The 114331-nt window shown below is 69.3% G+C and carries 103 protein-coding genes, 4 pseudogenes and 1 riboswitch (2 of these 108 only partly in view); of the genes and pseudogenes, 66 read left to right on the top strand and 41 right to left on the bottom strand.

What is annotated here, in order from left to right; all coding sequences use genetic code 11:
• On the bottom strand, positions 1-630 hold the 5' portion of the coding sequence (locus ACFFJD_RS07945; RefSeq protein WP_382362850.1) for a crotonase/enoyl-CoA hydratase family protein. 168 nt of this gene lie to the left of the window's left edge; the window shows 630 of its 798 coding nt (coding positions 1-630); it begins with the start codon at positions 628-630; the stop codon falls past the left edge of the window.
• Entirely contained in the window at positions 627-1496 is an 870-nt protein-coding gene (locus ACFFJD_RS07940) for a fumarylacetoacetate hydrolase family protein (protein ID WP_382362848.1), read from the bottom strand. Before ACFFJD_RS07940 ends, ACFFJD_RS07945 begins: the two co-directional genes overlap by 4 nt.
• A gap of 328 nt (positions 1497-1824) precedes the next feature.
• On the opposite strand from ACFFJD_RS07940, the gene ACFFJD_RS07935 reads away from it, so the two are divergent.
• From ACFFJD_RS07935 to ACFFJD_RS07915, 5 genes are all read left to right on the top strand, one after another.
• A complete protein-coding gene (locus tag ACFFJD_RS07935; RefSeq protein ID WP_382362846.1) occupies positions 1825-3234 on the top strand; it encodes an HNH endonuclease signature motif containing protein in 1410 nt (469 codons plus the stop codon).
• A gap of 376 nt (positions 3235-3610) precedes the next feature.
• The gene (gene dnaK, locus ACFFJD_RS07930) at positions 3611-5461 is read left to right on the top strand and encodes a molecular chaperone DnaK (RefSeq protein ID WP_382362844.1); all 1851 of its coding nucleotides are present in this window, start codon (positions 3611-3613) and stop codon (positions 5459-5461) included.
• On the top strand, positions 5458-6030 hold the full coding sequence (grpE, locus tag ACFFJD_RS07925) for a nucleotide exchange factor GrpE (RefSeq protein WP_382362842.1): 573 nt from the start codon (positions 5458-5460) through the stop codon (positions 6028-6030). Before dnaK ends, grpE begins: the two co-directional genes overlap by 4 nt.
• A 144-nt stretch (positions 6031-6174) precedes the next feature.
• Entirely contained in the window at positions 6175-7368 is a 1194-nt protein-coding gene (gene dnaJ, locus ACFFJD_RS07920) for a molecular chaperone DnaJ (RefSeq protein WP_382362840.1), read from the top strand.
• Positions 7369-7437: 69 nt separating this feature from the next.
• On the top strand, positions 7438-7809 hold the full coding sequence (locus ACFFJD_RS07915; protein WP_382362983.1) for a heat shock protein transcriptional repressor HspR: 372 nt from the start codon (positions 7438-7440) through the stop codon (positions 7807-7809).
• 66 nt (positions 7810-7875) lie between these two features.
• Here the strand turns inward: ACFFJD_RS07915 and ACFFJD_RS07910 are convergent, their stop codons facing one another.
• Entirely contained in the window at positions 7876-9036 is a 1161-nt protein-coding gene (locus ACFFJD_RS07910) for an FAD-binding oxidoreductase (RefSeq protein ID WP_382362838.1), read from the bottom strand.
• Positions 9037-9142: 106 nt separating this feature from the next.
• Between ACFFJD_RS07910 and ACFFJD_RS07905 the strand changes: the two genes are divergently transcribed.
• On the top strand, positions 9143-10282 hold the full coding sequence (locus tag ACFFJD_RS07905; RefSeq protein WP_382362836.1) for an amidohydrolase family protein: 1140 nt from the start codon (positions 9143-9145) through the stop codon (positions 10280-10282).
• A gap of 206 nt (positions 10283-10488) precedes the next feature.
• Positions 10489-11358 (top strand): SDR family oxidoreductase, encoded by an 870-nt coding sequence (locus tag ACFFJD_RS07900; RefSeq protein ID WP_382362834.1) that lies wholly within the window; start codon positions 10489-10491, stop codon positions 11356-11358.
• On the opposite strand, the gene ACFFJD_RS07895 is transcribed toward ACFFJD_RS07900, so the two are convergent.
• The gene (locus tag ACFFJD_RS07895; protein ID WP_382362832.1) at positions 11343-11948 is read right to left on the bottom strand and encodes a TetR/AcrR family transcriptional regulator; all 606 of its coding nucleotides are present in this window, start codon (positions 11946-11948) and stop codon (positions 11343-11345) included. The two genes, ACFFJD_RS07900 and ACFFJD_RS07895, sit on opposite strands and share 16 nt — an antisense overlap.
• 90 nt (positions 11949-12038) lie before the next feature.
• Between ACFFJD_RS07895 and ACFFJD_RS07890 the strand changes: the two genes are divergently transcribed.
• From ACFFJD_RS07890 to ACFFJD_RS07880, 3 genes are read left to right on the top strand one after another with little or no spacing between them, the layout of a single operon-like run.
• Positions 12039-12965 carry an oxygenase MpaB family protein gene (locus ACFFJD_RS07890; RefSeq protein ID WP_382362830.1) on the top strand — a complete coding sequence of 309 codons (927 nt, stop codon included), beginning with the start codon at positions 12039-12041 and terminating at the stop codon, positions 12963-12965.
• Positions 12962-13483, top strand: coding sequence for a DUF4334 domain-containing protein (locus ACFFJD_RS07885; RefSeq protein WP_382362828.1), 522 nt, complete (start codon positions 12962-12964; stop codon positions 13481-13483). The genes ACFFJD_RS07890 and ACFFJD_RS07885 overlap by 4 nt, the downstream gene beginning before the upstream one ends.
• Positions 13484-13534: 51 nt before the next feature.
• A complete protein-coding gene (locus ACFFJD_RS07880; protein ID WP_382362826.1) occupies positions 13535-14359 on the top strand; it encodes a sulfurtransferase in 825 nt (274 codons plus the stop codon).
• A gap of 18 nt (positions 14360-14377) precedes the next feature.
• Here the strand turns inward: ACFFJD_RS07880 and ACFFJD_RS07875 are convergent, their stop codons facing one another.
• Together ACFFJD_RS07875 and ACFFJD_RS07870 are read right to left on the bottom strand one after the other, a co-directional pair.
• Positions 14378-15058, bottom strand: a complete 681-nt coding sequence (locus ACFFJD_RS07875) for a TMEM175 family protein (protein ID WP_382362824.1) — start codon at positions 15056-15058, stop codon at positions 14378-14380.
• Between the two features lie 30 nt (positions 15059-15088).
• Positions 15089-16027 (bottom strand): TIGR03564 family F420-dependent LLM class oxidoreductase, encoded by a 939-nt coding sequence (locus tag ACFFJD_RS07870; protein ID WP_382362822.1) that lies wholly within the window; start codon positions 16025-16027, stop codon positions 15089-15091.
• Between the two features lie 120 nt (positions 16028-16147).
• Here ACFFJD_RS07870 and ACFFJD_RS07865 point away from each other — a divergent pair, with 120 nt between their 5' ends.
• The 3 genes from ACFFJD_RS07865 to ACFFJD_RS07855 are packed head-to-tail and all read left to right on the top strand — an operon-like array spanning position 16148 to position 18212.
• Positions 16148-17362: an oxygenase MpaB family protein gene (locus ACFFJD_RS07865; RefSeq protein WP_382362820.1), complete on the top strand. Its 1215-nt coding sequence runs from the start codon at positions 16148-16150 to the stop codon at positions 17360-17362.
• 55 nt (positions 17363-17417) lie between these two features.
• On the top strand, positions 17418-17840 hold the full coding sequence (locus ACFFJD_RS07860; protein ID WP_382362818.1) for a DUF6325 family protein: 423 nt from the start codon (positions 17418-17420) through the stop codon (positions 17838-17840).
• 39 nt (positions 17841-17879) lie between these two features.
• Positions 17880-18212, top strand: a complete 333-nt coding sequence (locus tag ACFFJD_RS07855) for an SHOCT domain-containing protein (protein ID WP_382362816.1) — start codon at positions 17880-17882, stop codon at positions 18210-18212.
• 6 nt (positions 18213-18218) lie between these two features.
• Here the strand turns inward: ACFFJD_RS07855 and ACFFJD_RS07850 are convergent, their stop codons facing one another.
• Both ACFFJD_RS07850 and ACFFJD_RS07845 read right to left on the bottom strand, forming a co-directional pair.
• Complete coding sequence (locus tag ACFFJD_RS07850; RefSeq protein WP_382362814.1) at positions 18219-18881, bottom strand: NAD(P)H-binding protein; 663 nt, start codon at positions 18879-18881, stop codon at positions 18219-18221.
• Between the two features lie 59 nt (positions 18882-18940).
• The gene (locus tag ACFFJD_RS07845; protein WP_382362812.1) at positions 18941-20260 is read right to left on the bottom strand and encodes an alpha/beta fold hydrolase; all 1320 of its coding nucleotides are present in this window, start codon (positions 20258-20260) and stop codon (positions 18941-18943) included.
• Between the two features lie 208 nt (positions 20261-20468).
• Between ACFFJD_RS07845 and ACFFJD_RS07840 the strand changes: the two genes are divergently transcribed.
• Together ACFFJD_RS07840 and ACFFJD_RS07835 are read left to right on the top strand one after the other, a co-directional pair.
• A complete protein-coding gene (locus tag ACFFJD_RS07840; RefSeq protein ID WP_382362810.1) occupies positions 20469-21101 on the top strand; it encodes a DUF305 domain-containing protein in 633 nt (210 codons plus the stop codon).
• A 16-nt stretch (positions 21102-21117) separates the two neighbouring features.
• Positions 21118-23169 (top strand): annotated as a pseudogene (locus tag ACFFJD_RS07835) (heavy metal translocating P-type ATPase).
• A 30-nt stretch (positions 23170-23199) separates the two neighbouring features.
• Here the strand turns inward: ACFFJD_RS07835 and ACFFJD_RS07830 are convergent.
• The gene (locus ACFFJD_RS07830; RefSeq protein ID WP_382362808.1) at positions 23200-23577 is read right to left on the bottom strand and encodes a hypothetical protein; all 378 of its coding nucleotides are present in this window, start codon (positions 23575-23577) and stop codon (positions 23200-23202) included.
• Positions 23578-23687: 110 nt separating this feature from the next.
• Between ACFFJD_RS07830 and ACFFJD_RS07825 the strand changes: the two genes are divergently transcribed.
• From ACFFJD_RS07825 to ACFFJD_RS07795, 7 genes are all read left to right on the top strand, one after another.
• The gene (locus tag ACFFJD_RS07825) at positions 23688-24245 is read left to right on the top strand and encodes a TetR/AcrR family transcriptional regulator (RefSeq protein WP_382362807.1); all 558 of its coding nucleotides are present in this window, start codon (positions 23688-23690) and stop codon (positions 24243-24245) included.
• A gap of 252 nt (positions 24246-24497) precedes the next feature.
• On the top strand, positions 24498-24596 hold the full coding sequence (locus ACFFJD_RS07820) for a potassium-transporting ATPase subunit F (RefSeq protein ID WP_382362805.1): 99 nt from the start codon (positions 24498-24500) through the stop codon (positions 24594-24596).
• A 1-nt stretch (position 24597) separates the two neighbouring features.
• Complete coding sequence (gene kdpA / locus ACFFJD_RS07815) at positions 24598-26406, top strand: potassium-transporting ATPase subunit KdpA (RefSeq protein ID WP_382362803.1); 1809 nt, start codon at positions 24598-24600, stop codon at positions 26404-26406.
• Positions 26403-28538: a potassium-transporting ATPase subunit KdpB gene (kdpB, locus tag ACFFJD_RS07810; RefSeq protein WP_382362801.1), complete on the top strand. Its 2136-nt coding sequence runs from the start codon at positions 26403-26405 to the stop codon at positions 28536-28538. Before kdpA ends, kdpB begins: the two co-directional genes overlap by 4 nt.
• A gap of 4 nt (positions 28539-28542) precedes the next feature.
• Positions 28543-29169 (top strand): potassium-transporting ATPase subunit C, encoded by a 627-nt coding sequence (locus tag ACFFJD_RS07805; protein ID WP_382362799.1) that lies wholly within the window; start codon positions 28543-28545, stop codon positions 29167-29169.
• A 10-nt stretch (positions 29170-29179) separates the two neighbouring features.
• Positions 29180-31684: a sensor histidine kinase gene (locus ACFFJD_RS07800; RefSeq protein WP_382362797.1), complete on the top strand. Its 2505-nt coding sequence runs from the start codon at positions 29180-29182 to the stop codon at positions 31682-31684.
• A complete protein-coding gene (locus ACFFJD_RS07795) occupies positions 31681-32379 on the top strand; it encodes a response regulator (protein WP_382362795.1) in 699 nt (232 codons plus the stop codon). Before ACFFJD_RS07800 ends, ACFFJD_RS07795 begins: the two co-directional genes overlap by 4 nt.
• A gap of 13 nt (positions 32380-32392) precedes the next feature.
• On the opposite strand, the gene ACFFJD_RS07790 is transcribed toward ACFFJD_RS07795, so the two are convergent.
• The 14 genes and pseudogenes from ACFFJD_RS07790 to ACFFJD_RS07725 all read right to left on the bottom strand — a co-directional run.
• Positions 32393-33007: a CueP family metal-binding protein gene (locus ACFFJD_RS07790; RefSeq protein WP_382362793.1), complete on the bottom strand. Its 615-nt coding sequence runs from the start codon at positions 33005-33007 to the stop codon at positions 32393-32395.
• Positions 33008-33035: 28 nt separating this feature from the next.
• Entirely contained in the window at positions 33036-34142 is a 1107-nt protein-coding gene (locus tag ACFFJD_RS07785; protein ID WP_382362791.1) for a sensor histidine kinase, read from the bottom strand.
• Positions 34142-34912: a response regulator transcription factor gene (locus ACFFJD_RS07780; protein ID WP_382362789.1), complete on the bottom strand. Its 771-nt coding sequence runs from the start codon at positions 34910-34912 to the stop codon at positions 34142-34144. Before ACFFJD_RS07780 ends, ACFFJD_RS07785 begins: the two co-directional genes overlap by 1 nt.
• Before the next feature lie 83 nt (positions 34913-34995).
• Positions 34996-35784: a PaaI family thioesterase gene (locus tag ACFFJD_RS07775; protein ID WP_382362787.1), complete on the bottom strand. Its 789-nt coding sequence runs from the start codon at positions 35782-35784 to the stop codon at positions 34996-34998.
• A gap of 50 nt (positions 35785-35834) precedes the next feature.
• The gene (gene ilvD / locus ACFFJD_RS07770) at positions 35835-37544 is read right to left on the bottom strand and encodes a dihydroxy-acid dehydratase (protein ID WP_382362785.1); all 1710 of its coding nucleotides are present in this window, start codon (positions 37542-37544) and stop codon (positions 35835-35837) included.
• Between the two features lie 168 nt (positions 37545-37712).
• Positions 37713-39506, bottom strand: a complete 1794-nt coding sequence (locus ACFFJD_RS07765) for a GIY-YIG nuclease family protein (RefSeq protein WP_382362784.1) — start codon at positions 39504-39506, stop codon at positions 37713-37715.
• A 191-nt stretch (positions 39507-39697) separates the two neighbouring features.
• Entirely contained in the window at positions 39698-40582 is an 885-nt protein-coding gene (locus ACFFJD_RS07760) for an alpha/beta fold hydrolase (RefSeq protein WP_246993687.1), read from the bottom strand.
• A gap of 161 nt (positions 40583-40743) precedes the next feature.
• A complete protein-coding gene (locus tag ACFFJD_RS07755; protein WP_382362781.1) occupies positions 40744-41580 on the bottom strand; it encodes an ABC transporter ATP-binding protein in 837 nt (278 codons plus the stop codon).
• Positions 41577-42569: a FecCD family ABC transporter permease gene (locus ACFFJD_RS07750; RefSeq protein ID WP_246993689.1), complete on the bottom strand. Its 993-nt coding sequence runs from the start codon at positions 42567-42569 to the stop codon at positions 41577-41579. Before ACFFJD_RS07750 ends, ACFFJD_RS07755 begins: the two co-directional genes overlap by 4 nt.
• A 50-nt stretch (positions 42570-42619) precedes the next feature.
• Positions 42620-43684 (bottom strand): FecCD family ABC transporter permease, encoded by a 1065-nt coding sequence (locus ACFFJD_RS07745; RefSeq protein ID WP_345311969.1) that lies wholly within the window; start codon positions 43682-43684, stop codon positions 42620-42622.
• Positions 43681-44523 carry a siderophore-interacting protein gene (locus ACFFJD_RS07740; RefSeq protein ID WP_382362778.1) on the bottom strand — a complete coding sequence of 281 codons (843 nt, stop codon included), beginning with the start codon at positions 44521-44523 and terminating at the stop codon, positions 43681-43683. Before ACFFJD_RS07740 ends, ACFFJD_RS07745 begins: the two co-directional genes overlap by 4 nt.
• A 101-nt stretch (positions 44524-44624) precedes the next feature.
• Positions 44625-45686, bottom strand: a complete 1062-nt coding sequence (locus tag ACFFJD_RS07735) for an ABC transporter substrate-binding protein (protein WP_382362776.1) — start codon at positions 45684-45686, stop codon at positions 44625-44627.
• Between the two features lie 126 nt (positions 45687-45812).
• Complete coding sequence (locus ACFFJD_RS07730; RefSeq protein ID WP_382362774.1) at positions 45813-46610, bottom strand: helix-turn-helix domain-containing protein; 798 nt, start codon at positions 46608-46610, stop codon at positions 45813-45815.
• A gap of 327 nt (positions 46611-46937) precedes the next feature.
• Positions 46938-47501: pseudogene (locus ACFFJD_RS07725) on the bottom strand (hypothetical protein); the annotation flags it as partial.
• A 15-nt stretch (positions 47502-47516) separates the two neighbouring features.
• Here ACFFJD_RS07725 and ACFFJD_RS07720 point away from each other — a divergent pair.
• Together ACFFJD_RS07720 and ACFFJD_RS07715 are read left to right on the top strand one after the other, a co-directional pair.
• Positions 47517-47798 (top strand): annotated as a pseudogene (locus ACFFJD_RS07720) (transposase); the annotation flags it as partial.
• Positions 47799-48146: 348 nt separating this feature from the next.
• Positions 48147-48797: a DUF6308 family protein gene (locus ACFFJD_RS07715; protein WP_382362772.1), complete on the top strand. Its 651-nt coding sequence runs from the start codon at positions 48147-48149 to the stop codon at positions 48795-48797.
• A 26-nt stretch (positions 48798-48823) separates the two neighbouring features.
• On the opposite strand, the gene ACFFJD_RS07710 is transcribed toward ACFFJD_RS07715, so the two are convergent.
• The 3 genes from ACFFJD_RS07710 to ACFFJD_RS07700 are packed head-to-tail and all read right to left on the bottom strand — an operon-like array spanning position 48824 to position 54948.
• Complete coding sequence (locus tag ACFFJD_RS07710) at positions 48824-51934, bottom strand: type I restriction endonuclease subunit R (RefSeq protein WP_382362770.1); 3111 nt, start codon at positions 51932-51934, stop codon at positions 48824-48826.
• A gap of 3 nt (positions 51935-51937) precedes the next feature.
• The gene (locus ACFFJD_RS07705) at positions 51938-53215 is read right to left on the bottom strand and encodes a restriction endonuclease subunit S (RefSeq protein WP_382362768.1); all 1278 of its coding nucleotides are present in this window, start codon (positions 53213-53215) and stop codon (positions 51938-51940) included.
• Positions 53212-54948 carry a type I restriction-modification system subunit M gene (locus ACFFJD_RS07700; protein WP_382362766.1) on the bottom strand — a complete coding sequence of 579 codons (1737 nt, stop codon included), beginning with the start codon at positions 54946-54948 and terminating at the stop codon, positions 53212-53214. The genes ACFFJD_RS07705 and ACFFJD_RS07700 overlap by 4 nt, the downstream gene beginning before the upstream one ends.
• Positions 54949-55235: 287 nt before the next feature.
• On the opposite strand from ACFFJD_RS07700, the gene ACFFJD_RS07695 reads away from it, so the two are divergent.
• The 4 genes from ACFFJD_RS07695 to ACFFJD_RS07680 all read left to right on the top strand — a co-directional run bounded on the left by ACFFJD_RS07695 (position 55236) and on the right by ACFFJD_RS07680 (position 61061).
• Positions 55236-56630, top strand: a complete 1395-nt coding sequence (locus ACFFJD_RS07695) for an HNH endonuclease signature motif containing protein (protein ID WP_382362764.1) — start codon at positions 55236-55238, stop codon at positions 56628-56630.
• Positions 56631-57055: 425 nt separating this feature from the next.
• A complete protein-coding gene (gene clpB, locus ACFFJD_RS07690; RefSeq protein ID WP_382362762.1) occupies positions 57056-59608 on the top strand; it encodes an ATP-dependent chaperone ClpB in 2553 nt (850 codons plus the stop codon).
• Between the two features lie 120 nt (positions 59609-59728).
• A complete protein-coding gene (locus ACFFJD_RS07685; protein ID WP_382362760.1) occupies positions 59729-60640 on the top strand; it encodes a hydroxymethylglutaryl-CoA lyase in 912 nt (303 codons plus the stop codon).
• 40 nt (positions 60641-60680) lie between these two features.
• Positions 60681-61061 (top strand): PPOX class F420-dependent oxidoreductase, encoded by a 381-nt coding sequence (locus ACFFJD_RS07680; protein WP_382362758.1) that lies wholly within the window; start codon positions 60681-60683, stop codon positions 61059-61061.
• Positions 61062-61097: 36 nt separating this feature from the next.
• On the opposite strand, the gene ACFFJD_RS07675 is transcribed toward ACFFJD_RS07680, so the two are convergent.
• The gene (locus ACFFJD_RS07675; protein WP_382362756.1) at positions 61098-62306 is read right to left on the bottom strand and encodes a M20 family metallopeptidase; all 1209 of its coding nucleotides are present in this window, start codon (positions 62304-62306) and stop codon (positions 61098-61100) included.
• An 80-nt stretch (positions 62307-62386) separates the two neighbouring features.
• Here ACFFJD_RS07675 and ACFFJD_RS07670 point away from each other — a divergent pair, with 80 nt between their 5' ends.
• The 3 genes from ACFFJD_RS07670 to ACFFJD_RS07660 are packed head-to-tail and all read left to right on the top strand — an operon-like array spanning position 62387 to position 64686.
• Positions 62387-63379, top strand: coding sequence for a TtfA family protein (locus ACFFJD_RS07670; RefSeq protein WP_382362754.1), 993 nt, complete (start codon positions 62387-62389; stop codon positions 63377-63379).
• A 43-nt stretch (positions 63380-63422) separates the two neighbouring features.
• Positions 63423-63980, top strand: a complete 558-nt coding sequence (gene pyrE, locus ACFFJD_RS07665) for an orotate phosphoribosyltransferase (protein ID WP_382362753.1) — start codon at positions 63423-63425, stop codon at positions 63978-63980.
• Positions 63981-63996: 16 nt separating this feature from the next.
• Positions 63997-64686: a TrmH family RNA methyltransferase gene (locus ACFFJD_RS07660; protein WP_382362751.1), complete on the top strand. Its 690-nt coding sequence runs from the start codon at positions 63997-63999 to the stop codon at positions 64684-64686.
• Positions 64687-64729: 43 nt separating this feature from the next.
• Here ACFFJD_RS07660 and ACFFJD_RS07655 read toward each other — a convergent pair whose 3' ends face one another.
• Positions 64730-65311, bottom strand: coding sequence for a TetR/AcrR family transcriptional regulator (locus tag ACFFJD_RS07655; RefSeq protein WP_382362749.1), 582 nt, complete (start codon positions 65309-65311; stop codon positions 64730-64732).
• Between the two features lie 97 nt (positions 65312-65408).
• On the opposite strand from ACFFJD_RS07655, the gene ACFFJD_RS07650 reads away from it, so the two are divergent.
• From ACFFJD_RS07650 to ACFFJD_RS07640, 3 genes are all read left to right on the top strand, one after another.
• Positions 65409-66551: an acyl-CoA dehydrogenase family protein gene (locus ACFFJD_RS07650; protein WP_382362747.1), complete on the top strand. Its 1143-nt coding sequence runs from the start codon at positions 65409-65411 to the stop codon at positions 66549-66551.
• Positions 66552-66613: 62 nt separating this feature from the next.
• Positions 66614-67375 (top strand): SDR family NAD(P)-dependent oxidoreductase, encoded by a 762-nt coding sequence (locus ACFFJD_RS07645; protein ID WP_382362745.1) that lies wholly within the window; start codon positions 66614-66616, stop codon positions 67373-67375.
• 51 nt (positions 67376-67426) lie between these two features.
• Complete coding sequence (locus ACFFJD_RS07640; RefSeq protein WP_382362743.1) at positions 67427-68278, top strand: SDR family oxidoreductase; 852 nt, start codon at positions 67427-67429, stop codon at positions 68276-68278.
• A 90-nt stretch (positions 68279-68368) separates the two neighbouring features.
• Here ACFFJD_RS07640 and ACFFJD_RS07635 read toward each other — a convergent pair whose 3' ends face one another.
• Both ACFFJD_RS07635 and ACFFJD_RS07630 read right to left on the bottom strand, forming a co-directional pair.
• Entirely contained in the window at positions 68369-69109 is a 741-nt protein-coding gene (locus tag ACFFJD_RS07635) for a DedA family protein (protein ID WP_382362741.1), read from the bottom strand.
• Between the two features lie 140 nt (positions 69110-69249).
• Positions 69250-70206: a DUF368 domain-containing protein gene (locus ACFFJD_RS07630; protein ID WP_382362739.1), complete on the bottom strand. Its 957-nt coding sequence runs from the start codon at positions 70204-70206 to the stop codon at positions 69250-69252.
• 168 nt (positions 70207-70374) lie between these two features.
• Between ACFFJD_RS07630 and fbaA the strand changes: the two genes are divergently transcribed.
• Positions 70375-71409, top strand: coding sequence for a class II fructose-bisphosphate aldolase (gene fbaA / locus ACFFJD_RS07625; protein WP_382362737.1), 1035 nt, complete (start codon positions 70375-70377; stop codon positions 71407-71409).
• Positions 71410-71512: 103 nt separating this feature from the next.
• Here fbaA and ACFFJD_RS07620 read toward each other — a convergent pair whose 3' ends face one another.
• Positions 71513-72718 (bottom strand): Rv0361 family membrane protein, encoded by a 1206-nt coding sequence (locus ACFFJD_RS07620; RefSeq protein ID WP_382362735.1) that lies wholly within the window; start codon positions 72716-72718, stop codon positions 71513-71515.
• Between the two features lie 126 nt (positions 72719-72844).
• Between ACFFJD_RS07620 and ACFFJD_RS07615 the strand changes: the two genes are divergently transcribed.
• The 3 genes from ACFFJD_RS07615 to ACFFJD_RS07605 are packed head-to-tail and all read left to right on the top strand — an operon-like array spanning position 72845 to position 75455.
• Positions 72845-73297 carry a DUF3151 domain-containing protein gene (locus tag ACFFJD_RS07615; protein WP_382362733.1) on the top strand — a complete coding sequence of 151 codons (453 nt, stop codon included), beginning with the start codon at positions 72845-72847 and terminating at the stop codon, positions 73295-73297.
• A gap of 14 nt (positions 73298-73311) precedes the next feature.
• Positions 73312-74460: an FUSC family protein gene (locus tag ACFFJD_RS07610; RefSeq protein ID WP_382362981.1), complete on the top strand. Its 1149-nt coding sequence runs from the start codon at positions 73312-73314 to the stop codon at positions 74458-74460.
• A 56-nt stretch (positions 74461-74516) separates the two neighbouring features.
• On the top strand, positions 74517-75455 hold the full coding sequence (locus ACFFJD_RS07605; RefSeq protein WP_382362731.1) for a cation diffusion facilitator family transporter: 939 nt from the start codon (positions 74517-74519) through the stop codon (positions 75453-75455).
• A gap of 36 nt (positions 75456-75491) precedes the next feature.
• Here the strand turns inward: ACFFJD_RS07605 and ACFFJD_RS07600 are convergent, their stop codons facing one another.
• On the bottom strand, positions 75492-76286 hold the full coding sequence (locus ACFFJD_RS07600; protein ID WP_382362729.1) for a site-2 protease family protein: 795 nt from the start codon (positions 76284-76286) through the stop codon (positions 75492-75494).
• On the bottom strand, positions 76283-76915 hold the full coding sequence (locus tag ACFFJD_RS07595) for a hypothetical protein (RefSeq protein WP_382362727.1): 633 nt from the start codon (positions 76913-76915) through the stop codon (positions 76283-76285). The genes ACFFJD_RS07600 and ACFFJD_RS07595 overlap by 4 nt, the downstream gene beginning before the upstream one ends.
• Positions 76916-76978: 63 nt before the next feature.
• On the opposite strand from ACFFJD_RS07595, the gene ACFFJD_RS07590 reads away from it, so the two are divergent.
• Genes ACFFJD_RS07590 through purT form a run of 3 tightly spaced genes read left to right on the top strand, consistent with a single transcriptional unit; the run spans position 76979 to position 81499 of the window.
• Complete coding sequence (locus ACFFJD_RS07590) at positions 76979-78265, top strand: adenylosuccinate synthase (RefSeq protein WP_382362725.1); 1287 nt, start codon at positions 76979-76981, stop codon at positions 78263-78265.
• 8 nt (positions 78266-78273) lie between these two features.
• Complete coding sequence (locus ACFFJD_RS07585) at positions 78274-79887, top strand: adenylate/guanylate cyclase domain-containing protein (protein WP_382362723.1); 1614 nt, start codon at positions 78274-78276, stop codon at positions 79885-79887.
• Positions 79888-79897: 10 nt separating this feature from the next.
• Positions 79898-81499 (top strand): formate-dependent phosphoribosylglycinamide formyltransferase, encoded by a 1602-nt coding sequence (gene purT / locus ACFFJD_RS07580; RefSeq protein WP_382362721.1) that lies wholly within the window; start codon positions 79898-79900, stop codon positions 81497-81499.
• Between the two features lie 150 nt (positions 81500-81649).
• Here the strand turns inward: purT and ACFFJD_RS07575 are convergent.
• Positions 81650-81751 (bottom strand): annotated as a pseudogene (locus tag ACFFJD_RS07575) (hypothetical protein); the annotation flags it as partial.
• A gap of 435 nt (positions 81752-82186) precedes the next feature.
• On the opposite strand from ACFFJD_RS07575, the gene ACFFJD_RS07570 reads away from it, so the two are divergent.
• Complete coding sequence (locus ACFFJD_RS07570; RefSeq protein ID WP_382362719.1) at positions 82187-82894, top strand: helix-turn-helix transcriptional regulator; 708 nt, start codon at positions 82187-82189, stop codon at positions 82892-82894.
• On the opposite strand, the gene ACFFJD_RS07565 is transcribed toward ACFFJD_RS07570, so the two are convergent.
• The 3 genes from ACFFJD_RS07565 to ACFFJD_RS07555 are packed head-to-tail and all read right to left on the bottom strand — an operon-like array spanning position 82836 to position 85743.
• A complete protein-coding gene (locus tag ACFFJD_RS07565; protein ID WP_382362717.1) occupies positions 82836-83687 on the bottom strand; it encodes an ABC transporter ATP-binding protein in 852 nt (283 codons plus the stop codon). The two genes, ACFFJD_RS07570 and ACFFJD_RS07565, sit on opposite strands and share 59 nt — an antisense overlap.
• Positions 83684-84748, bottom strand: coding sequence for a FecCD family ABC transporter permease (locus tag ACFFJD_RS07560; protein WP_382362715.1), 1065 nt, complete (start codon positions 84746-84748; stop codon positions 83684-83686). Before ACFFJD_RS07560 ends, ACFFJD_RS07565 begins: the two co-directional genes overlap by 4 nt.
• Positions 84745-85743 (bottom strand): FecCD family ABC transporter permease, encoded by a 999-nt coding sequence (locus ACFFJD_RS07555; RefSeq protein WP_382362713.1) that lies wholly within the window; start codon positions 85741-85743, stop codon positions 84745-84747. The genes ACFFJD_RS07560 and ACFFJD_RS07555 overlap by 4 nt, the downstream gene beginning before the upstream one ends.
• A 210-nt stretch (positions 85744-85953) precedes the next feature.
• On the opposite strand from ACFFJD_RS07555, the gene ACFFJD_RS07550 reads away from it, so the two are divergent.
• Positions 85954-86493 (top strand): hypothetical protein, encoded by a 540-nt coding sequence (locus ACFFJD_RS07550; protein ID WP_382362711.1) that lies wholly within the window; start codon positions 85954-85956, stop codon positions 86491-86493.
• 74 nt (positions 86494-86567) lie between these two features.
• On the opposite strand, the gene ACFFJD_RS07545 is transcribed toward ACFFJD_RS07550, so the two are convergent.
• Positions 86568-87959 (bottom strand): FAD-dependent oxidoreductase, encoded by a 1392-nt coding sequence (locus ACFFJD_RS07545; RefSeq protein WP_382362709.1) that lies wholly within the window; start codon positions 87957-87959, stop codon positions 86568-86570.
• 219 nt (positions 87960-88178) lie between these two features.
• On the opposite strand from ACFFJD_RS07545, the gene ACFFJD_RS07540 reads away from it, so the two are divergent.
• The 3 genes from ACFFJD_RS07540 to ACFFJD_RS07530 are packed head-to-tail and all read left to right on the top strand — an operon-like array spanning position 88179 to position 90326.
• Positions 88179-88706 carry an Rv0361 family membrane protein gene (locus tag ACFFJD_RS07540; RefSeq protein ID WP_382362707.1) on the top strand — a complete coding sequence of 176 codons (528 nt, stop codon included), beginning with the start codon at positions 88179-88181 and terminating at the stop codon, positions 88704-88706.
• Positions 88703-89116 (top strand): rhodanese-like domain-containing protein, encoded by a 414-nt coding sequence (locus ACFFJD_RS07535; RefSeq protein WP_382362705.1) that lies wholly within the window; start codon positions 88703-88705, stop codon positions 89114-89116. Before ACFFJD_RS07540 ends, ACFFJD_RS07535 begins: the two co-directional genes overlap by 4 nt.
• A 13-nt stretch (positions 89117-89129) precedes the next feature.
• Positions 89130-90326, top strand: a complete 1197-nt coding sequence (locus ACFFJD_RS07530) for an O-succinylhomoserine sulfhydrylase (RefSeq protein ID WP_382362703.1) — start codon at positions 89130-89132, stop codon at positions 90324-90326.
• A 37-nt stretch (positions 90327-90363) separates the two neighbouring features.
• On the opposite strand, the gene ACFFJD_RS07525 is transcribed toward ACFFJD_RS07530, so the two are convergent.
• Positions 90364-91437 (bottom strand): isochorismate synthase, encoded by a 1074-nt coding sequence (locus tag ACFFJD_RS07525; RefSeq protein ID WP_382362701.1) that lies wholly within the window; start codon positions 91435-91437, stop codon positions 90364-90366.
• Between the two features lie 193 nt (positions 91438-91630).
• A riboswitch (SAM riboswitch) is annotated at positions 91631-91744 on the top strand.
• 17 nt (positions 91745-91761) lie between these two features.
• Between ACFFJD_RS07525 and ACFFJD_RS07520 the strand changes: the two genes are divergently transcribed.
• Positions 91762-93024, top strand: coding sequence for an aminotransferase class V-fold PLP-dependent enzyme (locus ACFFJD_RS07520; protein ID WP_382362699.1), 1263 nt, complete (start codon positions 91762-91764; stop codon positions 93022-93024).
• Positions 93025-93146: 122 nt separating this feature from the next.
• On the opposite strand, the gene ACFFJD_RS07515 is transcribed toward ACFFJD_RS07520, so the two are convergent.
• Entirely contained in the window at positions 93147-93626 is a 480-nt protein-coding gene (locus ACFFJD_RS07515; RefSeq protein ID WP_382362697.1) for an inorganic diphosphatase, read from the bottom strand.
• 169 nt (positions 93627-93795) lie between these two features.
• On the opposite strand from ACFFJD_RS07515, the gene dacB reads away from it, so the two are divergent.
• The 18 genes from dacB to ACFFJD_RS07425 all read left to right on the top strand — a co-directional run bounded on the left by dacB (position 93796) and on the right by ACFFJD_RS07425 (position 112936).
• Positions 93796-95136 carry a D-alanyl-D-alanine carboxypeptidase/D-alanyl-D-alanine endopeptidase gene (gene dacB / locus ACFFJD_RS07510; protein WP_382362979.1) on the top strand — a complete coding sequence of 447 codons (1341 nt, stop codon included), beginning with the start codon at positions 93796-93798 and terminating at the stop codon, positions 95134-95136.
• Between the two features lie 46 nt (positions 95137-95182).
• A complete protein-coding gene (locus ACFFJD_RS07505; protein WP_382362977.1) occupies positions 95183-96298 on the top strand; it encodes an Rv3626c family coenzyme F420 biosynthesis-associated protein in 1116 nt (371 codons plus the stop codon).
• Positions 96277-97257 carry a tRNA lysidine(34) synthetase TilS gene (gene tilS / locus ACFFJD_RS07500; RefSeq protein WP_382362695.1) on the top strand — a complete coding sequence of 327 codons (981 nt, stop codon included), beginning with the start codon at positions 96277-96279 and terminating at the stop codon, positions 97255-97257. Before ACFFJD_RS07505 ends, tilS begins: the two co-directional genes overlap by 22 nt.
• 50 nt (positions 97258-97307) lie before the next feature.
• Positions 97308-97868: a hypoxanthine phosphoribosyltransferase gene (gene hpt, locus ACFFJD_RS07495; RefSeq protein WP_382362693.1), complete on the top strand. Its 561-nt coding sequence runs from the start codon at positions 97308-97310 to the stop codon at positions 97866-97868.
• A 167-nt stretch (positions 97869-98035) separates the two neighbouring features.
• Positions 98036-100414, top strand: coding sequence for an ATP-dependent zinc metalloprotease FtsH (gene ftsH, locus ACFFJD_RS07490; RefSeq protein ID WP_382362691.1), 2379 nt, complete (start codon positions 98036-98038; stop codon positions 100412-100414).
• A 74-nt stretch (positions 100415-100488) separates the two neighbouring features.
• Complete coding sequence (gene folE, locus ACFFJD_RS07485) at positions 100489-101091, top strand: GTP cyclohydrolase I FolE (RefSeq protein WP_382362689.1); 603 nt, start codon at positions 100489-100491, stop codon at positions 101089-101091.
• Positions 101091-102011 carry a dihydropteroate synthase gene (gene folP, locus ACFFJD_RS07480; protein WP_446685293.1) on the top strand — a complete coding sequence of 307 codons (921 nt, stop codon included), beginning with the start codon at positions 101091-101093 and terminating at the stop codon, positions 102009-102011. Before folE ends, folP begins: the two co-directional genes overlap by 1 nt.
• Positions 102004-102390: a dihydroneopterin aldolase gene (gene folB, locus ACFFJD_RS07475; RefSeq protein WP_382362687.1), complete on the top strand. Its 387-nt coding sequence runs from the start codon at positions 102004-102006 to the stop codon at positions 102388-102390. Before folP ends, folB begins: the two co-directional genes overlap by 8 nt.
• Positions 102387-102896 carry a 2-amino-4-hydroxy-6-hydroxymethyldihydropteridine diphosphokinase gene (gene folK, locus ACFFJD_RS07470; protein WP_382362685.1) on the top strand — a complete coding sequence of 170 codons (510 nt, stop codon included), beginning with the start codon at positions 102387-102389 and terminating at the stop codon, positions 102894-102896. The genes folB and folK overlap by 4 nt, the downstream gene beginning before the upstream one ends.
• On the top strand, positions 102893-103435 hold the full coding sequence (locus ACFFJD_RS07465) for a DUF3180 domain-containing protein (RefSeq protein WP_382362683.1): 543 nt from the start codon (positions 102893-102895) through the stop codon (positions 103433-103435). Before folK ends, ACFFJD_RS07465 begins: the two co-directional genes overlap by 4 nt.
• 110 nt (positions 103436-103545) lie before the next feature.
• Positions 103546-104775, top strand: a complete 1230-nt coding sequence (locus tag ACFFJD_RS07460) for a DUF6779 domain-containing protein (RefSeq protein WP_382362682.1) — start codon at positions 103546-103548, stop codon at positions 104773-104775.
• A gap of 211 nt (positions 104776-104986) precedes the next feature.
• Positions 104987-105661 (top strand): MspA family porin, encoded by a 675-nt coding sequence (locus ACFFJD_RS07455; RefSeq protein ID WP_382362680.1) that lies wholly within the window; start codon positions 104987-104989, stop codon positions 105659-105661.
• Between the two features lie 101 nt (positions 105662-105762).
• On the top strand, positions 105763-105888 hold the full coding sequence (locus ACFFJD_RS07450) for a hypothetical protein (RefSeq protein WP_382362678.1): 126 nt from the start codon (positions 105763-105765) through the stop codon (positions 105886-105888).
• A 76-nt stretch (positions 105889-105964) separates the two neighbouring features.
• Positions 105965-109708: an nSTAND1 domain-containing NTPase gene (locus tag ACFFJD_RS07445; protein WP_382362676.1), complete on the top strand. Its 3744-nt coding sequence runs from the start codon at positions 105965-105967 to the stop codon at positions 109706-109708.
• Positions 109709-109811: 103 nt separating this feature from the next.
• The gene (locus ACFFJD_RS07440) at positions 109812-110720 is read left to right on the top strand and encodes a Rossmann-like and DUF2520 domain-containing protein (RefSeq protein WP_382362674.1); all 909 of its coding nucleotides are present in this window, start codon (positions 109812-109814) and stop codon (positions 110718-110720) included.
• The gene (panC, locus tag ACFFJD_RS07435) at positions 110721-111710 is read left to right on the top strand and encodes a pantoate--beta-alanine ligase (protein WP_382362672.1); all 990 of its coding nucleotides are present in this window, start codon (positions 110721-110723) and stop codon (positions 111708-111710) included.
• 3 nt (positions 111711-111713) lie between these two features.
• Positions 111714-112139, top strand: coding sequence for an aspartate 1-decarboxylase (panD, locus tag ACFFJD_RS07430; protein ID WP_382362670.1), 426 nt, complete (start codon positions 111714-111716; stop codon positions 112137-112139).
• On the top strand, positions 112139-112936 hold the full coding sequence (locus tag ACFFJD_RS07425) for a type III pantothenate kinase (RefSeq protein ID WP_382362668.1): 798 nt from the start codon (positions 112139-112141) through the stop codon (positions 112934-112936). Before panD ends, ACFFJD_RS07425 begins: the two co-directional genes overlap by 1 nt.
• 11 nt (positions 112937-112947) lie before the next feature.
• Here ACFFJD_RS07425 and ACFFJD_RS07420 read toward each other — a convergent pair whose 3' ends face one another.
• A complete protein-coding gene (locus tag ACFFJD_RS07420) occupies positions 112948-113550 on the bottom strand; it encodes a TetR/AcrR family transcriptional regulator (protein WP_382362666.1) in 603 nt (200 codons plus the stop codon).
• A 143-nt stretch (positions 113551-113693) separates the two neighbouring features.
• On the opposite strand from ACFFJD_RS07420, the gene ACFFJD_RS07415 reads away from it, so the two are divergent.
• Positions 113694-114331, top strand: partial view of an acyl-CoA dehydrogenase family protein gene (locus tag ACFFJD_RS07415; protein WP_382362664.1) — the 5' portion only. 523 nt of this gene lie beyond the right edge of the window; 638 of the gene's 1161 nt are visible here — the first part of the coding sequence; it begins with the start codon at positions 113694-113696; its stop codon lies off the right edge, out of view.

The raw sequence follows: 114331 nt of genomic DNA, 5'->3' as shown, positions 1-114331 counted from the left end.
CACCGCGTCGGGCGAACGCTGCGCGACGGCGGCGATCAGTTCGTCGGCGGCGGCGAACGGATCGTCGGCCACGCCGCTGACCAGTCCCCACTCCAGGGCCCGAGCCGCGTCAAAGGTCTCGCCGGTCATCGTCAGGCGCTTGGCGATGTCGATCGAGGTGAGCTGGGCGATGCTCGCCGACAGAGACATGTCGGGGATCAGTCCCCAGCGGGCCTCCATGATCGAGAAGTCGGCATCTGGGGCGGCGAGTCGGAAGTCCGCGCCCAGGGCGATCTGCAGTCCGCCGCCGTAGCAGTGGCCGGTGACCACCGCGATCACCGGCACCGGAACCGAGCGCCAGGCCCAGCCCGCGGCCTGGAAGTTGTTGGCCGCCGTGCGGCGTTTGGGCACCAGCGCTCGCAGGATGCGGTTCCGCTGGTCGGCCGTCGAGGCGAAGTCGAGACCCGAACTGAACGACGACCCTTCGCCGGCGATCACCACGGCGCGCAGGGATCGGTCCTTGGCGGCTCGATCTGCCAGGCGGGCCAGCTCGTCGATCATGTCCAAGGTGAGGCCGTTGAGCTTGTCCGGCCGGTTCAGACGGACGTGTGCGACGCGGTCGCGGACCTCGTAGGTCACCTGGTCGGTCATGAGGCGACGACCGTGTTGCGGCATTCGCCGATGCCCTCGATGGCGGCGACGACGACCTGACCGGCCTTCAAGTGCCCGTCGGCGCCGTGCCGGTGACCGGGCGTGACCGGGCTGCCGGTGGCGATGACGTCGCCGGGGGAGAGCTGCATGAATCGGGAGACGCGGCGGACCACGTGCACGGGATCGAAATGCAGATCCGTGGAGTGACCGGACTGCCGTTCGGTGTCGTCGATGGTGGTGGAGAGGTTCACCTGCGGCTTGAGTCCGCCGGGCAGTTCGTCCGGGGTCACCACGTACGGACCCATCGGGGTGGAGCGGTCCCAGACGTCGCCGAGCGCCCACTCGTCGGTCTCGAACGCCACGCTGCGGTCGGCGACGTCGTTCATCACCGTGAAGCCGGCGATGGCCGCGGCCGCCTCAGCGTCGTCGGCGTGGCGCACGGACTTGCCGATGACGATGGTCAGTTCCACGGCGGCGTCCAGGGCGTGCGCATCGGCCGGCGTGACGATGGGATCGTTCGGCCCGATCAGGCTGCTGGAGAACTTGGTGGACAGGCGAGGGTGTTCGGGCACGCTGAGGCCGAGGAACTTGAAGTGCTCGCCGTAGTTGTGCGCCACGCAGACCACCTTTTCCGGATCCAGGATCGGCGGCGCGAAGTCGGCGGTGTCGGTCGCATAGGCGGTGCCGTCGGTGACGGCAGCGGCCTTGGCGAGGCCGTCGGGGTCGTCGAGGAGTGCCCGCACATCGGCGTAACCGAGGTCGACCAGCTGCGACTGGCCGTCCTTCTCGATGCGCTTGACGGCGCGGGTGGTGTTCCCGAGGCGGATGGTGGCCAGGTACATGGCTGCTCCTTCGTCGTCGGCCACGCGATGGTGACCGGTGCCCGTATTGCCGGTTCCATCATCCCATCGACCGCCAGTGGACATGCTGCGGGCTTGCGAAGTCTGGGCGAGGGTCCTCGTCGACGGAAGAAGTGCGGGCCGATCATGCGATCGGAGCCGTCGCCGGTGTTGAGCGGCAACCCGAAAATGATCATAGAACTATTGTGCCCTTATTGAGTGAGGTATATCATAGAGGTTGAGGAAGGGGTTGATGGTCCCGAACTCACGGAACATGAGTGGCCACGTGGCTGATCGTCGCTGGCTCGACCGGTTCCATCGCTATTGGCTTCTCGCAACCTGAGGAGTGGGCGTCATGGACGCAGTAACTCTCACCGCCTTCGCCGATCTGCTTAGCGATGACCTCACTATCCACGCTGATACCGACATTGCTGGTCCGGCCAGCCTCGGGCAGTTCTTGACTCGGGCGCGGGCGGTGGACGACGACCGGGAACTCCTGGCCGTGGCCGTGGCGGTTCTGCGGTTGCGCAATGTGGCCGACTATTCGGTGGCCGCGGCGTGCGTCGCGATGGAACGCGTGGGCCTGCCGGCCCGGAAGCATGTGCGGTCGGGCGCGGCGATTCTCGCCGAGCTCGGGGCGGCACCGGCGGTGGCCTATCGCGCGGCGCGGCTCGGGCAGGCGATGTCCGACGAGAACCTGGTCGCGGTAGTTCGTGGTTTGCGTGATGGTGCGGTGTCGGCGGAACACGGCGATGCCGTGGCTTCTGGCCTCGGTCATGTGTCCGGTCGGGTGGATCTGTCCGACGACGATCGCCGGAAGATCGTGCACTCGTTGATTGTGCAGACCTCGCCGGCGCGGGTGCGAGAGAAGGCCCGGGCCTGGGCGATCAAACTGGCACCGGCCGAGGGCGACGATGTTGAGGATGGGTACGTGCCGGTCGCCGAGCGCGACGACCTCAATGAGATGACCCTCAACCGCACGGACGACGGCCGCGTCGCGGTGACGATCGACTTCGACATCGTGGCCGCCGAGGAACTCAGCGCGGCGCTGGATCCGCTCACGCGGCCCGTGCCCGAGCCCGACGGTTCGTCCGATCGGCGGTCGGCCAAGCGGCGCCGAGCGGATGCGATGGCTCAGGTGATCCGCACGTATCTGTCTCATTCCGAGCGTCCCGAATCCGGCGGAGTCTTGCCGCACGTCACCTTGTCGGTACCGGCTGCGGTGGTGATGAATGGGCAGGTGCTCGATTCCGGCGCGGGACTTGGTGCGCGGCAGACGATTTCGATCCCGATGTCTGAGGACGAGACTGCCGTGCCGTGGCTGGGATTCGGTGGACCCATCTCGGCGCGCACGGCGGAGTTGATCATGTGCGAGGCGTCCGTGGCCTTGGCGCTGCTCGACGAGCACGGTGTGCCGTTGAACGTGGGCCGGGAGAAGCGGCTGTTCACCCCGGGTATCCGCAAGGCGCTGGTCCTACGGGACCGTGGTTGCGCCTTTCCCGGTTGCGGTGTTCCGCCATCGTGGTGCGACGGGCACCACGTCGACCATTGGGGACACGGCGGAGTGACCAGCTTGGACAACGGTGTCCTGCTCTGCCGCCGGCATCACACGGTGATCCACCACGGTGGGTGGGAAGTGTTCATTGGTCGTGATCGGCAGCCGTGGTTCGTGCCGCCGGCCGATCCGGAGCATCCGAAGCGTCGTCGTGAACCGATTCGATCGAATGCGCGACGGACCTTGACCTTGTCAGCCAGCGCCGCGTGAGGCGCGTGAAACCAGTGTCGGGAGCGGTTCCCGGCGCGATGCGTTATTTGAAAATTTCATAGTGTGGGCCTGTCATTGGGCAGGTCTGGGTGGTCACGGGGACCGCCCAGGCCCCCGCCACCTCCGGTCGTGTGAGTAGGATCACTGCAAACTTCAGTGGAATCGACTCAATTCTGGGAACATTCCCGACGGTGTTGAAGTTGAACCGATCGAGAAACCTGAGTGACAGGGGCTCAACTAAGGTTGACGGGGCTCGATCTCGCGACTATCAGTTGAGTCTGAGGCGCTGAGGTTTCGTGGATAACCCCTACAGACCCCAGGCCGTCTGGCCGGAAAAGACAAGCGGCTCGCTGAGCCGGAACGAGGAGGAACACACATGTCACGTGCTGTCGGAATCGACCTCGGCACCACCAACTCCGCACTCTCGGTGCTGGAAGGTGGCGAAGCCGTTGTCGTCACCAACGCAGAGGGTTCGCGCACCACGCCCTCGGTTGTCGCTTTCGCGCGCAACGGTGAGGTGCTGGTGGGTCAGCCCGCCAAGAACCAGGCCGTCACCAACGTCGACCGCACCGTCCGTTCGGTCAAGCGCCACATGGGCGACACCGACTGGTCGGTGGAGATCGACGGTAAGAAGTACACGCCGCAGGAGATCAGCGCTCGCACGCTGATGAAGCTCAAGCGCGACGCCGAGGCCTACCTGGGCGAGGACGTCACCGAGGCGGTCATCACCGTGCCGGCCTACTTCAATGACGCGCAGCGTCAGGCCACCAAGGAAGCCGGCCAGATCGCCGGCCTCGAAGTGCTCCGCATCGTCAACGAGCCGACCGCTGCCGCCCTGGCCTACGGCCTGGACAAGGGCAGCAAGGAACAGACCATCCTGGTCTTCGACCTCGGTGGCGGCACCTTCGACGTCTCGCTGCTGGAGATCGGCGACGGCGTCGTAGAGGTGCGGGCCACCTCGGGCGACAACGAACTGGGCGGCGACGACTGGGACGAGCGCGTCGTGAACTGGCTCGTCGACAAGTTCAAGGCCAGCTCGGGCATCGACCTGACCAAGGACAAGATGGCGATGCAGCGCCTGCGCGAGGCCGCGGAGAAGGCCAAGATCGAGCTGTCCGCTTCGCAGAGCACCACCATCAACCTGCCGTACATCACCGTCGACGCGGACAAGAACCCGCTGTTCCTGGATGAGACCCTCTCGCGCAGCGAGTTCCAGAAGATCACCCAGGACCTGCTGGACCGGTGCCGCAAGCCGTTCGAGGCGGTCATCGCCGACGCCGGCGTCAAGATCGACGACATCCACCAGGTGGTCCTGGTCGGCGGCTCCACCCGTATGCCCGCCGTCTCGGAGCTGGTCAAGGACCTGACCAACGGTCGCGAGCCGAACAAGGGTGTGAACCCGGACGAGGTCGTCGCCGTGGGTGCGGCCCTGCAGGCCGGCGTGCTGCGCGGTGAGGTCAAGGACGTGCTGCTGCTCGACGTGACCCCGCTGTCCCTCGGTATCGAGACCAAGGGCGGTGTCATGCACAAGCTGATCGAGCGCAACACCACCATCCCCACCAAGCGCTCGGAGACCTACACCACGGCCGAGGACAACCAGCCGTCGGTGCAGATCCAGGTGTACCAGGGTGAGCGCGACATCGCGGCCCACAACAAGCTGCTCGGCAGCTTCGAGCTGGGTGGCATCGCGCCTGCGCCGCAGGGTGTCCCGCAGATCGAGGTGACCTTCGACATCGACGCCAACGGCATCGTGCACGTCACCGCGAAGGACAAGGGCACCGGCAAGGAGAACAGCATCCGGATCCAGGACGGCTCCGGTCTGTCCAAGGAAGAGATCGACCGGATGGTCAAGGACGCCGAGCTGCACGCTGAGGAAGACCGTCAGCGTCGCGAGGAGGCCGAGACCCGCAACCAGGCCGAGTCGCTGGTCCACCAGACCGAGAAGGTGCTGAAGGACAACGAGGACAAGGTTCCGGCCGAGGTCGTCTCCGACGTCAAGGCCGCCGTGGACGAGGCCAAGGAAGCGCTCAAGGGCACCGACTCGGCAGCGATCCGCAGCGCGATCGAGAAGCTCTCGGAGCGTTCACAGGCGATGGGTCAGGCGATCTACGCCAACGCTGAGTCCGAGGCGGGCGCAGGAGCCGCGGAAGGCGCCACGAGCGCAGGCAACGACGACGACGTCGTCGACGCCGAGGTCGTGGAAGATCCCGCGGACGAGCAGAAGTGACGCAGCCGGGCGGCGCGGACGGCACCGAACCGACCGTTGACGCCGTGACCGACGAGTCCCTGACCGATGAGACCGCGACCGCGGTGGGGGCCGAGGAGGCCCCCGCCGCGGAGGCGGCAGAGAATTCGCAGGTAGTGGAGCTGACCGAGGCGCTGCAGCGCGAGCGGGCCCAGTTCGTGAACTTCCGTCGGCGCAGTGCCGAGGAGTTCGCGCAGGCGGCCGCGAGCGGACGCCAGAAGCTGGTCGACAAGCTGCTGCCCATCCTCGACGATCTCGATCGTGCGCGTGAGCACGGCGATCTCGTCGACGGACCGCTGAAGGCCTTCGCCGACAAACTCGGCGACGTCCTGACGGGCGAACAGCTGGTGAAGTTCGGAGAATCGGGCGACACCTTCGATCCGGAACTGCACGAAGCGATCCAGAACGACGCCACCGGCGCCGAGCTGGTCCTCGGGCAGGTCTATCGATCCGGATACCGCTTGGGTGACAAGGTGATTCGCCACGCGATGGTCACCGTCACCGACCCCGCGCCGGAGGGCGGCGACGCCCCGACAGCGGGCGGCGCATAGCGAGCCACGCGGGACCGGCAGCGAGCGATCGCGCCGGTCCCGCCGTTGGCGCCGGTGCCACAGACACAGACTTTCCGTCCGGCCAACCGCCGGGCGAGCAGCACAACTTTCCTGAACTATGGAGAACCAAGGAGGTGACGAAGGATGGCGGTGCAACGCGAATGGCTCGACCGTGACTTCTACTCCGATCTGGGCGTCGCTTCGGACGCGTCGGCCGGCGACATCAAGAAGGCCTACCGGAAGCTGGCGGCACAGCTGCACCCGGACCGGAATCCCGGTGACAGCGCGGCCGAGGAACGCTTCAAGAAGGTCTCCGAAGCCAACAGCGTCCTGTCGGATGCGGACAAGCGCAAGGAGTACGACGAGGCCCGCGCACTCATGTCTAGCGGACGTTTCCGCGCGGACGGTGCCGGGGGCTTCGGCGGCGGCTACACCACGACCGGCGGTGCCGGAGGCTTCGACCTCGGCGACCTGTTCGGCGGCGCAGGTGGGGGCGGCATGGGCGGCTTCGACCTGGGCGATCTCTTCGGCGGCGGCGGTGGCCGCACTCGGGGACGGGCGCGGACGCAACAGCAACCGCAACGGCCCCGGCGAGGCAACGACCTGGAGACCGAGACCACCCTGGCGTTCCGGGACGCGGTCAAGGGCAACACGATCAGCCTGCGGGTGACCAGTCCGTCGCCGTGCACCACCTGCCACGGCAGCGGTGCCAAGCCCGGCACCAGCCCGCGGACCTGCACGTCGTGCAACGGCACCGGCTTCCTGCAGCGGGATCAGGGACACTTCGGCTTTGCCGAACCCGATCCCGAATGCCAGGGCACCGGCACCAAGATCGACGAGCCCTGCACCGACTGCTCCGGCAGCGGTATCCAGGTGCGACCGCGCACGATCAACGTGAAGATTCCGGTCGGCGTCGAGGACGGTCAGCGCATTCGGCTGACCGGTCAGGGCGAAGCCGGACGCCGTGGTGCGCCGTCGGGCGACCTGTACGTGACCGTGCACATCACCCCGGACCGCTTGTTCACCCGCAGCGGGCACGACCTGAAACTCGAACTGCCGGTGAGCATTTCCGAACTGGTACTCGGAGCCACGGTCTCGGTGCCGACCCTGGACGGTTCGGTGGGGGTCAAGATCCCGCCGAACACCGCGGACGGCCGGACCCTGCGCCTCAAGGGCCGCGGGGTGCCCAAGCGGGCCGGCGGCGTCGGCGATCTGCTGGTCACCGTGAAGGTGGCGGTGCCGCCGAAGCTCGACGACAACGCGGTCGAGGCCATGAAGGCGTACGCCGATGCCGAGCGCGCCTCGGGTTTCGACCCCCGGGCGGGCTGGGGGCGGTGATCGGTCATGCGCGATCGCGAGAGCAAACGCGCCGACCCGACGCCGCGGCGCTCGGAGCGTGAGAGCCGGATGGTGGGGGAGTCGGCCACCTTCCTGATCTCGGTGGCCGCCGAACTCGCCGGTATGCACGCGCAGACCCTGCGCACCTATGACCGGCTGGGTCTGGTGACCCCGGAGCGGACCAGCGGCGGCGGTCGTCGCTACTCGCAGAGCGACGTGGAACGCCTGCGCGAGATCCAACGACTGTCTCAGGACGAGGGCGTCAACCTCGCCGGGATCAAACGGATCATCGAGCTCAGCGACGAGGTGGCGGCCCTGCACCGGGAGGTGGAGGAGCTGTCCCGCCGTACCCGCGGCAACGGTCGCCAGGGCGAATTGGTTCACGTGGAACGGTCCAGTTCGGTGGTGCTGTGGCAGCCGCGGCGCCGTCGCGCCGAGTAGGCGGGTCCCACCCCAGAAACCCCAGGAACCCCAGAAGCCCTAGAAACCCCAGTACGGCCCCGTCGGTCAGTGTCGAGCGACGGGGTCGTGCTGCATCTGTTCGCTCGGTACGCCGGCCAGGCGCAGCCGCAGTTTGGTGGAGGTGACCATGTCCGGGGGGCCGGCGATGAGGACCTGACGGTCCGACCAGTCGGCGTAGCGGGCCGCGATGTCGCCGACCTTGCCGCGTGCGATCGACACACCCCATTGACCGGGGTCGACGGCGCCGCTGACCCACCACGGGTCGGTCGTCTCTTCCACCACGCCGGTGATGGTGAGCCACGGGTTGGTGGTGGCCACTTCCCGCAGCATGGCCAGGTCGTACAGCTCGCCGGGAAAACGGGCGCCGTAGAACAGGTGCGTCGGCGGCGAGTCGGCCCGGCGGGCCATCTCCAGCAGGATCGCGCGCAGCGGGGCCAAGCCGGTGCCGCCGGCCACCATGAGCACCGGCTGATCCGGCTCCACTCGCAGGCGGCCGTGTGCTTGCGCGAAGGTCCAGACGTCGCCGGGCGCGGTCTCGGACACGACCGCGGCGCTGAAGGTGCCGCCCGGCACCGCGCGCACGTGGAATTCGAGTTCGCCCGCGGGGTTCGGCGGAATCGCCGGGGACAGGTTGCGCCACAGGTGCGGCCACTGCGGGATCCGCGTCTCCAGGTACTGGCCGGCGTTGAGGGTCGGCACCGGATCGATCGCGGCCAGCCGCACCACCGCGCGTTCGCGGTTGATGGTGAACTTCTGCACCACGCGGGCGCGCCAGGTGGCCGGACCCTCCACGCTCTGCGCGGCGCCGCGCATCACGCCGGTGGTCATCAGCATCGCCTGGGCCACGGTTTCGGCAGACTCGGCGTTCCACTCGGTGCCCAGCAGCAGCGCCGATTCGGACACCAGGGCCTGCGCCATCTGGTCGTAGTGCGAATCGGTCACGCCGTACTTGCGATGATCCCGCCCCAGCTGAGCCAGCAGCTCGATCAGTTCCTCGTGGCCGGCGTCGCCGGGGAGGACGTCCAGCACGTGATCGAGGACGTCGACGAAGGCCTCGCGCACATGGCTCATGTGCACGGGGAACAGGTCGCGGACCTGCGGCGAATAGCCGAAGAGTCGGGCAAAGACCCTGTGCGCGAAGCCGTCCCGGTCCGCGTCGATCAAGTCGCGCAGCCGGTGCATCACCGGGGGCGTCGCTCCGCTCACGTTCGCTGCTCCTGGTAGGTCGAATAGTCGATTACTCAGAGTAGTCCCGTCGAATTCCGGGTGTCTCGGGGCGCGCGGCAACGACGGATATGGCAACCTGAATCACGTGTCGACCTTGGCTGGATGCGTCCCTGGGATCGTCGACGCCCATGTGAACTTCTTCGATCCGCGCACGCCGCCGTGGCGGCTGCATCGCATGGGACTGGTGCCGACGCCGATCCTGCGTGCCCTCCCCGATCCGCTGCTGCGCTTGACCTCGCGAATCAACGACGAGCACAGCTTCAGCGGCATCGCGGGACCCGGGCTGATGTCCTCTAGGTACCGGCTGCGCGAGTACGTCCGCGACACCGCGGGTCTCGCATCGGTGGCCGGGGTCCCGGTGGCCGCGGTGATGCCGGTCGATTCACAGTGGCGCCGACGAGTGTCGACCGCCGAAGCGCCGGACTCGATCGCCAAGGACATGCGGACGCTGCTGGAGTTGCCGTACGGCGCGGAGATGCCGGCCCTGGGCGGCGTGATCGTTCCCGGCGATGAGCGCATCGCCGGTCTGGGCGTGCGCGCGGTGCTCGACGAGGACGACGCCGGACTGATCCGCGGCGTGCGACTGCGTTGGGGGCGGCACCCGGACCCGTTTGTGCGGGATTGGAGCACCGAGCCGGATGCCTTGGCGTCGCCGACCTTCCGGAAGGCCTTCGCCCGGCTCGCCGACCGCGGCCTGGTGTTCGAATCGCTGTGTTACTCACACGAATTGGGCCAGTTGGCGGCACTGGCCTCGGAGTTTCCCGAGACGACGATCATCGTCGAACACCTGGGCCTGCCGGTGGGGGTCTTCGGTCCGATCGGCAGTTCGACGGGGGCCACCGCCGCCGCGCGGGCCGACATCCTCGCCTTGTGGCGCGAACGGATGTCCATGCTGGCCGCGCGCCCGAACGTGCTGGTCAAGGTCAGCGGGATCGCCTCGCAGCTGCTCGGCTACGGGGATCAGAAGTCGGGCAACATCGGCGGGCAGCACATTCTGGCCGACATGATCGGGCCGTTGGTACTGCACGTGGTGGATCGCTTCGGTCCCGAGCGGGTGATCTTCGGCTCGAATGCGCCGTTGGACAGCCACAACGCCACCCTCGGCGTCATCGTCGGCGCGCTCCTGGATGTGGTCAGCCCGCGCGGCAGCTATCTGCTGTCGCACCTGTTCGCCGAGAACGCCCAACGCGTGTACCGGATGCAGCTGCCCGATCCGACGGGCTGAGCGTCGTCAGTTCAGACGCGGCCAGAGCGGGTCGCCCGGGTCGATGTCGTAGGTACAGAGCAACAAAGTCGGCAACAGCACTGCCAGCGAGTGCGCCGGGCGGTGGTCGCCTATGGTGCAGTATGCGTCAGTGCAGTTCAACGGCTAAAACTGACACCGAAATTCATCTGTTCGAGCAACGATAATTGCAGGAATCTGGAGACTTTATGGGCACCTATGTGGTAACTGGCTCGGCGTCGGGAATGGGCGCGCAGGCCGCCGAGCGTCTGCGTGCGGACGGGCACCGGGTGATCGGCGTGGACCGCGCGGATGCCGACGTGGTGGCGGATCTGTCGACGCCGGGCGGTCGGCAGCTGGCCGTCGACGAGGTGCTCGGGCAGTGCGACGGAGTGCTCGACGGGGCGGTGCTGGCCGCCGGTCTGGGTCCCAAGGCGGGGGCGGAACGGGCGATCGTCGAGGTGAACGTCCTCGGAGTGACCGAACTGCTGACCGGGCTGCGTCCGGCACTGGCCGCCGCGGACAAGGCGAAGGTGGTGGTGTTTGGCTCCAACTCGACCACGTCGACGCCGCTGGTGCCGCGCCGTGCGGTGCGACTGCTGCTGCGCGGGGACACCGAGGCGGCGGCACGGGTGATCTCCCGCCGGGGTCCGCTGTCCGCGCCGGTGGCCTATGCCTCGTCGAAGCTGGCCGTGAGCTACTGGTGCCGCCGGGCCGCGGTCTCGGCGGACTGGGCCGGTGCGGGCATTCGGATGAACATTCTGGCGCCCGGTCCGGTGCTGACGCCGTTGCTGCTGGGTCAGCTCAAGAGTGGGACCGGTAAGCAGGTGCGGTCGTTCCCGGTGCCGGCCCGCGAATACGGCACGCCCGAGCAGATAGCCGAGTGGGTTTCGGTGATGCTCTCACCGGCCGCCGACTTCATGGTGGGCGCGGTGATCACCGTCGACGGCGGCACCGAGGCGCTGCTGCGGCCGCGGGACTGGCCCGCGCGGCTGCCGCTGCCCGAACTCCCGCGGATGCTGTGGTTGATGGCCAAGGCGCCCAGTCGCGGGCAGGTGGCCGACTACTCCGACGTCTGAGCGGTGGCCGCGGGCGTGGACGCGGCCAGGGCCCGCTGGATGTGGGGGTCGGTCATCAGCAGGTGACGCATGCTCCACTCGAGTTCGGCGAGGTCGGTGCCGGCGCCCTCGTGGCCGATCAGCAGCAACATGGCCGTGTGGGCCAGTCGCTCGGCGTGCTCGGCGGGCACGCCGAGCTCGCGCGTGTAGCGGGCGACGGCCTCGCGTCGGACCGTGTCGACCGCGCTGAGGGCGGCGTGCACGTCGTCGTCGTTCGCGGCCCACACCCGCAGCGCCGCCTCGGGGCGGTGGGGCAGACCGAGCGCCACCGCGATGAGCGATTCGACGCGGTCGTGCGGGGACGGCTGGACGTCGAGCCAGGCCACCAGACGGTCGGTGGCCTCGCTGCGCCAGTGCGCGATGAGCGCGGTTTCGAAGGCCTTCCAATTGCGGAACGAGTGGTAGAAGGCGCCGGTGGTGAGGCCGGTCTCGGCGCAGACCGCGGCCTGCTTGAAGCCGCGGTAACCGTCGCGGCCGAGCACCGTCATGCCCGCCGCCAAGAAGCGGTCGCGCAGGGGTGAAGTCTCCTCGACTGCCTGATCACGGCTCATGTTCGCCAATTCTGCCACGTCCGGCGCCGAAGTCTTGCCGCCGAGCATAAGTTGACTTATGCTGAGGCGAAGCAACGAAAGGGCAACGCCATGCTTCGCTGGGATCGCAACCGCGGACTCGATCCGCGCACCGACTACGAGCAGATCTATCGCAATCTCTCGCAGTACGACTTCCCGTGGGACTTCAACCAGTCGCTGAGTTTCGCTCTCTTCCGCACCTACGCGGTGCCGAGCATCGGGCGGCTGCTGTTCGAGAGCCGCGGATTCGAGGACACGCAGAAGCGGTACGACGACACGGCGCTGCTACTGGAGCGGCCCTTGGTGGAGGGTTTCGACTCGGCGGACGGCAAGGCCGCGATGCGGCGGATCAACCAGATGCACCGCGCCTACGACATCTCCAACGACGACATGCTCTACGTGCTGGCGACCTTCGTGGTGGTGCCCAAGCGGTGGATCGACGACTACGGCTGGCGCAAGATGACCTACGACGAAGTGACCGCGACGGTGCACTACTACCGCAAGCTCGGGCGGCACATGAACATCAAGGACATGCCGGAGACCTACGAGGAATTCGCCGACCTGATGGACGCCTACGAGGCCGAGCACTTCGCGTACGACGAGGGCGGCCGGCACGTGGCCGACCTGACCCTGGAACTGCTGACGACCTTCTACCCCAAGCCGGCCCGCCCGGCCGTGCAGCTGTTCTCGCGGGCGCTCATGGACGAGCCGTTGCTGACGGCCTTCGATTACCAGCGGCCATCGGCCCTGGTGCGGCGCCTCTCGTTGGGCGCCATGGCGGCTCGTGCCGCGTTCCTTCGGCTGATGCCGCCGCGCCTGCGCGCCAAGGACTTCGAGTCGAGCAGCCGGATGAAGACCTACCGTGCCGGAGAGATCGAGACCGAGCGGCTCGGCACCTTTCCGGGCGGCTGCCCGGTGCCGCACACCGCGGTAGCGGGGGCTTCGTCGGCAGACGGCGCCGTGGAGGCGTCGACGAGCGCGGCGACGGTGACGTCATGACCGATTCGGCGACCCTGCGGGCCGGGGTGGACGTGGCCGCCGCCGAGGAACTGTTCGACGCGCTGCCGCCGGTGGCCGTCGCGGAGATCCTGGGCACCTGGCGCGGCAGCGAAGTGCCCACCGGACATCCGATGGACGGACTGCTCGACGTCTCGGGCTGGTACGGCAAGCGGTTCGACTCCGCGGACGAGGTGCACCCGCTGCTGTTCGGTGCACCCGGATCGCTGTACCCGGTGAATCCGAAGCTGCTGCCGCTGGGGCTGCTCAACCGGTACGGGGACCGGATGCCCGAGTACCTGCCGCCGGGCGGCCGAGGGGCCTTCCGGCTGCTGCGCACCCGCAAGCACCGGGCCCGCCTGCGGGAGGTCTCCTACCGGGGCAGTGTCAGCGCGGCGATGGTCTACGACGACCTGCCGATCATCGACCACTTCCGGCTCCTGCGGCCGGACACCCTGCTCGGCGCCATGGACACGCGCAACTCTCCGCACCCGTACTTCTTCCTCCTCGAGCGCGCCTGATCCGGTCCGGCTCGTAGGGTGGGGAGAGTTTTCGGCGAGGAGAGGGCTGCGATGTCGGACGTGTTGATCGGTGTGGAGGAACTGGCCGAGGCCATGCTGGGCGATCGGCCGCCGGTGGTGCTCGACGTCCGCTGGCAGCTCGGCGCCGACGACGGGTTCGCGCGCTACAAACAGGGCCACCTGCCCGGCGCGGTGTACGTGGATCTGAACGCCGAGCTGGCGGCGCCGCCGAGCCCCGAGTGCGGTCGCCACCCCCTGCCCGACGTCGACGCGCTGCAAGCCGCGGCCCGTCGGTGGGGCATCGACGACGGCGTGCCCGTGGTGGTCTACGACGACGCGGGCAACACCGTGGCCGCGCGTGCCTGGTGGCTGTTGCGGTGGGCCGGGATCGCCCAGGTGCAGATGCTCGACGGGGCGCTGGGCGCCTGGCGGGACGCCGGGATGCGGTTGTCGTCCGGTGACGCGGTGCCACGAGTGGGCAACGTGGTGCTCACCGGTGGGCACCTGCCGACCGCAGACATCGATCGCGTCGCCGGGACCGCGGGGCTGCTGCTGGATGCCCGGGCGGCCGAACGCTATCGCGGCGAGGTGGAGCCGGTGGACCCGCGGCCCGGGCACATTCCCGGTGCGGTCAGCGCCCCGACCGTCGACAACCTCACCGCGACCGGAACCTTCCGCGCGCCCGAGGAACTCCGCGCGCGCTTCGCCGCGCTCGGCGCCGACGCCGGTCCGGTGACCGTCTACTGCGGTTCCGGGGTCAACGCGGCCCATCAGATCGCCGCGCTGGAGATCGCCGGATTCGACGGTGCGGCGCTGTACCCGGGGTCGTACTCGCAGTGGTCGTCGGACCCGGGGCGGCCGGTCGTCGTCGATTGACCGACGCGCGAGCGGCATTCAGGTCGACGCGACCGCGGCGGGGTGTCGTCGGTGGTACCGGGCGAGGGGAAGCTGCGCGACGGCGACGGTGAGCCACGTCCATTGTCCGGCGGCGGGGCCGAAGGCGAGTGTCACCGGGATCGAGACGGCGAAGACGGTCGGCGTGAGCCAGGCGTTGACGAGCGCCGCGGTGCGCTCGCGGCCGATCGGCGTGACGCGGTTGAGGCCGCGGTGCTGCCCCACCCAGCCGAGCGCGATCTGCGCGAGGGCCGCCAGCATGATGTTCAGCGCGTACAGGGCGGTCGGCAGGGCGTAGTCCTGCGTGGCCGGATCGCTGATGCCCTGGGTGGTGAACGGGATCAGGATCACCAGGCCGGCGGCCAGCAGGTTGATCGCCGTGGTGGGCCGGTCCAGGCCGGTGAGGTTGCGCATCATTCGGACGTTGGTGCGCCAGAACACCGCGATCACCACGAAGCTGAGTGCGAATCCGAACAGCTGGGTACCGATACCGGCCTCGGACAGGCCCTGGAGGCTGCGCCACGCCGCGGGCTCCGGCGCGTCCAGATTGGTGATCAGCAGCGTCGCGGAGAACGCATAGATCGCATCGAAGAAGGTGACGCCCCGACCGAACTCGTGACTGTCGTAGGCGTAGACCGACGCGGGATCGGGGTGCGACGGCCGGTCACTTGGCGCGTTCATAGCCCGGAATCTACGCCGCCGAGCGGGTCGTCAGGGGGTCGTTGGCGCCAGATCGTCGAGGCGGCGCAGCAGTGCGCGGGTGCGGGCCCGGGCCTCGGCATCGCGGTCGAATGCGATGGCCACGAACTCGTCGACGCCGGCATCGGCGATCTGCTGGATGCGTGCGGTCACGGTGGCCTCGTCGCCGATGATCGCGGCGTCGGTGGCGGCCTCGTAGCCTTCCCGATCGAGCATGGCCCGGTACGACGGCAGGGTGTTGTAGATCGCGAACTGCTCGGCCGCGGCCGCGCGTGCGCCCGCCGTATCGTCGGTGACGCTCAGCGGCAGCATGGCGACGGTGCGCACGTCGCCGTCGGCCCGACCAGCCTTCTTCGCGGCGGCGTGCAGCGTGGGCACGATGTGGTCGCGCAGAGTGTTCGGCCCGGTCATCCAGGTGACCGTGCCTGCCGTGCGGCTGCCGGCGACGCCGAGCATCTTGGGGCCGAGTGCGGCCAGGTAGACCGGCGGCGCGGGGGCGTCCACGAAGCTCAGCGAGCCGCGGGTGGTGACGAAATCGCCGGGCGCATTGGCCTTCTCGCCGGCCAGCAGGGGCAGCAGGCCGTCGAGCACCTCGTTGGTGCGACGCACCGGCTGCGAATACGGGATCCCCCACATGCCTTCGGTGACCACCTGGTGGCTCAGGCCGATGCCCAGGTTCAGGCGGCCGCCGATGATGGTGTTGGTGGTCAGGGCGCGTTGGGCCAGCGACATCGGGTGCTGGTTCTGCATCGGCAGCACGCTGGTGCCGAACTCGATGCCGGGCACCTCGCGACCGGCCACGGCGATCGCCGTCAGAAGGTCCGGTTCGTACGGCATCTGAGTGGACCAGACCCGCCGGAAGCCCTCGTTGTGCAGCGCGCTCAGATTCTCGATGGCACGGTCGATCGCGACCGACTTGGCGTTGATCGTCCAGACGACGCTGAGCTGCATGACTTCCTCCAGGTAAGGCGGCCTACACTTCGGCCCCGACCCTAACCGATAGCTGACGCCGACGCAGATTTGAGACATAATCAAGATTCTGTTTCTAGTCGGTGGATCGAGAGGGAAGCCATGGACCTGGTGGTCAATACCGCGCACCAGCGGGTGCGAGATCGGGTGCGGCGCTTCACCGGCGTGGATCTGCTGCCGCGCCCCGAGGTGGCCGCGCAGTTCCTCTCCGGGCACACCGCCGGTGATCCGGTGGCCGAACGCTTCGTGGCCGAGACCTACCACGGCGAGATGGGCGCCGAACGGGCGCGCGACCTGCTTGACCAGGCGCTGGCGGCGGGAATCGAGGCGATCGACGACGCCCCCGCATCGATGCGGGCGCTGTTCGCCGAGTTCGAGACGGTCCCGGACTGGGTGGATCCGGACCTGATCGAGCAGGGGGCGGCGGTCTGGCGGCGCTGGGGCTACAGCCTCGGGGCGGTGGGCAATGCCGGCACCATGGACACCTACACCGAGGGCTCCCTGGCGATCCCGCTGTCGCTGTCCGGCGGTTATGCCGGGGCCAGCGCCCTGCACCGGTACCTGGAAACCAGTCGCTGGTGGCTGGAGGTGTGTCGTCCCGGTGCGGTGCTGACGCCCGGATCGCGGGCCCGCGAGGTCTCGCTCAAGGTGCGCGTGATGCACGTGTCGGTGCGAGCGCGCGTGGCGCAACACCCCGAGTGGGACAGCGCGGCGCACGGCCTGCCGATCAGTCAGAGCGAGATGATGCTGACCCTGCTGGGCGGCAGCGTGGGCCCGGCGCTGGGGCTGTACGCCCTCGGTTTCCTCACCTCGCCGGCCGAGATGCGCGCGGTGCTGCACTTCAACCGCTACCTGGGGCACCTCGTCGGCTGCCGCGTGGACGAGATGTATCCGGAGACGGTGCTCGACGGCGTCCGGCTGCTCTACTACTTCGACGCCACCCGCAAGCACGACTCCGGGCTGCTCGGGCCGGAACTGGTGGAGGGTTTCGTGCCGTCGTTCGAGCCGGGGCCCGACGTGCGGGGGCTGGCCCGACTCCGGGCGAAGTACCACCTGCACCTGCAGGCCGGCTACACCCGGCTGTTCATGCTGCCGTGGAACCGGCGACGCTATCGGCTGCCGAGCGGGCTGCCGGGCCTGGCGATCCTGCTGCTGCGGGCGCCGCTGATCGCCGCGACCGAGTTGGCGCGGCGGGTGTCGCCGGGTGTCGACCGCCGGGTGCAGACCTCGTCGATGAAGCGGTGGCGGCGGTGGCACGCGTGGCATCTGGGGCAACGGGAGGAACGGTTCGACGCCGGGCGGCGGTTGCGTCGCTGATCGCCTCTCCGCGGCCTACGCTGAAGGGAGTCGCCCGAATGATCTGAGGAGAGTCATGACCGAAGCCGCACCCCTGCTCGGCCCCGTCGAACTGATGATGGTCTCGCTGCCCGAGACAGGTTTGTCGCCGCGCGTGCTGGAGGCGCTCGCCGCACAGACCCGGGCGGGCACCGTGCGCGTCCTCGATCTCGTCGTGGTCTCCCGGGTGGGGGAGGACGAGGTGCAGGTGTCCGAGGTGGCGGCCGACGAGGTCGGCATCGAGGTCTTCGACCTGGCGGTGCCGGGTCTGACCGGGGACGAGGACATCGCCCTGCTGGCCGAGTCGCTCGAGGTGGGGGAGACCGCGGCCGTGGTCGCCCTCGAACTGGTGTGGGCGCGCGACCTCGGGGCGGCGTTGGCCGCCGAGGGCAGCGAAGTGATCGCCGCCGAACGGATTCCCTCCGCCGTGGTCAACGAGATCGCCGCCTACGACCACTGAACCACCCGTTCACCCATTCAACTTTCACAGGAGATCGACATGCTTCGAAACGGACGTCCGGGACTCATCGGCCTCGCGGCGCGCACCGCCGTGGTGACCGGAACCGCCAATGCGATGGGCAATCGCGCGGCGAACCGGCGCGCACAGCAGGCGCAAGAGCAGCAACAGCAGCAGTACCTGCAGCAGCAGGCCTGGCAGGCCGAGCAAGCCCAGCAGGCGCAGCAGATGCAGCAGGCTGCGCCCGCTCCCGCCGCCGCGCCGACGGGCGGGGTGGATCTGACCGCCGAGCTGATGAAGCTCGCGGACCTGCGTACCCAGGGCCTGCTGACCGACGACGAGTTCGCCGCGGCCAAGGCCAAGCTGCTGAGCTGACCCGCGTCAGCCGTCGGCGGCGGCCAGCGCCTGGTCGATCGGGACGTCGCCGTCGGTGAAGGGCAGGTCCTTGCCGATGGTACTGGGATCGGCGAGTACCGCGGCGGCCACCGCGGCGACGTTCGCGCGCGAGGTGCGGGGATCGTCGGCGGCGCCGGCCTCCGTGGGATCGATCATCCCGGTCGGTGCGTCCAGCGTGAGACGACCGGGCATGAGGATGGTCCAGTCGAGGTCGGTGGCGCGCAACGCGGTGTCGGCGGCCGCCTTGGCCTCCGCGTACGCGAAGAACGAATTGTCTTGCGGCACACCGTGATCGGGGCCCGATCCGAGGTACGACACCATCACGTAGCGGCGGACGCCTGCCTCCCGGGCGGCCTGCATGGAGCGGATGGCCGCATCCCGGTCGATGGCGTAGGTGCGCGTCGGATCGCCGCCGCCGGCGCCGGCGCTGAAGACCACGGCGTCCGCGCCGCGCAGTACCGCGGCCAACTCGGGTGCCGTGGCGGTCTCGATGTCCAGCAGCAGCGGGCTCGCGCCCGCCGCGGCCACGTCGACGGCCTGGTCCGCGTTGCGGATGATGGCGGTGACCGAGTCGCCGCGGTCGGTGAGAAGGGGTGCCAGGAGGAGAGCTACTTTGCCGTGCCCGCCGATGATCACGATTTTCGCCATGCCCTCGACCGTACCGATACCGCTGCGCGGGTGCCTGCGGGGTCGCCGCGCGGGGGGGGTTACAGGTGGTGGCGGTCGAGGAAGTCGACGATCGCGGCGGCGAAGACCTGGTTGTCGTCGCCGGCGACCATGTGTCCGGCGTCGGTCACGTCGGCGACCTCGGCGTGCGGGATCAGCTCGAGCATCGAGTCGATGCCCTCCTGTGAGACCACGTCGGATTGGCCACCGCGCACCAGCAGGGTGGGAACGGTGACCGCCCGGGCCGCGGCGCTCAGCACGTCGACGTCGGTGATGCGGGATTCGTCGCCGCCCTGCAGGAAACGCGGATCCCAGTGCCAGTACCAGCGGCCATCGGCACGCTGGCGCACGTTCTTGGTGAGACCGCCGAGGTTGCGCGTGCGCTTGCGGCTGGGGTTGTAGGCGGCGATGGCGTCGGCGACGTCGTCGAGGTTGTCGAAGCCGTCGATGTGGGCGCCCATGAACTCCTTGATCCGGTCGATTCCGGCCGGTTCCACGTCCACCACGATGTCGACCAGGACCAACGCTGCGGCGAGGTCGGGGTATCGGCCGACGGTGTTGAGGCCGGTGACGCCGCCGAGGGAGGCCCCGACGATCACCGGCTTGAGGTCCAGCGTCGACAGGGTGCCGACGAGGTCGGTGGTGAAGGCGCCGACGGCGTAGTCGGCGTCCTCGGGCCAGCCGCTGTCGCCGTGGCCGCGCAGATCCATGGTGACCACCTCGTGGCCGAGGGCGGCGAGTCCGGCGGCCGCACGATTCCACGAGTGCCGGGTCTGGCCGCCGCCGTGCAGCATCAGGATGGGGGCGCGCGGCTCGTCGGACTGCCCGGCCGCGCGCCAGCGGTCACCGGTGAGGGTGAGGCCGTCGACCTCGATGTGGAAGGTCTCGGCCGCCGGCGAGCGCGTCCCGGTCTGTGCCGATCCCGCTTCGTCGAGCCCCTCCTCGTCGGGCGACTGCGTGTCGAGCAAGTCGGCGATCTCGGCGGTGAACGCGGCGATCGCCGACTGGTCGGCGCTCGGGAAGCGGTCGGCCAACTGCTCCTGGAATTCGGTCGAGTACGGGTCGGACACCAGGTCGCTCAGGTAGTGCCGCCTGATCACCAGGGCCTGGTAGGTCTGTTCCAGATAGTCCTCGAGCCAGGCCGTGAGCGCGGCGTACGCCGCCGCGTCGGATGCCCAGGCCGCGGGCAGGTCGTCGGGCAGCGGGCCGGCGGCGGGCAGATGCAGATAGGTGTCGCCGTCGTCGAGGGTCAGACCGGTCTCGTTGAGCGTCACGGTGGAGTGTTCCCCGGTCATGCGGTGGAGGGCGCCGAAGGCGGTGAGACGCCGTGCGACGGCGCGGAACTCTGTGGAGTCGCTCATGTCACCGAGGCTAGCCCGGTCGGCGAGACCGCCCGGCGCAGGGTGGTGCGACGTTCCCGGTCGGTCCGGCGGCGGTGGCGGGCGGGCTCGATCTTGAGGGAATCCATAACGAGTGCACGGGCAATGCGGTGACCGCAGCGGGCAGGGTGGAGGAGTACGCGGACATCGAGCCGCCCAGTCGTTGCCAGAGAGTTGAGGACCTGAACCCATGAACATTCGCCGCTTTTCCGTCGCCGCCGCCTCCACCGCGGGGGTGGCCGCGGTCCTGCTGCTGACGGGCTGCTCGTCGGAGGACTCGACCGCGGGCGGTCAGCACCACGACGGCGCGGCGGCGTCGAACAGCGCCGGCGCGACGCAGACCGCCGACGTGAACGACGCCGACAAGATGTTCGCGCAGATGATGATCCCGCACCACAAGCAGGCCGTCGAGATGTCCGACCTGATGCTGGCCAAGGAGGGTATCGATCCGCGGGTGACCGAACTGGCCCGCCAGATCAAGGCCGCGCAGGGACCGGAGATCGCGACCATGCAGGGCTGGCTCGCGCAGGGGGGCGTGTCCGACGATTCCTCCGGCCACGACATGGGCACGCACGACATGTCCGAGATGGAGGGGATGCTGACCGACGCCCAGATGAACGCGCTGCGGGAGGCGACCGGGGTTGAGGCGTCGCGGCTGTTCCTCGATGGGATGATCGAGCACCACGAGGGCGCCGTGGACATGGCCGAGGCGGAGCTCAAGGACGGGGCGAATCCCGAGGCGAAGGCCCTCGCGCAGCAGGTGATCACCACCCAGAACGCGGAGATTCAGACCATGCGGGAGCTTCTGAGCTCACTCAAGTAGGTCCGAAGGAGGAGCGATGACCGGGCACGACGGCCACCAGCACACCGGCAACGATCAGCACGGCGGCCCCGGCGAGCACGGTGGCCACGACGGCCATGCCGAGCGGTTCCGACGACTGTTCTGGGTCGACCTCGTCGTGGGGATCCCCGTGGTCGCCCTCTCACCGATGTTCGGCTCGCTCGTCGGGTACTCGCCGCCCGGTTGGGCGATATGGGTGGCCGCCGCGCTCGGCACCGTCATGTACTTCTGGGGCGGCGCACCGTTCCTGACCGGTGCGGTCGACGAGATCCGGCGGCGTCGACCCGGAATGATGCTGCTGGTCGCGCTGGCCATCACGGTGGCGTTCGCCGCCTCCTGGGCCGCGACCGTCGGCGTGGTGCCGCACCACCTCGAGTTCTGGTGGGAACTGGCGCTGCTCATCGTGATCATGCTGCTGGGGCACTGGCTGGAGATGCGCTCGCTCGCGCAGACCTCGTCGGCGCTGGACACGCTGGCGCAGCTGCTGCCCGACGAGGCCGAGCGAGTCGAGGGCGAGCGCGTGGTGACGGTCCGCCCCGGAGAGCTGCGGGTCGGCGACCTCATCGTGGTGCGCCCGGGCGGCAGCGTACCCGCCGACGGGACGGTGACCGACGGTCGCGCCGACATGGACGAATCCATGATCACCGGCGAATCCCGGACGGTGGCGCGCGGACCGGGCGACCGTGTCATCGCCGGCACCGTCGCCACCGACTCGGGGCTGCGGCTGCAGGTCACCGCGACCGGTGACGACACGGCGCTGGCCGGGATCAACCGACTCGTCGCCGACGCGCAGTCCTCCACCTCGCGGGCCCAGCTCATCGCCGATCGGGCCGCCGGCCTGCTGTTCTGGTTCGCGCTGGCAGCTGCCGTGGTCACCGCGGTGGTCTGGTCGGCCGCCGGGGACGTCGACTCGGCCATTGTCTTCGCCATCACGGTGCTGGTGATCGCGTGCCCGCACGCCCTCGGCTTGGCGATCCCGCTCGTCGTGTCGATCGCCACCGAGCGAGCGGCCCGCGGCGGGGTGCTGATCAAGGATCGGCTGGCACTGGAGGAGATGCGCCACGTCGACGTGATCCTGTTCGACAAGACCGGCACGCTCACCCGGGGCGAACCGGTGGTCACCGGCGTGGAGCCGGTCGGCGGGCTCGGCGCCGACGAGGTCTTGGCGCTGGCCGCGGCCGCCGAAAGCGACAGCGAGCACCCGCTGGCCAAGGCGATCGTCGGGGCCGCCGAGCGGCGCGGCCTGACCCTGCCCGCGGCCGCGGACTTCCGTTCCTCGCCCGCGGTCGGCGTCGCCGCGACCGTCGACGGCCGACGGATTCGGGTGGGCGGGCCGAAGCTGCTCGACGAGGTGGGCCAGCCGGAGCTGCCCGTGGTGCCGGAGTGGAGCAGCGAGGGGGCGATCGTCTTGCACGCGGTGCGCGACGGCGTCGTCATCGGCGGTCTGAAGCTCGCCGATGAGGTCCGTCCGGAGTCCCACGACGCCGTCGAGGCGTTGCATGCGCTCGGAATCGAGGTCGGCATGATCACCGGCGACGCCGTCGCCGTCGCCGAGACGGTGGGCGGGGAGCTGGGGATCGATCGGGTGCTCGCCGGGGTCCGGCCGGAAGACAAGGCGGCCAAGGTGGTGGAGCTGCAGAACGAGGGCCAGAAGGTCGCGATGGTGGGGGACGGCGTGAACGATGCGCCGGCCCTGGCGTAGGCGGACGTCGGTATCGCGATCGGTGCGGGCACCGACGTGGCGATCGCTTCGGCCGGGGTGATTCTCGCGAGCTCCGACCCGAGATCGGTGGTGTCGGTGATCGATCTGTCGCGGGCCACGTACCGCAAGATGACGCAGAACCTGTGGTGGGCGGCGGGCTACAACCTGGTCGCGGTGCCGCTGGCGGCCGGAGTGTTGGCGCCGATCGGCTTCGTGTTGCCGATGGCCGTCGGGGCGATCCTGATGTCGCTCTCGACGATCGTCGTCGCGCTCAATGCGCAACTGCTGCGGCGACTGGATCTGTCGCCGGAGGCCACCACCGGCGCGGCGCTCGAACGCGTGCGGTGAGCTGCCGGCCGGTGGGGCGTGGCGTATGTGTCAGGCGGCGACGCGCTCGAGGTCGCCGACCTCGGTGGCGGGGGCAGCGGCCTCACGCGTCTGGTAGTTGCGCTTGTAGGCGTCGACGCGTGCCTGGGTCTCGGTGGGCACCAGCAGGTGCGGGCTCGGGTGCGATCCCTGTGCCTCGTTGTAGCGGTTGACCGTCACCTGGTGGGCCATCGCCCACAGTGACAGGACGAGCAGGACCGCCCAGCCGATCCACACGCCGACGAGTGCGCCCGTGCTGAACCACTCGAATGCCACGCCCATGATCCCGATGGCCATCAGGACGAACTGGCCCAGCATCAACACGTAGCCGACGAACAGCGGCATGACCTTGTCGGCGCGCTGACGGGTGATCGGCTGATCCGAACTCATTGAGAAAACCTCCACAAAGAATGAAACGCTACATGTAGCGTATCGCTACACGCGGTATAGCGTCGAATCGGCGCGTTTCATTCCGCACGGTCGCGCCGGCAGGAGAGTCCATGGCACAGATTCGACCCAGCAGCGCCGCGAAGATCACCGACGCCGCACGGGAGCTCCTGCGTACCAAGGGGCCGTCCGCCGTCACCGTCGAGCGGGTCGCGGCCGAGGCCGGGGTGGCCCGCACCACCATTTACCGTCGCTTCGCCGACCGGCACGCGCTGCTGACCGACGCGCTGGCCGAGCTGGCCGATCCGCCCGGGCCCGACGAGCACGACATCTCCGGCGAGGGGCGACTCCGGTGGGTGATCGAGCACGCGGCGGCGATGGTGCTCGACGGCGTCGGTTTCGGCGGCGCCGGTGCCGTGCTCGACAACGTCGATCCGGCGTTCACCACGACGCTTCGCTCCGTGCTGCAGGTGCATTGGCATGCGATGGCCGAGGAGTTGGAGGCGGGCGTGGCCGACGGGTCGCTGCGCCTGAACGGCGACGCCGGGACGATGGTCGACTCGATCATCGGGGCGCTGCTGGCCGAGTACGGGCGAACCGGTGCGCTCGCGGACGGGTGGGCCGAGCGGCTGGTGGCGCTGCACCGGGGCATCGTCGTCGACGGGCGGTGACGCCGCCGCGCGTCGACCGATCGGCGGGCGACAGGACGGCGTCAAAAGCCGGGCCGTCGCCGTATGGATTGCGTTAAGGACTCTGGCGCGACTGGATCGACCGGACGAGCGTGGATTCCGCGGACGCACGGTGCGGCCGCTACCCACGTGGAGGTGTGCCGGCATGGCGGACTCGGTGATGCTCGCGATCGTGGCGGCCGCGACAGGATTGTGCCTGCTCGCGGTGCGCGGTCTCGATGAATGGTCGCGGCGATGACGTCGGCGGGCACGGTGACCGTGCTGCTCCTGGTGGTCGCGGCGGTCACCGCCGGGTACCTGTTGGTCGCGCTCATCGCACCGGATCGGTTCTGACATGTCCGACACCACTGCCGGTCTTGTTCAGGTGGGCGTGCTGCTCGCGGTGCTCGCCGTCGTCTATGTGCCCTTCGGCGACTACCTCGCCGCGGTCTATCGGTCCCGCCGTCACCTGTGGGCCGAACGCGGCCTGTACCGCCTCGCGCGGATCGACCCCGACGCCGGGCAGACCTGGCGCGCCTATGCGGTCAGCGTCCTCGGCTTCTCCTTCGGCGCGATCGTGCTGCTGTACGCGCTGCAACGACTGCAGGGCGTGCTGCCGTGGAACGACGGGCGGCCGGGTGTGCCGCCGACGATGGCGTTCAACACGGCGATCTCGTTCGTCACCAACACCAACTGGCAGTCGTTCTCGCCGGAGACCACGGTCAGCGACCTCACCCAGATGTTGGGCTTCGCGGTGCAGAACTTCCTGTCCGCGGCGGTCGGCCTGGCGGTGGCGATCGCGCTGGTCCGCGGGCTGATCGCCCGCACGGGCGACGGGCTCCTGGGCAATTTCTGGGTGGATCTGGTGCGCGGCACGGTGCGCATCCTGCTGCCGGTGGCCTTCGTTGTTGCGGTGATCCTCGTGCTGGCCGGTGCGGTGCAGTCGTGGCATTCGGGTGTCGGGTACACGCTGCTCGACGGCCGCGCGCAGGTGAGTCCGGTGGGCCCGTTCGCCAGCCAGGAGGCCATCAAGGTGCTCGGCACCAATGGCGGCGGCACCTTCGGCGCGAACTCGGCGCACCCGTTCTCCAACCCGACGCCGCTGACCAACCTGGTGCAGGTGTTCGCGATCCTGCTGATCCCGGTCTGCCTCACCCGCACCTACGGCACGCTCGTCGGCGATCGGCGGCAGGGCCTGACCCTGCTGGCCGTGATGGGGACCCTGTGGGCCGGCCTGCTCGCGCTGGTCTGGTTCTTGCAGTCGAGGCCGAGCGGTATCGCCGCGGTGGCGGCCGGGGCGAACCTGGAAGGCACCGAACTGCGTTTCGGGGTGCCGGGGACCGCACTGTTCGCGGTCAGCACCACCGGGACCTCCACCGGTGCGGTCAACGCCGCGCACGACAGCCTGGCACCGGGCGCCGGCGGAGCCGTGCTGTGGAACATGCTGCTCGGTGAGGTGGCGCCCGGCGGGGTCGGTTCGGGCCTGTACGGAATGCTGATCCTGGCCACGATCACCGTCTTCCTCGGCGGCCTCCTGGTGGGTCGGAGCCCGGAGTTCTTCGGCAAGAAGGTGGGCCGACGGGAGATCACGGTGGCGGTCCTGTCCGTCCTCGTGATGCCGGCACTGGTGCTGTCCGGGGCCGCGGTGGCACTGGCGAGCCGTGCCGGTGACGGGCAGCTGATCGAGCCGGGACCCGCGGGGAGTCCGACCGCGGTGCACGGCTTCACCGAGGTGCTCTACGCGTACGCCTCGGCCGCCAACAACAACGGCAGCGCGTTCGGCGGACTGACGGTGACCAGCGACTGGTTCCAGCTGTCCCTCGGCCTGGCCATGTTCTTCGGCCGCTTCCTGCCGATCGTGCTGGTGCTCGCCCTGGCCGGCATGTTCGCGCGGCAACGCCCCCGCGCCGACGAGCCGTCGGCCGTCGAGCAGCCCGCCGCCCTCGCGGCGGCCGACGCCGACGCTGCCGACACCGACGCAGCCGGGCCGACACATGCGGCGAGCCCGACGGCGACTCTGGTGCGCGCGCCCGCGGACGCCGGCGTTCTCCCCACTTCCGGTCCGCTGTTCGCCGCGCTGCTCTTCGGCACGACGCTGCTGATCGCCGGACTCACCTTCCTCCCGGCGCTCGCGCTGGGACCCATCGCGGAGGCACTGCTATGACCACGTCCCCCTCGAGAACCTCCCCGGAGGCGCTCGCCGAGGCGCACCCCGCGAGCGGCCTCGAGGCGGCCCCGCGCGGAGCATTCGATCCGTCGATGCTGGTGGCGGCCCTGCCGCAGGCGGCCCGCAAACTCACGCCGCGCGCGCAGGCCCGTAACCCGGTGATGCTGGTGGTCTACCTCGGTGCGATCGCGTCCACGCTCCTGGCGATCTGGCGGCCCTCGGTCTTCGCGTGGCTGACCGTGGCCTGGCTCTGGTTCACGGTGCTCTTCGCCGGGCTGGCCGAGGCGGTCGCGGAGGGCCGCGGCCGCGCGCAGGCCGACAGCCTGCGCAAGGTCAAGCGCGACACCGTCGCCCGACGACTGTCCGACGACGGCACGCTCGAGGAGATCAGTGGCGCGCAGTTGGCGGTGGGCGACCGCATCGTCGTGGTCGCCGGGGAGGTGATCGCCGGCGACGGCGACGTGATCGAAGGCATCGCGACCGTCGACGAGAGCGCCATCACCGGCGAGTCCGCCCCCGTCGTCCGCGAATCGGGCGGCGACCGGTCCGCGGTGACCGGCGGCACCATGGTCCTCTCGGACCGGATCGTCGTGCAGATCACCACCGCGTCCGGACAGACGTTCGTGGACCGGATGATCGCGCTGGTGGAGGGCTCGGAACGGAAGAAGACGCCGAACGAGGTGGCCCTGCAGATCCTGCTCACGGCCCTGACACTGATGTTTCTGCTCGCGGTGGTCGCCACCGGAGCGATGCTCAGCGCCTCCGGAGCGGCGGCCGATCCGCTCAAGCTGATCGCGCTGCTGGTGTGTCTGATTCCCACCACCATCGGCGCGCTGCTCTCGGCCATCGGGATCGCAGGCATGGACCGGCTGGTGCAACGCAACGTGCTCGCCATGAGCGGGCGCGCGGTGGAGGCCGCCGGCGACATCGACACCTTGCTGATGGACAAGACCGGGACCATCACGTTCGGCAACCGCCAGGCCACCGACCTGCATCCCGCGCCGCAGGTGGGCGTCGCCGAACTCGCCGACATCGCCTACCGGTGCAGCCTCGCCGACGACACCCCGGAGGGTCGCAGCATCCTGGCCCTGTGCGTCGAGCGTTTCGAGGTGGTTCCGCTCCCGGACCTCGAGATCGCCGCGGCCCGGTCGGGGGCCGACGCCCGGTATTCGATCGTGCCGTTCACCGCGACCACCCGCATGAGCGGCATGGACCTGACCGGCGACGATCCGCGGCAGCTGCGCAAGGGCGCGGCCGACGCGGTGGAGCAGTGGGTCGTCGGTCTCGGCGGCCGGATGGATCCGGCGGTGACCGAGGCGGTCACCGCGATCGCCGACGCCGGCGGCACCCCGCTGGTGGTCGGCATGGCGCGCGACGGTCAGCCGCCGCGGGTGCTCGGGGTGATCGAACTGTCCGACGTGGTCAAACCCGGAATGCGGGAACGGTTCGCGCAGCTGCGCGCCATGGGGATTCGCACGGTGATGATCACCGGCGACAATCCGCGGACCGCGCGGTCGATCGCGGCCACCGCCGGCGTCGACGACTTCGTCGCGCAGGCGACCCCCGAAGACAAGCTGGCCCTGATCCGGGACGAGCAGGCGCGGGGACGGCTGGTGGCCATGACCGGGGACGGCACCAATGACGCCCCGGCCTTGGCGCAGGCCGACGTCGGCGTCGCCATGAACACCGGGACCTCGGCGGCCAAGGAAGCCGGGAACATGGTGGACCTCGACTCCGACCCCACCAAGTTGATCGAGGTGGTGGCGATCGGCAAGCAGTTGCTGATCACGCGCGGCGCGCTGACGACGTTCTCGCTGGCCAACGACGTCGCCAAGTACTTCGCGATCCTGCCCGCCCTGTTCGCGGCCGGCTATCCGCAACTGGACGTCCTCAACGTGATGCGGCTGCACTCGGCGCAGTCGGCCATCGTCTCGGCCGTCATCTTCAACGCGCTGATCATCGTCGCGCTGATCCCGCTGTCGTTGCGCGGGGTCAAGTACCGCGCCGGTTCGGCGTCCCGGCTGTTGGGGCGCAACCTCCTGATCTTCGGCATCGGCGGGGTGATCGCCCCGTTCGTCGGGATCGCGCTCATCGACCTGGTCGTTCGTCTTCTACCCGGAATGGGGTGAGTCCGTGAAAACTCTGCTGCGCGACTTCGGTCGCCACGCGATGGTCGGACTGGTGGTGCTGCTCGCGTTCACCGCGGTGCTCGGCGTCGGCTATCCGGTCCTGGTCTGGGGCTTCTCCCGGACCGTGGCCACTTCTGCCGACGGCTCCCTGGTGCGCGACGACGCGGGCTGCCCGGCCGGTTCGGGCTTGATCGGGACGGACCTGCAGGTGCCCGCCGGGCAGCCCGACCCCTACCTGCACGGGCGGGTCTCCGGTGATCCCGCGGTGTCGGGGCCCTCGAATCTGGGGCCGAACAGTCCCCGATTGCGGGACTTGGTCGAGGAGCGCCGCGCGGTGATCGCCGCGCGCGAAGGCGTCGACCCGGCGCGGGTCCCGGCCGATGCGGTGACCGGTTCCGGCTCCGGACTGGACCCGCACATCTCGCCGGAGTACGCGGCCCTGCAGATTCCGCGGCTGGCCCGCGTCAACGACCGGACCCCGGAACAGGTGCGCGCCGTGGTCCGACGCCACACCGAGGGCAGGCAGTTCGGCTTCCTCGGCAGCTCCCGGGTCAACGTGCTGGCGGTGAACTCCGATCTCGGGCACCGGGTCCCCGATTGCCTCGCTCGGTCGGTGCCGGGCGGCCGATAGGATCGCTGAGATGGAGGCGCAGGCGCCGGTACGCGGTCAGTTCGAGGTCTTCCTCGGCTGCGCGCCCGGGGTGGGCAAGACCTTCGACATGCTCGATCGTGCGCAGAACCTGCGGGCCGACGGCGTCGACGTGGTGATCGGCATCGTCGAATCGCACGGGCGCTCGGCCACCGCGGCCCTGACCGAGGGGCTGGAGACCATCCCGCGGCGCGCCGTCGCTCACCGGGGCGTGGTGCTGGAGGAACTGGATCTCGACGCCGTGCTGGCCCGTCGACCACAGGTGGTGCTCGTCGACGAGCTGGCGCACACCAACGCCCCCGGACTGCGTCACGCCAAACGCTGGCAGGACATCGAGCAACTGTGCGCGGCGGGCATCGACGTGCTGTCGACGGTGAACATCCAGCACCTGGAGTCGCTGAACGACGTGGTCGCGCACATCACCGGGGTGCCGCAGCACGAGACCGTGCCCGACGAGGTGGTGCGCCGGGCCGACCAGATCGAACTGGTCGACATCGAGCCGAGCGCGCTGCGCCGCCGCCTGGCGCAGGGGCGCGTGTACGGCACCGACCGCGCCGCGGGCGCCCTGGCCAACTTCTTCCGGCAGGGCAACCTGACGGCGCTGCGCGAGTTGGCGCTGCTGTGGCTGGCCGACCGCGTCGACGAGAAGCTCGCCGACTACCGCGCGGCCAATGCGATCACCGACACCTGGGAGGCGCGCGAACGCGTCGTGGTGGCGGTGACCGGCGGCCCGGAGTCGGGGGCGCTGATCCGGCGGGCGCGGCGCATCGCCTCGCGGTCGAGCGCGGAACTGCTGGTGGTGCGGGTGGCGCGGGGCGACGGGCTCGCCGACAGCTCCGCGGATCCGGCGGGGCTGCGGCAGTTGGCCGCCGACTGCGGCGCCACCCTGAGCACGGTGGTCGGCGACGACGTGCCGGCCACGCTCCTGGATTACGCGCGGGCGGTGAACGCGACGCAGCTGGTGCTCGGCACGTCGCGTCGTCCCCGGTGGCGGCGGGTGCTCGACGAGGGCGTCGGTGCCGCCGTGATCGGCGACAGCGGCCGCATCGACGTGCACATGGTGAACCATCCCGAGGCGTCCGTGCGCAGACCGCTCGACATCCGGTCCACGCGGCTGCACCGGCCGCTGACCTGGCTGTTCGCCCTCATCATCCCGGCGCTCGTCACCGCGGTGATCGCGCCGGTGGACCGCTTCCTCACGGTGGCCGGCGAGTCGTCGATGTTCCTGATCGGCATTCTGGCGGTCGCGCTGCTCGGCGGCATCGGACCGGCGGCGCTGTCGGCGGTGGCGTCCGGAATGCTGCTGAACTTCTTCTACACCCATCCGCGCTACACGCTGGCGGTCACCGATCTGGACGCCGTGGTCACCATCGTCGGCATGGTGGTGGTGGCCATCGCGGTGGCGGCGCTGGTCGATTCGGCGGCGGTGCGTCGGCGGGAGGCGCGGTTGGCCGGACGGGACGCGGAACTGCTGTCGCTGTTCTCCAGCGCGGTGCTCGACGGTGCGGGCGCGCCCGACCTGTTGGCGCGGGTCCGCGAGACCTACCAGCAGGACGCGGTCTCGGTGGTGCGGCTGGGTGCGGCCGTGCCGGAGCTGCGGGCGGCGGTGGGCGACGACCCGCCCGACTCGTCGTCGTCGGCGACGACGGTGTGCGAGTCGTCCGGTGGAGGTTATGCGCTGCTGCTGCGCGGACCCGAGGTGGCGGTGACCGATCGTCGGGTGCTGTCGGCGGTGGCCAGTCAGGTGGCGGCGGCGTTGGAACGCGACCGGCTGGCCGCCGAGGCCGCCGAGGCCGATGAACTGGCGCGCACCGACGAGCTGCGGCGGGCGCTGCTGGCCGCGGTCAGTCACGACCTCCGGACGCCGTTGGCGTCGGCCAAGGCCGCGGTGAGCAGCCTGCGCAGTCCCGATCTGACCTTCGACGCCGCCGACACCGAGGAACTGCTGGCCACCACCGAAGAGTCGGTGGACCAGCTCACCGCGCTGGTCGGCAACCTGCTCGACTCGTCGCGGCTGGCGGCCGGGGTGGTGCGGCCGATCCTGCGGCGCACGTATCTCCCGGAGGTGGTGCACCGGGTACTGGCCACCGCCGGACGGCCCGAACGGGTGGGCACCGTGGAGTTCACGTCGTCGTGGGCCTGCACCGACGCGGGTCTGCTGGAGCGGGCCCTGGCCAATCTGGTCGACAACGCTTACCGGCACGGCACCGGCCCGGTGGACGTGGTGACGATGCCGGCGGTCCGCGCCGATGGCGACGCGCGCTGCCTGCTGCAGGTGATCGACCGCGGGCCCGGAATCCCGGCCGAGGAACGCGAGCGGGTATTCGCGCCGTTCCACCAGTACGGCGATCAACGCGGCAGCGCCTCCGGCGTCGGTCTCGGGCTGGCGGTGGCCAGCGGTTTCGTGTCCGCGCTCGGCGGCACCCTCAAGGTGCGGCAGACGCCGGGCGGCGGTACCACCATGGTCGTGGATCTGCCGGCGGAGGAGGACCGATGACCGAAACGCACATGGATCGGGGCCGGGTGCTGGTGGTCGACGACGAGCCGCAACTGCTGCGCGCGCTGCGCATCAATCTGCGGGCCCGGGGTTTCGACGTGGTGACCGCCGACACCGGTGCCGGCGCGCTCACCCAGGTGGCGCGAGTGATGCCCGACGTGGTGGTGCTGGACCTGGGGCTTCCGGACATCGACGGGTTCGAGGTGTTGGCGGGGCTGCGGGGCTGGACGGAGGTGCCGGTGATCGTGCTGTCGGCCCGCACCGACTCGTCGGACAAGGTGCAGGCCCTCGACGCCGGCGCCGACGACTACGTGACCAAACCGTTCGGGATGGAGGAGTTCGTGGCCCGACTGCGCGCCGCGATCCGTCGGGGCACCACCGTCGCCGCGGCCACCCCGGTGGTCGAGGCCGGAGCGGTCACCATCGACCTGGCGGGCAAACAGGTTCGGCGCGACGGCGCACCGGTCCGGCTGACCCCCACCGAGTGGGGAATCCTCGAGCTGCTGGTCCGCAACGAGGGGAGGCTGGTGGGGCAGCGGGAGATCCTCGCCGCCGTGTGGGGCCCCAGCTACGTGCAGCAGACCAACTACCTCCGCGTCTACCTGGCGAGCCTGCGCCGCAAACTCGAGGTGGATCCGGCCGCGCCCGCCCACCTGATCACCGAGCCGGGCATGGGCTACCGCTTCCAGCACTGAGCGGCGGGCGCGCTCATGCCGACACCAGATGCAGGGTGGTCAGGCAGGTCGCGTCGTCGGTGCCGCGGGTGCTGATCGCTTGGCTCGCGGTGCGACCCTCGCCGGAGACGGTGAGGGTGGCGTCGATCTCGCGCGGCAGCCACAGCCCGGCGAAGCCGTTGTCGAAGGTCCGTTGGGTGCGGTCGATGAGCACCTGCCCGGTGGCATCGTCGACCACCCGCACCGTGATCGGGGTGTCGCGCAGCTCTCCGAGGCAGGTGGTGAGGTTGTGGAAATGGCATTCGTGCGTCTGCGTCACGTACGGGGCGAAGGACACGTAGAAGGCGTCGCTGGGCAGGGGCAACGTCACTTCCCCACCCGCCGCCGACAGCACCAGTTCGGTGGGGCGGACGGACGCCATGAGGTCGGTGGGGCGTTCGGCCACCGGCAGCGCGTCGAGCGTGTCGATGATCTGGCGCGCATCCAGACCGGCCAGACCGTGACCGGCCAGGAAGGTCTCGGTGCTGCCCGGGGTGGTCGACGACAGCGGCGTGTAGGAGCTGCCGCAGCCGACCAGCGCCGCGGTCACCACGGCGACGGCGACGAGGGTCGCCAGCAGGTGCAGCGACCGGCGCGGGGTGGGGGACATGTCGGGTGTGCCTCTCGGGAGCAGGGGGTCAGGGGAGGGGGAGGGTCAGGACGAAGGTGCTGCCGCGGCCGGCGCCGCCGCTGCGGGCGCGGACGTGGCCGCCGTGGGCGGCCGCGATCCCGCGCACGATGGTGAGCCCGACGCCGCTGCCGCCGGAGGCACGCGACCGCGCCGGATCGCCGCGGTAGAAGCGGTCGAAGACGTGCGGCAGATGTGTGGCGGTGATGCCCTCGCCGTCGTCGATCACGCTGATCTCCAGGGCCCCGTCGTCGACGGTGGCGGCCAGGATCACCGTGCCGCCGGCCGGGGTGTGCCGCAGCGCGTTGAGCAGCAGATTGTCCAGGGCCTGGCCGATCCGGTCGGCGTCCACCGCGAGGGTCACCGCGGCCTCGTTCTCCACCACCAGGCGCACCCCCGCCGCCGCGAACCGGTCGCGGACGCGCGCGGCGGCATCGTCGATCAGGGTGCGTACCGCCACCGGATCGGGAGCGATCTGCACGGAGACCTCGACGGCCGCGGACACCTCGTCGAGGTCGTCGGCGAGCCGGGACAGGCGGGCGGTGGCCGACCGGATGGCGGCGTAGGTGGTGGCGTCGGGCAGGCGGACGCCGTCTTCGATGGCTTCGATGTTGGCCTCCACCGAGGCCAGTGGGGTGCGGATCTCGTGGGCCAGGTCCGAGAGCAGTTGGCGGCGCGCCTCGTCGACGCTTTCCAGCCGGCCCAGCACCCGGTTGAAGGTGTCGGTCAGCTTGCCGAACTCGGGACCCAGACCGCTGGCCGGGAGTCGTTCGCCGGACCGGCCGTCGCCGATCCGGCCCGCCGCGGTGGCCACCGCGGTGATGGACCGATCGATCCGGCGGGTGATGATCCAGGCCGCCGTCAGCGCCAGCACCGACGAGGTGCTGACCACGGCGACGATGGTGATCGCGATCGCGGAGTTGAAGGCCTCTTCGACGTGCATGGCCTGCTCGGAGTCGTTCGGGAGGCCGGCCTGACCCAGATGGTCGTGGAACAGTGCGGGTGCCACCAGCATGGCGACCACGGCGATGGTCAGGGCGACGCCGGCGATCACCACGGCCATCGCGATCAGGATGCGGGCGCCGAGACCGACCCGGGAACTCCACGACGGCGCCATCAGCGCGACCCCGGGGCGGCGGGATCGTCGATCCGATAGCCGACGCCGCGCACGGTCTCGATGAGCCGGTCGTCGCCGCGGTCGTCCAGCTTGCGGCGCAGGCCGCCGATGTGGACGTCGACCACGTGGGTGTCGCCCACCCAGGTGGAACCCCAGACGGTGTTCATCAGGTGTTCGCGCGTCACGACCACGCCGGGGCGGTGGATCAGGGCGGCGAGGATGTCGAACTCGGTGCGGGTGAGGTGGACGTGAGTGCCGCCGACCCACACTTGGCGGGCGTCCAGGTCGACGATCACCGCGCCGATCTCCCGGACGCGGCGCGCCTGCGCGTCGGGCTGGGCGGCCCCGGCGCGCGGTCGTCGCAGCATGGCGTCGATCCGGGCGATCAGCACGCGCGGGCTGAAGGGTTTGAGGACGTAGTCGTCGGCGCCCACGGACAGGCCGATGAGCATGTCGACCTCGGCGGCGCGGGCGGTCAGCATCACGATGTAGGCATCGGAGAACGTGCGCAGCCGGCGGCACACCTCGACCCCGTCCAGGCCGGGTAGACCCAGGTCCAGGACGACGACGTCGGGCGGATTCCGCTGCGCCGACTCGACCGCCTGCGCACCGTCGTGCAGGACGGTGACGTCGAAGCCGGCGCTGCGCAGATAGTCGCCGACGATGGCGGCCAGGTCCGGTTCGTCCTCCACCACCAGGGCGTGCAGTCCGGCGCGCGGCCGGTCGGCGGGCTCGTCGGAGGGCACGCTGACGCCGGGGGTGGAATCCATGACTCCATGGTGGCCGAGGCCGGGGACGTTGTCGCCTCGCCGCGGACGATCTTGAGTCAATCCATAGGGCCGGAGCCCGCGGCTCAGGCGGGCTGGGCGGTGACCGTGGCCATCGAGCACACCTTGCCGTCCGGTCCGCGTGCGGCGACGTGGGCCACGCCGAGCGAACGCCCGAGGTAGACCAGCTCGGCGGTGAAGTCGGTGGGGGTGGCGCCCGGGCGCGGTCGGACGAAGGAGATGTCGATGCTGCGGGTGCGCCAACCCGGCGCGAAGAGCGAATGCGCCGCGAGTTCGGAGCCGACGGTGAGGACGCCGCCGTGCACGTTGCCCATGCCGTTGGTGGCGTACGGACCGGGCGACATGGTCAGGCGACCGGGGCCGGTGTCGGCGAGGCCGAGGGCGGTCCGCACCGGGACGTCGTCGGGCGGCGGCTGCGGGGCCGGGGGCGTCGGGAGTGCGGCGCGATCGACGTCGACCAGGTGCGAGCGGTGGGTCACGAGGGCCACGATCGCGCCGTCGGCGGTGCGGGCCGTGCCGCGGGTGGTGGCGCCCTGGTCGTCGGTGGCCAGCAGCTCGCCGGTCACGGTGAGCGCGGTGCCAGCCAGCGGCGGGTCGGCGAGGAAGTCGAGGCGGATACTCAGGCTCACCGGCCAGCGACCCACCGTCGTGCCGGCGGCGACGATGGAACCGGTCGCCTCGTCGAGCGCGGGAGCGAGCCCGGCCCGCACCACCTCGGTCGCGTCGTCGCGCAGCCACGGACCGCCGTGGCAGGTGAAGGTGCTGCGCTGGGCGTTCACGTGGACGCCGCGGAATCGGAAGAGCGCGTCGGTGCCGCCGCGGGCGAACCCGGTGACGCTGATCCTGTCGGTCATGCTGCCGACCCTAACGGCAGCCGTCGCCGGGTCCGGCGCGGGGGACCGCGCTACTCGCAGATCGCGCCGCGGGAGGCCGAGGTGACGAGTTTGGCGTACTTGGCCAGCACCCCGCGGGTGTAGCGGGGCGGCAGCGGCGCGAAGGCCTCGGCACGGGCGACCAGTTCGTCGGGGTCGACGAGTAGATCCAGCGTGCCGGAGGCCACGTCGAGCCGGATGCGGTCGCCGTCGCGGACCATGGCGATGGGGCCGGCGTCGACGGCCTCGGGGGCCACGTGTCCCACGCACAGACCGGTGGTGCCGCCGGAGAACCGGCCGTCGGTGAGCAGCAGGACGTCCTTGCCCAGGCCCGCGCCCTTGATCGCGCCGGTGATGGCGAGCATTTCGCGCATGCCGGGTCCGCCCTTGGGGCCTTCGTAGCGGATCACCACCACGTCGCCGGCGGCGATGGTGCCGTCCTCGAGGGCATCCATGGCCGCGCGTTCGCGGTCGAAGACGCGGGCGACGCCCTCGAAGACGTCGGTGTCGAAGCCTGCCGACTTGACCACCGCGCCCTCCGGGGCGAGCGTGCCGTGCAGGATCGTGATGCCGCCGGTGGGATGAATTGGCTGGTCCAGGGCGCGCAGGACCTTGCCGTCCGGATCCGGCGGGCTGATGTGGGCCAGGTTCTCGGCCACCGTTCGGCCGGTCACCGTGAGGCAGTCGCCGTGCAGCAGCCCGGCGTCGAGCAGCGCCTTCATCACCACCGGGACGCCGCCGATGCGGTCGACGTCGGTCATCACGTGCGCGCCGAACGGCTTGAGGTCGGCGAGGTGCGGGACGCGGGCGCCGACGCGGGCGAAGTCGGCGAGGGACAGGTCCACCTCGGCCTCGTGGGCGATCGCCAGCAGGTGCAGGACCGCGTTGGTGGAGCCGCCGAAGGCCATGACCACGGCGATCGCGTTTTCGAACGCCTCCTTGGTCATGATGTCGCGGGCCGTGATGCCGCGGCGCAGGAGTTCGACGACGGCCGCCCCGGACTCGCGGGCGAAGCGGTCGCGGCGACGGTCCGGTGCCGGCGGCGCGGCGCTGCCCGGGAGACTCATGCCGATCGCCTCGGCGGCGCTGGCCATGGTGTTGGCGGTGTACATGCCTCCGCACGCGCCCTCGCCCGGGCAGATGGCGCGTTCGATGGTGTCGACGTCTTCGCGGCTCATCAGTCCGCGCGCGCACGCGCCGACCGCCTCGAAGGCGTCGATGATGGTGACCTGGCGTTCTTCGCCGTCGGACAGCGTTGCGTACCCCGGCAGCGTCGACCCTGCATAGAGGAACACCGACGCCAGATTCAGCCGGGCCGCCGCCATGAGCATGCCGGGCAGGGACTTGTCGCAGCCGGCGAGGAGGACCGAGCCGTCGAGTCGTTCGGCGCTCATCACCGTTTCCACGCTGTCGGCGATCACCTCGCGGGAGACCAGCGAGAAGTGCATGCCCTCGTGGCCCATCGAGATGCCGTCGGAGACGGAGATGGTGCCGAACTCCAGCGGGAACCCGCCAGCCTCGTGGACGCCTTCCTTCGCGGCCTTGGCCAGGCGATCGAGCGACAGGTTGCAGGGCGTGATCTCGTTCCACGACGATCCGATCCCGATCTGCGGTTTCACCCAGTCGTCGTCGCCCATCCCGACCGCGCGCAGCATGCCGCGCGCCGCGGTCTTCTCCAATCCGTCGGTCACGTCCCGGCTGCGGGGCTTGATGTCGGGCTGCGTGCCGTCGTGGGAGGTCATATTCCCACGATAGGACGGGGATCAGCCGTCCGCAGGCGTCCTGCCAGCCCGGTTCTGACCCAGCCGCCCACAGAGTGTCGAGTTGTGGTGCTCAGGCAACCACAACACGACGCTCTGTCGACCAAGCTGTGCCTCCTCGGCCGCTCAGCGGGTCGGCCGGGCGGCGGGCTACTGCGTAGCGGTTCCGGAATCCAGGAGGAGGGCGGCAAGAACTGGATTGTGTGAGTTCTTGATCGCCCCGACCTTCCGCACCCGCATGTAGTTGAGAGCGGCCGTCGCTGCAGCTCGTGTCACCGCTGTGTCGTCGAGCAAGTCGGCCAGAACCTCCAGCGACGGGGCATAGATGTTCAGGTTGAAGGCGCCACCGTCGGAGTACGGCGCGTTGTCAACGTAGGCGCCGGGGTGCTGTCGCATGAACCGAATCGCGTCTGCGTCATCGAAGTCCCCGGAAGAACCGGAGTCTTCTCCGAAGAGTTCGACACCGTTCACCTGGATGAACCCGGAGAAGGTGGTGTTGATTCGCAGGCATTCGGTCCATCCCACGGACAGGTTCGTCAGCGTTCCATGAGAAGGCGTCGTGAGCGGGGAGCTGACCACCCACCACTCATATTCGGTTTGCGACGGCAGTGGGAGACACCGATCCAGATAGGCGCGTTGGATCGCCAGCATCTGCTGAAGTCGCTCGCCCGCGCGTTCTGCGAGCTTGGACATCGCCTCGTTGCCAGCGGATAGATCTGCGGTGTGCATGCGCGGGATCTTCTTCCCGCGCTGGTTTATGCCGACGGGGTCGTTGAGCCAATCTTCTGCTGTCGCGTCTACAGGTGGGAAGATGTCGTCGACTGCGCGATGACCCGTCCAGTACGTCATCTCGGCCTTGTTGCGGGTCGGCAGTCCCGAGTGCTGCAGCGAATGAATCAGCGCGCGCTCCGACGCAAGAAGCTGTTTCACTGGCGATGTCGCAGTGTTGGCTTCGGGATCCGGTAGCAGGCGAACCGACGTGATTCCCTTGCGTTCGCGCTTGTGGGTCTCAATTCTCGCGGGGATGTTCGTCGACTGGCCGAGATACCGATCGCCATTTTCGAACCCGAGAAGGTAGTAGCCGGAGATCCCGTCTCCGACCCGGTCAAGGGCATCCTGTACCGACGTCTTCGTCGGTTCCGATATCGCCACTCCAAACTTGTGCTTATCGCCCCATACCGCGGCCCTGCGTTCCAGATCAGCGATTTCGGCAGAGGAGCGGTTCGCGACTTGGCTATCGAAGACCACCGAGATGGCGGTCCCCGGCATGTGGCCGCCCTCGCTGTGCCGGATCACCGGTCGATCGAATCCCGGGCGCACGGTCCACTGTGGAGCCGTGACCATGGCGATGACCAACAGTTCGTTTAGGGTCTCTTCGTCTGTGGGCGCCACGCGACCTGCGACCCTGGCCTCAGTGAGCTGCCAGTCATCGCCCCATTTCGACGGTGGTGGCCCGGTCCAGGTCAACTCGGCGGTTCCCCAGGGAAGACTGAACATGTCGGTGACCCGGCGAATAGCGGTGTCATCGACATCGTTCGGCGGATCGGCAATGACCTTGATTCGCGGGACTCTTTGCTCGGAGACCGTGAACTGAGTGCGCAGGCGCCAGCCGCTAGCCAGCAGGCCCTGGATAACTTGGTCCATCGTGGTTGTGGCTAAAGCAAATGCCTCGAGTTGAGAGTCACTCAGACCATCGTCATCGTGGATGCCGTCTGGAAGCCATCGTGTGTCGAGGAGCGTTGGGGACTCGGAAATCGCAGCTGGTTCATGGCCTGGACGCCAGTACTCGACAGCCTCGTCATCGATCTCCGCCAGCAGAGCAACATCTGGGTCGTCCGTCTTCTGGAGCCAGTACCTGCCCTCGTCGCTAAGGAAACCCAGGTGGATCGGAAAGTCGCTCGCGTCGCCGTAGAACGGTGACTCTTCCACTTGGTCTTCGGGCACTTGTCCTCCGCTCGGTCTGCAGCTCGAACCGTCACGAACTGCGCTGGAGGACATATTTTCACGACGGTACGACAATATTCGTACAGTGGCGAAACAATTCTGCGCTCAGCGACAGAGTGTGAGGTTGTGGTGCTCAGACGATCACAACCTCACACTCTGCGGGCCCAAGGGCCACGTGAATCTGGCGCGGCCTACGCCCAGCGCTGGACGAACGCGCGGATCGCGGGATCGGCGATATCCGGGTCGGACGCGGTCAGGAAGTGTTGGCCTCCGTCGACGATCGTCAGCTCCGCAGACGGGGACGCGGTGAAGCGCGCGATGCCGTCCTCGGCGTTGGCGACCGAATACACCTGGTCCGCAGTGCCCTGGACCCACAGCACCGGGCAAGTCACCTCGTCCAACCGGGCTTCGATGCCGTCGCGGTCGCGGAGGTTGATCGTGCTGGTCCGGAGGCGACGACGGCCGGCGTCGCCGGTGTAGTTCGCCTGGTACGTGCGGATCCAGAACTGCTGCTCGTCTGCCGACACGTTTTCGCCCAAGCCCGCACCGAGGACCGCGGTGACGAAGTCGGCGTCGACCACCCAGTCGTCGCCGACCGGTGTCGCCAGGGCGTCTACCGAGGGGCCGGCAAACTCGGCGGCGTTCCAGCAACCGCGCTCCATGCTGGCCGTGCTCTCGTAGTCCATCGAGGTGCCGAACACGACGATCCCCTTGATCACCGACGGCGCGAGCATGGCCATCCGCGTCACAATCCAGCCGCCCTGCGAGGTGCCGAGCGCGAACGCCTCGGAGATGCCGAGCGCCTCGAGGACCTGCAGGTTCGCGACAGCACTGTCCCAGTAGGTGAACTGCTCATAGGTGGCGCGGGTGGCGCCGTGCCCGTAGGGCTCGATGGCGAGCAGGTTCATCGTGTCCAGCAGTTCTTCATTGGCGAACTGCGGGCGGTAGAGCTCCACCGAAGTAGTGAAGGAGTTGACCATCACCATGGTCGGGAGCGCGGGGTCGTACTCGCGGCCGAAGCGGTAGCCGATGGTCGATCCGCCCAGGTGGGGGATGTCGATAGTCGAGGTGGTCACAGTTCTCCTTGGTCCGACCGGGTGGTGCTGTTCCCGGATGTCACGTGCGGAAAGAACGCCCCCCATCGATCTAGACCGACCGATCGTTCGGTACTCAGCCTCTCATGTAGTGACCGTCCTCACAAGTGCGGAGTGGGGCGCTTTGGAATGCGCCAGGCACGCTAGACGACGCAGTCGCCGGCTCGGGGGATCACCAGGGGAGAGCCCGTCTCGGGATCGGGGATCACCTGCGATCGCAAGCCGTACACTGCCTCGACGCGCTCGGCGGTGATCACCTCGCTCGGACAGCCGGCGGCCTCGACGACGCCGTCCTTCATCATCACCAGCTGGTCGGCGTACCGTGCCGCCTGATTCAGATCGTGCAGCACCACCACGATCGTGCGACCGTGTTCCACGCGGAGCCGCTCGCAGAGTTCGAGCAGGCTGTACTGGTGGGCGATGTCCAAGAACGTGGTCGGCTCGTCGAGGAGCAGAATAGGTGTCTGCTGGGCCAGGACCATCGCCAGCCAGACGCGCTGCCGCTGCCCGCCGGAGAGTTCGTCGACCAGTCGGCCCGCAAGCGGCAGGGTGCCGGTGGCGGTCAACGCCTCGGACACGGCGGCCTCGTCCTGGCTGGACCACCGGTCGAACATCCGCTGGTGCGGGTAGCGGCCGCGGCTCACCAGATCGGTCACGGTGATGCCCTCCGGTGCGAGCGAGGTTTGGGGCAGCAGCCCCAGCTGCTGGGCCACCGTGCGGGTGCGGATGTCGCTGAGGTCTTTGCCGTTGAGCAGCACGGAGCCGGCGCCGACCGGCAGGAGCCGCGCGATCGCACGCAACAGCGTGGACTTGCCGCAGGCGTTCGGGCCGATGATCGCGGTGAATGATCCCTGAGCCACCTCGATGCTGACGTCGCGGCAAATGACCTTGTCGTCGTAGCCGACGCTGACGCCGTCGACGGCCACCACGGTGGGCGGCGCGGGAACGAGTGTGGGGATCAGCTCTGCGATGTGGGTCATGCTCTCCTCCGATATTCCGAGGCCAGAAGCCAGGTCAGATACAGGCCGCCCAGTGAGACGGTGACGACGCCGACGGGGAAGCCTGCGCGTTGAGCGAGGACATCCGAGGCCAGCAGCACTAGGGCTCCGACCAGGGCGGACGGAATCAGCACGAGGCCGGTACTGCGGGTCAGTCGCTTGGCGATCTGCGGGGCCGCCAGGGCGACGAAGGCGATGGGGCCGACCGCGGCAGTGACCAAGGCGGTCAGCCCGACACCGAGGACGACGGCGGCGCCGCGAATGGTTTCTACCGGGATACCGAGTGCGCGCGCGTTGTCGTCGCCGAGTTCGAGTTGCGTGAGCGGGGAGGCGATCGCCGCGACGGCGACCAGCACTACCGCCAGCGCGCCCAGGAGCGGCCACAGCTGTTCGGCTCCCAGATCGTTGAGCGACCCGGCAGCCCACACGGCTGCGAGCATCGCGGTGTCGACGTCGATGAACAGCAGGAGGGCCGCGTTGAGTGAGCTCAACATGGCTGCCACGCCGATACCCATGATGATCAGGCGGAACGGCTGCACCGAACCGCGGTGGTAGGCCAGCAGGTAGACCACGCCAGCGGTAAGGAGTCCGCCGCCCAACGATCCGAGCGCGATATCGGTGTAGCGGGTGGAACCGAACCACAGCATCACCGCGATCGCGCCGGTGTACGCGCCGGTGGAGAAGCCGAGAATATCCGGCGAACCCAGCGGATTTCGGGTCAGCGATTGGAAGATCGTGCCGGCCACCGCCAGCGCCACACCGCAGACGACGGCGAAGGCTACGCGCGGCAGGCGCCACTCGAGCACCAGCATCTCGGTGCGCGGATCGGCCTGTCCGGTCAGGGCAGCGAGCACCTCGCCGGGCGTGAGCTCGATGGTCCCCAAGCACAGGGCCACCACCGCGGTGAGCAGCAGGACGACGGCCAGCACGCCCGACACCACGGCGGTCCGCAGCCGGATGGTGCCGGACACCGGCACACGCGCTAGGCGCACATTCAAGGCGCGATACCCGTGGTCGACGCTCACAGGCCGCTCACCGACTTACGACGCGCCAGCAGGATGAGCACCGGGGCTCCGACGAAGGCGGTGACCAAGCCGACGCGCAGCTCGCCACTGGGCAAGATGATGCGGCCGAGCACGTCGGAGAACAGCAGCAATGCCGGGGCGACGAGCAGCGTATAGGCGAAGATCCAGCGCTGATCGGGGCCCACGAACCAACGCACCACGTGGGGCACCATCAGGCCGACGAAGCCGATCGGTCCGGCGATGGCGGTGGCGGTGCCAGCCAACAGCGTGATCGATACGAGCACCCCGGTGCGCAGCAGCCCGGTCCGTACCCCGTGGCCGGCGGCCACGGCGTCGCCCAGTGCCAGCGCGTTCAGGGAGCGGGCCGCCGCGGCACCCAGGAGAATGCCGACCACGATCAGGGGAGCGAAGCCCAAGACGGTGGCCAGGTCGCGTCCGCCGATCGACCCGATCTGCATGTACCGCATGCTGTCGAAAGTCTCGCGCTGCTTGAGGATCAATGCGGTGGTGAGGCCGCCGAGCGCGGCGGTGATGGCCACCCCGGCCAGCAGCAGCTTCGCGGGCGTCGCGCGTCCGCCGCCGATAGACCCCAACAAATACACCAGGCCGGTCACCACCGCGGCGCCGAGTAGTGCGAACCAGATGTAGCCGAGCGGGGCCGTGACACCCAGCAAGCCGATAGCGACGGCCACCGCGAACATGGCACCGGCGTTGACGCCGAGGACGCCCGGATCGGCCAGCGGATTGCGGGTGTAGGCCTGGGTCAGCGCGCCGCACAGCCCCAAGGCCGGTCCCACGATGAGCCCGACGACAGTGCGCGGGACGCGTAGCTCGTGAATTGTGACGTGGGCGTCGATCGTGTCGTCGTAATGCAGAAGCGCGTCGACGATGGTGCTCGGGGAGATCGCCGCGGCGCCGACCGAGATCGACGCCAGGACCGTGGCCGCGAGGACCACGACCGCCAGCACCAGTCCCAACTTCCGGTGCGGGCGGGCGTCCGGGAACTCCGACGATGCAGGCCGCGTGCTGTGCCGGCCGGCGGCAGGGAGTGTGCTGGTCACAGGCCGGCGGCCTCATAGATCCGGAACACTTCGTCGACGATCTCTTCCGAACCCTGACTGCTCTCGTACAGGGCGTCCAGGTGCGCGCGGATCTCCGGGGCGAGCGCGGCGTAGCGGCTCTCCCACTCCTCGGAATTGTCGATCCAGTAGCCCACGGTCCGATAGCCGTCCGCCGGCCGCTTGCGGTCATGGCGGAGCAGTTTGCGGGTGGCCCGATTGATCCGCGTCTCGGAGGCGACCCAGACGAAGGTCTGCTCGTCGATCTCGGTGCGCCGCAACACCTTTTCCAAACTGCTGGGGGCATGGCCGTTACCGCTGCCGCGCAGCCAGATGTACTCGACGGCGGCGTCGGTGTCGGCTTCGATCTGGCAGTGGGCCCCACGAACCTCGCCGATCACCGTGGTGGGGATCAGGTGGGCGGTCAATTCCGCGATGCGCAGAGCCGCCGGCAACGCCGGTTCGTCGGCGAGCAGGATCTGCCGGTGCGCCCAGTCGGGTCGCTGGTACAGATGGCGCGGCGGCGTGATCCCCACCTGTTGTCCCGGCTCCGCCGCGGCGGCCCAGTCGGCGGCGATGCCACCGGGATGGATCACGAAGTCGATGTCCACTTCGCCGGGACGGTGGGCTCGAATCGTGTAGGTCCGCATCGGCAGCGGCGCCGCGTCGTCGGGATATTCGCAACTGTTCGAGAGCAGCCTCGGCCACACTGTTTCCCCATGGGCGTCGGGAAAGAACAGACGCACGTACTCGTCGCCGATGCCGCTGGTCGGGAACTCTCGCAGGTCGTCGCCGCCCAGCGTCACACGCAGCATGCCGGGGCTGACCGTGGACGTGCCCACCACAGATCCGACGTGTAGGCGGGGGACGTAGTCGGCGGGCAGCCCTGTGTACACTCGTCGCAGTTCAGCGACGTGCTCGGACGTGGGCGACGATGCGGGGCTCACGGCGCGGGCACCACGGCGCGGCCGCCGCTGACTGCGCTCGCCAGTTCCCGCACGAAGCCGTGGTCAATGGCCCACGGAATGCTCAGCGGGGAGGGCGCGTTGGTGGCCATGCCCATCTGTCGGCTCTCCAGGAACAGGTAGTTTCCGTCGACGATCGGCGTCCACCGCGAGAACTTCGGATCCTTGAGCGTGTCCTGGGTTTCTTGGGTGCTCGACGACCATCCGATGAACAGGTCGCTGGCGATGTCGCCGAGGTTTTCCAGGCTCGTCCCGCCGTAGACCTCGTCGCTGCCGATCTTGCCGAGCGCCTGGGCAAGATCGGGGGAGTCGACCAGCCCGAACTCGCGGATGAAGGCGACCCGTGAATCGCCGGCGGCGTACACGCCCAACTCGGTGCTGCCCGGCGAGAGGGCCACGCCGTAGAGGAACGACTTGCCCTTCATCTCCGGATGGGCGTCGGAGGCCGCGGTGATCTGGTTCTGCGTCTGGGTGATCAGTTCGTCGCCTCGGGCTTTCTCGCCCAGCGCGGTGGCCACCACGCCGGTGAGGTCCTGCCAGGTGCCGGAGCGCCAGGCGCGCTCCGGGTAGGCGACGGTGGGCGCGATAGCGCTCAGCCGCTTGTACTGGTTCTCGGTGACGCCCGAGTGCGGGGCCAGGATCAGATCAGGGTCCAGTTGCAGGATCTGCTCGTAGTCGGGCTCCTCGCCTTCCTTGAGGACCGCGGGCAGATCCTGGCGCAAGACGTTCTGCACCTGGTCGCGGAACCAGGGCGCGTAGCCTTGGTCGTCGCCCGCCCACGATTTGGGGACACCGACCGGCGCGGTGCCAAGGGCGGCGACGACGTCCTCGGCCATCCAGCCCAGAGTCACCACACGCTGCGGTTTGGTGGGGATCTCGGTGGCGCCGTGGACGTGCTCAATGGTGACGGGGAAGCCCGCGGCGGCCGGGCCGCTCGTCGACGAGTTGTCGGAGGTGCTGCACGCGGTGGTGGCGCCGAGGGCTGCGACCGCGGCCACAGCGATGGTGGCAGTCAGGAGCGTCCGCCGAAGTCGGAACATGAGAACGTGCCTTTCACAGAGGGGTGGACCCTAGTAAGGGTTGCCTATCTTTGGTCGGATCCACGCTATGCGGCCGCGTCGTCGACTATCGGACACTCTCGGTCGCATTGCGGACACGCCGTGCGGTCAGGGGGCGCGGCCGGGTACAAACTCGCTCGGCGGTTGTTTGAGCAGGCGACGGAAGGCGGCCGTGAAGGCGCTGCTGGTGGTGTAGCCGACGCGACGTGCGACGACCCCGACCGGCAGATCTTCGCCGAGGAGCTCGACTGCGCGGGCCATGCGCGCGTGGGTCCGCCATTGGGTAAAGGTGAGCCCGGTTTCGGCGCGAAATGCGCGAGCAATGGTGCGTGAGCTCTGCGAAGTCCGGTACGCCCAGTCGTCGATCGAGTGGTTGTCGGCAGGGTCGGCCATGATCTGCCGCGCGATCTCGGCGATGCGCTGGTCGTGCGGGAGGGGCACGGTGATGGTCGGCCGCGATCCGTCGGTGATCAATTCCAGGCAGACTTCCTGCGCGCGCAGGCGCTGCGCGCGGGGCATGGGTGTCCAGTCGAGATGGGCGAGGAGTTCGCGAAGTGCAGTGTTGACCACCACGGTGCGCACCGGTCCCACGGCGCGTCGCCACGCTGTTGGGCGGATGTACATCGCGGCCGGAGTGGTCGACGATCGCCGGTCCACCGAGTGTTCGGTGCCCGCCGGGACCCACAGGCCCTGACCGACGGTCAGGTTCCAGAGCTGGTCTCGGGTGCGGACTTCGCTGAAGCCTCGTTCGGGCCAGAAGAGGGTGTGCTCGCCGTGGCTGTGCGGCTCTTCCACGCAGCCGTCGAGGTGTCCGACGTGGCGGTGGGCCGGCGAGTGCGTGGAGAGCAAGAGTCCGGCCGGAACGAGAGCTGCGGCGGCGGCCGTGGGGTGGTGGGTAGCAGCCACGAACAACCTCTCCGATAGGTGAGGCTTACCTTATATGGCGTGTGGGCTGTGATATACGGTGGCGGGGGTAGAACGCGGGAGGTCGCGAGTTGTCGGACGACCAGTGCCCGCGTACGACTGAACACCAGGCTTGTAGACGGACCGGCTGCGCTCGGTCGCCTCTCGGCGAAAGGCGCAACGCGGCTCCAGCCGAACGGAACTCCGCGAAGGCAAAGGGTTGAGCCCGGGGGACACGGAACGCAACCGATCCAGCCTGTGCAACGTCGTCCCCGCGAGGTCTATTCCGGGAGTCGTCTCGACGAAGTCGGTGGTCAGTGCTCGCTGCGGTCAGCGAAAGTACTGCTGGTAGCGGGCGTAGGGCACCTGGCCGGTGGGGCTGGCTTCGATCGCCCGCACGACCTCCGGCGGGATCGGCGTCCAGTACGCCGGCATCGCCGCGGCGAGGCGGGGACTCACGATGTAGATCAACGCGAAGTTCACGATCCACAGCGGGGGTGCCATCGACATGCCGACCGTGGTCGTCACGCCGCCCTTGGTGTTGGTGACCAGCTGGGCGTCGCCGGAGATCTGCTGCGCGACGAACCCGAACGGCACCTCGACCGTGTAGGCCGACCGATAGAGCGCGAGCAGGGTGTGGGTCGCGCCGTTGGCGCGCAGCCACTGGCCGACGTATCCGCCCGGTGCGATCAACGTGTTGACCTTGCGGGTCGGTGCGTCCGCGTTCGCGGGGCTCTGCAGCTGGCCGCGGGTGTTGACGTACACGCCGTAGCTGCCGAGCACCGATGGGGCCACCTGGCCGTTGATCTTGGACAGCATCGGACGGCCGACGGTGTTGGTGAGGATCGCGATGGAGGCGTCGATGGTCTTGGCGGCTTGCGGATCGCCGCTTACGAACACCCGCAGCGCCGCGAGGGGAAGAAACTCATGTACAAGATCTTGCGCCGTATCCGCACCGGACTGTCGGCAGGCCTGCAAGAGTTGGCCCAACTCGGACGAAGCCTGTGGTCCCAGCGTGCCGACATCCTCGCCTACTTCGACACCGGCGCCTCCAACGGACCAGTCGAAGCAATCAACGGCCGCCTCGAACACCTCCGCGGCATCGCCCAAGGCTTCCGAAACCTCGACCACTACATTTTGCGGTCCCTACTGCACTCGGGTCAGCTCGCGAATCGGATCAACGCACTCTGAGAGACGAAGAGCCACAAAAGGGGACTTCACGACCACCGACTCAATCCTGGAGGTCGTCCAGAAGTAGCAGGCCATCGCGCTCCCTCCTCGTCCCGCGGCCGACGCTTCGCGGATGCTTGATTCTGTTACCTGGGGAAGTGTCACGTATGCAGAGGTGACGAGCCGAAGATTCGGCTGCTGTGCCGAATTGACGCGATCGTCCACTGAGATGACGTTGATCCGGAAACCGGTCGTTGGGCCGCCTGCGAACCTATCCTGTCGTGGTGCGCGCTGCCGATGCTGTTGTGGTCGCGGCATCGCAACACGACGATCTGCGGGAGTTTTTGGGTTTAGCGAAAGGCGATTGGCATGAGAATTCCGATAGAGCTAAGAACTGACGACGTGACGGCCGCTGCCGCCACATTGACCGAGTACTTCGGCGGAGCAGCCTCAGGGAACGACCCATTCCCGAGTAATCGGTACACAGGCGCATCGTTCGATTCGTGGGACTCCACGGGGACTCGCGTCGCGGATGCTGATCGCTTCACGGCCGACGACTTCGTGGCGATCGGGATGCTGTCGGTGAATGCAGGTCCTAGGGCGGCAAGGATCCTGCTGCGTGATGAAGCTGCGGAGTTCTCGGACCTCCTGCAGGCCATCGGTGATGACCGGGACCTTGGTGACGTGGACGAGGTGATCGATGACAGCTGGCCGGCCTGGAAGCTCGAAGCCCGGCTTCGAAGCGTGCCCGGGATCGGCCTCACGATTGCCTCGAAGCTCATTGCTCGTAAGCGGCCGAAGTTGTATCCGATCTGGGATGACGTGGTCACCGGGGTGATGGGTACGAGGAAAGCGCACTTGGTGCCGATTCATGAGGCGCTGCGCGACGGTTCGGGTTTACGTGAACGACTGCGGGCAGCTCGTGCCGAGGCCGAGCTGCCCGACGTCATCAGCGAATTGCGCGTATTGGATGTCGTGGCGTGGATGGAAGGCAAGCGTTCGAAGTCGGCGCAGCGTTAGCACTGCGCCGACTGACAGCCGATGGCCTATTCGCGGACCTGGTCGGCCACAACTTGGTAGAACCACTTCGCGATGTCGGACATGAGGTGGGTGCGGCCGGGGGTGTTGGTGAAGAAGTAGTCGCTCATCTTCGTGTGGGCGCCCTGGGTGTCGGCCACTGCGCCGGTGACGGCGAACTCGAAGTCGGGTGACTCGGTGAACTGTTTGGCGGTGTTGACCTTGGCCTGCTGGACCAGGTCGGCGTCGTCGAGGAGGGCCCGCATGAGGGATTCGACGAACGAGAGTTTCTGGGTCTGGGAGAAGTCCTCGGAGCCGAACAGGTCGTTGAGGCGGTCGAGGACCTGTTGGAAGGCGACCATCGTCGGATCGCGACGCTCACCGGAGCCGGCCGCAGTGAGCCCGGACAGGCCGACTTTGGCGCCGAGGCTGATGTCGGTCTTGCCCTGGTCGATCTGCTTGACCCGTTGGAGGATCACGTCGCTCAGGTCGATGGGGGCGGTGTAGTTCTCCGGTTGGATGACCCGTTCGAGGTGGCGCAGGTAGATCTGCTTCTTCTCCAACTCGGGGTTGCCGTAGTCGACGATCTGGGACATGAAGTCGTAGAGCCGGACGAACGAGCCGACGTCGCGCCGGAACATGTCCAATAGTGCGAGTTCAGCGGTGTCGCCCTCGCCGCCGTTGTGGATGAGTGCCGCGTTGTAGCGGGCGGCGAACCGCTTCTGGCCCGGGCCCACGGCCGCGGACAGCGCGTTGTTGCCCTTGTTCTTCACAAAAGCTTCAGCGCACTGGTCGATTTCGGCTTGGGTATAGATCGCGGCGGTGTCGAGCTTGGCTGCCAGGTCGTGCACCAGGTTCGCGTCGGTCTCGGTTTCCAGGAACGCGTCGGTGAAGTACGGCTCGAACGCTTCGCGGATCGCGGCCGGGTCGTTGACGAAGTCGACCACCTGCGTCATCGACGCCGTCTTGGGGGTACCCGACGGGGTGCGGTAGGTGCGGTTGAGACGCGACAGCGTCTGCACCGCAGTCACTCCGGAGAGTTTCCGGTCGACGTACATCGCGCACAGCAGCGGCTGATCGAAGCCGGTCTGGAACTTGTTGGCGACGATCATCACCTTGTACCGGTCGCCGGTGAACGCGGTCCGCAGATCGCGGATACCCGGGTTCATGTTGGCCTCGGTGAAGTCTTCGGGCCCGGACTCGAGGTCGGTCACTGCGCCGGAGAAGGCGACGAGCGTCTCGTAGCCGTAGCCCTTCTTCGCGATGTAGTCGTCGATCGCCAGCTTGTACCGGACCGCAGCCTTGCGGGAGTCGGCAACGACCATTGCTTTGGCGTGCCCGTCGAGCAGGCCGGCGACGTTGTCGCGGAAATGCTCGACGATGATCGCCGACTTCTGAGCGATGGTCTGCGGGTTCAGCTTCACCCACCGCATCACCGCCTTCGTCGCCTCAGACTGGTCCACTTCCTCGTTCTCGGCCGCGACGTTCTGGCCGATCTCGAAGGCGAGCTTGAAGCTGTGATAGCCGGTCAGGACGTCGAGGATGTAGCCCTCTTCGATGGCCTGCTTCATCGTGTAGACGTGGAACGGGACCGGCGGCTCGTCCGGGCTGGGTCGGCGACCGAACAGTTCGAGGGTCTTGCCCTTCGGGGTCGCGGTGAACGCGAAGTAAGAGATGTTCGACGAGTCGGCCCGGTCGGTGGCCTCGGCCGCCAAGATCGACTCGATATCCACCTCGCCTCCGTCTTCGAGGTCTCTGAGTTCATCGGCGGTGAGAACAGCTTTGAGCTTGCCGGCGATCTGACCCGATTGCGACGAGTGCGCTTCGTCGGCGATCACCGCGAAGGTCTTGCCTTTCAAACCCTTGTTCTCGCGGATGGCCTTCATGGCGTGCGGGAACGTCTGGATCGTCACGACGATGATCAGCTTGCCGTCGGTCAAGGCCTTGGCCAGCAGGCTCGACTTGGACCCGCCGGCCTTGGCGGCTTCGTCGCGGTCGATGGCGACGACGATGCCCTGGTCGTTGTCGATCTGTTTGATCGCGTCCTGCAGCTGCGCGTCGAGGACGTTGCGGTCGGTCACCACGATGACCGAGTCGAAGACCTTCTTGTTCTCCACCTGCAGCCGCGCCATCCGATGCGCGGTCCACGCGATCGAGTCGGTCTTGCCCGACCCGGCCGAATGCTGGATCAGGTAGCGCTCGCCAGGGCCCTCGGCGGTGACCGCAGCGGTGAGTTCGGTGACGGCCTCCCACTGGTGAAAGCGCGGGAACCGCAACGACGACGAACGTGTGGTCTTGCCGCTGATCGGATCGGTCGACTGCTCATGCTTGATGTACATCAGCCGGCCCAGAGTGTTCAGCCACGCATCGCGCTGCAGCACACGCTCCCACAGGTACGACGACGGAGAACCGTTGGGATTCAACGGATTCCCGGCGCCACCGTCTTCGGTTCCGCGGTTGAACGGCAGGAAGTGGGTCTTGTCGCCAGCGAGTTTGGTGGTCATCCACACTTCGTCGTTGGAGACCGCGAAATGCACCAGAGCACGAGCACCGGAGACGAACAGCGGCTGGACCGCACCGGACTTCGGGTCCTTCGGCAGCCGAGTGGTCCGGTACTGGACGATCGCGTCAGCCACCGACTGCGTGAAGTCGGTCTTGAGCTCCGCCGTGGCGACCGGGAGTCCGTTGACGAAGAACACCAGATCGACGCTGCGGTTGTCCGCGGTGGAGAAGTGCACCTGCCGCATCACCCGCAGCCGCACCGCCGCATGCTCGGCGTTCCGCTTGGCGTTGAGCGTGGACTCGGGCCGGAACACGCACATCGCGAACTTGCCGGACAGATGGGAGAAGCCGTTGCGCAGCGCATTCAGCGTGCCGCCGCCGTTCTCCAACGGCAGATCGAGCACCTTCACCAGCCGATCGAGGAGCTGCGCCTCCTGCTTGGCGACGTCCTTGGCGTCGGGCCGGACCACCTTGTCGACCTGCTCGGGCTGCATCTGGCGCAACCAGCCGAGCACGTCCTCGGGGAAGAGCGCACGCTCCCGGTCGTAGCCGTCGTCGTTCGGCGAGTACAGCCACCCGTGCGCGGCCAAATACTCGGCGATCTCCTTCTCGAACTCGATCTCGTTGTGCTGCGCCACGCCTCAGGCCACCTCATCTCGCACATCGATCTGCCCGGTCACTGCTGCGGTGATCAGGGCCGCCCGACGCTCACGGGCCAGGTCGACGAACTTCTCGGTCTCTGCGATCAGGGTGTCGAGCATAGCGGTGTGATCGTTGAGGTCGTTGACAATTCGACGCTGCTGTTCGAGTGGGGGGAGTGGAAGCTCGAGGCGTCCGAGATTTGCTACGGAGATGCGAGGTAGCCCGGCGCCCCTCATCATTGATGCCGCTTGATCTCTAGACGCCTTCGACATTAGGGCATAGGCGAGGAATTCCGACATAAGTCGAGCTGGATCGGGCGAGATGATGACTAGTGATGATGCGACGACAAACTCTCGGTGCTCGTCGACGATTGCAGTCTCGCCGACGGTTCCGTCCTTTGAGAACAGCACATCCCCCAGCTCCGGACGGCAGCCGGTTCGAACCATGTGCTCGTACGTTTCCGGGCTCGTCTTCAATGATCCGTCGTAGTCAATATTTCCTGCGTTGATATCGCGTGTGGAAACGAAGTCGTAGACGCCACCATTGGTGTTCGGAGATATATGCGCCCCGTCTGTTACTCGCGTTGCGAACGATTTCACTCGTCCGAATTGCCAGCTACTTGGAAGATTCGGGTACCAATTACTCTGCGTTCGGCTAAAGTCTTCGAGATAGCCGCCAGCCACCTGGCGGGTGATCAATGAAATCCGCCGTTCGCGGAGCAGGTCGATGAGTCGCTGCTGTTCCTCGATGAGTGTGTCGATCCGGGCCGTCTCCCGGTCCAGGAAGGCGACTATTAGGTCCTGCTCAGTCTTCGGTGGACGAGGAATAAGCATTGACTTGAACATTGGTTTGTCGAACGATGTGGAGCGCTCGCGAATCCCTTTAGCCAAAGACTGGATGAATCCCGAACTCGCAGCGACTCGCAAGGACTGTGCGATAAAATGTGGATTGTCATATTCGATGCGGTAGATATGTACGACGGGTGACATTTTGCCGTCTGAGTCTGAGACTCCTATTGCGCCAGCAAATCCATCCATGCTGTGGATGACAAGATCGCCGCGACGAACTCCCTGATACCCCGTTTCCTTGATTGCTTCAGTGAATCCATCGATGCGCCGGTTTGAGCGAAGAGTGACCTCGCCATCGCGGAACGCCGTTACGACGCCGGTTGCTCCATCCGGCGAACGATGAACATGCCTGGCGATTCTCCCGGCGCGCTCAACTTGCCAATGACTAGGGATGATTGGTAGCCACGGTGGCAACGTGTTCTCGTTCAACCCTCTACCTCCTGCAGCAGTTCCATGATCTTCGCGACCTGCTTCTCCAGGTCAGCGTCGATATCTTCAAGCGGGCGGGGAGGCACGTACTTGTAGAAGTGTCGGGTGAAGGGGATCTCGTAGCCGACCTTGGTCTTCTTCTCGTCGATCCATGCGTCGGGGATGTGGGGGAGGACTTCGGTTGCGAAGTACTGCTTGATGGTGGCGTCGCGGCCGTGGTCGCCGTCGGTGTTGCCGCCGTAGGTGAAGGGGATGTTCTCGGTGTCGCGTTTCTTGGCGTCGGGCTTCGGGGTTCCCTTGCGGTCGGTCACTGGGTTGCCGTCGTCGTCGAGGAGTGGGCGCTCGACGGTGATGGTCCAGTAGCCGAAGTCGTCGGCGGTGAACACCTTGGAGAAGTCGGGGTCGGCGTCGTCGAAGGCGTCGTAGAGGGCCAGGATCTTGTCGCGGGCGGCTTCGTCGAGTTCGCGGTTCTTGGCGCCGAGGCTTTTGCGCATCTTGGTCCAGAACGAGGTGGCGTCGATCAGCTGGATCTTGCCCTGGCGTTCTGGCCGCTTCGTGTTGTCGAGGATCCAGATGTAGGTGGCGATGCCGGTGTTGAAGAACATGTTGGTCGGCAGGGCGACGATCGCTTCGACCAGATCGGATTCGAGGAGCCACTGCCTGATCTTGGAGGGGCCGGATTCGGCGGCTCCGGTGAACAGTGGGGAGCCGTTGAGGACGATGCCGGCGCGGCCGCCGCCGTCGTGGGGGGTCCGCATCTTGGAGGCGAGGTGGGTCAGGAACAGCATTTGTCCGTCGCCGATGGAGGGGAGGCCGTGGGAGAAGCGAGAGTTCTGGGCGAGGGCTTCCTTCTTGACCTCGTCTGCTGAGGCTTTCCAGTCCACTCCGTACGGCGGGTTGGACATGCAGAAATCGAAGGTGCGGTCGAAGAACTTGTCGTCGGAGAGGGTGTCGCCGAGGCGGATGTTGTCGACGTCCTGGCCCTTGGCGATCATGTCTGATTTGCAGATCGCGTACGACTGGTCGTTGATCTCCTGCCCGTACAGGCGGAGCCGGGCGCTCGGGTTGCGTTCGAGGAGGCGTTCTTCGGCGACTGACAGCATGCCGCCGGTGCCGGCGGTCGGGTCGTAGATGGTGCGGACACTGCCGGGCTCCAGTAGGGCTTCGCTGTCCTCGGCGAAGAGCAGATCCACCATCAGTTTGATGGCGTCGCGCGGGGTGTAGTGCTCGCCGGCCTCCTCATTGGAGGCTTCGGCGAACTTGTAGATCAGGTGCTCGAACAGGTCGCCCATCTCGGCGTTGGGGACGGTGTCGGGGTGGAGGTTCACTTCTGCGAACTGTGAGGTGATCAGGTACAGGCGGTTCTTCTCGTCGAGGGTGGCGAGTTCGTTCTCGAACTTGAAGCGTTCGAAGACGTCGATGTTCGCCGAGAAGCTGGTGATGTAGTCCATCAGGTTCGCGCGCAGGCCCTCGGGATCTTCGAGGAGCGTGGTGAAGTTGAACGGGCTGGTGTTGTAGAAGGAGAGCCCGGTCTTGCGTTTGACCTGCACTTCCAGTGCGCCGCCGGCGTACTTCTCCGCGAGCGTGCGGATCTCGTCGCGGTGCGGTTCGAGGATGCAGTCCAGGCGTCGGAGGATGGTGAACGGCAGGATCACCCCGCCGTACTGGTGCGGCTTGTACACGCCGCGGAGCTGGTCCGCGATACCCCACACGAAGTTACCTAGCTTGCTCAAGTCACTCTCCCCTTCAGCGGTTCTCGCCGCACTCGACACGCTAATTACAGCCCACTCGGTTTTTGCCAGGTTGGACGGGTTCGCAACTGCCGGAACGCTGAGCATGGTTCGCCGAAACTGATCGACTCGAACTATTGTGGTGTAGATATGTGAGGCGTACCATAGAACTAGGCGAGATGGGGGCGACAACCCCGACCTTGCGGGACATGAGTGGCCACGTGGCTGATCGTCACTGGCTCGACCGGTTCCTTCGCTATTGGCTTCTCGTGACCTGAGGAGTGAGCGTCATGGACGCAGCAACTCTCACCGACTTCGCCGATCTGATGAGCGGTGACCTCACTGTCCCCGTGGGTGCTGACACTGATGGTCAGGTAGCTCTCGGACAGTTTCTGGTCCGCGCGCGGGCGATCGACGACGACCGGGAACTCCTGGCTGTGACCGCTGCGGTTCTGCGGTTGCGCAATGTGGTCGACTACTCCGTCGCGGCGGCGTGCGCGGCGATCGAACGCGTCGGTTTGCCCGCCCGGAAGCATGTACGGTCCGCGGCGGCCATCGTCACCGAACTCGGCGCGGCGCCCGCCGCGGCCCATCGTGCCGCGCGGCTCGGGCAGGCGATCGTCGACGAGAATCTGGTCGCGGTGACCCGGGGTTTGCGTGATGGGGCGGTGTCGGCGGAGAAGGGTGACGCGGTGGTCATCGGTCTCGGGCACGTGACAGATCGTGTGGAACTGTCCGACGAGGATCATGCGCGAGTCGTGCATTCGTTGATGGTGCAGACCTCGCCGGCGCGGGTGAGGGAGAAGGCCCGGGCGTGGGCGATCAAACTGGCGCCGGTCCAGGACGACGCGGAGGACGGGTACGTACCGGTCGCCGAGCGTGACGATCTGAACGAGATGACGCTGAATCGGACCGATGACGGTCGGGTGGCGGTGACGATCGACTTCGACATCGTGGCCGCCGAGGAGCTGAGTGCGGCGTTGGATCCACTCACTCGGCCGGTGCCCGAGCCAGATGGCTCGCAGGATCGGCGGTCGGCCAAGCGGCGGCGTGCTGACGCGATGGCGCAGGTGATCCGCACCTATCTCGCCCATTCTGATCGACCCGAGTCCGGGGGAGTGTTGCCGCACGTGACCTTGTCGGTGCCGGCGGCGGTGGTGATGAATGGGCAGGTGCTCGATTCGGTTGCGGGACAGACGATTTCGATCCCCGTCACCGAGGACGAGACTGCGGTGCCGTGGCTCGGGTTCGGCGGGCCGATCTCGGCGCGGACAGCGGAGCTGATCATGTGCGAGGCCTCGGTGGCCATGGCGCTGCTGGACGGGAATGGTGTGCCGTTGAGTGTGGGCCGCGAAAAGCGGCTGTTCACGCCCAGTATCCGCAAGGCGCTTGTGCTGCGCGACCGTGGTTGCGCCTTTCCCGGTTGCGGTGTTCCGCCGTCGTGGTGCGACGGGCACCACGTGGAGCATTGGGAGCACGGCGGGGTGACGAGTTTGGACAACGGTGTCCTGCTCTGCCGTCGGCATCACACCGTGATTCATCACGGTGGGTGGGAGGTGTTCATCGGTCACGATCGGCAGCCGTGGTTCATCCCACCGGCCGATCCGGAGCATCCGAAGCGTCGACGCGAACCGATCCGATCGAACGCGCGGCGCACCCTGACGTCATTGCCCGCCGCTGCGTGATTGCCCGGCGCTGCGTGGGCAGCGACCGCGACGTCGGTGTGGAGAGTGAAGTCCTGAAGCCGCAGACGGGTTGTCTGCCAACGACATTCGCCAGGGCGGCGGAGTCGAAGAACCTTGTGAATGAAGTGTCGGGAGCGGTTTTCCCGTCGCGATGTGTTGTTTGAGAATTGAATACTGTGCTCGCCGCTGAGTGGGGGTCTGGGTGGTCACGGGGATCGCCCGGACCCTGCCGGGGGCGAGGCGGGGGGGGGGGGGGGACTGTGTGATGCGGTTCACCGTGGTCCGCAAAGTTTAGTGGAACAGACTCAACTCTGCCGGTGTTGGAACTACACGAGAGGATGAAAAGCCTCGAGAGATTTCCTGTACCGCAGGCCCGGAGCCACGCTCCGGGGAAGACTCTGCATCACTGAAGAAAGGCGATGTTAGTGGACAGCTTCACCCCGACCACCAAGACGCAGGCTGCGCTGCAGGCTGCCGTTCAAGACGCCGCCGCCGCGGGTAACTCCGATGTGCGACCGGCCCACATCCTCGTCGCCCTGCTGGAGCAGGCCGACGGCATCGCCACCCCGCTGCTCAAGGCCGTCGGGGTGGACCCCAAGCACGTGTTGACCGAGGCCAAGGGCCTGGTGTCGCGGGCGCCCGTCGTCTCGTCCAGCAGCGCGCAGCCGCAGCTGAGCCGTGAGTCGATCGCCGCGATCACCGCGGCGCAGAACCTCGCGACCGAGCTGAGCGACGAGTACGTCTCCACCGAGCACCTCATGGTGGGCTTGGCGACCGGCGAATCCGACGCTGCCAAGCTGTTGCAGGGCGTCGGCGCGGGCCCCGAGGCGCTGCGCGAGGCCTTCCAGGCCGTGCGCGGCACCGCGCGGGTGACCAGCGAGAACCCCGAGGACACCTACCAGTCGCTGGAGAAGTACTCCACCGACCTCACCAAGCGTGCCCGCGCGGGCGAGCTGGACCCGGTGATCGGCCGTGACAGCGAGATCCGTCGCGTGGTGCAGGTGCTCTCGCGTCGCACCAAGAACAACCCGGTCCTCATCGGCGAGCCCGGCGTCGGCAAGACGGCGATCGTCGAAGGCCTGGCGCAGCGCGTCGTCGAAGGCGATGTGCCCGAGTCGTTGCGCAACAAGACCGTCGTCTCCCTGGACCTGGGTGCGATGGTGGCCGGCGCCAAGTACCGCGGCGAGTTCGAAGAACGACTCAAGGCCGTGCTCGACGAGATCAAGGCCGCCGACGGCCAGATCATCACCTTCATCGATGAGCTGCACACCATCGTCGGCGCCGGTGCCACCGGCGACTCGGCGATGGACGCCGGCAACATGATCAAGCCGCTGCTCGCCCGCGGCGAACTGCGGCTGGTCGGCGCCACCACCCTGGAGGAGTACCGCCAGTACATCGAGAAGGACGCCGCCCTGGAGCGACGCTTCCAGCAGGTGTACGTCGGTGAGCCCTCGGTGGAGGACACCATCGGCATCCTGCGCGGCCTCAAGGAGCGGTACGAGGTGCACCACGGCGTGCGCATCACCGACTCCGCACTGGTCGCCGCGGCCAGCCTCTCCGACCGCTACATCACCTCCCGGTTCCTGCCGGACAAGGCGATCGACCTGGTCGACGAGGCCGCCTCGCGCCTGCGCATGGAGATCGACTCGCGCCCCATCGCGATCGACGAGATCGAGCGCATGGTCCGCCGATTGGAGGTGGAGGAGCTCGCCCTGGAGAAGGAGAGTGACGCCGCGTCCAAGGACCGGCTCGACAAGCTCCGTGGCGAACTCGCCGACCAGCGCGAGAAGCTCAACGAGCTGACCGCGCGCTGGCAGGCCGAGAAGGGCTCCCTCGACGCCGTCCGCGACGTCAAGGAAGAACTGGAGAACCTGCGCGGCGAGGCCGACCGGGCCGAGCGCGACGGTGATCTGGGCAAGGCCGCCGAGCTTCGGTACGGCCGCATCCCGGCGCTGGAGAAGGAACTCGACGCCGCGGTGGCCAAGATCGGCGGCGACGCTTCCGGCGACGTGATGTTGCAGGAAGAGGTCGGCCCGGACGACGTCGCCGAGGTGGTCTCGGCGTGGACCGGCGTGCCCGCGGGCAAGATGCTCGAGGGCGAGACCGAGAAGCTGCTCCGCATGGAGTCGCACATCGGTCAGCGCGTGATCGGTCAGGAAGAGGCCATCGTCGCGGTGTCCGACGCGGTGCGTCGAGCACGGGCGGGCGTGGCCGACCCCAACCGGCCCACCGGTTCGTTCCTGTTCCTCGGCCCCACCGGCACGGGCAAGACCGAGCTGGCCAAGGCGCTGGCGGAGTTCCTGTTCGACGACGAGCACGCGATCATCCGGATCGACATGAGCGAGTACGGCGAGAAGCACAGCGTCGCCCGACTCGTCGGCGCCCCTCCCGGCTACGTCGGGTACGAGGCCGGCGGGCAGCTGACCGAAGCGGTGCGTCGACGCCCCTACTCGGTGGTGCTCTTCGACGAGGTGGAGAAGGCTCACCCGGACGTCTTCGACGTGCTGCTGCAGGTCCTCGACGAAGGTCGCCTCACCGACGGCCAGGGCCGCACGGTGGACTTCCGAAACACCATCCTCATCCTGACGTCCAACCTGGGCGCCGGCGGTGACCGCGATCAGGTGATGGCGGCGGTGCGGGCGGCGTTCAAGCCCGAGTTCATCAACCGGCTCGACGACGTGCTGATCTTCGAGGCGCTGAGCCCGAAGCAGCTGGTGGCGATCGTCGACATCCAGCTGAAGAACCTGGCGGACCGGCTGGCGCAGCGTCGCCTCACGCTCGACGTGACCGACGCGGCCAAGGAATGGCTCGGCGAGCGCGGCTACGACCCGCTCTACGGCGCCCGTCCGCTGCGGCGGCTGGTGCAGCAGGCCATCGGCGACCAGCTCGCCAAGGCCCTGCTGGCCGGGGAGATCCGCGACGGCGACACGGTGCACGTGGACGTCGACGAGGCCACCGACTCGCTGAAGGTCGGCTGACCCATCGCAGCGCACGCGACCCCCGCCCCGAAACACTTCGGGGCGGGGGTCGCTCGCATCGCCGCTGGGCGCGGCGTGCTCCCGGGCCCGCGTGAGAGCCCCGCGTGAGAGCATCGACGGATGAGCGTCAACCAGGTGGAGATCGTCGAGGTGGGTCCGCGCGACGGACTCCAGAACGAGGCCGTCGCCGTCTCGACGGCGGACAAGATCGCGTTGATCGAGCGCGCCGTCGGCGCCGGGCTCCGCCGTATCGAGGCCACCAGCTTCGTGCACCCCAAGGCGGTCCCGCAGATGGCCGACGCCGAAGCGGTGATGGCCGGCGTGCCGCGCGTCGACGGCGTCTCCTACAGCGGATTGGTGCTCAACCGGCGCGGCTTCGACCGCGCAGTCGCCGCCGGAGTGGACGAGGTGAACTGCGTCCTGGTGGCGTCGGAGACGTTCTGCCAGCGCAACCAGCGGATGTCCGTCGGCGAGTCGTTGCAGATCGTCGCGGACCTGATCGACGACGCACGCGCCGAGCAACTGACGGTGTCGGTGACCATCGCGACCGCGTTCGGGTGCCCCTTCGAGGGCGAAGTACCGGCGTCGGCGGTGGTGGACCTGGCCCGCGCGGCCGCCGAACTCGGCGTCGACGAGATCGCCCTGGCCGACACCATCGGCGTCGGGGTACCCATGCAGGTGAGCGGTCTGGTGGCGGCGGTGGCCGAGGTGGCGCCGGGCATCGACCTGCGCTGCCACTTCCACAACACTCGGAACACCGGCTACGCCAATGCCGTCGCCGCGATCGGCGCCGGGGTCACGGTGCTCGATTCTTCGATCGGCGGGATCGGCGGCTGCCCGTTCGCGCCGGACGCGACCGGCAACATCGCCACCGAAGACCTGGTGTACCTGCTCGATCGCAGCGGGATCGATACCGGCACCGACCTCGGTGCCCTGATCGCCGCGTCGGACTGGCTCGGCGGGGTCCTCGGTGCCACGCTGCCCGGTCAACTCTCGCGGGCGGGGCGGTTCCCGCCACCGGCCGCGAACTGAGTCCGTCGGGGAACGGGCCGGCGCCGCTATTCTGGCGCCCATGACTTCTCCGACCGTCTCTCAAATCGCCGAAGCCCAGTACGTGATGCTGACGACCTACCGGAAGGACGGCACCGCAGTGGCGGCGCCGCTGTGGGCCGCTCCCGACGGCGACCAGATGGTGCTGTGGACCGTGACCGACTCCTGGAAGGTGAAGCGGCTGCGGCGCAACAACAACGTCCTGGTGCAGGCCTGCGACGCGCGCGGGTCGAAGACCTTCGGGCCGGTGGTCGCCGGGGTGGGCGAGGTGGTCGATCGCGCGATCGCGGTCAAGCCCATCGAGCGCAAGTACGGCATCACCGGTCGGCTGGCGATCCTGGGCTCGCGCCTCCGGCGCGGTGCCGCGGGCACCATCGGTATCCGGATCTCCGACGTCGTCTGAACGGTCGTCGTCTGAGCGTCGATAAGCGCGAGCGGGTCAGGGCGTGCAAAGCAGGCTCACCGCCGCGCGCACATAGGCGCGGGCGGCGGTCACCAGTTCGGTCACCGACACCGACTCGTCCGGCTGGTGGGCCTGCCCGTTGATGTCACCGGGGCCCATCACCACCGTCGGCACGCCCAGGTCGCGGCTGATGAACCCGCCGTCGCAGGCGGCGGTCCAGCCGCCGATCGACGTCGTCGCGCCGCTGTCGGTGACGGCCGCGGCCACCGCCCGCACCAGCGGGTGATCCTCGTCGGTCGCGAAGCCGGGCATCTCCATCGTCGGCCGCAGCGTCACGCCGATGCCGTCGGTGTCGATCTCGGCGGCGCTGATCGCGTCCCCGAGGTCCTGGGCGATCACCGCGATCGATTCGCCCGGCATCAGGCGACGGTCGACGCCCAGATAGCAGTTGGGGGCCACCACCGAGATGCCCTGACCGCCGTCGATCACGCCGACGTTCCACGTCCCGAAACCGAGGAGGGGATCGGACTGGGCGGCCATCACCGCCTGGTCCTGCCCGATCAGATCGATCACCGCGGCGGCCGCCTCGATGGCGCTGCGGCCGTCGGCCGGCCGACCCGAATGGGCGGCCCGGCCGGTGATCTCGATGTCCAGGTACGACGCCCCGCGGCAGCCGCGCACCACCTGCAGGCCGGTCGGCTCGGCCACGATGGCGCCGGCGAACTCCAGCGGCGGGGGTTCGGCGACGAAGTGCCGCACGCCGGCCCCGTGCTCCTCCTCGTCCGCGGTCGCCAGCAGATGCACCGGGCCGGACAGCTCGATGCCGAACTCGCCGGCCCGTGCGAGCGCGGCCATCGCCGCGACCGCGGAGGCCAGGCCGCCCTTCATGTCCGCGGTGCCGCGCCCGATCAGCCGGTCGCCGTCGCGGCGCACCACGAACGGGTCGCCGGTCCAGTCCGGGCCGGCGGGCACCACATCGGAGTGACCGAGCAGCAGCAGCCCGGGTCCGGACCCGGCGTCGGTCATGGTGGCGAGCACATTCGGACGATCCGGCGCGGCCTCGGTCACCGTCACGGTGAAACCAGCCTCGCTGCACGCCTGCGCCAGAACGGCGGCGGCAGCGGCCTCGGTACCGCCCGGATTCACACTCGGAGTTTCGACTAAAGCAATGGTCAGCGCCTCGATCAGGGCGGCGTCGACCGTCTCGGCGAGAGCATTGACCGCATCTGCTGACCGCGCGTTCATCGTCGTCCTTTCGTGAGGTTCCAGCGGGAGGAGTCGAGTCGTCCTCCGCTGCGTGAGCGTTCGATAGTAGGCTAAGCCCGATGACCACCGTCTATTTCGTGATTGCGGCCCTCGCGCTGATCGGCGCAGGCGTGCTGCTCTGGTTGGACCATAACCGGTCCCAGCAAGTGCATCACCAGCGTGCAGTGTGGGGCCAGAAGCATTCCTTCAAGTTCCGTGACGCCGACAGCAAGCTGCTGACGGCGTTCCACCGTGCCGCCATGGACGTGCCCGACCACGTGCAGGTGCGCGACGTCGCCTACGGCGTCTACGCCGGCGCCGAGGCCGTCGTCTTCGACCTCGCCGAGACCGCCACCGTGGTGGCCGTCCGTCGACCGGCCGCCTCCTCGGTGACCGTCGACCTGCGCTACGAGGACGTCCTCGCGCCCGCCGAAGAGGACGTCGACCTGCTCGGCGCCATGGGCTCTCGCGTGATGTTCGCCAGCAACCTCGACGCCGCGCGCCGCATCTGCGACCGGCGGATGGTGTCGCTGGCCACCGAGGCGCCGTCGTACCTGGAGATCCTGTGGAACGAGGGCAACTGGGCGCTCGGCTCCATGCCGCTGACCACCGACGACGAACGACTCGACGTCGCGCTCGACACGGTGCGCCGGTTCGCCGACCTGCTGCGGGTGCTGCCGCCCGCGGTGGATCCGCAGGACGCACCCGCTCCGCGCGACCCGCACGGCCCGATCAGCGATGAGCTGGCCGACGAGAAGACCGAGTCGCTGCGGGACAAGCCCGGCCGCGGCCGCCGTCGACTCGACGACGACGCCGATGTCGACGGCCCGCTGCCGCCGCTCTCCACCGGTCGCCCGCCCGCCGGCCCGCGCCCGTCCCCGCTGGAGGCCACACCGCGTCCGGGGCGCCACGGCGACGACGCCGACGACTACTTCGACGCACCGCCGCCCGCGACCCGACCCGTCGCACCGCGCCCGGACCAGCAGCGGCCCGCGCCGCAACGCCCGGCGCCGATGCGTCAGCGGCCCGTTCGGGACCGGCTCGACCCGCCGGACCTGCCGCCGCTCGACTGACAACTCGCACCACCTCGATCAACACTGGGAGACCCCGCACGCCATGGCCGATTCACCTGCTCTCGACGAGACCTCCCGCCGCCGCTTGGCGGAACTGGTCACCGAACTGTCGGTGGTGCGCGGGCGCGTGACGCTCTCCTCCGGTAAGGAGGCCGACTACTACGTCGACCTGCGCCGCGCCACCCTGCACCACGAGGCGAGCCGCCTGATCGGTGCGCTTATGCGCGAGCTGACCGCCGACTGGGACTTCGCCGCCGTCGGCGGCCTGACCCTCGGCGCCGACCCGGTGGCGACGTCGATCATGCACGCCGACGGGCGCCCGATCGACACGTTCGTGGTGCGCAAGGCGGTCAAGGAACACGGCATGCAGCGGCGGATCGAGGGCCCGGACATCGCGGGCAAGCGCGTCCTGGTGGTCGAGGACACCTCCACCACTGGTGCCTCGCCGGCCAATGCGGTGCTCGCCGCACGGGAAGCCGGGGCCGAGGTGATCGGCGTGGCCACCGTGGTGGACCGCGACACCGGCGCCGACGAGGTGATTCGGGCGCAGGGCGTGCCGTACCGCTCGCTGCTCGGGCTGGCCGACCTCGGCCTGGCCTGAACCGGCTCGCGCGGGAATGACCGAACCGGCCGACCCGGAGGACTCGGGGGCCGGGCCCACTGAATGGCGCAGCGGCATCGGTGAACCGGTGGGCGTGGGGCCGTGGCTCGACGAGCGCGGCGCCCCGCTACCGGACGACCCCCGCTACGACCCGGAACTGCTGGCCGACGGCGATCGGCGCAACGTGGTCGACGCCTACCGCTACTGGACCCGCGAGGCCATCGTCGCCGACCTGGATCCGCGGCGACACCGCCTGCACGTGGCGATCGAGAACTGGGGGCACGACGCGAACATCGGCACCGTGGTGCGCACCGCGAACGCCTTCCTCGCCGGTGGCGTGCACATCGTCGGCCGACGACGCTGGAACCGCCGCGGGGCGATGGTCACCGACCGCTACCAGCACATTCACCACCACGCGAGCGTGGCCGAGTTGGCCGAATGGGCCCGCGAGCACGGCCTCGTCATGGTGGCCGTGGACAACACCCCCGGCTCGGTCCGGCTGGAGGAGACCGAACTCCCGGAGAACTGCCTGCTGCTGTTCGGCCAGGAGGGCCCGGGGGTGACCGTCGAGGCGAGTGCGGCCGCCGCACTCACGGTGTCCATCGCCCAGTTCGGTTCCACCCGCAGCATCAACGCCGGGGTGGCCGCCGGGATCGTGATGCACCGCTGGATCAGCCGGCACGCCGACCTCGACGAGGCCTGGTGACTCCGCGGCGTTCACCCCGTCGTCGGCACCGTGATCTGACGGCCTACTTGCTGATGCCGGCGGTGAGGATCGCGGCCAGCTCGCGGTAGGCGCTGGCATCGTCGAGGCCGGTACTGGCCCGGACGGCGCGCTGCTGAATCCGGTTCAGCATGGCGGCCACCAGGTCGGCGGCGAAGGCGGCGTTGACGCCGCGGAACTCGCCGTCGGCCACCCCGGCGTCGATCATCTCGCGTACCTGATCGGCGGCCATGCGGGTGTTCTGCTCGTAGATCTCGCGGGCCGGGGCGAACGCATCCAGGTCGGCCATGAACTGGTCCGACGCCGGGGTCAAGGCCGTGCCGATGGCCTCGAGAAAGCTGGTGATCTGCTCGCGGGTGCCGTGCACACCGCTCATGTGGACCGCGATCTCGGCCACCGCGCGCCGGAAGAAGTGGATGGTGGCCGAGCGCACCAGCTGCTCCTTGCTGTCGGCGAGCGTGTACAGCGTCGACTTGGAACAGCGGAGCCGGGCGGCGATCTCGTCGAGCGTCAGATGCGCGAAGCCCTCGGACAGAAACAGGTCGACCATCCCGTCGAAGAGTTCCTCGCGGCGACGCGTGGCGAACTCGGGCGCAGGGGTGCTCATACGCGAGATAGTACTAGCGAACCTCTTGCAGTACTACTTCGTAGGCAGTACTGTTCGGACAGATTCAGTACTGTCCGTGCTTTCCCAGGAGATATCCATGCCGGTCGACCGCCTGCTTCCGTTGGACGAGGCCCACGCCCTCATCGAGCTCACCCGCGACATCGCCGACAAGGTGCTCGATCCCATCGTCGATCAGCACGAGAAGGCCGAGACCTACCCCGAGGGCGTCTTCGCCACGCTCGGCGAGGCCGGACTGCTCGGTCTGCCGTACCCGGAGGAGTTCGGCGGCGGGGACCAGCCCTACGAGGTGTACCTGCAGGTGCTGGAGGAGATCGGTGCGCGCTGGGCCGCGGTCGGCGTGGCCATCAGCGTGCACGTGCTCTCCTGCTTCCCGCTCGCGACGTACGGCACCGACGAGCAGAAGGCGCGGTGGCTGCCCGGCATGCTCGGCGGCGAGGCCATCGGCGCCTACAGCCTGTCCGAACCGGACGCGGGCTCGGATGCGGCGGCGCTGCAGTGCCGTGCGACCAGGGTGGGCGAGGACTACCGCATCCGCGGCACCAAGGCGTGGATCACCCACGGCGGCATCGCCGACGCCTACAACCTGTTCGCCCGGACCGGCGAGGGCTCCAAGGGCATCTCGTGCTTCCTGGTGCCCGGTGACACCGAGGGGCTGACCTTCGGCAAGCCGGAAGAGAAGATGGGTCTGGCCGCGGTGCCGACCACCTCCGCCGTCTACGACGACGCCCTGGTGCCCGCCGACCGACGCCTCGGCGCGGAGGGGCAGGGCCTCCAGATCGCTTTCAGCGCACTGGATTCGGGCCGGCTCGGTATCGCCGCCGTGGCCACCGGCATCGCCCAGGCCGCCCTCGACGCGGCGGTGGCCTACGCGAAGGAACGCGAGACCTTCGGCAAGGCCATCATCGAGCACCAGGGTCTGGGCTTCTTCCTCGCCGACATGGCCGCGGCCGTCGACTCGGCGCGGGCCACCTACCTCGACGCGGCGCGGCGGCGCGACCGCGGCCTGCCGTACTCGCGGCAGGCCTCGGTGGCCAAGCTCGTCGCCACCGACACCGCGATGAAGGTGACCACCGACGCGGTGCAGGTCTTCGGCGGCAACGGCTACACCCGTGACTTCCGCGTCGAACGCTTCATGCGCGAAGCCAAGATCACCCAGATCTTCGAGGGCACCAACCAGATCCAACGCCTGGTGATCGCCCGCGGCCTCGCCGCACTCTGACCGTCCCCACGTACCGACCCCTACGCAGCAATCGCTCGTTCACTCCTGGAAGAGGACCCTCCATGAATCTCACCGACTCCGTCGCCCTCGTCACCGGTGCCGCCTCCGGCCTCGGCAACGCCACCGCGCGCGCACTGCACCAGCGCGGTGCGGCCGTGGTGCTGGTGGACCTGCCCGGTTCCGACGGCGCCGCCGCCGCGGCCGCCCTCGGTGACCGGGCGGTGTTCGTCCCCGCGGACGTGACGTCGGAGGCCGACGTGGCCGCCGCCGTCGCCGCGGCCACCGAACTCGGCCCGCTGCGCACCGTGGTCAACTGCGCCGGCGTCGGCACCCCCGGCAAGGTGCTCGGTCGCGGCGGGCCGCTGCCGCTGGAGGTCTTCGAGCGGGTCATCGCGATCAACCTGGTCGGCACGTTCAACGTGATCCGCTTGGCCGCGGCCGCGATGGTCGGCAACGAGCCGGTCGACGGCGATCGCGGCGTGATCGTGAACACCGCCTCGGTGGCGGCCTTCGACGGCCAGATCGGCCAGCCCGCCTACGCCGCCTCCAAGGGCGCGGTGGCCGCGATGACACTCCCGATCGCCCGCGAACTGGCCGCCTCGGCGATCCGCGTGGTCACCATCGCGCCCGGCATCTTCGAGACCCCGATGCTCGCCGGCCTGCCCGAGGCCGCGCAGGCCTCCCTCGGCCAGCAGGTGCCGCATCCCTCGCGTCTGGGCAAGGCCGACGAGTACGCGTCGCTGGTGGCTCACATCGTCGACAACGGCATGCTCAACGGCGAGACGATCCGCCTCGACGGCGCGATCCGCATGGCGCCCAAGTAGGCCCCCGGGCCCGCAACCGTCACCCACCCGCACAGTAAGGACAATCCAGTCATGTCGCTCGACTCTTCCCGTCCGCTCGCCGGGCGCACTCTGATCATGTCCGGCGGCAGCCGCGGCATCGGCGAAGCGATCGCACTCAAGGCCGCCGCGGCCGGGGCGAACATCGCGCTGATCGCCAAGACCGCCGAGCCGCATCCCTCGCTGCCCGGCACCCTGTTCACCGCGGCCGCCAAGATCGAAGAGGCCGGCGGGCAGGCCCTGCCCATCGTCGGCGACGTCCGCGACGACGAGCAGGTGGCGGCCGCCGTGGCGCAGACCGTCGAGCGCTTCGGCGGTATCGACATCGTGGTGAACAACGCCAGCGCCCTGGACATCACGCGCACCGAAGACCTCGGCATGAAGAAGTACGACCTCATGCAGGACATCAATGCGCGCGGGTCGTTCCTGCTGTCGAAGCTGTCGATCGAGCATCTGCGGGCCTCGTCCAACGCGCACATCCTCACCCTGTCCCCGCCGCTGAACCTGGATCCGAAGTGGTTCGACCAGATCGGCACCGGCTACACGATCTCGAAGTTCTCGATGTCGCTGGTGACCCTGGGGCTGGCGCGGGAACTGCAGGCGGACGGTATCGCGGTGAACTCGCTGTGGCCGCGGACCACCATCGACACCGCCGCCGTGCGCAACATCCTCGGCGACGACCTGGTGTCGGCCAGCCGGACCGCGGAGATCATGGCCGATGCGGCCATGGAGATCATCACCGGCCCGGTGGGCGGTCCGACCGGTCAGTTCTACATCGACGACGCCGTGCTCACCGCGGCCGGCGTCACCGACCTGGCGAAGTACCAGGTCAGTCCCGGCCCGGTGGACGAGCTGGAGCTGGACTTCTGGGTGGAGAGCCACTGACGGTTCGCCGCCGAGCGGAGAACGTCCGCGCCCCGGACCCCGCCGCGATGCCTTCGAGTATCCGGCGCGCGCTCCGGGGCGCGTCTGGTCTCAGGCGTCGGGACGGTCCCGGTACGACGGCTCGTCGTTCGGGGCGTCCAGGTCGATCGGCGTTTCGACGATGGGCGCGCGGCTGGCCCGCCAGCGCTTGAAGATCTCGACGAATATCGGGATCACCGAGACCAGCACGATGATGATGAAGATGTAGTCGACGTTGTCGGCGATGAACTGGATCTGGCCGAGGAAGTAGCCGAGCAGAGTCACGCCGCAGCCCCACAGCACCGCGCCGACGATGTTGTAGGTGACGAAGATCGAGTACCGCATCCGGGCGGCGCCGGCCACCAGCGGTGCATAGGTGCGGACGATCGGCACGAAGCGGGCCAGCACGATGGTGATCGGACCGTGCTTTTCGAAGAACTGGTGCGCCTCGACGATGTAGGACTCTTTGAGCACCTTGTTGCTCGGTTTGAACAGCGAATAGCCGAGCTTGTTGCCGATGAAGTAGCCCACCTGATCGCCGAGGAAGGCGGCGATCGGGATGGTGACCAGCAGGACCCACAGCGGGGCGAAGGGCTCGACCTCGGCCGACTTGGCCGCCACGATGAGGCCCGCCGTGAACAGCAGCGAGTCGCCGGGCAGGAGCGGGAACAGCAGCCCCGACTCGATGAAGACCACGAGGAGCAGGCCGCCCAGAATCCAGCCGCCGAACGAGTTCAGCAGATTCACCGGGTCGAGGAAGCTCGGCAACAGGGCCAGCTGCGTGGTGCTTTGAGCGAGGACGGTTTCGATCACGAACGGAGAGGATACCCGCCGGCGCCTGGCAAACGCCTGAGTGCCTGGTCAGGCGTACGCCTGTGGGAGATCTGCAGAGTCAGGCGTACGCCGGTGGGAGATCTGCAGAGTCAGGCGTACGGCGGTGGGGGATTGCCGAGTCAGGCGTTCGCGGCGTCGACGCGGTACTGCTTGCGCTGGAAGTAGGCGACGACGGCCACCAGGCCCGCGCCGACCACGAACAGCCCGAGCGCCATCGGCCAGTCGTCGCCGACGCCCTGCAGCCCGCCGTCGTCGTTCTGCCACGGCCACAGTGCGCGCAGCGACCCGGTCATCAGTCCGGCCGCCGCCACCATCGCGACGGTGTGGTGGTGGGCGAGCACCCACTCGAGTGCGCGGACGAAGACGACGAGACCGAAGAGCGCACCCAGGGCGAACACGGCCAGGTAGGCGACGTCGAGATTGTCGACGGCGTTCATGGTGGCGGCGTACAGCCCCACCACCAGCAGCACGAACGAGCCGGACACGCCCGGCAGCACCAGTGCGCAGATCGCGACGGCCGCGACCACGAAGACCAGCGGCAGCGCCGGATCTGAGATCTCCGACCGGGGCAGCGAGGTGAGCACCCCGACCACGGCGGCCGCGCCGACGAACCAGGCCGCCGCGCTCCAGCGCGCCGGGGCGGTCGACAGTGCGCCCGGGGTGATCTCCAGGAACGGGATCGCCACGGACATGGCGATCATGCCCATGAACAGGGCCTTGGACGCGACCGGCTGATCGGTGACGAATGATTCCATCAGCCCGGCGATGGAGAAGACCACCAGCGCCATGCCGATCGCGACCGGCACCAGCAGGCGCCAATCCACCTGTCGGGCAGCGGTTCTCCAGTCACCGCGGGTGAGCACGGCCTTGCCCACGTCGGTCAGGTGCTTGGCCGCGGCGATGAGCCGACTGTAGATGCCGGTGACCAGCGCGATGGTGCCACCGGAGACCCCCGGGATGGTCTCGGCGATCCCGATGAGCGCGCCGCGCACCATGTCGGCGAGGAACTCGCCGGGGGTGAGCCGGGTCGCAGCGGGGTCGTCGGACGTCGTCGGGGAGGGCGTAGCGTCGATCACGAGGCCCCAGGGTACCGAGGAAGTGGTCCATTCGCGGCACCGCTGACCTGGTCCGTTGTGTGATCTTGCCTGCCTTGTCGGGGGCATGGCTCCCCCAGCAGCGGTTACCGGCATACTGGAAAGCGACAAGAAACGCCTGAGTGCGGCCCGTATCGCTGGAGGATTCTGATGCCCATCGCCACCCCCGAGAAGTATGTCGAGATGATCGCCAAGGCCAAGGCGGGCGGCTACGCCTATCCGGCCATCAACTGCACCTCCTCGGAGACCGTCAACGCCGCGATCAAGGGCTTCGCCGACGCGGGCAGCGACGGCATCATCCAGTTCTCCACCGGTGGCGCCGAGTTCGGCTCCGGCCTGGGCGTCAAGGACATGGTGACCGGCGCCGTGGCCCTGGCCGAGTTCGCGCACGTGATCGCCGCCAAGTACGACATCACCGTCGCCCTGCACACCGACCACTGCCCCAAGGACAAGCTCGACACCTTCGTGCGGCCGCTGATGGCGATCTCGCAGGAGCGCGTCGACAACGGCCAGAACCCGCTGTTCCAGTCGCACATGTGGGACGGTTCGGCCGTGCCGATCGACGAGAACCTCGAGATCGCGCAGGAACTGCTGGAGCTGAGCAACAAGGCCAACATCATCCTCGAGGTGGAGATCGGCGTCGTCGGCGGCGAAGAAGACGGCGTGGAAGCCGAGATCAACGACAAGCTGTACACCTCGATCGAGGACTTCGAGAAGACCGTCGACGCGCTCGGCGTCGGTGAGAAGGGCCAGTACATGCTGGCCGCCACCTTCGGCAACGTGCACGGCGTCTACAAGCCGGGCAACGTGAAGCTGAAGCCGTCGGTGCTCAAGGAAGGCCAGGACGCCGCGGTGGCCAAGCTGGGCCTGGAGCCCGGCAGCCTGCCCTTCGACTTCGTCTTCCACGGCGGTTCGGGTTCGTCGACCGAGGACATCGAGGAGTCGCTGAGCTACGGCGTCATCAAGATGAACGTCGACACCGACACCCAGTACGCCTTCACCCGCCCGGTGGCCGGCCACATGTTCAGCAACTACGACGGTGTGCTGAAGGTGGACGGCGAGGTGGGCAACAAGAAGGTCTACGACCCGCGAAGCTACCTGAAGAAGGCCGAAGCCGCGATGACCGAGCGTGTCATCGAGGCCTGCCACGACCTCAAATCGGCCGGCAAGTCGATCAGCGCCTGATCCGCTCGGTCCCCGACAGCAGAAAATCCCCCGCCCTCACGAAGAGGGCGGGGGATTTCTCGTCTGTGACGAGGTATCGGGGGCGAGGCGTCGGGGGCGAGGCTCAGGGCTTCGCGCACACCTTCCACTCGCCGTCGACCTTGTTCAGGGTGACCTGTGCGGAGGTGGTGTTGTCCGGGTCGTCGGTGCTATACACGTCGACGCCGACGCGTGCGACGTCCCCGTCGATGGCCACCGCGTTGATGTCCTTGAAGAGCATCATCTGGTTCCGGTCCTTCTGCGACTGGAACGCCTTCGCGAAGTCCTCCGGCGAGATCGTCGAGTAGGTGGCGTACTGCTCGCCGCAGGTGATGGCCTTCAGCGTCTCCAGGTCGCCCTCGGCCATCGCCGTCTGATACTGCTCGGCGACATCGGCCACCTTGTCCTGATCGGACTCGTTGAAGGCGAAGAACCACGTGAGCACGCCGGCCACGACGAGCACGGCCACGATGACGGCGGCCCACAGGCCCGCGCGGCTCTTGCCGTCCTTGGCCGGGGCGTCGGCCGCAGCTGCGGGCGGGATCACTTCCGGCTGGTGTGCAGTGGTGGACCAGCCCTGCTCGCCGGACTGGGTCGCGGCGGCGACCTCGGCGGGCACGGCGATCTGCTCGGTGGCCGCGGAGGCGTTGGCGGCGGTGGCACCGGCGGCGGCCGCTGCCACCGCGGCACCGGCGGCCGCGACATCGATCACCTCGGTCTCGGCGCTGTCGTCGGCGGTCTCGTCGGGGGTGTCCTCGTCCGGGTCCTCGGCGTCGAGCGCGACGCCGTGTTCGACGATCGGTGCCCGCGGCGTGGCATCCGGATCGACCGATTCCACGGCGCGGCGGGTCGGGGTCTGTGCGCGCTCGCCGGAGCCGGCGATGGCGACCACCGGGGTCTCGCCGCGGGCAGCGGCGGCCTCGTCGGTGTCCGCCTCGGCCGCAGCTTCGGCATCGTCATCGGCATCGGTATCGGAGTCAGCGGTATCGGCGTCAGCGGTGTCGGCGTCAGCGTCCTGCGTCGCGGGAACGTCGACCTGCTCGTCCGCGGACTCGGCGGGCTCGGCGTCGTCGGTCGCGGCGGCGGCCGTCGGAATGGCGAAGGCCTTCGTGGGGGATTCGGAGTCGCCGCCGCCCGGCGCCTCGCCCGGCTGGATCTGCACGACCGGGGTCTCGGCGCCCTCGTCGGGGGCCGCGGTGTCTACCGGGTCGGACTCGCCGGCGCGACGGGCGCGGAAGGCGTCGACCACCTTCTGTACGGCGCTGTTCTTGTCGTTATCCGGAGTCGGCATGCGGCGTCGTTCCTACATTCGGGGGACATTCGGCGTGTCACTGGCGGCGACACAACGATGAGAGTATCGAATCGTCGGGCCGTCGCGTCGGGGCGGGCCACGGCCTCGGGGTGATTGAATGGCAGGGTGACCTCATTTGGAGACCTCCTGGGACCCCCGCCGACGTTGCTGACCGGAGACGACGACGCCGAGAGCGATCTGCTCAACGGCGCCGACCCCGCCGCGGTGGCCGCGCAGTACCCGTCCGCATCCATCGCCTGGGCGTACCTCGCCGAGGCCGCGCTGCAGGGTGCCGAGGCGGCCGATTCGCCGGAAGGCCCGGACCGGGCGCGGCAGATGGCGGGTTACGCGTACGCGCGGACCGGCTACCATCGCGGGCTGGACCAGCTGCGGCGGCACGGCTGGAAGGGCTACGGTCCGGTGCCGTGGAGCCACGAACCCAACCGTGGTTTCCTGCGCTGCGTCGGCGCCCTCGCGCGGGCCGCTCAGCTGATCGGCGAAGAAGACGAGTACCTGCGGTGCCTGGACCTGCTGAATGACAGCGACCCCCGGGCCATCGCCGAGCTCGGCCTGGACTGAATAACGCACGCATGATGACCATCGATCGGATGCGGACCACGCGTTCGCATCTGATCGACCGGTTGCCGGCGCCGGTGGCCAAGCGGGTGCGGCGCCTCGGCCTGTCACTGGTGCCGATTCTGCAGTGCGCGCTCGCCGGCGGCCTGGCCTGGTTCATCGCCTTCGATCTGCTGCACCACAACCGACCGTTCTTCGCGCCGATCGCGGCGGTCTCTTCGCTCGGCCTGGTGCTGGCCAAACGCTGGCGGCGATCGATCGAGCTGATCGGCGGGGTGCTGATCGGCATCATCGTCGGCGACCTGGTGATCTCGGTGATCGGGTCCGGGCCGTGGCAGATCGGCGTGGTGGTGGCGTTGGCGATGACGGCGGCCGTGCTCCTCGACGGCGCCCCGATGATCACCAATCAGGCGGGAGCTTCCGCGGTGCTGGTGGCCACCCTGCTGCCGCCGGGCGATGCGGCGGGCTACGAACGGGCCGTCGACGCGATGATCGGCGGTGGCGTGGCGCTGGTGATCGGCGCGTTAGTCCCGTTCAATCCGGCCCACCGGGCGCGGCGGGATGCGGCGACCCTGTTGGCGACGCTGCGCGATCTGTCCCGGGACCTGGCGCGCGCGCTGGCCGACGAGGACGATGACGCCGTGTACCGGGTGCTGGCGCGCGCCCGAGCCACGCAGGGGCAGGTCGATTCGATGTTCTCGAACATGCGGGCCGGCAGTGAGGTGGGGTGGATGTCCCCGCTGTACTGGTTCGAGCGGTCCCGGTTGGACAAGATCGCGGCCACCGGCGAGCCGCTGGACAATGCGGTGCGCAACTTCCGGATCTGTGCGCGCCGCGCGCTGGGTCTGACGCAGCGCGGCGTCTCGGTGGAGCCTGCGGTCCTGCGTCTGGTCGCGGCCCTGCCGGACGGTTTCGAGGTGTTGCGCCGACTGATGCTGGCCGAGCCCGGCGGCTCCCCGGACGGGGCCGACGCGGCGCGGGAACTGCGGACCATCGTGCGGCGGGCGCGCCCGGCGATCAACGACACCCGCAAGCTCATCGAGGCCGGCGGCGGCGATGTCTCGGAGATCGCCCTCCTGGTGGAGTTACGTTCCCTGCTGGTGGACATGCTGATGGTGGCCGGGCTCAAGCGCGAGTCGGCGATCGCGCAGCTGCGGGTGGACTGAACATTCCGGGAGCACCGGGGTTGTCATATATGCGTAAACGCGCATATATTCAGTTCATGGGTACTTCACACGGTCATGAGGGCCATTCCCACGGTCCGAGCGCGGCGGAGTTGGCGGCCGGCGGCTCCCGGCGGCGGCTCTGGCCGATGGCGGTGGCCGTGGGGCTCATCGGCTCCTACTTCTTCGTCGAACTCTTCGTCGGTATCGCGATCGACTCGCTGGCGCTGATCGCCGACGCCGGACACATGCTCACCGATGTGGTGGCGCTGTCCATGGGGCTCAGTGCGCTGCTGCTGTCGCGGCACGGACGGATCACCGACGCGCGCAGCTTCGGCTGGTTCCGCGCGGAGGTCTTCACCGCCGTGCTCAACGCCGCGCTGCTGATCGGCGTGGGGATCTTCATTCTGTACGAGGCGATCGAACGGATCGGGGGAGGCGCGCCCGAGGTGCCCGGGGCGACCCTGGTGATCGTCGCGGTGATCGGCCTGGCCGTCAACGTCGCGGTGATGCTGTTGCTGCGCGCCGATGCGAAGGCCTCCATCGCGGTCCGCGGGGCCTATCTCGAGGTGCTCGCCGACGCGGTGGGCAGCGTGGGCGTGCTTACCGCGGGTGTGGTCACCATGACCACCGGCTGGCGCTACGCCGACGTGGTGGTCGCCGTCCTCATCGCCCTCTGGGTGGTCCCGCGGGCCGTGCGGCTGGCCAAGGACGCGCTGAAAATCCTCAACCAGCAGGCGCCCGAACATGTGGACGTGCCCGCACTGCGCCGGGAACTGCTCGCCATCGAGGCCGTGGTGGACGTCCACGACCTGCACGTCTGGTCGGTGACCACCGGAATGGATGTGGCGACCGTGCATGTGGTGAGCGACGGAGACTATGCGCGCGTGCTGGCCGCGGCACGCTCGGTGCTCACCGCGCACGGCCTGGTGCACGCCACCGTGCAGGTGAACCCCTCGACGCAGGACGGCGCCTGCTGTGAGGAACTGACCTGGTGAGCCGCTGACCTGCGGACGACGCGGGTGCGGGCGCGGTTACAGCGGCAGCGAGTTCCAGAACAGGAACAGGCGCCATCCCTCGGAGATCAGCCAGGTGGGCACGTCGAACAGGCCGATGATCGCGTAGATGACGTCGAAGAAGGCGCGGTTCAGGAACGGGATGAACAGCAGCGCGAAGACCAGCAGGAAGCCGTAGGGAGCGATCTTCGCGGCGCTCTGCCGCGTCTGCGATGAGAGGTACGGCTCGATCGCGCCGTAGCCGTCGAACCCGGGAATCGGGATCAGGTTGAGCACCGTCGCCGTGATCTGCAGGAACGCGAGCATGGTGAGGCCGGCGAGGAGGTTGCCGTATTCCTCCGACAGCGGGATCAGCCGCACCGCCAGCAGCAGCACGATGCCCAGGATCAGGTTGGTGGCCGGACCGGCGAGGCTGACCCGGGTGCGTTGCCCCTTGGTCATGCCGCCGGTGTGCAGGTACACGGCGCCGCCGGGAAAGCCGATGCCGCCGAGCACGATGATCAGCAGCGGCAGCCCCAACGACAGCGCCGGGTGGGTGTATCGGCGGGGGTCGAGGGTGAGGTAGCCGCGTAGTTCGGCCGACTGGTCGCCGTAGCGAAAAGCGGTGAACGCGTGCGCGAACTCGTGCAGGCACAGCGAGATCACCCAGCCGCCCAGGATCAGCAGCCACATGCCGCCGATCGAGGCGGCGGACCGTTCGATCCCGCTCTGCCAGAGCAGGACGCCGCCGGCGACGGTCGCGACCACCAGGCCGAGGAAGACCGGGCCGGGGCGGACCGCGCGCAGGGCGGTGAGTGTCGAGGTGCCGTTCACGGGCGGACCAGCTTCCAATTCAGGTGGTGACGGTAGAACGTGGACCGCTTCACCACGCGCTCGGTCCGGACGCCTTCGCGTTCGACGATGAGATTGGTGCCGCCGGTCTGGGCGGCGCGGCCGGTGAGCCAGCCGCCAGGGAGGCGCCGATCCAGGCGGGCCCGGACCCCGGGCAGCTCCGGCGTCGGCTCGATCACCACGCCGCGGACGTCGCCGTCGAACAGGCGCTCGGAATCGACGTAGGTCTCGCCGTGCAGTTTGGCGCCGTCGGCGCCGAGATGGCGTGCGCGGCCGACCAGGACCGTCGCCGCGTCGTCGCGAATCAGTGGAAGTTCTTGTGCCACACCGTTTTCGGCGAGCATCATGGCCGCGTCGCCATGCGGGAGGCCGTAGATCTTGGTGGCGCGAGTGGCCGTCGACGGCACGTACGCGATCTCCGCGTCGAGCCGTTCGTGACGCATCAGGACCCCGACCACCTGAGAGAGCGCGACGTCGGGCCGGACCTCGTTCGCGGCCGGAACGACGATGAGGCGAGTGACGGCGGGGTCGGTGAGTGCACCGGTCACGATGCGGGACAGGGCGGCTGCTTCGGCGCCCGCGGGCGGCGGGACGATCTGGATCGATACCACTCCAATAGGGTATCTGCGCCGTTCACCCAGTAGGGTTGTCCGCGAACAGGAGGAGCACCTGACATGGCTGCGATTGTGCTGATCGGCGCCCAATGGGGCGACGAGGGCAAGGGTAAGGCGACCGATCTACTGGGCGAGAAGCTGCAGTGGGTGGTGCGCTACCAGGGCGGAAACAACGCGGGACACACGGTCGTCCTGCCGAACGGGGAGACCTTCGCCCTCCACTTGATCCCCTCGGGAATCCTCACCCCGGGCGTGAACAACGTGATCGGCAACGGCGTGGTCATCGACCCGTCGGTGCTGCTGACCGAGTTGAAGGGGCTGGAGGATCGGGCCGTCGACACGTCCGGCCTGATGATCTCCGCCGACGCGCACCTGCTGATGCCGTACCACGTGGCCATCGACAAGGTCACCGAACGTTTCCTCGGCAACAGCAAGATCGGCACCACCGGTCGCGGTATCGGACCCTGCTATCAGGACAAGATCGCGCGCGTGGGTGTCCGAGTGGCCGACGTGCTCGACGAGAAGATCCTCACCCAGAAGGTCGAGGCCGCCCTGGAGTTCAAGAACCAGGTGCTCACCAAGATCTACAACCGCAAGGGGCTGGACCCGCAGCAGGTGGTGGACGAGACGCTGGAGCTGGCCGAGGGCTTCAAGCACCGCATCGCCAACACGCAGCTGCTGCTGAACGAGGCGCTCGAGCGCGGCGAGACCGTCCTGCTCGAAGGCAGTCAGGGCACGCTGCTCGACGTCGATCACGGCACCTACCCGTACGTGACCTCGTCCAACCCGACCGCGGGCGGCGCGGCCGTCGGCGCCGGCATCGGTCCCAACAAGATCGAGACCGTCCTGGGCATCCTCAAGGCGTACACCACCCGCGTCGGTGAGGGACCTTTCCCCACCGAGCTGTTCGACGAGTGGGGCGAATACCTGGCGGTCACCGGCGGCGAGGTGGGTGTCACCACCGGGCGCGCCCGTCGTTGCGGCTGGTTCGACGCGGTGATCGCGCGCTACGCCACCCGGATCAACGGCATCACCGACTACTTCCTGACCAAGCTCGACGTGCTGTCGGGGATCGCGGAGATCCCGATCTGCGTGGCCTACGACGTGGACGGGGAACGGCACGACGAGATGCCGATGACCCAGACCGGTTTCCACCACGCCAAGCCGATCTACGAGACCATGCCCGGCTGGACCGAGGACATCTCGGCGTGCCGCAGCTTCGAGGAGCTGCCCGCGAACGCGCAGGCCTACATCCTGCGTCTGGAGGAGCTGTCCGGCGCGTACATGTCGTGCATCGGTGTCGGCCCGGGACGCGATCAGACGATCGTGCGCCGCGAGCTGGTCTGACCCTTCCGGTGCCCGGCAGGTTCGCGACACCACGCCTGCGGGCACCCCGGATCAGCCGGGACTACGGCTCGATCCTGCTCGGCTCCGCCGACCAGGACACGCGCCGGGTCCGTATCCGGATTCAGGTGCTGCTCACCGCCGCCCTGATCTTCGCGAACCTGGTCGGCGTGGTGATCGCGGTGTCGCTGGGCGCGGTCGGGATCCCGGAGCCGTCGTTCCTGCGGCGAGACCTGCTCCTGATCAACGTGGTGGGGATTCCGGTCTACGCCGCGGTGGCGTTGCTCATCGGGGCCGCGGTCGGGACGGTGATCGTCACCCGCGGGCTGCGGTGGTCGATCAACGATCAGATCCCCACGCCCGTCGACGTGCGCCGCACCTTCGCCGCGCGCCGGCGGCTGATGTGGCTGCAGTTCGTGCTGTGGCTCGGCGCCGCGATCCTGTTCGGCTTCCTGTACGGCTCGGTCGACACCGAGCTGATCCCCAAGGCCGTGCTCATCACCGTGATGTGCGCTCTGGTGGTGGTGGCCATTGCGAACCTGCTGACCGATCTGCTGCTGCGGCCGGTGTCGGCCAAGATCCTGCAGGCCGGCCTGAGCTGGCGCGGCTCGTCGGTGCGCTCGCGCGCGTTGTCGGCCTGGCTGGTGGGCACCGGGGTGCCGCTGGTCGGGATCTTCCTGGTGGTCTTCTTCGCCGCCTTCTCGCCCGAGACGTCCAAGATGAACGTCTTCGTGGCGGTCACCGTGCTCGCCGGGGTGGCCGTGGGCGTCGGCATGCTGGTGATGGTGCTGTTCGCGTGGAGCGTGACCGGACCGATCCGCAGCGTCCGGGACGGGATGGTGCGGGTGCGCAGCGGTGAGGTGGACGCCGACCACGACCTCGTGGTCTACGACGCCTCCGAGCTCGGCGAACTGCAGTTCGGTTTCAACACCATGGTCGCGGACCTGCGGGAGCAGGAACGCATGCGGGACATCTTCAGTCGGCACGTGGGGCGCGACGTGGCCTCGGCGGCCCTGCGCACCGACCCGGAACTGGGCGGCGCCGAGCGCGTGGTGGCGGTGGTCTTCGTCGACGTCATCGGGTCGACGCAACTGGCCGCCCGGCGGTCGCCGACCGACGTGGTGGACCTGCTCAACCAGTTCTTCGCGGTGATCGTCGACGCCACCGAGCGCCACGACGGGCTGGTCAACAAGTTCGAGGGCGATGCGGTGCTGTCGATCTTCGGTGCGCCGGTGGAGATCGACGATCCGGCCGGCGCCGCCCTGCGGACGGCCCGCGAGGTGGCCCAACGGTTGCGCAGCGAGGTCCCGGACCTGCGGGCGGGGATCGGCGTGAGCTACGGCCCCGTGGTGGCCGGCAACGTCGGGGCCATCTCCCGCTTCGAGTACACGGTGATCGGCGACCCGGTGAACGAGGGCGCCCGCATCTCCGAGGCCGCCAAGGCGGACCCGCGGGTGCCGTGGGCCAGCGGCCGGGTGGTGGCCGCCGCCGAACCCGGCGAACGCACGCGATGGAAGGCGGTCGACGCCGTCGTCCTGCGCGGCCGCGACGAACCCACCGAGCTGTTCGTGCCCCGGCTGATCCCGAACACACCGTCGGGGGATCCGGCCGTCGATCCGCCGTAGACTGCGGGGCATGACGTCGCCTCAAGAATCCGACGCTCCTGCGCCCAGCGCGGACGCCGGTCCGTTCGGTCCCGCCGAAGTGTTCGGCACCCCGTGCTCGCCCAATGCGGTGAAAGTGATGCTGCTCGGCTCCGGTGAACTCGGCAAGGAAGTCACCATCGCGCTGCAGCGGCTCGGGGTGGAGGTGATCGCCGTCGATCGCTACGCGGGCGCGCCCGCCCACCAGGTGGCGCACGCCGCCGAAGTGATCGACATGATGGATCCCGTCGCGGTGCGCGCGGTGATCGACAAGCACCGCCCGCGCTATGTGCTCCCGGAGATCGAGGCCATCGCCACCGATGCGCTCGTCGAGGTGGAAGCGCAGGGGCTGGCCGAGATCATTCCGAGCGCCAAGGGCGTCTCGCTGACCCTGGACCGCGAAGGCATTCGGCGCATGGCCGACGAGGAGCTGGGGCTGCCGACGTCGGCGTACCTGTTCGCCGATTCCGCCGAGGAACTGCGGGCGGCCGCCTACCGGGTGGGCTACCCCTGCGTGGTGAAGCCGGTGATGTCGTCGTCGGGCAAGGGTCAGTCGGTGATGCGTAGCGACGCCGACGTCGACTCGGCCTGGGACATCGCGATGACCGGCGGGCGGGTGAGCTCCACGCGGGTCATCGTGGAGCGGTTCGTCGACTTCGATTACGAGGTGACGCTGCTGACGGTGCGTGCGGTGGATCCGGCGACCGGTGAACTCGCCACGTACTTCTGCGAGCCGATCGGCCACCGCCAGACCGACGGCGACTACGTGGAGAGCTGGCAGCCGCAGCCGATGAGCGAGATCGCCTACGGGGCGGCCCGCTCCATCGCGGCGCGGATCGCGGCGGCCATGGGTGCCGCCGATCAACGGTTCAGCGGGCGCGGCATCTTCGGCGTCGAACTGTTCATCAAGGGCGACGAGGTGTTCTTCTCCGAGGTCAGTCCTCGTCCGCACGACACCGGGCTGGTGACGCTGGCGACGCAGCGCCTCTCCGAATTCGAGCTGCACGCACGCGCGGTCCTGGGCCTGCCGGTGACCACCGAGCTGCTGTCCCCGGGCGCCTCGGCGGTGATCTACGGTCAGCACGACGAGCCCGCGATCCGGTTCGCCGGGGTGGCGCAGGCGCTCGCCGACCCGCAGGTGGACCTGCGGCTGTTCGGCAAGCCCGAGAGTTTCGCGAAGCGGCGCATGGGTGTCGCGGTGGCCACCGGCGCCGACATCGACCAGGCGCGTCGCCGGGCCTCCCGCGCGGCCGAGCTGGTGATCCCGCTGGCGGCCGACGATCCGGTGCCCGCCCCGTCGGCGGCCGCGCCGGTCCCGGAGGAGCAGACGGTCGTCGGGGCGCCGGTGCCGGACGCGGCGACGGCCCGCTATGCCGTCCAGCAGCCGCGGCCCACGGGGCCGCCGGCCGGTCGTCCCCAGGGCGGGGCTCCGATGCCGCCGCAGGCGGGTGGACGTCCGACCGGCCCTCCGTTCCCGCCGCCGCCGATGGGTGCGCGGCCGCCGCACGGGACCACCGGTCCCCAGCAGCCGCCGCGCGGTCCGGTCGGGCCCGGCGGTCCGCGTCCGGCAGGGCCTCCGCCGCCGCGTTCTTAGTCGGCGCGTTCTTAGTCGGCGCGTTCTTAGTCGGGGCGGCGGTGCTCGGCTACCAGTTCGCGGCGGAGCAGTTTGCCGGTCGGTAGCCGGGGGCAGTGCGGCCACGAAGTCCAGGGCGCGTGGGCACTTGTAGGTCGAGAGCCGATCGGTGAGGTAGGTCAGCAATCGGTCCTGCGTCGCCTCGTCGTCGGGCACCCCGGGACTCAGCTGGACGGCGCCGTGCACCACCTGACCGAGCTCGTCGTGGTCCACGCCGAAGACCGCGGCGTCGACCACGCCCGGATGGGTGATCAGGAGGTTCTCGGCCTCCTGCGGGTAGATGTTCACCCCGCCGCACAGAATGAGATCCGATCGCCGCTCCGACAGGTACAGATACCCGTCGTCGTCGAGGTAGCCGAGATCGCCGACCGTGGTCCACCCGCTGTCGTTTCGGGAGTCGGCGGTCTTGTCGGGATCGTGGAGATAGGTGAACTGCGGTCCGCCCGCCGACCAGATCTCGCCCACCGTCCCGGGGCGAACCGGGCGCCCGTCGCCGTCCAGGATGTGGGCCCGGCCCACCAGCGCCTTGCCCACCGATCCGGGATGGGCCAACCACTCCTCGGTGTCCAGCTCGGTGAACAGGTAGTGCTCGGTCGCCGAGTAGAACTCGCGGACGATCGGCCCGAGCCAGTTTTTACTTTGGAGACCATGTCCGATCTGATCAGCGCGGCATCGCTGAGCGAACTGCCGGAGATGCTGACCGAATTGGGAGCGGACGCCGACGACTTCCTCCGGCGCATGGGGATCGACCGTCGGGTGGTGGGCGCCCAGGATCGCTACGTGCCGTTCTCGACGTCGGCCGGAGCGGAGTTCCACCCCACCCGGGTGACCTTCGAGCACCCGCAGATCGCCGAGCGCGACGTGTACGTCAAGTACTTCGGCTGCCCGGTGGAGTTCGAGGCCGCGCGCAGCAGCATGGTGTTTCCCCGCGCGCTGATGGAACGTCGTCTCGGCCGGCGCGATCGGCTGGCGCACGATCTGGCGCTCCGGTTCATGGCCGGCACCGATCGGGAGACGGCGTTCGTCGATGCGGCCGCGGACATGATCAATCGCTCGATGCCGGTGGGCCGGGCGAACGTCGCTCAGGTCTCCGAGCTGCTGCTGGTGCACCCGCGCGCGCTGCAACGGCGGCTACAGGCGGCGGGCACGAGCTTCGAGGAACTCTTCGACCAGGTGCGACGCGACACCGCGGACGGGTTGCTGGCCAACCCCGATGTCCCGATGTCGACGGTGTCGCGCCAGCTGGGCTACTCCGAGCAGAGCTCGCTGACGCGGAGTTGCCGGCGATGGTTCGGGGTCACGCCGGGGCGGCGTCGCCATGCGCTGCTGACGAGGCGACTCGGGGACTGGGACTGACCGGGGCGCCGCCGCGCGTGCCGACGGGAACCACCATCGGGCCGCCGGAGACCGGATCGTCCACCACCAGCGCGGTCAGACCGAACGCCTCCCGGAGCAGTTCCGGAGTCAGGATCTCGCTGGGTGCACCCTGCGCGATGACCGCGCCGTCGGCCATCACCACGATCACGTCGCTGTAGCGCGCGGCGAGATTCAGGTCGTGCAGCACCATCACCACGGTCTTGCCGTGTCGGTGCTTGAGGTCGTGCACCAGATCCAGGACCTCCACCGAATGCGCGAGGTCGAGGTAGGTGGTCGGTTCGTCGAGCAGGAGCAGGTCGGTCTCCTGGGCCAGGGCGAGGGCGATCCAGACGCGTTGGCGTTGGCCGCCGGAGAGCGCTTCGATCGGCCGGTCGGCCAGTTCGGTGGTGTGCGTCAGTGCCATCGCGCTCTCCACCGCGGCGGCATCGTGGCTGCTCCACTGCCGGTACCAGGACTGATGCGGATGGCGGCCGCGTGCGACCAGATCGGCCACCCGCACGCCCTCCGGTGCCACCGGCTGCTGCGGGAGCAGCCCCAGGGTCTGGGCGACCCGCTTCGGCGGCAGGGAGCGGATGTCGACGCCTTCGAGGGTGACCGACCCGGTGCGCGCGGGCAGCAGTCGCGCCAGGGCGCGCAGCATCGTCGACTTCCCGCAGCCGTTGGGGCCGATGATGGTGGTGATCGCGCCGTCCGGCACGGCCAGGTCCTGATGTTCGACGATGAGGCGGCCGTCGTAGCCCACCGAGAGGTCCTCGGCCCGCAAGCGTGTCATGCGATCGCCTTTCTGGCGGTGGTGATCATCAGGTAGATGAGGAAGGGTCCGCCGACGGCTGCCGTCGCCACCCCGACGGGCAGGCCGGCCGGCAGGGCGGTGCGGGTGAGCACGTCGGCGCACAGCACGAGGGCCGCGCCGACGAGCCCGGAGGTGATCGGCGGGGGCGTGCCGGAGGCGGCCAGCCGCAGCGCGATCTGGGGTGCGAGCAGCCCGACGAAGGCGATCGGTCCGGCCGCCGAGACGGCCAGTGCCGCGACGATCACCGCCACCAGCAGGGTCGCGGCCATCATCGGTCCGACGCGCACGCCGAGACCGCGGGCGGTGTCCACGCCCAGTCCGAGGGTGCGCAGGTCGCGGGCGGCCAGCAGTGACCACGCGAGGCCGAGGGTCACGGCGAGCGCGGCCGCGGGCACCACCTGCCAGCTGCCGTAGGACACCGAACCGACGATCCACCGCTGCGCCCGGGCGGCGTCCCATTCCTGCGCGCGGGCCAGCAGGAAGCCGGTCAGCGCCTGCAACATGGCGGTCAGGCCCACCCCGATGAGGATCAGACGCAGCGTGCTCGCCCCGATGTCGCTGCCGCGCCGGAACGACAGCGCGTACATCCCGGCGGCCGCGGCCAGCCCGCCGAGCAACGCCGCCACCGGCACGCCGAGGTCGGCGGGCCAGAGGCCCGACGCGGCGCCGAGGGTGATCGCCGCGACGGCCCCGACGCTCGCGCCCGCGGTGATGCCGAGCAGGTCCGGGGTCGCGAGCGGGTTTCGGGTGATGAGCTGGGTCAAGGCGCCGGCCAGCCCCAGTCCGCAGCCCACCAGCCCGGCGATCAGCGCGCGGGGGAGCGCATCGTCGAGCACCACCACGTTCTCGGCGCGGGTACCGCCGCCCAGGAGGATGCGGGCGACGTCGACCGGCGTGGTGAAGCCGAGGGAGATGCTGACGAGAAGGGCCGCCGCCGCGGCGAGGGCGGCGCCCGCGCCCACCAGGAGGACGCGCTTGTTCACGATCCAGGTCGCGGGGCCGACGGTCATCGTCGGACGGTGCAGGTCGGGGGAGCTCATACGGCGGGCAACCTCCGGCGACGCACCATCAGGATCAGGGCGGGACCGCCGACGAGGGCGAGCATGACGCCCGCGGGCACCTCGCCGGGGCGCGCCACCACGCGGCCCAGCACGTCGCACCCGATCAGCAGAGCGGCGCCGATGAGCGCCGAGAAAGGCACCACCCACCGATAGTCGGGACCGGTGACGGCGCGGGCCAGGTGCGGCGCCACCAGGCCGAGGAACACGATCGGCCCGCACGCGGCGGTGGCCGCCCCGGCCAGCAGCGTGATCGTGGCCATGCCGGAGAGGCGGATCAGCCAGACCCGTCCGCCCAGCGCCGTCGCCATGTCGTCGCCCAGGCTCAGCAGGTTGAGGAACCAGCCGCCGGCCAGCGCCAGCACCAGGCCGGCGACGAGGAAGGGGAGCGCGGTGGTGAGGACATCGGTGCCGCGTCCGGCCAGCGCACCGACGTTCCAGGTGCGCCACACGTCCAGGGTGGCGCCGTCGCTGAGCACGATCGCCGACGTCACCGCCATGAGGAAGGCGGTCAGTCCGGTGCCGGCCAGCAGCAGGGTCAGCGGGGTGCCGCCGGACAGGTTGGCCAGCGCGAAGACCCCGATCGCGGCCAGCCCGGCGCCGAGGAGCGCGGCCACCGCGTTCGCCAGGGTGCCGGTGCTGCCGAAGACGAAGACGCCGATCACCACCGCGCAGGCGGCGCCCGCGTTGATGCCGAGCAGACCCGGGTCGGCGAGGGGGTTACGCGTGTGGCCCTGAGTCAAGGCTCCGGCGGACCCGAGCGCGAGGCCCGCCAGCAGGCCGAGGGCGGTGCGCGTGAGCCGGCCGTCGAGCAGGGTGAGCAGATCGGGGTCGACGCGATCGCGGTGGAGCAGACCGTCGACGACGGTGGAGTACGGCACGTCGTGCGGTCCCACCCCGGACCCCACAGCCAGCGAGACCACGCACAATGCGGCCAGCATCGCTGCGAGAAGCAGCGCCCCACCCGCCCTAGTCATGAAGGTAAAGCTTACCTAAGTAGTGGGCGGTGTGGTCGTCGGGGTGCTTGCGCTCCGTAACGTTTCACGGCACAGACTCCGATATGACCTTGTGAATAGGGTGAAGGCCCTGTTACGCAAGATGTGGGGCGTCGCGTTGGGGAACGCTGAGTTCGCATCGCTTGATGACTGACTATCCGAGTCCTACGGACTATACGAAAGGCCATGATCATGAAGAAGATTCTCACTCGCGCCGCCGTCGCGGTGACCGCAGCCGGTTCGATCGGCGCTGGCACCCTGATGGCCGCCGCGCCTGCCGAGGCCGCTGTGCCGAACCTCCGCGTCACCGGAGCAGTGACCTGCCAGTTCGGCATGCAGCCGGGCCAGCCGTGGACCAAGGGCATCTGGAACATGACGCGCGTCCTCCGCGTGACCGCGGAGAACGGCACCTTCAAGAACGTGACGCTGCAGGAAGTCAACGGTCCCCGGAAGTTCGCGCCCACCCTGTCCTCGACCGGCAAGGTCGGAGACAAGAAGGTTCCGCGCTCGCTCGAGATCAAGACCGTCTGGCCGGGCTGCTTCCCGTCGTCGATCGCTGGCTGGGCGATCTCCGACTACCAGGAGAACCTGCTCGACAACGCCGGCTTCTGGTGGAACCTGAAGGAGATCCCGCGCGGTGAGAAGCCGAACGCCGACGGTGGGGCCCAGGCACTGCTCTCCGGCGGCGGTGTCGACGACCCTCGTGCCCCGCAGATCCCCGGAGTCAACTGACACCGGTGATTCGCTGAACCGAGCCTAAAAACGGCCCGCCCCGAATGGGGCGGTCCGTTCTCGTAGAAAGACGGTCAGCTCTTGGCGACCTTGTGCGGCTCGGAGGCGGCCAGCATCTCGTGACGCTCGACGACCTTCTTTCGGTCGCGGCCCTCGGCGGCGCCGAGGCCCCGCTCGTACTCGTCGAGGCGGTTCCAGCCGTCCCACGTGGTGAACGGAATCTGTCGGCTCTCCAGCAGCGCGATCACGGCGTCCTCGCCGGGCGCGGTCGGGACGTTCAGGACGTCGTTGACCATGTCCTCCACCAGGCATTCGACCGTCTCGTTGGCGTCGCCCTTGGTGTGGCCGATCAGGCCGACGGGCCCGCGCTTGATCCACCCGGTGGTGTACATCCCGGCCAGGTGCGCGCCCTCGTCGAAGATCCGGCCGGCCTCGTTGGGGATCACGCCGGCCTGCGAGTCGAACGGGATCTCGGGCAGATTGTCCGAGAGGTAGCCCACGGCGCGGTACACGGCGCCGAGCTCCCAGTCGGTGGTCCGTCCGGTGCCCTTGACGTTGCCGGTGCCGTCGAGCTCGGTGCGTTCGGTCCGCAGACCCACCACCTTGCCGTCTTCGCCGAGAATCTCCACCGGGCTCTCGAAGAAGTGCAGGAACAGCTTGTGGATGGCGCCGGTCTTGGGCTCGTGAATGGCGTAGTTCTCGATGATCGTCGCGACCTGGTCGGTGATCTTCGAGGCGCGGCGCGCCACGGCCGAACCCTCGTCGTACTCGATGTCCTCGGGGTTCACCACCACCTCGATGTTCGGCGAGTGGTCGAGTTCCTTGAGTTCGAGCGGCGTGAACTTGGCCTGGGCGGGGCCGCGTCGACCGAAGACGTGCACTTCGACGGCCTTGTTGGCCTTGAGTCCCTGGTACACGTTGTCCGGGATCTCGGTGGGCAGCAGCTCGTCGCCGGTCTTGGCCAGCACGCGGGCCACGTCGAGGGCGACGTTGCCGACGCCGATCACGGCGACCTTCTCCGCCTCCAGCGGCCATTCGCGCGGGAAGTCCGGGTGGCCGTCGTACCAGGCGACGAACTCGGCGGCGCCGTAGCTGCCGTCCAGATCGACGCCCGGGATCTTGAGTTCCCGGTCGTCGGTGGCGCCGGTGGAGAAGACGACCGCGTCGTAGTGGGTCTTCAGGTCGGCCAGCGTGATGTCCGTGCCGTAGTCGATGTTGCCCAGCAGGCGCACCTGCGGCTTGTCGAGCACCTTGTGCAGGGCGGTGATGATGCCCTTGATGCGCGGATGGTCGGGCGCGACGCCGTAGCGGATCAGGCCGAACGGCGCGGGCATGCGCTCGTACAGGTCGATGCTGACCCCGCGTGCCGCGGCCGTCTCCGACTTCATCAGGGCGTCGGCACAGTAGATGCCGGCGGGGCCGGCTCCGACGATCGCTACGCGCAGCGGGCGGCTGTTGTCACTCATTGGTCAGTCGCTTCCTCAGCTGAAAGAACGTGTGGTACTTCCACGGTATGCGCTGGTGAGTCAGCACCAAAATTTCCACTGAGGCTGCCCTCACTAATACCGAAACTGCGGCAAACCCTTGACTTCGCGATCCGCGCTGCGCTATTGGGCGGCACGCGACGGCGGCGTCTATGACCACCGGGCAGGTCGTCGGGTGTGGACGCTCGATAGAATCGGTCCATGAGTGACCAGAGCCCCGGCGGCGCCGACCATCCGAATCCGAAGTACACCCCGGACGGCTATCCGGAGTCGATGGCCGCGGAGTTCGGCGACGACGACCCCGGCCGCAGTCGGTGGCCCTTCCTGGTCGCACTGGGATTCGTGGTCCTGCTGGTGGCCGTGGTCGCCGGGGTGGCCCTGATCGATCCGCCCGCCGAGCGGCTCAGCGATTCGACCAAGGTGCAGCACGCGGTCAACGATGCGTTCACCGCGCGCAACTCCCTCAACTACGGCCAGTACCGCGAGGCGCACTGCGCGGCCGACCTGGAGGCCGCGGACTTCCCGACGGCCACCGAGTTCGCCGACGAGAACCGCAAGGCCCGCGATGCGCAGGGGCCGATCGTGATTCCGGACATGGCGGTGCAGATCCAGGGCGACGTGGCCACGGTGGCCGTCAACTGGCACCGGGAGAAGACCTCCAACGAGAAGCAGACGACCGACCTGACGGTGATCCGGCAGGGCGACGAATGGAAGGTGTGCGACGCATGAGCTACGCCGGTGATGTGACCCCGCAGGAGGCCTGGGCGCGCTTGGAGAGCAACCCGCGGGCGGTGCTGGTGGACTGCCGGACGCAGGCGGAGTGGTCCTTCGTCGGTGTGCCGGACCTGACCGTGCTCGGCAAGCAGGCCGTGCTCATCGAGTGGATCGGCTTCCCCGGCGGGGCGCCGAACACTCGGTTCGTGGAGCAGCTGCGGGAGGCCGGCGTGGCCGACGATGCCGAGCTGCTGCTGCTGTGCCGCTCCGGGGCGCGCTCGATCGGCGCGGCCGAGGCCGCCACCGCGGCCGGAATCGGGCAGGCGTACAACATTCTTGACGGATTCGAAGGAGCCCTGGACGAGGAGGGGCACCGCGGATCCACGGGCTGGCGCGCGAGCGGCCTGCCGTGGCGTCAACAGTAGAAGGGGAGCATCGATGAGTGACCTGCCCGAATGGGTATCGCCGGAGACCATCGCGGTCCGCGGGGGGACGATGCGGTCGGGGTTCTTCGAGACCTCCGAGGCTCTCTTCCTCAACAGCGGCTACGTGTACGACTCGGCGGCCGCCGCCGAACGCGCCTTCACCGGGGAGGACAAGCGCTTCGTCTACTCCCGGTACGGCAACCCGACGGTGGAGATGTTCACCGAGCGGCTCCGCCAGATCGAAGGCACCGAAGCGGCCTTCGCCACCGCCAGCGGGATGGCCGCGGTCTTCGTGGCGCTCGGCGCACTGCTGAAGAAGGGCAGCCGGCTGGTGGCCGCACGCAGCCTGTTCGGCTCGTGCTTCGTGGTGTGCAGCGAGATCCTGCCGGCCTGGGGCGTGGAGACCGTGTTCGTCGACGGCGAAGACCTGGAGCAGTGGGAGCGGGCGCTGTCGGTGCCCACCGACGCCGTGTTCTTCGAGACCCCGTCGAACCCGATGCAGACGCTGGTGGACGTGCGGAAGGTGGCCGAGCTGGCGCACGCCGCCGGCGCCCAGGTGGTCCTCGACAACGTCTTCGCCACCCCGCTGCTGCAGCGCGGCCCGGAGATGGGGGCCGACGTGATCGTCTACTCGGGCACCAAGCACATCGACGGGCAGGGCCGCGTGATGGGCGGCGCGGTGCTCGGCACCAGCGAGTTCATCAACGGGCCGGTGCGCGACCTGATGCGGCACACCGGACCGGCGCTGAGCCCGTTCAACGCCTGGGTGATGCTCAAGGGCCTGGAGACGATGAAGCTGCGCCTGGACCAGTCGGTGGCGAGCGCCTTGCGGATCGCCGAGTTCCTCGACGCCGATCCGCGCGTGGCCACCGCCCTGTACCCGTTCCTGCCCTCGCACCCGCAGTACGAACTGGCGCGCGCGCAGATGTCCGGCGGCGGCACGGTGATCACCTTCGCGCTGGCGCAGCAGCCGGGCAGCACCGCCAAGGAACGCGCCTTCGAGGTGCTCGACGGCCTGCGGGTGATCGACATCTCCAACAACCTCGGCGATGCGAAGAGCCTGATCACCCACCCGGCCACCACCACGCACCGCGCGATGGGTCCCGACGGTCGCGCGGCCATCGGGCTCACGGATGCGATGGTGCGGCTGTCGGTCGGTTTGGAGAACGTCGACGACCTGATTCGGGACCTCGACCAGGCCCTCGGCTGAGGGACGCTCGACCGAGGGACGCTCGGCCGGGGAGGGGTCAGCCCGCGGCGTCGAGGCCGAGCGCGCGACGGACCGTGCGGAACTTGGCCGTGGTCTCGGCCACCTCGGCCTCCGGGTCGGAACCGGTGACGATACCGCCGCCCGCCCAGGTGCGGATGCCGCGCCGATCGGCCGCCAGTTCCAGGCAGCGGATCGACACCAGCCATTCGCCGTCGCCGCGATCGTCGCACCAGCCCACGGTGCCGCCGTAGAACTCGCGGGTCCCCTCCAACTCGGCGATCAGGGCGGTCGCCGCGGCGCGCGGCGTGCCACCGACGGCCGGGGTCGGCGAGAGCCGGGCGGCCAGGTCCAACGCGGTGACCGAGTCGTCGTGCAGGACACCGCGGATCGGCGTGGCCAGATGCCACATCTCGCCGGTGGACATCAGCGACGGGGCGGTGGGCGCACTGAGTTCCGCGCAGAGCGGGGCGAGGCGTTCGCGCAGGTCGTCGACCACGAAGGCGTGCTCGCGCAGATCCTTGTCCGAGGTGCTCAGCGAGGCCGCGGCCGCCGCATCGAGCTCGGGGTCGGCGGACCGGGCCGCGGAGCCGGCGTACGGGTGACAGGTGACCACGCGGCCCTGCTTGCGGACCAACAGCTCCGGGCTGGCGCCGATCAGCCAGCGGTCATCGGGACCCTGCGCGGCGAAGACCGCCGCATCGCGGGCGCCCGCGGCGAAACCTCCGGCGATCGAGAGCGGGTCGAGGGGTGCGTCGAAGCCGACCTCCATCGTCCGGGCCAGCACCACCTTGGCGGCGCGGCCGGCCTCGATGGCGGCGAGGGCCGCGGCCACGCGGTCGCGGTGCTCGGCGGGCGGGGTGATCCACACGTGCGACGGTCGGATCGCGGCCGGAGTGCGGGCCGTGATCGGTCCCGCGTCGGTGGTCCACCGGTCGGGAGTCAGCAGGGCGGCCGGGCCGGCGGTGTCGAAGGCCAGCAGACCGGCGACCACGGGTGCGCCGTCGCGCAGGGCCGCGCGGGCCGCGTCGACCGAGTCGTAGCGAGCCCGCACACCGGTCCCGCGCACCGCGCCCGCCGGTCGGGACAGCAGAAAACTCTCGGCATCGGTCACTCCACCCAGATTACCGACGCGTTGCGTCGACCCCGTCGCGCCGTCGGTTTCGGGTGCACCCGTCGCTCTGGAACGACGGGGCGAACCGACAGCGACGGGACGAACCGAAACCGATGGGTGCGGGCGGAGGGTTTAGTTCGCGGTGCGTTTAATGGTGGCCCCCCGCCGGGCCGACAGGGCACAGTGGTCGGCGGGTCACGAGTATCAGCGTCAAGCCCGGGCTGGCTGATCGGCAACCCTCCACCGTGGTGGGGTGCTCCCGGTGACGACCCGGCTGTCGGCCGACCGGTCGCGGCAAGCGCGGATTCGCTGAGGAGTTTTGTCATGACCGCTGTGCTGGATACCCCCGTGCTCGACACCGCCGAGTCGGTCGACACCGCCGCCATCACCGCGCTCGCCGCGGTGGTCGGCGCCGAGCAGACCGTGCCGACCGCCGGGGGTGCGCAGGTGCGATATGCCAATTTCGACTACGCGGCCAGCGCCCCCGCCCTGACCGATGTGGCCGCGGCCTTCACCGAGGCGCTCGGCCAGTACGCGAGCGTGCACCGCGGCGCCGGGCACCTGTCCCAGGTCACCACCGCCCGCTACGAGCAGGCCCGGGAGACCGTGCGACGCTTCGTCGGCGGTCGCGCCGACGACACCGTCGTGTTCACCCGGAACACCACCGACGCGTTGAACCTGGCCGCGCACGCGGTGCCCGGCGACGTGGTGGTCCTCGACATCGAGCACCACGCCAACCTGCTGCCGTGGCAGCGCACCGGGCGGGCCCGCGTGGTGACCGCGCAGCCGACCTTCGCCGACACCCTCGCCGCCCTCGACGCGGAACTGTCCCGCAAGCCGGCCGCGCTGCTGGCGATCACCGCGGCCTCGAACGTCACCGGCGAGGTGCTGCCCCTCCGCACACTGACCGCGCTCGCGCACCGGCACGGCGCCCGCATCCTGATCGACGGTGCCCAGCTCGTCGCGCACCGACCGGTGTCCTTGGCCAGCTACGGCATCGACTACCTGGTCTTCTCCGGGCACAAAGTGTACGCGCCGTTCGGGGCGGGTGTGCTGATCGGACGGTCGGACTGGCTCGACGACGCCGCGCCGTACCTGGCCGGTGGCGGCGCCACCGCGCACGTGGATCTGGACGCGGGCACCGACTGGCACACCGGCGCCGCGCGCCACGAGGCGGGCAGCCCCAACGTGCTGGGCGCGGTGGCGATCGCCGCGGCCGCCGACACCATCAAGGGCCTGGGCTTCGAGCTGATCGGTTACCACGAGCGCGATCTGCTGACCCGACTCGACCGCGGGCTGGCGGCGTTGGAGGCGGTGACTCCGCTGCAGATCTTCGAGGACGTCGACGACCGCGTCGGGATCGCCGGTTTCGCGGTGCGCGGACACACCGCGCGCGAGGTGGCCGAATACCTGAGCGCCCACCACGGCATCGGGGTGCGCGACGGCAAGTTCTGCGCGCACCCGCTGCTCACCCGCCTCGGCTACCCGGAGGGCGCGGTGCGAGTCAGCTTCGGCCTGGGCACCAGCTCCGACGACATCGACCGACTGCTCGTGGCCCTGACCGAACTGACCGAGCGGGTCGGCTGAACGCTTCGGCCATCGAGGGGTTGGTCGAGTGCCGTGGAGTCGGTCCCGGCACGAGAAAGCGGCGCCCGGACCCGACCGAGGTCGGTGTCCGGGCGCCGCTTTTCGTCGCTGACGAGACGGAGTCAGCCCTGGTAGCGGGCCACGGCCTCCTGGGCCACCTTCGCAGCCTCGGCCTTGCCGACCCAACCGCCGGGCGTGACCTCCTTGCCGGGCTCGAGGTCCTTGTAGTGCTCGAAGAAGTGTGCGATGGCACCGAGCTCGAAGTCGTCGACGTCGCCGATGTCCTGGATGTGATCCCAGCGGGGATCCCCGGCGGGCACCGCGAGGAGCTTGTCATCGCCGCCGGCCTCGTCGGTCATGGTGTACATGCCCACGATGCGGGCCCGCACGATGACGCCCGGGAACACCGATTCGGTGAGCAGCACCATCGCGTCCAGCGGATCGCCGTCCTCACCGAGGGTGTGGTCGATGTAGCCGTAATCGGCGGGGTAGCCCATCGAGGTGTAGAGGTACCGGTCCAGGTACACCTTCCCCGATTCGTGGTCGACCTCGTACTTGTTACGGGTGCCCTTGGGGATTTCTACGGTGACCTCGAACTCCATACGTTCGTCTCCTCTGGTCTGCGGGGGTTTATCAGGGCTCAACGATACTGTGGGATCAACCAGGCCCACGCGGGCAGCCCGAAAGTTGTGGCGCGCGGGTAGCGATGAACCCGAAGGGATTCCTGTGGCGACGACGAGAGTCGGCCGACGTCGATGGCGTGCGTTTCTACTGACGGCGTTGAGCCTGCTGCTGATCGCTGCGCTCGCCGTCGGCGGGTTCCTCGCCTACAACTGGTACTACCTGCGGCCCGAGCCGGTGCCGGTGGGCACCCCGGCCCAACCCGCCGCGGCGACCGTGGATCCGAGCATCCTGCCGGTCGACGATTCCGCGCCCACTCCCACCGCCCGCGGCGTCGCGGCCCAGCTGCGCGCCGGACTCAAGGACAGCGACCTCGGCAAACTCACCGGCATGGTCTCCGATCCGTCGACCGGTCAGACGCTGTGGAGCCGGTCGCCGGACGAACCGCGGACCCCGGCCTCCAACGCCAAGATCCTGACCGCCGCGGCCGCCCTGCTGCAGCTGGACCACGACGCGCGGCTGCGCACGCAGGTGGTGGCCGGACCGGACGGTCAGGTGATCCTGGTGGGCGCCGTCGACCCGACGCTGTCGGTGCAGCCGGAGGGCGCCGACACCTTCTACACCGATGCGCCGCGCATCGCCGACCTGGCCGCCCAGGTGCGCCGTGCGGGCGTCCCGGTCTCCTCGGTCGCGGTGGCCCCCAGCTCGGTCACCGGCCCGGCGATGGCCTCGTCGTGGGACGACGCCGACATCGAGGGCGGCGACATCGCGCCCATCACGTCGCTGATGACCGACGGTGCCCGCCTCGATCCGCTCGACGAGTACTCGCCGCGCTCGACCACCGCGGCGCTGGACGCCGGCCGGGCCCTGGCCGCCGCCCTGGAGGTGAACAGCCCGGTCACCGAGGCGACTCCGGCGTCGACGGCGCAGGTGCTGGCCACGGTGGAGTCCGCGCCGTTGAGCGCCCGCGTGGGCGACATGATGCGGCTGAGCGACAACGTGCTGGCCGAGACCCTCGCGGTGGAGCTGTCCGTCGCGATGGGCGGGCCGCCGAGCATCGCCGGTGGCGCCGACGCGGTGGTGAAGGTGTTGCGCGACAACGGATTCGATGTGGCCGGTGTGGTCTTGCGGGATGCCTCCGGGCTGTCGGCGGCCGACAAGGTGCCCGCCCGGTTGCTCGAGCAGCTGGTGTCGGCGGCGGCCGGCGACAAGCAGCCCGAGCTGCGTCCCATGCTGGACACCTTCCCGGTGGCCGCCGGTACCGGAACCCTGACCGACCGCTTCGATCCGAAGACCAATCCGGGCGCGGGCTGGGTGCGTGCCAAGACCGGCACGCTCACCGGGGTCAGTTCGCTGACCGGCATCGTGCAGACCGTCGACGGGCGGGTGCTGACGTTCGCCTTCATGTCCGGCGGCACCTCGCCGGCGGACGCACGACCGGCCCTGGATGCGCTGGCCGGTGCCCTCCGAGAGTGCGGCTGCGGTGGCTGACTCGCGGGCCCACCCGACCACTGGATCCGGACGGAACCCAACGATGATGAGTGCTGACGTGACAGCTACGCAGAGCGAGACCCCGACCGAAGCGTCGGCGGACGTGCCGGAGCACGAGCCGGTCGCGGCGCCCAACATCGACTGGGGGCTGGCGGCCTCGCTGGGTCGGAAGGTGGCCCGCCCCGGTCCGCGGGTCACGCGGTACACGATGGACCAGGCGCACGCCGAGCTCGCCGACGCATCGGTGCGGGCCGAGGCCCCGGTCCGGGAACTGACCGGCCTGGCCGACGGTCTGCAGATCCCCACCGCGCGGATCCTCGATCGCGCCGGGTGGATCGACGCGGCCGCACGGTCGATGCCGTCCATGTTCGGCGACGAACCGGCCGAGGACGAGGACTCCGGACTGGTGCACAGCGCGCTCGGCAAGGTCGGCGGCGTGCAGGCGGCGGGTCTGCTCGCCGTCCTCTCCGGCGCCATCCTGGGCCAGTACGATCCGTTCTCCCTCGACGAGGAGACCGGGGAGCCGGGCGTCCTGATGCTGGTGGCGCCCAACATCATCGCCGTGGAGCGGCAGCTGCGGGTGGTTCCGTCGGACTTCCGCCTGTGGGTGTGCCTGCACGAGGTGACCCACCGCGTGCAGTTCTCGGCCAACCCGTGGCTGGCGGGCTACATGCGCGAGAACGTGCGGATCCTCACCGAGGACGCGGGCGAGTCCACCGTCGACCTGGTGGGTCGAGTCAGCGCCGCGGTGCGCAGCGGTCGCTCCCGGGAGAAGGGCATGCTGGGCGTCATGCAGCTGCTGCAGGCCCCGGAGCAGCGCGAGGCCTTCGACCGGGTGATGGTGCTCGGCACCCTCCTGGAAGGCCACGCCGACCATGTGATGGATGCGGTCGGTCCGGCGCAGGTACCGACGGTCGCCGACATTCGGGCCGCCTTCGACGCGCGACGCCGGCGGCCGCAGAACCCGCTCCAGCGGATCGTCCGGGCGCTGATCGGCATGGACGCCAAGCTCGCCCAGTACATCCGCGGTAAGGCCTTCGTCGACGCGGTGGTGGCCGAGGTCGGCATGGCGGCCTTCAACACGGTGTGGACCTCGCCGGAGACCCTGCCGAAGACCGACGAGATCGACGAGCCGAGTGCATGGATCGCGCGGGTGCTCTGACCGGGCGTTCGCGTGCCCAGCAGGAACTGATCGGGGCGGTACGCGGCTTCGCGCGCGAGCACCTCGACGACGAACAGGTCTGCGTCGCGGTCTCCGGAGGTGCGGACTCGCTTGCCTTGGCGGCGGCCGCGGTGCGGGCCGGACTGCGGGTCACCGGGCTGGTGGTCGACCACCAGTTGCAGGACGGATCGGCGGCGACGGCCGCGTGGGCGGCCCGCACCGTCGTCGGCTTCGGTGCCCAGGCGCGGGTGCTGACGGTGCGCCCGGATGGGCCCGGGGGGCCCGAAGCGGCGGCGCGGCGTGCTCGCTATGACGCGCTGGAGCAGGCGCGGGACCGGCAGCCGGTGCTGCTCGGGCACACCCTCGACGACCAGGCCGAGACCGTGCTGTTGGGCCTGGGGCGGGGATCAGGGGCGCGATCGTTGTCCGCGATGACCGCCTGGGCGGCCCCCTGGGGTCGGCCCCTGCTCCGGGTGCGACGCGAGACGACCCGGCGGGCCTGCGCGGCGTGGGGACTGGAGCCCTGGGCGGATCCGCACAACGACGACCCTCGCTACACCCGGGTCCGGGTACGTCACGACCTGCTGCCGCGTTTCGAGGAGGCGCTGGGCGGCGGAGTGGCGCAGGCGTTGGCGCGGACCGCCGATCAGTTGCGCGACGACGACGCCGCGCTGACCGAGTGGGCCGCGCGGGTCTACCCGGACGCGGTCGCCGAGGACCGGAGTGCGGCCGTCGAGGTCCTCGCCGACCTGCCGGTGGCCGTCGGCACCCGGGTGCTCCGACGGTGGCTCACCGAGGTGGGCGCCACCGAGCCCGCCTCGGCGGTGACGAGGCAGGTCTGGGCCCTGGTGGTCGACTGGTCCGGGCAGGGACCGGTGGCCGTCGGCGGCGATGCGGCACGTCGTCTGGTGGTGACCCGCCGCGACGCGCGGCTGCGCGTGGAGCCACAGCCGCGGTGAACGCGGGGGACCGGTCACCCGCGCCGCCCGCCTGTGGGAAACTAGCGGACGTGGCGAACGGGTACCCGAAAGACGACATCGAGACGATCCTGATCACTGAAGATCAGATCGCCCAGCGGACGGCCGAGATGGCGACGGCGATCGCCGAGCGCTACCAGGATGCACCCGACGACCTGTTGCTCGTCGGGGTGCTCAAGGGTGCGGTGATGTTCATGACCGATCTGGCGCGCGCCCTGCCGGTGCCGAACCAGATGGAGTTCATGGCGGTCAGCAGCTACGGCTCGTCGACCTCGTCGTCGGGCGTGGTGCGCATTCTGAAAGACCTCGACCGCGACATCGCCGGCCGCGACGTGCTGATCGTCGAGGACATCATCGACTCGGGCCTCACGCTGTCGTGGCTGATGAAGAACCTCGCCACCCGTTCCCCGCGGTCGCTGGAAGTGGTGACCCTGCTGCGCAAGCCCAAGGCCGTGCAACTGCCGGTGCAGGTCTCCGACGTGGGCTTCGACATCGAGAACGAGTTCGTCGTCGGCTACGGCCTCGATTACGCCGAGCGATACCGCGATCTGCCGTTCATCGGGCGCCTGGATCCGTCGGTCTATTCGGCCTGATCGGCCCGCATCTCCCGGCCGTCGCCGAACGCCGCTTACGCCCTGCGGGAACAGAATGCCGGTCGCGGGGCGTTGAAAGGTAGCCTCGTAAAGCGAGACTGACGGGAAGGACAAGGGTCGGCGCACGCCCTCCGCGGGTGCGGTGCGCGCAGGCTCGTGCGAAAAGTATGAACCGAAAGAAGCTCTACCGGAACCTGGCCATCGTGGCCGTGATCATCTTTGCCCTGTGGGGCATCTCCGTGCTCACCGCCGACGACAACGAGTACACCGGTGTCGACACCTCGGTCGCGATGTCGCAGCTGAACATCAAGAACACCGAGTTCATTCAGATCGACGACAAAGAGCAGCGTCTTCGGATCACCCTGAAGGACCCGATCAAGGTGGACGACAAGGACGTCACCAAGATCGAGGCGCAGTACCCGTCGGGTGTCTCCGCGCGTGTCTTCCAGACGGCCACCACCACCGGTGCGCCCTATCAGACCCACATCACCAAGGACTCCGGCTTCTGGCAGTCCCTGCTGATCTTCGTGCTGCCGATGGTGATCCTGTTCGGCCTGTTCTTCTTCGTGATGAGCCGCATGCAGGGCGGCGGCCGCGGCGGCGTGATGGGCTTCGGCAAGTCCAAGGCCAAGCAGCTGACCAAGGACATGCCCAAGACCACCTTCGCCGATGTGGCCGGTGCCGACGAGGCGGTCGAGGAACTCGACGAGATCCGTGACTTCCTGCAGAACCCGGCCCGCTACCAGGCGCTGGGCGCCAAGATCCCCAAGGGCGTGCTGCTCTACGGGCCGCCCGGCACCGGTAAGACGCTGCTGGCGCGGGCGGTGGCCGGCGAGGCCGGCGTGCCCTTCTACACCATCTCCGGCTCGGACTTCGTCGAGATGTTCGTCGGCGTCGGCGCCTCGCGCGTGCGCGATCTGTTCGAACAGGCCAAGGAGAACAGCCCCTGCATCATCTTCGTCGACGAGATCGACGCCGTCGGTCGCCAGCGCGGTGCCGGCCTGGGCGGCGGACACGACGAACGCGAGCAGACGCTGAATCAGCTGCTGGTGGAGATGGACGGCTTCGGTGAACGCTCGGGCGTCATCGTGATGGCGGCCACCAACCGCCCCGACATCCTCGACCCCGCGCTGCTGCGTCCGGGACGCTTCGACCGGCAGATCCCGGTGGGCAACGCCGACATCGCCGGTCGCCGCGCCATTCTGGGCGTGCACGCCAAGGGCAAGCCGATCGCGCCCGACGCCGACCTGGACGGTCTCGCGAAGCGGACCCCGGGCATGTCCGGCGCCGACCTGGCCAACGTGATCAACGAGGCCGCGCTGCTGACCGCGCGTGAGCACAAGACGGTGATCACCAACGAGCTCCTCGAAGAGGCCGTCGACCGCGTGGTGGGCGGTCCGCGCCGCAAGAGCCGCGTGATCAGCGAGCATGAGAAGAAGGTGGTGGCCTACCACGAGTCCGGCCACACCCTGGCCGCCTGGGCGATGCCCGATCTGGACCCGATCTACAAGGTCACCATCCTGGCCCGCGGACGCACCGGCGGTCATGCGCTGGCCGTGCCCGAGCAGGACAAGGACGTGATGACCCGCTCGGAGATGATCGCGCGCCTGGTCATGGCGATGGGCGGTCGTGCGGCCGAGGAGCTGGTGTTCCACGAGCCGACCACCGGCGCCAGCTCGGACATCGATCAGGCCACCAAGATCGCCCGCGCGATGGTGACCGAATACGGCATGAGCGCCCGACTCGGCGCCGTCCGCTACGGCCACGACCAGGGTGATCCCTTCCTGGGGCGCGGTGGCATGGGCGGCGGCACCCCCGAGTACTCCTCGGGCGTCGCGGCCGAGATCGACGAGGAGGTGCGTCGACTCATCGAGGCCTCGCACACCGAGGCCTGGGCCATCCTGGACCAGTACCGCGACAAGCTCGACGAGTTGGCCGGCGCGCTCCTGGAGAAGGAGACCCTGGTCCGCAAGGATCTCGAGAAGATCCTCGAGGGCGTCGAGAAGCGGCCGCGGATGACCGAGTTCAGCGAGTTCGGCAAGCGCACCCCCAGCACCAAGCCGCCCATCAAGACCCCGGGTGAGCTGGCCATCGAGCGCGGCGAGCCGTGGCCCCCGGAGCCCGAACCGGCCCCGGTGCCGCAGCAGCCGATTCCGCCGCAGTACGGTCACCCGGCGCCGAACCCGGGAACCGGCGCACAGCCGCAGTACCCGGACCTGAGCGGCCGTGTGCCCGGGCAGTACCCGGGCGCCAACGGTCAGCCGCAACCCCACGCGCCGCAGCCCCCGTACGGTCAGCCCCAATACGGTCAGCCCCAATACGGTCAGCCGCAGTATGGGCAGCCCCAGTACGGTCAGCCCGCGCCCGGCCAGCCGGGCTACGGTCAGCCGGGTCAGCCCGGCTACGGTCAGCCGGGGACGGCGCCCAACGGACAGCCCACCGGACAGCCGGGGCAGGGCTCGGGCGGCACACGACCGGACTACGGCGCCCCCCGTGACTGGCAGGCGCCCGGATGGCCGCCTGCGGACGATCCGCGCAACAACTAGATGCTCGCCCGCCCGGGTGCAACGACTCGGGCGGGAACATACTCGGGGCTGGACAGGAAGGAACCACGGTCTTCATGAGCGACGATGAGGTGCTCGTCACCGCGGACGGCCGCAAGTTCGATCAGGCGCGGGCCGAGGCCGCCGTGCGGGAACTGCTGATCGCCGTCGGCGAGGATCCCGACCGCGAGGGTCTGCTGCGCACCCCGGAGCGGGTGGCGCGCGCGTACCGGGAGATGTTCGGCGGCCTCTACACTGATCCGAGCGAGGTGCTGGCGACCGTCTTCGACGAGGACCATCGCGAGCTGGTGCTGGTCAAGGACATTCCGATGTACTCGACCTGCGAACACCACCTGGTCGCGTTCCACGGCGTCGCCCATGTCGGCTACATCCCGGGAGCCACCGGTCAGGTGACCGGCCTGAGCAAGATCGCCCGCCTGGTGGATCTGTACGCTCGGCGGCCCCAGGTGCAGGAACGTCTGACCAGCCAGATCGCCGATGCGCTGGTGGCCCGCCTGAATCCGCGCGGCGCGATCGTGGTGATCGAGGCCGAGCATCTGTGCATGGGCATGCGGGGAATCCGCAAGCCGGGCGCGAGCACCACCACCTCGGCGGTGCGCGGCATCTTCCAGACCAGCGCGGTCTCGCGCGGTGAAGCACTCGACCTGATCACACGCTGATGACCGCCCGCGGGGCAGCGGAGCCGACGCGGACCCTCGTGATGGGGGTCCTCAATGTCACCGCGGATTCCTTCTCCGACGGCGGGCGTTACCTCGATCCCGGGACGGCGATCGAGCACGGCCTGGCGCTCGCCGCCGCCGGTGCCGACATCGTCGACGTCGGCGGGGAGTCGACGCGGCCGGGCGCGCACCGAGTGGATCCGGCGGTGGAGTCCGCACGGGTGGCGCCGGTCATCGAGGCGCTGGTGGCCCGCGGGGTCACGGTGTCGGTGGACACCATGCGCGCGGCGGTGGCCGCGGCCGCGATCGAAGCCGGCGCGAGCCTGGTCAACGACGTCTCCGGGGGACGCGCCGACCCCGCCATGGGCACGGTCATCGCCGAATCGGGACTGCCGTGGGTGCTGATGCACTGGCGTCCGCTGGATCCGGCGGCCGAGGGTGACCGGCACTTCTCCCACCGCAGCGCGGACGCCGGCGGCTACCGCGATGTGGTGGCCGAGGTCTCCGGGGAACTGCTCGGCCGGGTCGACGCGGCGGTCGCGGCCGGGGTGGACCCGGACCAACTGATCCTGGATCCGGGGCTGGGCTTTGCCAAGACCGCCGAACACAACTGGGCGCTGCTGCACGCCCTGCCCACACTCGTCGGCCTGGGTTTCCCGGTGCTCATCGGTGCCTCCCGGAAACGCTTCCTCGGCAGTCTGCTCGGCCACGACGGCGTGGACCGGTCGCCCGCCGGGCGCGACGGTGCGACCTCCGCGATCTCGGCGCTGTCGGCAGCGGGCGGGGCCTGGGGTGTGCGCGTGCACGACGTAGCCGGCAGCCGCGATGCCGTCGCGGTGGCCGCGGCCTGGCGTGAAGGTGGTGTCCGGTCGCCCCGCACGGGGTCGGCCGCGGTGACGAAAGGACTGGCTCATGGCTGATCGGATCGAACTGCGCGGTCTTCGGGTGCGCGGCCATCACGGCGTCTTCGACCATGAACGCCGCGACGGCCAGGACTTCCTGATCGACATCACGCTGTGGCTGGATCTGCGTCCGGCGGCGGTGAGCGACGACCTCGCCGACACCGTGGACTACGGCGCCCTGGCCCAGTTGGCCCACGACATCGTCGCCGGTACGCCCCGGAACCTGATCGAGACGGTCGGCGCGCAGATCGCCGACGAGGTGATGGCCGACGAACGCATCTCCGCGTGCGAGGTGACCGTGCACAAGCCGTCGGCGCCGATTCCGCTCGCCTTCGACGATGTGGCGGTGGTGACGCGCCGGTCGTACAAGTCGACCCCGGGGCGGGCCGCCCGGTGACCACGCGCGTCGTGCTCTCCGCCGGAGCCAACATGGACCGGCCGCACGCCCGGCTGGCCTCGGTGGTGCAGGCGCTGGGGGATCGCCTCGTCGCGGCCTCGCAGGTCTACACCACCGCGCCGTGGGGCGGGGTGAGCCAGGACGACTTCCTCAATCAGACGCTCATCGCCGAGGGGGACCTGACCCCCGAGGAGTGGCTGGCCCTGTGCCAGGAGTGCGAGCGCGCCGCGGACCGCACCCGCGAGGTGCGCTGGGGACCGCGCACCCTCGACGTGGACGTGATCTCCGTCGAGACCGACGGGGCCGCGGTGCTCTCCGACGACGCGGAGCTGACGCTGCCGCACCCGCGGGCCGCCGTCCGGGCCTTCGTCCTGGTGCCGTGGCTGGAGGTGGAGCCGCGAGCCCGACTGTGGACGCCGACCGGTGAGCGGACGGTGGCCGAGCTGGTCGCCGCGCTGCCCGCCGCCGAGCGGGACGGGGTGCGAGTGGCGGAGGCCACGCGATGACCGCTCCGGAAGGACCCACCCCGCGGCCCTCGTCGTCCGGGGACGACGAGAACAAGCTCGGTCCCACGCGGCTGCGGGATCTGCTGGCCATCGCGGTGGTCACCGGGCTGCTGCTGTGGGTGGTGGCCCGCTACTACTACGGACTGCTGCCGTCGCTGCCGTGGCTCGCGGGCAGCACGCTGTACCTGCTGGCCGCCCTGGAGGTGGTGATCGGTTTCCTGGTGCGGGCGCGCGTCGCCTCCGGAAAGGTGGGACCCGGCAAGGGGCAGGTGCATCCGATCAACGTGGCCCGCTCGGTGGCGCTGGCCAAGGCGTCGTCGATTCTCGGGGCGATCGCCCTGGGCGGCTGGGTCGGCCTGCTGATCTTCCTGCTCACACGCCTGCACATCGACGTGGCGGTGGCCGACGTACCCGCCACCATCGTCGGTGCGGTCGGCGGGCTGGTGTTGGCGGCCGCGGCTTTGTGGCTGGAACACTGCTGCCGGGCGCCCGACGATCCCACCCCGGATGCGGCCGAGGCCCCGCCCCACCCGGTCTGACCGGATCCTCCGCGCCGCGGCGCATCGCCGATCGGGTCGAGCGTGGTCGGCCGCGACTCTCCGCAGGCCGCTGCCCGGCGTCAGCACGACGGCCAGGTAAGTTGGCCAGCATGGCCAGCACAGACAGCGCAGATCGGGCTACCCGTCGTTCGCCGCGGCGGGGAGCTTCGCCGTCGGACGCCGGATCGGGAGGTGGCGCCCGCACGCCGGGCACCGACGCGGCGGCGAAGTCGACGATCTCGCCCGCACAGTGGCTGATCGGATTGTTCATCGTCCTGGCGCTCGTGTCGAGCCTGCTGATGGTGCTCGGCAAGGACATCTCGGTGGCCGGTTCGCTGGCCGTGATCGCGGCGCTGTGGGCCGCCGTGATCGGCGCGGTGCTGGTGACCAAGTACCGCAGGCAGGCCGATGTGGCCGAGGCCCGCAATCGGGATCTGCGGCTGGTGTACGAACTGCAGCTGGAGCGCGAGATCGCGGCCCGCCGCCAGTACGAGGCCGAGGTGGAGACCGCGGTCCGTCAGGAAGTGGCCGAGGAAACGAACGAGGAGTTCGAGGCCCTCAAGACCCAGGTCCTGGCGTTGCGTGCCAGCCTGGAGAAGCTGCTGGGCAATCCGCTGCCGGAGGTGCCCCTGGCGCTGCGCCCGGAACGTCGTCGGGAACTGGGCGCGGGACTGGTCGGCGCCGATTACGCCGACCTGGGCGATCTGACCGACGACCGGGTGGCGGCGAACCTCGACTTCGAGTCGACGGCGCCCCCGGCCGAGCCGGGACGGCACGCCCCCGCGCCGGTCGAATACCGTGACGAAGCGCCCTCGGCGGTGGAGATGACCGAGATCATTCCGGTGGTGACCGATGAGGCCCCGGCCGCCGATTACACGGCGTCGGAGTTCGAGTACACGTCCTCCGAGTACACCGCCCTGGAATACACCGAGACGGGTTACCCCGAGCAGGGTTACGCCGAGCAGGGCTATGCACAGCCCGGCTACGCCGACTCCGGTTACGCCGAGCCGCAGGGTTACGCCGAGCAGCCCGGTTATGAGCAGCAGGGCTACGAGCAGTCGGGTTACGGGGGCCAGGGTTACGCCGAGCCCGGCTACGGCGAGGCCTACCCGCAGGCGCCGCAGACCGGTCGCCAGTACGCCGAGGCGTACGACGCGGCCAGCTACGAGCCGCCGGTGTCGCCGGTCCCGCCCGTGCCCGAGGTGCCCCCGATGCCGGCGCGGAGTCGCCGCGGCAGCGACGACGACGGTGCGCATTCGTCGGGTCAGCCCGCCTCCGAGCTTCTCGATCGGCTCCGGCAGGGCAGCAGCGGTTCCGGCGGCGGCCGACGCCGACGCTGAGCAGTCCACACCGCGAATCCACGCCGACGAGCGTCACCTGTTTTCCCAGGTGGCGCTCGTTTCGTTTTCCGGACCGGAATCGAATTAACCGGCCGTGACCTGCAGTGACAGTGAAGTCGGAGGTGCGGATGCGGCGGGTGGTTCCCTAGCGTGCTTCCCGTGGCACCAGCAGGTGTCGAACGCACGGAAATGCCTTATCGAGGAGCACACAGTGAAGCACCGTCTCACCGTTCTGGCCGCCATCATCGGCGTCCTCTCGCTGGCCGGCCTGACGGCCGGGCCGGCGGCCGCGGCCACCCATCAGACTCGCGAGGGCTTGGTGATCGAGTTGAGTGCCGCGCAGCAATCGGTCCGCAAGATCGCGCCGCTGGACTCCTCGCTCACGTCCGGCGAGGCGTTGCTGAGCTCCGCCGTGCGTGCGGGGATCGAGGGCATCGGTGACAAGAAGGTCAAGGCCACCCTGGAGCTGGGTTATCAGGTGGGGTACCCAGTACAGGTGGCGCCGAACGGCGTGAAGGTCACCGCGCACACCCCGGAGCTGAAGCTTTCGGGCGGGCTCAACGCGAAGGTGGCGCCGGACGTGTCGATCAGCGGCAGCGGCGGTGGTGCTGCGCTGGGCGACATCGGCGCCGAGCTGGGTGCCGAGGCGACCGTGATTCCGTCGGCCGACCTGGAATTCGAGGTGGGCGCCGGAAAGATCACCACCGTCACGCTGGCCGAGATCGCCATGACCAAGCCGGTCGCCGACATCGTGCTGTCGGGCGTGAACCTGAACGTGACCAATGCGCTGGGGCCGATCTCGGTGCGTCCGTTCGCCAAGATCTCGGTCACCTCGGAGACGGGCGTGTATGTGTACTACGCCTACGGCAAGACCACCCGGATCTGAGTCCGCTCGCCGCGAGGCGAGTGAACCGGGAAATTCCCCGGTGGGTGCCCCGCGGTCGGGGCGGGGCACCCACCGGGGATCTTTCGGCCCCGAGGAGAATCGTGAACCTGTTCATCTCGGCGGGCAATATCGTGCTGATCCTGCTCGTCACTCTTTCCGCGCTGCTAACGCTGCGTCCGGCGGCGGTCAAGGTGCTTGACTGTCTGCGCCGCCGCCTGCATAGCTGACACACGCGCCCACTAGTCTGAGGTTAGGCGAGCGGACCTGTCGGGGGTCGAGCTCTGGGTGCGGCAGGAATGAGCGATGACGTTTTCCGCGGAGCTGCGGAGGCTGTGGACGGCCGCGGGGGACCCCACCCTCAAGAACGTCGCCGAGGCCGTCTCGGTCCGGGGCCGCTCGACCGGTGTCCCCGTCAGCCGCAGTCTCGTCGCACGCCTGAGTGACTGGCGTGCCGGTCGCCACCTGCCGCGCGAATTCGAAGGCGTTCTGCTGCTGACGATCGCCGAACTGCTCACCCGCGCCCAGGAGCGCGACGGGCTCGACGGGGTCACCGTACGGATGGCCCAGTGGAAGGAACTCTGGCGCCGGGAACGCCTCGCCGTGACCGATCCGGGACGAAGCCCGTATCCGGGGCTGGCCTCGTACGGGCCCGATGCGGCCGATCGCTTCTTCGGGCGCGACGCGGAGATCGCGGCCATCCTCGGCCTGATCGACGACGCCCTGATCGAGGGCGGTCTGGTCGCCCTGGTCGGGGTGTCCGGCTCCGGCAAGTCCTCGCTGCTGGCCGCGGGGGTGCGCCCGGCGCTGACCGCGCGCGGCCTGAACGTGGTCGCGATGACCCCGGGACCGCAGCCGGAGGCCGCGCTGGAGACCGCGTTGGCCTCGGCGGCCGACGCCGAGGCGGGGCCGCTGGTGGTGCTCGTCGATCAGGCCGAAGAACTCTTCACCCTGGCCGAGGAGAAGCAGCGCGGCGATGTCCTGGACCGGCTCACCGACGCGGCCGGCGGCGACCCGGACCGGCCCGTGGTCGTGGTGGTGGGAATGCGCGCGGACTTCGTCGCCGAATGGGTGCAGTACCCGCGGCTGCTGGCCGCGATGAACAAGCGCACCTACCTGCTCGGCCCGATGGGGCGCGACCAACTGACCGAGGTCATCACCCGCCCGTCGGCGACCGTCGGCGTGAAGCTCGACCCGGGCCTGGCCGAGCGGATCCTGGTGGAGTTCTGCGGTCCGAACCTGGAGGACTACGACGCGGGCGGGCTTCCGCTACTCAATCACGCGCTGGCGACCCTGTGGGGTCATCGCACCGGCAATCGGTTGACCATTCGGGCGTACGAGCAGTCGGGTGGGGTCTTCGGAGCGCTCGGCGACACCGCCGAACAGATGTGGTCCGGGCTCGCCCCCGACGTGCAGGCCGCGGCCAAGCAGTTGCTGCTGCGGTTGGTCCACCTGGACGAGACCGGCCGTAACACGCGCCGCATCCGTGCCCGGGACGATCTGCTCACCGGCGACGACGCGCGGCCGGCGCGAGAGGCGGCGCTGGAGGAACTGCTGTCGGCGCGGTTGATCGTCGTCGACGGCGACGACCGGGTGAGCTTCACGCACGAGATCGTGATGCGGTCCTGGCCGCGGCTGCGCACCTGGATCGACGAGAACCGGGGCGACCTGCTGGCCCGGCAGCAACTGGAGGCCGCGGCCGACGCGTGGACCGACTCCGGGCGCGACCGCAGCCTGCTGCTGCGCGGCGCGGCCTTGGACCGCGCGCGCCAGGCGGCCGCCACCGGCGAGGTGTCCGCGGCCGCCGACGCCTTCGTCGCCGCCGCGGCGCACACCGAACAACGACATCTGCGCCTGCGCCGGTCGGCGGTCCTCGCCCTCGTCGTGGCGACGGTGCTCGGGTTGACGCTGAGCGTCGTGGCCTACCGGGCGCGCAGCGAGGCCGTCGCGCAGCGCACCACCGCCGAGCTCGGCAGGCTCAACGCGGAAGCCGATCGGCTGCGCGACTCGGATCCGACGATGTCGGCGCGCCTGACGCAACTGGCCCGCGACCAGGCGCCGTCGGCCACCAGCGACTCCCGGCTGGTGGCGACCGGCAACCTGCCGCTGGCCATGCCCATCCACACCGGCGGCGGCGCCGTCTACACCGTGGACGTCAGCCCGGACGGGCGGTGGGTGGCGGGCACCGGCTCCGACGGCGCCGCGCGGATCTGGCGGATCGACGACCCCGCCGCCGACCCGGTGGTGCTCGCCGGGCACGACGGTTTCGTCACCTCGGTCGCGTGGGCGCCGGACGGCTCGGCCCTGGCCACCACCTCCGACGACAGCACGGTCCGGATCTGGACCGCCGGCGCGGAGGGCGCCCGGGGCACCGACGCGCCGACGGTGCTGCGCGGGCACGAGGGCCGTGTGGTCTACGCGGCGTGGGCGCCGGACGGTCGGCGTCTGGTGACCGCGGGCATGGACGGCTCGGTGCGGGTGTGGGACACCGTGACCGGCGCGCAGCTCGCCGACCTGGCGGGCCACACCGGGGACGTGCGCACCGTCGCGTGGAGCCCGAACGGGGCCCTGATCGCCTCCGGCGGCGCCGATCGCACCGCCCGCCTGTGGGACGGCGCCACCTATGCGCCGCGCGGAACGATGGCGGGCCATCGGGACACCGTCCACGCGCTGGACTTCGCCGGCGACTCCTCGATGCTCGCGACGGGCTCGGACGATTCCACGGTCCGGCTCTGGCGCGTCACCGACGCGGCCGCGCCGGTGGCGCTGGGCAGTCCCGTCACCGCGCACACTGGGCCGGTGTGGTCGGTCCGGTTCAGCCCGGACGGTCGGCGGCTGGTGTCGGCCTCGGTGGACGGCTCGGCGCGGCTGTGGAGCGTGGCGCAGCCGGAGGTGCCGGTGCAGCTGGGGCCCACCCTCGACGGTGCGGGCAACTCGGTGTACTCGGCCACCTTCACCGCCGACGGTCGGCGCGTGGTGACCTCCGGCGCCGACGGGACGATCCGGATCTGGACGCTGCCGACCACCGTCCTGGCCGGGCACGTCGGCCGGGTGATCGCCCCGGCGATCGCCGGTGACCGCATGCTGACCGGAGGATCCGACGGGGCACTGCTGCTGTGGTCGGTGCGGGACCCGGCCGCCCCCGCCCTGCTGTCGGCCACCACCGCCACCGGGCGGGCCAAGATCGATCAGGTGGCGCTGGCGCCGGACAGTCGGCTGGCCGCCGCCGCCACCCAGGCGCGCGCCGTGCAGATCTGGCCGGTGAACCCGGAGGGACGCTTCGGTGCGCCCACGACTCTGACCGTCGACACCCTTGACCAGCAGCGGGTGTCCTTCGCGCCGGTCACGGTGGGCGCCGACGGCGAGCGGTTGCTGCTGACCGGTGACCGCGACGACTCGTTCGCCCTGTGGCGGGTGGCGCCGGACGGGTCCGCGACGCGGGCCGGTGGCCGGCTCGTGCACGGGTCGGCCGGCACCTGGGCCACCGCGGCGGCGTGGAGCCCGGACGGTCGGCGCCTGGTCACCGCCGGGGTCGACGGGGACCTCAACTTGTGGGACGTGGCCGATCCGGATCATCCCCGCAAACTGGGGGAGAGCCACGCCGAGCCGGCGGGCGGCATCAACGCGCTCGCCTGGTCGGGCGACACCGTCGCCTCCGGCGGCGGGGCAGGCATGCTGCGACTCTGGCGGGTTGGGGCAGACGGCCTGTCGTTGCTGGCCAGCCGCCATCAGGCGCGGGGCGGCACCATTCGCACCGTGGACTTCGCCGACGGTGGACAGCGGCTGGTCACCGCGGGCGACGGCCAGACGCTGGTGGTGTGGGACACCGTCGACCCGGCCGACCCGCGACAGTGGGGCGAACCGCTCGGCGCGGCGGGCGCCGGTCGCTGGTACGCCCGCGTGTTCGCGGCCGGGGACGCGGTCGCGGTGGGCGGCGATCGCGGAGAGCTCTCGGTGGTCGTGCTGGATCCGTCCTACGCCGACACCCGTATCGACGAGGCGTCGCCGCCGCTGACCGAGCAGGAGAAGGATCGCTTCGGGATCCGGTGAAGCCGGTCACACTGACCTGGCGTCGTACCGGTGACGGGCCTATCGTGGCGATGTACGTCCGGTACCCACGTTGGTGGGACTGGAACTGCTCTGGAGGACAACGGTGACCACACCACACCCCGCCCCGCGTTTGACCGTCGGCATCTGCTCGACCGGCCGCGTGGGCACCGCGCTCGGCGAGGCTCTCGCCGCGGCCGGTCATCGGGTGGTCGCCGCGCACGCGCCCTCGCCTGCTTCCCGCGAGCGCGCCGAGCGCCGTCTGCCCACCGCCCGCTTGGGCTCGCTCGAAGACGTCGTCGCCGCCGCCGAACTGGTGCTGCTGGCCGTCCCGGACACCGAACTTCCCACCGTGATCGACCAGGTCGCGGCCGTGCTGCGACCAGGCCAGCTCGTCGCCCACACCGCCGGAGCGCACGGCGTGGCGATCCTCGAACCGATCGTCCAGCGCGGCGGCATGGTGCTGGCGATCCATCCGGCGATGACCTTCGTGGGCGGCACCGAGGACACCGAGCGGTTGTCGTCGTCGTGCTTCGGGATCACCACCGCCGATCCGTTCGGCGACGCGGTGGCCGCCGCCCTGGTGCTCGAGATCGGCGGCACTCCGGTGCGGATCGACGAGGCCCAGCGCACCCTGTACCACGCGGCCCTGGCGCACGGCGCCAACAACCTGATCGCCCTGATCACCGACGCGGTGACGGCGCTGCAGGCCGCGATCGACGGCCCGCATCACCTGGCCGATCATGCGACGGTGGACGGCGGCGCGGTGGGCCTGCCCGAACAGATCCTGGGGCCGCTGGTCCGCGCCTCCCTGGAGAATGTGCTCGCGATGGGGCCGTCGGCGTTGACCGGTCCGGTGGCTCGCGGTGATCGCGCCATCGTGCAGCGTCATCGCGATGCGTTGGAGGGGCTGACCGATCCCGGTGTGGCCCTCGGCTATCGGGTGCTGTCCGCCCGCGCGGCGCGGCAAGCGGGAGCTCCCGCGGATGTGCTCGACTCGATTGAGGTGAAGTGAGTGACGACGATTCTTGAGGCCTCGCAGGCCCCGTACACGCCCGGTGCGCTGACCGTGCACCGTGATCCCGACGCACTTCATCGGGTCAGCAAGGCGCTGCGGGCCACCGGCAAGCGGGTGGCGCTGGTGCCCACCATGGGGGCCCTGCACGACGGTCACCTGCAACTGGTGCGCGCGGCTCGCAGTCGCGGAAACACCGTGGTGATCGCGTCCATCTTCGTCAACCCGCTGCAGTTCGGCGCGGGCGAGGACCTCGACGCCTATCCGCGCACCTTCGACCAGGACTGCGCCAAGCTGGCCGCGGAGGGTGTCGCGCTGGTCTTCGCGCCGACCGTCGCGGGCATGTACCCGAACGGGCCGCGCACCACCGTGCAGCCGGGCGAGGTCGGCCGGACGCTGGAGGCGGCGCAGCGGCCGACCCACTTCTCCGGCATGTTGACGGTGGTCAACAAGCTGCTGAACATCGCCGCCCCGCACGCGGCCTACTTCGGCGAGAAGGACTACCAGCAGTTGGTGCTGGTGAACCAGATGGTGGCCGACTTCAACATGGACGTCGAGATCCACGGGGTGCCGACGGTCCGCGAGGCCGACGGTCTGGCGATGAGCTCGCGCAACCGCTATCTCTCACCGGAGCAGCGCGAACTGGCCACCACGCTGTCGGCGGCGCTGCTGGCCGGCACCCATGCCGCCGAGGCGGGCGGTCCCGCGGTCCTGGCCGCGGCGCGCGCCGTGCTCGAGACGGCACCGGAGATAGACGTCGACTACCTGGAACTGCGCGACCGGTCCCTCGGGCCCGCGCCGGACACCGGCGACGGACGCCTGCTGATCGCCGCGCGGCTGGGCGAGACGAGGCTGATCGACAACGTCGGCGTCGACATCGGCGGGGTGCGCCGAGCCTACGACGACCAGGCGCAGGAAGAGTTTTTCGCAGCGGGCGCGCACGCCCAGGACAATGCAGCGGGCGCCCGCGCCCGGGGAAATGAGGGTTAATCCATGTTCCGCACCATGATGACGTCCAAGATCCACCGCGCCACGGTGACGCAGGCGGACCTGCACTACGTCGGCTCGGTGACCATCGACGCCGACCTCCTCGACGCGGCGGGGCTGCTCGAGGGTGAGCAGGTCGCGATCGTCGACATCAACAACGGGAACCGGCTGGAGACCTACGCGATCGCCGGTGAGCGCGGCAGCGGCGTGATCGGCATCAACGGCGCCGCGGCGCACCTGGTGCATCCGGGCGACCTGGTGATCATCATCGCCTACGGGATGCTCAACGAGCAGGAAGTCGCCGAGTACGCACCGAAGGTGGTCTTCGTCGACGAGCAGAACCGTCCCGTCACTCTGACCGACGACCCGGCCGATGTGCCGGTGGGTTCGGGCCTGAAGGATCCGCGTCGGTTGGTCGACGCGCTCGCCTGATGCTGCTCACGGTCGACGTCGGGAACACCAACATCCACCTCGGGGTGTTCGCGGGTTCCGGTGACCACGCCGCGCTGGTGCGCGATTGGCGGGTGCACACGCGACCGCACCTGACCGCCGACGAGTTGGCGCTGACCCTGCGCGGGCTGCTCGGCGACGACATCGAGCGGGTCACCGGGGTGGCCGCGCTGTCGACGGTGCCGTCGCTGCTGCGGGAGATGCGCTTGATGGTGACCCGCTACTTCGGTCCCGGTCCCCATGTGCTGCTGGAGCCGGGCGTGCGCACCGGCATCCCGCTGCTGGTGGACAACCCGAAGGAGGTCGGCACCGACCGGGTGGCCAATGCGCTGGCCGCCCACGCGATGTTCCCGGATCGACCGGTGGTGGTCGTGGCCTTCGGGACCGCGACGGTGATCGACGCGGTCTCGGCCAAGGGCGAGTTCCTCGGCGGGGCGATCGCACCCGGGGTGAACCTGGGGGTGGAGGCGCTCAGCGAGCACACCGTCACGGTGCGCAAGGTGGAACTGATGCCGCCGCGCAGCGTGATCGGCAAGAACACCGTCGAGGCACTGCAGTCGGGCATCCTGTTCGGGTTCGCCGGCCAGGTCGACGGCCTGGTGGCGCGGATCCGCGACGAGATCCCCGGCTTCGACCGTCCGGACGTCGCGGTGGTCGCGACGGGTTTCCTCGCGCCGCTGATGAAGGACGAATGCCGCAGTCTCACCGATCATGCTCCGGCGCTGGCACTCGACGGCCTGCGTCGGGTGTACGAACGCAGCCGCATCCGTCGTTCCTGAGCGCTCGGCGCTCAGTCGGTCTCGGCGCGGACCCGCAGGCGCGGCTTGCGCGGCGGTGGGCCGCTGTCGTCGTCGGTCGCCAACTGATCCCACATCGCGTCGACCATCGGCTGCAGAAACAGGCGGCCCAACTGCTGCACCATCAGGCTCACGGTCTGTTCGGCTTCGGCGCGGTCGGGTGAGGCCACCCCGGCCGCCCGCAGTTTGGCCACCTCGCTGCGCGAGAGTTCGGTGAGTCGGGCCAGCAGCCGACCGCGTCCCTCGGACGGGTCGAGGAGGACGCGCCGCAGATAGTCGACCACCGCCGGGTGGGTGTCGAGCATCCGGTGCACCGCCTGATCGCGACGCCGAGCCACCTCGCCCGGGTCGCCGTCGGTCGGCACCGTGGCCAGCGCGCGCACGTGATAGTCGACGATGTGCTGTTCGACGGCCTCGCGCAGGCCCTCCTTGTTGCCGAAATGGTGCTGGACCAGGCCCACGGTGACCCCGGCCTCGGCCGCGATCGCCCGCATGGAGACGCGGTCCTCACCGTGCTGTGCGTACCGGGCCAGGGCGATGTTGCGGATCCGCGCCTTGGCGGTCAGGTCCTTGTCGTCGATCGGCGAGCCGGTCATCGGTGTCCTCCCGGGGTGGTGCACGGCATTCGACGCACACTCTACGTCCAGATGGTTTACTATACGTGCGTATGGTGCGCGGCGCGGGTGAGTCCGCACGGCCGCGACCATCGGACCGATCCCGATCACAGAGGTGCCTCACCATGTCCAGACTGTTTCCCGAGTACAAGGCCCCGTGGGAGAGCGAAGAGCACGGCGACCTGCGCAAGCACGCCGCGGCCTTCATCGCCAAGGAGCTGACCCCGCACCAGGACCGTTTCGCCCGCCAGCACGAGGTGGATCGAGACGTGTGGACCAAGGCCGGGGACGCTGGTCTGCTGCTGCTGGACGTGCCGACGGCCTTCGGCGGCTCCGGCGGCGACTTCGGGCACGAGGCCGTCGTGCAGCAGGAGCTGGCCTACGGCCTGGACACCGCGCTGGGTTTCGCCGTGCACTCGACGATCGTCGCTCACTACATCAACGCCTACGCCACCGACGAGCAGCGCAAGCGGTGGCTGCCGCTGTGCGCGAGCGGGGAGAGCGTGCTGGCCATCGCGATGACCGAGCCGGGCACCGGTTCGGATCTGCAGGCCGTGCGGACCACCGCGATCCGCGAGGGCGATCACTACGTGGTCAACGGCTCCAAGACGTTCATCTCCAACGGCAGCCAGTGCGATCTGCTGGTGATCGTGGCCAAGACCGATCCGAGCCTGGGCGGCAAGGGCATCTCGCTGCTGGTGGCCGAGACCAAGGATCTGGCGGGCTTCGAACGGGGCCGGGTGCTGGAGAAGATCGGCCAGCA

Origin of the sequence: Gordonia phosphorivorans (assembly GCF_042432625.1) — a bacterium.
GTDB classification, from domain to species: domain Bacteria; phylum Actinomycetota; class Actinomycetes; order Mycobacteriales; family Mycobacteriaceae; genus Gordonia; species Gordonia phosphorivorans.
This window is presented reverse-complemented; position numbering and strand designations above follow the sequence as displayed.

Coding starts and splice junctions, on each gene's coding strand:
- ACFFJD_RS07515 (WP_382362697.1), bottom strand. CDS start 93,626: ATGGAGTTCGAGGTCACCGTAGAAATCCCCAAGGGCACCCGTAACAAG.
- ACFFJD_RS07660 (WP_382362751.1), top strand. CDS start 63,997: ATGACCGAACCGGCCGACCCGGAGGACTCGGGGGCCGGGCCCACTGAA.
- ACFFJD_RS07680 (WP_382362758.1), top strand. CDS start 60,681: ATGACTTCTCCGACCGTCTCTCAAATCGCCGAAGCCCAGTACGTGATG.
- kdpA (WP_382362803.1), top strand. CDS start 24,598: ATGTCCGACACCACTGCCGGTCTTGTTCAGGTGGGCGTGCTGCTCGCG.
- ACFFJD_RS07885 (WP_382362828.1), top strand. CDS start 12,962: ATGACCGATTCGGCGACCCTGCGGGCCGGGGTGGACGTGGCCGCCGCC.
- ACFFJD_RS07755 (WP_382362781.1), bottom strand. CDS start 41,580: ATGACCCACATCGCAGAGCTGATCCCCACACTCGTTCCCGCGCCGCCC.
- ACFFJD_RS07915 (WP_382362983.1), top strand. CDS start 7,438: ATGGTGGGGGAGTCGGCCACCTTCCTGATCTCGGTGGCCGCCGAACTC.
- ACFFJD_RS07555 (WP_382362713.1), bottom strand. CDS start 85,743: ATGACTAGGGCGGGTGGGGCGCTGCTTCTCGCAGCGATGCTGGCCGCA.
- ACFFJD_RS07520 (WP_382362699.1), top strand. CDS start 91,762: ATGACCGCTGTGCTGGATACCCCCGTGCTCGACACCGCCGAGTCGGTC.
- ACFFJD_RS07645 (WP_382362745.1), top strand. CDS start 66,614: ATGAATCTCACCGACTCCGTCGCCCTCGTCACCGGTGCCGCCTCCGGC.
- panD (WP_382362670.1), top strand. CDS start 111,714: ATGTTCCGCACCATGATGACGTCCAAGATCCACCGCGCCACGGTGACG.
- ACFFJD_RS07830 (WP_382362808.1), bottom strand. CDS start 23,577: ATGAGTTCGGATCAGCCGATCACCCGTCAGCGCGCCGACAAGGTCATG.
- ACFFJD_RS07800 (WP_382362797.1), top strand. CDS start 29,180: ATGGAGGCGCAGGCGCCGGTACGCGGTCAGTTCGAGGTCTTCCTCGGC.
- ACFFJD_RS07445 (WP_382362676.1), top strand. CDS start 105,965: ATGACGTTTTCCGCGGAGCTGCGGAGGCTGTGGACGGCCGCGGGGGAC.
- ACFFJD_RS07775 (WP_382362787.1), bottom strand. CDS start 35,784: ATGACCGACAGGATCAGCGTCACCGGGTTCGCCCGCGGCGGCACCGAC.
- folE (WP_382362689.1), top strand. CDS start 100,489: ATGAGCGACGATGAGGTGCTCGTCACCGCGGACGGCCGCAAGTTCGAT.
- ACFFJD_RS07685 (WP_382362760.1), top strand. CDS start 59,729: ATGAGCGTCAACCAGGTGGAGATCGTCGAGGTGGGTCCGCGCGACGGA.
- ACFFJD_RS07560 (WP_382362715.1), bottom strand. CDS start 84,748: ATGAGCTCCCCCGACCTGCACCGTCCGACGATGACCGTCGGCCCCGCG.
- ACFFJD_RS07715 (WP_382362772.1), top strand. CDS start 48,147: ATGAGAATTCCGATAGAGCTAAGAACTGACGACGTGACGGCCGCTGCC.
- ACFFJD_RS07780 (WP_382362789.1), bottom strand. CDS start 34,912: ATGGATTCCACCCCCGGCGTCAGCGTGCCCTCCGACGAGCCCGCCGAC.
- ACFFJD_RS07795 (WP_382362795.1), top strand. CDS start 31,681: ATGACCGAAACGCACATGGATCGGGGCCGGGTGCTGGTGGTCGACGAC.
- ACFFJD_RS07875 (WP_382362824.1), bottom strand. CDS start 15,058: ATGAACGCGCCAAGTGACCGGCCGTCGCACCCCGATCCCGCGTCGGTC.
- ACFFJD_RS07845 (WP_382362812.1), bottom strand. CDS start 20,260: ATGAGCGACTCCACAGAGTTCCGCGCCGTCGCACGGCGTCTCACCGCC.
- folP (WP_446685293.1), top strand. CDS start 101,091: ATGACCGCCCGCGGGGCAGCGGAGCCGACGCGGACCCTCGTGATGGGG.
- ACFFJD_RS07465 (WP_382362683.1), top strand. CDS start 102,893: ATGACCGCTCCGGAAGGACCCACCCCGCGGCCCTCGTCGTCCGGGGAC.
- ACFFJD_RS07695 (WP_382362764.1), top strand. CDS start 55,236: ATGGACGCAGCAACTCTCACCGACTTCGCCGATCTGATGAGCGGTGAC.
- ACFFJD_RS07530 (WP_382362703.1), top strand. CDS start 89,130: ATGAGTGACCTGCCCGAATGGGTATCGCCGGAGACCATCGCGGTCCGC.
- ACFFJD_RS07570 (WP_382362719.1), top strand. CDS start 82,187: ATGTCCGATCTGATCAGCGCGGCATCGCTGAGCGAACTGCCGGAGATG.
- ACFFJD_RS07850 (WP_382362814.1), bottom strand. CDS start 18,881: ATGGCGAAAATCGTGATCATCGGCGGGCACGGCAAAGTAGCTCTCCTC.
- ACFFJD_RS07550 (WP_382362711.1), top strand. CDS start 85,954: ATGAAGAAGATTCTCACTCGCGCCGCCGTCGCGGTGACCGCAGCCGGT.
- ACFFJD_RS07935 (WP_382362846.1), top strand. CDS start 1,825: ATGGACGCAGTAACTCTCACCGCCTTCGCCGATCTGCTTAGCGATGAC.
- ACFFJD_RS07790 (WP_382362793.1), bottom strand. CDS start 33,007: ATGTCCCCCACCCCGCGCCGGTCGCTGCACCTGCTGGCGACCCTCGTC.
- ACFFJD_RS07860 (WP_382362818.1), top strand. CDS start 17,418: ATGACCGAAGCCGCACCCCTGCTCGGCCCCGTCGAACTGATGATGGTC.
- pyrE (WP_382362753.1), top strand. CDS start 63,423: ATGGCCGATTCACCTGCTCTCGACGAGACCTCCCGCCGCCGCTTGGCG.
- ACFFJD_RS07675 (WP_382362756.1), bottom strand. CDS start 62,306: ATGAACGCGCGGTCAGCAGATGCGGTCAATGCTCTCGCCGAGACGGTC.
- ACFFJD_RS07425 (WP_382362668.1), top strand. CDS start 112,139: ATGCTGCTCACGGTCGACGTCGGGAACACCAACATCCACCTCGGGGTG.
- ACFFJD_RS07900 (WP_382362834.1), top strand. CDS start 10,489: ATGGGCACCTATGTGGTAACTGGCTCGGCGTCGGGAATGGGCGCGCAG.
- ACFFJD_RS07855 (WP_382362816.1), top strand. CDS start 17,880: ATGCTTCGAAACGGACGTCCGGGACTCATCGGCCTCGCGGCGCGCACC.
- dnaJ (WP_382362840.1), top strand. CDS start 6,175: ATGGCGGTGCAACGCGAATGGCTCGACCGTGACTTCTACTCCGATCTG.
- ACFFJD_RS07650 (WP_382362747.1), top strand. CDS start 65,409: ATGCCGGTCGACCGCCTGCTTCCGTTGGACGAGGCCCACGCCCTCATC.
- ACFFJD_RS07590 (WP_382362725.1), top strand. CDS start 76,979: ATGGCTGCGATTGTGCTGATCGGCGCCCAATGGGGCGACGAGGGCAAG.
- ACFFJD_RS07840 (WP_382362810.1), top strand. CDS start 20,469: ATGAACATTCGCCGCTTTTCCGTCGCCGCCGCCTCCACCGCGGGGGTG.
- ftsH (WP_382362691.1), top strand. CDS start 98,036: ATGAACCGAAAGAAGCTCTACCGGAACCTGGCCATCGTGGCCGTGATC.
- ACFFJD_RS07565 (WP_382362717.1), bottom strand. CDS start 83,687: ATGACACGCTTGCGGGCCGAGGACCTCTCGGTGGGCTACGACGGCCGC.
- ACFFJD_RS07670 (WP_382362754.1), top strand. CDS start 62,387: ATGACCACCGTCTATTTCGTGATTGCGGCCCTCGCGCTGATCGGCGCA.
- ACFFJD_RS07890 (WP_382362830.1), top strand. CDS start 12,039: ATGCTTCGCTGGGATCGCAACCGCGGACTCGATCCGCGCACCGACTAC.
- dnaK (WP_382362844.1), top strand. CDS start 3,611: ATGTCACGTGCTGTCGGAATCGACCTCGGCACCACCAACTCCGCACTC.
- kdpB (WP_382362801.1), top strand. CDS start 26,403: ATGACCACGTCCCCCTCGAGAACCTCCCCGGAGGCGCTCGCCGAGGCG.
- ACFFJD_RS07420 (WP_382362666.1), bottom strand. CDS start 113,550: ATGACCGGCTCGCCGATCGACGACAAGGACCTGACCGCCAAGGCGCGG.
- ACFFJD_RS07735 (WP_382362776.1), bottom strand. CDS start 45,686: ATGTTCCGACTTCGGCGGACGCTCCTGACTGCCACCATCGCTGTGGCC.
- ACFFJD_RS07505 (WP_382362977.1), top strand. CDS start 95,183: ATGAGTGCTGACGTGACAGCTACGCAGAGCGAGACCCCGACCGAAGCG.
- ACFFJD_RS07545 (WP_382362709.1), bottom strand. CDS start 87,959: ATGAGTGACAACAGCCGCCCGCTGCGCGTAGCGATCGTCGGAGCCGGC.
- ACFFJD_RS07865 (WP_382362820.1), top strand. CDS start 16,148: ATGGACCTGGTGGTCAATACCGCGCACCAGCGGGTGCGAGATCGGGTG.
- ACFFJD_RS07870 (WP_382362822.1), bottom strand. CDS start 16,027: ATGCAGCTCAGCGTCGTCTGGACGATCAACGCCAAGTCGGTCGCGATC.
- ACFFJD_RS07540 (WP_382362707.1), top strand. CDS start 88,179: ATGAGTGACCAGAGCCCCGGCGGCGCCGACCATCCGAATCCGAAGTAC.
- fbaA (WP_382362737.1), top strand. CDS start 70,375: ATGCCCATCGCCACCCCCGAGAAGTATGTCGAGATGATCGCCAAGGCC.
- purT (WP_382362721.1), top strand. CDS start 79,898: ATGACGTCGCCTCAAGAATCCGACGCTCCTGCGCCCAGCGCGGACGCC.
- ACFFJD_RS07535 (WP_382362705.1), top strand. CDS start 88,703: ATGAGCTACGCCGGTGATGTGACCCCGCAGGAGGCCTGGGCGCGCTTG.
- tilS (WP_382362695.1), top strand. CDS start 96,277: ATGGATCGCGCGGGTGCTCTGACCGGGCGTTCGCGTGCCCAGCAGGAA.
- folB (WP_382362687.1), top strand. CDS start 102,004: ATGGCTGATCGGATCGAACTGCGCGGTCTTCGGGTGCGCGGCCATCAC.
- ACFFJD_RS07825 (WP_382362807.1), top strand. CDS start 23,688: ATGGCACAGATTCGACCCAGCAGCGCCGCGAAGATCACCGACGCCGCA.
- ACFFJD_RS07655 (WP_382362749.1), bottom strand. CDS start 65,311: ATGAGCACCCCTGCGCCCGAGTTCGCCACGCGTCGCCGCGAGGAACTC.
- ACFFJD_RS07785 (WP_382362791.1), bottom strand. CDS start 34,142: ATGGCGCCGTCGTGGAGTTCCCGGGTCGGTCTCGGCGCCCGCATCCTG.
- ACFFJD_RS07880 (WP_382362826.1), top strand. CDS start 13,535: ATGTCGGACGTGTTGATCGGTGTGGAGGAACTGGCCGAGGCCATGCTG.
- ACFFJD_RS07620 (WP_382362735.1), bottom strand. CDS start 72,718: ATGCCGACTCCGGATAACGACAAGAACAGCGCCGTACAGAAGGTGGTC.
- ACFFJD_RS07820 (WP_382362805.1), top strand. CDS start 24,498: ATGACGTCGGCGGGCACGGTGACCGTGCTGCTCCTGGTGGTCGCGGCG.
- ilvD (WP_382362785.1), bottom strand. CDS start 37,544: ATGACCTCCCACGACGGCACGCAGCCCGACATCAAGCCCCGCAGCCGG.
- ACFFJD_RS07895 (WP_382362832.1), bottom strand. CDS start 11,948: ATGAGCCGTGATCAGGCAGTCGAGGAGACTTCACCCCTGCGCGACCGC.
- ACFFJD_RS07605 (WP_382362731.1), top strand. CDS start 74,517: ATGGGTACTTCACACGGTCATGAGGGCCATTCCCACGGTCCGAGCGCG.
- ACFFJD_RS07640 (WP_382362743.1), top strand. CDS start 67,427: ATGTCGCTCGACTCTTCCCGTCCGCTCGCCGGGCGCACTCTGATCATG.
- ACFFJD_RS07610 (WP_382362981.1), top strand. CDS start 73,312: ATGACCATCGATCGGATGCGGACCACGCGTTCGCATCTGATCGACCGG.
- ACFFJD_RS07460 (WP_382362682.1), top strand. CDS start 103,546: ATGGCCAGCACAGACAGCGCAGATCGGGCTACCCGTCGTTCGCCGCGG.